This is a genomic window from Cereibacter sphaeroides 2.4.1 (assembly GCF_000012905.2).
Classification (GTDB): Bacteria; Pseudomonadota; Alphaproteobacteria; order Rhodobacterales; family Rhodobacteraceae; genus Cereibacter_A; species Cereibacter_A sphaeroides.
Genome location: NC_007494.2, coordinates 262,651 through 375,556, shown reverse-complemented (window position 1 = coordinate 375,556; position 112,906 = coordinate 262,651). Strand labels below are relative to the sequence as shown.

The following is a 112,906-nucleotide window of genomic DNA, read 5'->3' as shown; positions in this document are numbered from 1 at the left end:
GATGAACCTTTCAGGGGCCGCTGGTAGTCTTGAAGACGCCGACCTGTTCAACAGAGGGAAGCAAGTCAGGGAAGCGGCAGGGGTTCTCCGCGCCCTCGCCGCCGAGCGCGACCGGCTGCGGGGCACCCTTGACGTCGCGATGAGCAACTACTGCGGGGTGTGGGAAGCCATGCGAGCGATGCGGGACGGCATCAATGAGCACATTCCCATTCCGAGCGAGGAATCGGATTTGCTGCAGGGCCCCGAGGCAAGCGTCTTCTGTGCCACCGTAGCTACTGCGGTGATCTCGGCCATTACCAAAGCCCGCGCCGAGACGGCGGCGCGGGCCGTGTGGGCAGTGACCGCCTTCTGCGAGACCGCCACAACGATGGGTTTCCGAACTGTGCAGGTGACAGGCGGCAGCGAAGATGATGCCCTCGCAGTGGGATTGCGGCGGATAGAGGAGCTGAACCCCGACTGCAAGATATACAAGCCCGCGGCCCTGCGCATCGTGACAGCCGAGCCGGAGCCGCCGACCGTCGCAGAGGCGGCGCGGGTGCTGCTGGACTGTGATGACGCCACGCTTATGGCCGCGCGCAACGCTGCCGGCCTGACCGACAAGAAGGCGCTGGCGTTCCTCCGCACGCTCGCCGGGGATTACCCGGCCCATGGCGCCTAGAGCGCGATGGGCAGCAGCAGCCGGTGGACATGCTCGAGCGTGCCGCCGGCGCCATACTCCTCTCGGGTCAGGGCGTGCCCGAGTAGGTCGCGCCTGATCCGCTCATCAATACCAGCGGCGAGGCAACGGTCCTCGAACGAGTGCCGGAAGCCGTAGAGCGTGTGCTTCGGCGACTCGGTGAGCCCGTTCTCGCGCAGGAACTTGTTAACGGTGGCCGAGAGGGCAGGGTTGTCTTGGTAGCGGGGGAAGCCTTCCGGGTGGCGCCTCGCCGCCTCAAGGCTCACGCCGGTCAGCGGGATCTTCCGCCGCGCTCGCGGGCTCTTGAGCGTCCGAGCCTCGCCCTCGATCGAGATATGCGGGACATCCGCGTCGAGCACGATCCGGCTTGAGGTGAGCGCCTGGAGCTCGGACGGCCGGGCGCCGGTGTTCAGCATGATGAGCATGATGGCGCGGGCTTCGGAGTTGAGGCCGGCCAGCGCGCCGGGGGCAAGCAGCTTGTCTCTGATCCAGTCGTCCGACCATGGCAGTCGTTTCCGCTTCTCCCCCTCGGGCAGGGCATAGCCGCTCAGTGGCGGGTTTATCGGAAGCCGCTTCTTCTTGATGACCTCGCGCAGCGTCGAGCCGATATGTGCCAGATCCTTGTTGGCGCTGTTGGGGGTGAGCCCTTCGGTTTCCAGCCGATCCTCCCACCACGCCATGAAGTCGAGCATGTCGTCGGGCACGAGATCCTCAAGCGCCTTGTCTCCCACCACCTCAATGAAGTTGCGGAAGGCCTTGATTCGCGGGTTGCGCCAGCGCCGGATCTGATCCGCGCTCTTCCCGCGCGTCTTGGCCTTCTCCGCCACATCCCAATAGATCTCGAGCGCGCGGCTCATGGTGATCTTCGGAGCAGCCACGACGCCCAGAACAGCTGCAGCCTCGATCGGATCAGGCTCGGCCGGCGCGGCACCGGCGCGCTCATAGGCCGCGAGCCGCGCCTCGAGCTCGGCCCGCGATAGCTGCGCCACGTCGCGCGCGTGCAGGAACCGGTAGCCCCGATTGGCCGCCAGTTCCCGAGCCGCCTCGAACAGCTTCTCGGCGTCCCGAGTGTCGCCAGCAAGCTTGGCCTCCCACGCCTCGAGCATGTCCTGCCAGACCTTCGGCGCCTTCTGGCGCGCGACGTCCATGCTGTCCGTGTGCAGGGAGAGGTTCACGAACTCGCGGCCGTCGATGTGCTTGTACCGCTTTGGCACCCGGCGGCGGATGCGCCAGGTTCCTTCACGCTTGTTGAGGCCGGTCAAGCGGCTCATGCGGACCCTCCGTGTGACCGCGTGAATCTGCCGGGGAACACGCCGACACGCAAGGCATATCGTGTCCCTAAATGTGACCCAAAGTGTGATACGATTTGGTCACCATCCTTCTCCGCCGACCTCATATTTGACTTGCAATGCCTTAAAAACTTGGTCACAAGGGGGGTAGGAATTGGCGGAAGCGGTGGGATTCGAACCCACGGACGGCTCGCACCGTCGCTGGTTTTCAAGACCAGAGCCTTAAACCACTCGGCCACGCTTCCTTAGCCTCGACCGCCGGTAATCCGCTGGCGCCCCGAGGCTCCGCCGGATCCGGCCATCTGAGGGCTTCTAGCCCGGTGGGCGAGCGGCGTCCAGCGGCCTCCATCTTGTTGTCACCAAGTTAAAGTGTCGCCTGGCGTGCAAAGTAGAAATGTCGTCCCGGTGTCGCAGGGCTGAGCCGGCCCCGGCCCGCTCTCGTCAGGAAGGGCCGTAGGGACGGGGCCGGCGGGGGCGGAACGCTCCGGGTCCGCACGGTCATTCCGCCGCGATGTCGGGAGGCTTCGCCGTCCCGTCCGCCCGCTGCCTGGCGCGGCGGGCCAGTTTCGAATTCCAGCCGTCGTTCCGCCGACCCGTCGGCTCGTAGACTGTGCGCTGCCGGCCGACGCGGCTCACGCGCGGGGGTTGGCTTTCCTGCAGGCTCCTCGCCAGCGCCAGGACGTCGCTGAGCCGCTTGTTCGCGGTGATGGCCGCGTGGGTGACATGCTGCTGCTCGGGATCGAAGCTGCGGTAGGGGAGCGAGATGCCTTTCCATCGAGCTTCAAAACGTCCGTCCGGGAAGGCGTAGGTGTCGACGTATTTCCCCACGATGCCGCGCGTGAGGTCGCTTTCCTCCAGCAGGATCCGCCGGTGCTCGTAGGTGAAGGTGAGCTGGTTCCCGACGTAGCGCTGGTCGCGCCAGCACAGGATGTCGGCCAGCCGGTCCGGGGGCAGGTTCAGCGGCCGGTGCCGGTCGTCCGGCCGGGCAGGCACCCTGGCGAACTGCGCGTTGTGCCGCTCGATGAAGCCGGGCAGGAAGGCGTTCCCGGCCTCCATGTCGCTGATGCCTGCAAGCCGCATCTCCTTGACCAGCCGGTCCTGCAAGGTGCGGTTCGCCCGCTCGACCCGGCCCTTGGCCTGCGAGGAGTTGGCGCAGAGGATCTCGATGTTCAACTCGGCCAGCGCCCGGCCGAACTGCGTCATGCCATGGCCGGTCCGCGCGTCCTGCCTCGCCACGCGGAAGACCGAATGCTTGTCGGAGTAGAAAGCCGTGGGCCTGCCGTGCCGCGTCAGGTAGCACTCCAGCGCCGCGAAATAGGCGAAGGTGCTCTCGGAGGGCACGAAGCGCATCTCCATCAGCCGGCTCGTCGCGTCGTCGATGAAGACGAGCAGCGTGCAGGCTGGTGCGCGATCCTCGAACCAATGATGATCGGACCCGTCTATCTGAACCAGTTCGCCCAGGTGCTCGCGCCGCAGCCGCGGCTGGTGAAACCTCCGGCGCTGAGGACGCGACAGCCAGAGCCCATCCTCGACCATCCACTTCCGCAGCGTCTCCCGCGACACATGCAGGCCGTCGCGCTCGGCCAGCTTCTCGGCCGCGAGCGTGGGGCCGAAATCGACGTAGGTCTCCCGCACGAGGGCCAGCGCAAGGTCCCGCAATCCCGGCGAGAGGCGGTGGTTCGACGGTCGCCCGCGCAACCCGTGCCGCGTTGCCGCCGCGCCGTCCTCGCGCAACCGTCGCAGCAGACGCTGCACCTGACGCGGGCCGATCGCCAGCAGAACCGAGGCTTCCGTCGTCGTCATCCTCCGATCGAGCACCTTCGACAGGATCTCGATGCGGTTCAGTTCGCGCTCGCTCATCAGCACCCATCCCATGCCGCCGATCCTCCATTGTCCCGACAGGAAGAGGCGACAGTTCTACTTTGCTTGGATGCGACAATTCTACTTTGCGCTTACACATCTTTATCTGATAAGCAAGATTATGTAATCAAAGTGCCGCCGGGAGGAGGTTCGGTTCCGTCATGCACGAAGGCTCGGGAGCCGCTTTTCTCCAGGCGGAGTTGAGCGCGAGACTTTGGCCTTCATCATCCGAGAGCCTGCCGCATCGCCTCCGCGCGCCTCGCGGCCTGCCGTTCGGATTTGCCTGACCTTCGGCGTGCTCTCCGACCGGTCGGACCGTGCCGGCAGACGATCCGGCGGCCTCGACGTCACTCTGCGTAGATCATCTTCCGCATCATGCCGCCATCCACGACGATGACCTGACCGGTCACGAAGCCCGCGTCGGTGAGCCAGAGCACCGTGTCGGCCACATCCTCCGGGCGGCCGACACGGCCCGCCGGATGCTGGGCATGGTCGATGTCCCGGAGCCCGTCGCCGTCAGAGATCCAGCCGGGCGCGATGGCATTCACCCGCAGGCGCGGCCCGAGGCTCACCGCGAGCGCCTGGGTCAGTGCGACGAGACCGCCCTTGGAGGCCGCATAGGCCTCCGTGTCGGGCTCGGACATGAAGGCGCGGGTCGAAGCCATGTTCACGATGGATCCGCCGGGCCGCAGGAGCGGCACCGCCGCCCGCACCATGAGGAAGGCTGCTGTGAGGTGACTGTCGGTCATCCGCCGCCAGTCGGCGAGCGTGAGCTCGGCGATGGGGCCCGTGACCGGATCGGCCCGTCCCGCATTGTTCACGAGGAGATCCAACTCGGACTAGCCGAGCGTGGCCATGGCGGTCGCCACCGATCCTTCGTCCGTCACGTCGCAGCGGACCGAGCGCGTGGCTTCCGGCGCCTCCTCGAGATCGAAGGAGGCCACCTTCCAGCCGTGCGCGCGCAGCGTCCGGCAGATCCCTGCGCCGATGAGGCCGGCGCCGCCTGTCACGAGGGCTTGTCTCATGTCCCGAGCTTAGGGCGCCGGCGCCGCAGGTCCAGAGACCTCATGGCGGAGATGGCACCGCGGCGGAACTTGTGGCAGGAGAAGCCGGACGATGCGCGCGACAGGATCCCGCCCATGACCCAGGCCCTGCATATCCGCAGCTATTCCGGCGCCGGAACCCTGCACGACCACGACCATGCGCAGCTCGTCCTGCAGATGGCCGGCACGCTCGAGATCGAGGTGGGCGGGCACGGCGCGCGGCTGTCGCAGGCAGTTTCGGCCGTGATCGCGCCGGGCGAGCCCCACGCGCAGCAGGGCTGCGGCCTCAATCGGTCGCTGGTGCTGGACCTGCCGGCTGCGGCCCTGCCCGAGGGCGCGCTCGACCGCCGGTTCCTGCCCGTGCCCGAGGCCGCGAGGCGGCTCGTCGAATTCGCGGATCTTTCGGCGGCCACCGGCACGCTGCCCGAGCGGGTGGGCGGCCCGCTGCTGCGGCTTCTTCTGGACAGCCTCTGGCAGAATGCCCGCCCCTGCCCCTTCGCACCGCTCGAGGCCGCCATCCGCGCCGAACCCGCGCTCGACTGGACCGTGGACCGGATGGCGCGGATCGCGGGGATGAGCCGCTCGGCGCTCTACCGGGCGCTTGCGGAGGCCCGCGGCACGACGCCCGCCCGCCTCGTCACAGCGACGCGGATCGCGCTGGCGCAGGGGGCCCTGCGCCAGCCCGGCCGCTCCCTCGCGGAGCTGGCGGCGGAGCTCGGCTTTTCGGATCAGGCCGCGCTGACGCGCGCCATGCGGCGCGAGACCGGAAGGACGCCCGGCGCATGGCGCGCGCTCTGGGGGACGCCCGGCCCATGAAGCGGGACGGGCGGACAAGACCGCTGGCACCGCCCCGTGCCAGGATCGCCCATCCTTTCCGAAAGCTCTTCCCATGCCGTCCCGCAGCCTCAGCCTCCTTTGCGTCATCCTCGCCGCCGTCCTCTGGGGCACGACGGGCACCGTCCAGAGCCTTCTTCCGCCCGAGCGCGAGCCCCTGATCGTTGCCGCCATCCGGCTCGCCGTAGGCGCCACGCTCCTCACCCTGATGGCGCTCCGCCTGCCCGAGAGCCGCCGCGCCTTCCGCCGGCTGCCCTGGCGTCCGGTGCTGGTCGCGGGCCTCGCCATCGGGCTCTACAACCTCCTCTTCTTCGTCGCCGTGACGCAGGCGGGCGTGGGCGTCGGCACCGCCATCGCCATCGGCAGCGCCCCGGTCTGGGTGACGCTCTACGAGGCTGCCGTGCTGCGTCGTCTGCCCACGGGCGTGCGGGCGGCGGGGCAGGTCCTTTCGGTGCTGGGCGCGGCGCTTCTGGTGGCCGGGGCGGGCGCGGGCAGCGCCTCGCTGACGGGCGCAGCCCTCGCGGCTGCGGCTGGCGCCGCCTATGCCACCTATTCGGTGGCGACGAGCCGGGTGGGCGCGCAGGTGCCCTCGGACACGCTGGCCGCGGCGACCTTCGGCGTAGCCATGCTGCTTGCGGCACCGGCGCTCTTCCTCCTGCCGGTGAGCTGGGTTGCGGATCTGCGCGCCTGGCCCGCGCTCCTCTTCCTCGGCGCGGTCACGACCGGGGTCGCCTATGCGCTCTTCACGCGGGGTCTCGCGGGGCTCGCCACCTCGACAGCCGTCACCCTCTCGCTCGTCGAGCCCCTCACCGCCTGGATCCTGGCCATCGTCGTTCTGGGCGAGGCGGTGACGGCGCAGCGGCTTCTGGGCGCGGCCCTTCTGTTTGCGGGGCTCGCGATCGTGACGCTTGCCCCCGCCCGGCCGGCCGTCCGCGCAACCCGAGGCGAGAATCAGCGCGCCGGCACATCCCGAGGGTGAACCGTCGCTGGCGCATCGGTCTCGGGGCGCCGCGCCGGTGCCGGCAGATTTCCTGCCCGGATCCCCGCGCGGAGGCTGGCCGGCACAGGACGGTAAAACAGCCGCTTGTTAGGAAAAAGTTTACAAGCCTGTGCGATAGCCATCCGGCCGTCACGCAGATGAAGATTGACTTCGGTCAGGTAACGGCGAGACTTCAGCCTGTCGCTCAGGCGGCAATGGTGCAGGAAGAGGAGGACTGCCCCATGATAACCGAAACGACCGAACGGCGCCGGGCCCTGTTCCGCAGCCGCAGGACCGCTCCGCCCCCATCGACCCGTGACGAGGCCGTCCGTTCGGCAGAGCCCGATGAAACGAGCTGCATCTGGAAGGCGACCGGCCTCTGCCCCGGTCAGGATGAACTGGACGCCCGCGGCCATATGGCCTGCCTCTGCGCGCAGGTGCTGATGGCGCCCTCGCCCGATCGGGTGATCGATACGCTCACCGATCTCGGCCTCACGGACGCCCAGATCGGGCGCTACTTCCACATCCCGGTCCGCTGCGTCATGGCACTGCGGCGCCCGGCATAAGCCCCGCTCCGGCGACGGCATAGCCTCGCCGGAGCTTCCTCTGCACCATCCGTTCGCAGATCTCCCGGACACGCTCGGGCGAGCCCGAGGCGCGGATGTCCGTGCGCCCTGCCCCGCCGATCCGTCCCCACTGCAGAACCAGCGCCGCGCCCCCGAACAGGTCGGGCTCGCAGCGGATAAGGTAGAACCGGAAGCAGTTGCTCTCTGGATCGATCTTCTCGAGACGGATCTCCATGGCGTCCCCCTGCCGGCCAACCCTAGGAAACCCGCCTTTCCGCGGTCTGGCAAGCCTCGCCCTGCGCAGCGGATCGTGAGGCGATGACGACACCGACAGAGGTTTGGGGACAAGTCGCACCTCTGCCGGTGCCTGACCGGACGTGCCTTCTGGCGCAGGCACCTTCGTCATCCGGGTGGCGCCAGATTATAAAGATGCACCGCGCGTACATTGATCGAGGGCAAGCTGGCGGGCGACAGGCTGACGCAGGCTCAACGCTTCCGGCCGGCAGCTTCCTCCAGAAGCAGGGCCTCTTCGGCGGTCCGGCGCATGAGGCAGTCCGAGGCCACCACCATGCGGTCGGGCTTGCCGCGCCGGCGGGCGGCCTCGAAGAAGCACCGCTTCTCGCTCCAGTCGGTCCAGGCCTGCTGCATCGCCGCCAGATCGTCGGTCATGCGGGGCGCGCCCTGCGATATCGCCTTGGCGAACTCCACATCCCGTAGCTTCGCCTCCTTCTGCGCGGCTTCATAGGCGGCCGTCATCCGGTCGCGCCACCAGTTGGCCTCGGCCGCCACACAGGCCGCTTCCTCGACCTCGGTCGCGCCCCGCGTCTCGCGGCGGCAGAGGTCGGCGGCAAGGCCGATGCAGGCCGCCCCTTCGGTGGCGGTCTTCTTGTCCGAGAGGCAGTCCAGGGTCCGGTCGGGATGGAAGGGAATCGGTTGCGCGGTGGCGGCGAGAGGGGCGCACAGCGGCAGCAGCATCAGAAGCAGGCGCAGATGGAACATGGCAGGTCACTCTTGCTGAACGGTCCGCGGCAGAGGGCCGCGGCGCGCCGACCATAGGCCCCATCGCCGCGCCCGTCGTGTGACAAGGTCACGCGGGCGCTGCTCATGACGTCACGCGCTGCCTGAAGTTACTTCGTTCAACCCATCGTTTATATGAGGATAAATCAGATCGCGGATGGCGACCCGGGCGCGAAGGCGGCTGGCCAGCAGATACATGCCGCCGAACTTGCGCTGGATATAGAAGGTCTCGACCGGCGGCAGATGATGGATCTCGCGCCGCTCTCCGATCTCCATCCCGAGGTCGCGCAACCGCAGCGCCATGTCGTTCGCGCCGAAGTCGAAGATCGGCGCCCGCAGAGGTTCCATCGAGATCTCGAACATCCGCATCATCAGGGCGCGGAGGTCCGGCGGCACCGCATCCGACAGGAAGCCGAGCGCCCGCATCTCCGCCTCCGATGCCGGCAGGTCGCCCGCGAGGCCCGCGCGCAGGAGCCGCCGGTAACCGTCTGCCATGCCGGGGTCGATATCGCGGGTGGCGCCGAAGTCGAGCAGAACCACCTGCCCGGTCGCGGCATCGTGGCGGTAGTTGGCGAAGTTCGGGTCGGTCTGCATCAGGCCGAAGTCGAACAGCTCGCGGAACATGAGGCCGATCAGAAGCGTCATCACGCGGTCGCGCAGGTCCTGCGGCGCCTCCGCCAGATCCTCGACCGGTTGCCCCGCCACATGGCTCATCGCCAGCACATCGGGCGTGGTCAGCGCCTCGTGCAGCCGGGGCACGCAGAAGTCAGGCGATTCCGCCAGCAGGGCGCCGAACCGCGCGAGACAGCGCCCCTCCCGCCCGTAATCGGCCTCCTCGTGGAGTTGCCGCTTGGCCTCGGCCAGCATCGCCGCCACGTCGAGCCCCTTCGGCACCAGACCCGACAGGCGCAGCAGGGCGGCCACATTGTCCACGTCGCTGTCGATCGAGCGCCGCACGCCGGGATATTGCACCTTGATGGCGAGGTCCTCGCCGTCCTTCGTCATCGCGCGATGGACCTGCCCGATGGAGGCGGCGGCAATCGGGCGGACGTTGAAGCTGCGGAAGCGGCGCTGCCAGTCGGGTCCCCAGGCTGCGGTCAGGACGCTGCGCAGTTGCTGGGGCGGCATGTAATGCGCATCCGCCCGGAGCCGCGCCAGAATTGCGGCAAGCTCGGGCGGCAGCATCTCGCCGGCATCCATCGACAGGAGCTGACCCATCTTCATGGCCGCGCCGCGCATCCGGGCGAGCTCTTCCGCCAGCCGCGCGACATTGGCCGGAGTCAGGATCAGCTCGCTCATCGTGGGCCGCCTGCCCTGGGCGAGCTGGCGCGCGCCCTGCAACGCCACGTTGCCGGCTACGCCCGAGGCGAGGCTGCCAAATCGCGCAAGACGGGAAATTCGGCCACTCGGGACCGGCAGGGCGCGGGGGTCGGGACGGGAGGAGGACATGATCGGAACACTCGTTTCGAAACTGGCGAAAAACTAGGCTGGGCAAGGGGCAACGCAAGCAGGGACTGTGTCAAAATGACCATATCCCACACTTTTGACGGTGTTCCAGTCTCGAAGGAACAATCCCGCTTGATTGTATCTTAATGAAACTCTATCGCTAAAGTATAGACGGGTTACAACCTTTAGTTGATACTGCCGGAAGACGAACTGGTGCTGTAGAACCCATGCGAAATGATGCAAGTGCCCCTGCCCGCGACCATGCCGATCAGGATCGGATGATGACCGGTTTTCGCAACGTCTCGAACGGATCCCGGCCGGGGGTGATGGGGAAGACCGTGGCGCAGGTTCGCCCGCTCGCAAGCTACCGGTTCGAGAACTGGCAGCCCGGTCCCTCGTTCTGGGAGCCGAAGGTCGATGTCCCCGAGGACCAGCTTACCCCGGAACGCGTGCTGCTCTCGCTCATGGGATCGGTCTTCGTCGCGGCCTCGGTGCTGATCGCGATCCTGCTGGTCTTCAGCTGACACTTCCGGCGCGGCGGAGCCGCGCCCTGATGCTCACGCGACGCGCGCTCGCGCGAAGGCCGCGTCCAGATCCTCCTCAAGCCGTGCATCGGAGTCCCTCTGCATCAGGGTCGTTCTCTCGGCCTTGAGCGGCGCCTGCACCGCGGGACCGCCGGTGCGGAAGTAGCTGACGGCCGCGCGCAGATCCTCCGACCGTTCCGACAGATCCGCGGCCCGGCCCGAAAGCTCGCTCGCCGCGGCCGTGTTCTGCTGCGTCACCGTATCGAGCTGGTGAAGGGCCTGGCTCACTTGTGAAGCACCCGCCGCAAGCTCTTGCGAAGCCGAAGAAATGTCGGAAACAAGGTCGGCCGTCCGCGCGATGTCGGGCACGAGGTTTTCGATCATCCCGCCCGCGGCCACCGCCGAGCGCGCGGTGGCGGAGGACAGATCCGAGATCTCGGCCGCGGCGGCCTGGCTCCGCTCCGCCAGCCGGCGGACCTCCGTGGCCACCACGGCAAAGCCCCGCCCGTGCTCGCCCGCCCGCGCCGCCTCGACCGCGGCATTCAGCGCCAGAAGGTCCGTCTGGCGGGCGATCTCCTGCACGACATGGATCCGCTCGGCGATGCCGCGCATCGCCGATACGGCATCCGAGACGGCCGCGCCGCTCTGCCGGGCCGCTTCGGCCGAAGACCGCGCCATCCGCTCGGTCTGGCCGGAATTTTCCGCACTCTGCCGGACAGTTGCGGCGATTTCCTCGACGGAGGCCGAGGCCTGCACGGTCGCGGCCGCCTGTTCGCTCGCGCCCTGGCTCAACTGCTCGGACGTGGCGGCGACCTCGGCACTGCCCGAGGCCACGTCGCCCACGGCGGCGGTGACGCGGCCCACCACATCGCGCAGCCGCACCACCATCGCATTGAGCGCGCGGAGAAGGTCGGTGATCTCGTCATTGCCCCGCAGCACGGCCGTCTCGGTCAGGTCCCCGTCCGCCACCCGCCGCGCCAGCGCCAGCGCCCGGCCGAGGCCGCGCCCGATCGAGAGGATCAGCCAGCCCGCCGCGAGGAAGGCGATCAGAGTTCCCGCCGCGATGGAGCTCGCCATCAGCAGCACCGTCAGGCGACGCGCCTCGGCCGCCTCGGCCTGGGTCGCCTTCAGCGCGACGAGGCTCCGGTCGCGCAGCCCCTCCATGATCTCCATCCGGCTGGCCTGCAGGCGGGTGAAATAGTCGCCCCAGAGGAGCTTGCGCGCCTCTTCGGTCCGGCCCTCCTCCGACAGGAGCAGGGCCTTGTCGTTGACGCGGATCGACTGGGTCCAGAGATCCTCGTACTCGGCCAGCGCCGCCAGGTCCGCCTCCGGCGACGTCGCCACGAGCGAATCGAAGCTTTCGCGCATATTCGCCCGCGCCGCAGCCACCTCTGCCTTCTCGGCAGCCTTGCCGGCGGGGGGCGAGAGCATGTGGTCGCGAATCGCGCTTTTCATGCGCAGCTGCTCGGCATTCAGCCGCTCGGCCAGCCGCACGCGCTCGAAATCGCGGGTGACGAGGATGGCCATGTCGTCGTTCAGCCTGTTGATCGTGTAGAGCGCATAAAGGTTGGTCGTGCCCGCCATGGCGAAGACGACGAGAAAGCTCGCCCCCAGCTTGTTGCGGATCGAGAGTCTCATGGCGGTACTTTCCTGTAGAGCCGGCGGGCCTCAGGGCCTCTGCCGGACTGGGGCGAACCGGGGCACCCACACACTCTGCCCCCACTGGTCGAAAGCCAGGTCAGCCAAGAAGCTTCTTCATCACCGCGAGAAGCTGAGCCTGCGTGAAGGGCTTGACCATCCAGCCAAGCGCCCCCGCGGCGCGCGCTTCCGCCTTCAATGTGTCGGCGGATTCGGTCGACAGGAACACGATGGGCGTGCCCTTGCCTTCCGGGCGGCTGCGGAAGGCGCGAATGAAGCCCAGCCCGTCGAGCCGCGGCATGTTCTGGTCGGTCAGGATCGCGTCGACCGGCCGCGAGAGCGCGAGGTCCAGTGCCTCCTGCCCGTCCGACGCCTCGATCACCTCGTAGCCCGCCTCACGCAGCGTCAGCGCCACCATGCAGCGGATCGAGGGCGAATCGTCCACCGCAAGGACGGTTTTCGTCATAGCCTTGCCTCCGCCCGATCGGTTCTGCCGATCCGGTATCTCCTGCTCTGCATCCGCTCATCCTGCCTCGAAGGCACGGCCGGTCCGTGCCCAGTCCGGCACTGTGAACGACCGCGCAGCGGGATATTTGAGGGGCCCGGTGAAAGATTCTGCGGGCGATCAGACGCCGTAGGCCGCGTCGAAGGCCGCGACGAGGCGGCGGGCGCGATCGGCCACGTCGGAGGCCGCCCGACCGGGCCGGTAGAGCGCCGTCCCGATGCCGAACCCGTCCGCCCCTGCCCTCTGCCAGACGGCGAGGGAGTCCGGCTCTGTGCCACCCACCGCATAGACAGGCACCGTGGACGGCAGAACCGCCCGCAGCGCCTGAAGACCAGCCGGGCCCGCGAGCGAGGCCGGGAAGAGCTTCAGCCCGTCCGCCCCGGCGCGGATTGCGCGGAAGCACTCCGTGGCCGTGAAGACGCCCGGCACCGAGATGAGGCCCTGCGCCTTGCTGGCGGCGATGACCTCCTCGTTGCAGTCGGGCGAGACCGCGAGCCGTGCGCCGAGGCCCGCCACGCGCAGCACATCCTCGGGCGACAGCACCGTCCCCGCCCCGATCAGCGCGCGCTCTCCGAAGCGGTCGACGAGACGCCTCACGCTGTCCAGAGCGTCGGGCGAGTTGAGCGGCACTTCGATCCGGTCGATGCCCGCGGCGATCAGCGAGGCGGCCACGGGTTCCACTTCGTCGGGCGTGATGCCGCGCAGGATGGCGATGATCGGTCGGGACATGGACCCCTCGGGCAAAGCGCCACCCTCGGGCAGGCCGGGCGCAAGTGCAAGCCCCGCCTCAGGAGCGCCGCGCCGGATGATCCCTCCCGCCGGGGGTCAGCCGGTGGGGCGGGAGGCCGGGCCTGCCTGCGGCCAGCGCGGGAGGCGCGATCTCGCGGACGAGCTTGCGCGCGACGGCTTCGGCGAAGCCTCGGAACTCGCGCGTTTCCATCACGAAGGCGCCGGGGCCGACGATCACATGGCTCCGGAACCAGTCCGGCAGGTCCGCCTCCTCGTCGGTCACAGCCAGCGCGTTGACGGTCGCGCCCAGAGCCTCGGCCTCGGCGCGGGCGCGCATGAGCTGCCCGCGGAGGCCCATGCGCGGCGCCAGCGTCTCGCGGCCGTCGCCCGACAGGTTCACGAGGCGACGACCGGCACAGCCGTGCCCTGCGAGCATCTCCAGCGCGGCGGCAAGCCCCCCGCCCACTCCGGTCCGGCCCGGGGCGACCCGCTCCAGCGCCGCCAGCCGCACCGCAAGGCGCCGGGCATCCTCGGGTGCGGCGATCCGCTGCCAGCCGAGGCGGGCCGGCGGGGCCGCACCGTCGGACCAGACGACGGCCGCCACATCCACGGTGCCCGCCGCGGCCAGCGCCGCCTGCACGGCCGGGCTGCGGAAGGCCTCGGCATAGCCCTCGGCCTGCAGGGCGAATTCGGCCCGGTCGATGCTCAGGGAACTGTCCAGCGCCAGCACGAGCGCCAGATCCGGGCAGTCGGAGGCCTGCGCGGCAGGTGTGGCAAGAAGGACTGACAGAAGCAGGAGAGGAAGGCGGGACATGGCAGGTCCTCGTGACGATGAGCGAGTGTGGCGCCTCCCTTGTCGCCTGCCTCCCGCAACGCCGCGTCAAGGCGCCGTGCATTCTCTGTCAAAACGGTGGCGGCGGGGGCCGGCCCGGCCGGATCCCGCCGATGGATCAGCAGCCCACCACGGCGCAGATCTGCCGCCGGTAGGCCCGGTTCGCCTCGCTCTCGGCCGAGGCGTCGGCAGGGGCGGCCACCGCGGGCTCGGGCGGATCGCAGGGAAGCCGATAGCCGGGTTCCAGACCCGCATTGACGCATTCGCCGATGTCCCAGCCCGCCGGCAGATCGGTCAGGTTCACCTGCTTCCATTTGGGATGGCCCGATTGCTGGAGCTCGGGGAAATGGGTGCTCACCACATGGGCGATGTCCGACACCGCCTTGCAGCTTTCGCGGTGATAGGCGTTGCGCTTGGGATCGTAGCCGTAGGTCATCAGCACGGCCTTGACCGCGATGGCATCGACCGGCCCTGTCTGGAACGGATAGCTGCCGGCGGGGATCTGGGTGGGCTTGTAGACCTGCCGCAGCACTTCTTCGGCCACCGGCACCAGATGGAACCGCTCGCCGTCGATCTCGGGCGAGGCGAAGATTTTTGCAGGCGCACCGGCCACATAGAAGAAGGCGTCGATGTCTCCGGCCAGCAGCGCCTTGAGCGAGTCGTCCTGGTTCATCATCCTGCGCTCGCCGGGCGCGACCTCTGCAAGGTCGAGGACGAGCGAGGCGGTGAGGAAGGTGCCGGAATTCTCCACCCCGATCGAGACGCGCTTGCCGTCGAGGTCCTTCAGGCTGCCGATCTCCCTCCGCGCCAGAAGATGCACCTCCTCGTCGTAGAGCGGAAAGGCGATGCGGACGCCGAAGATCGCGCGGCTCACCTCGGGATCGTCGGCGGCGAAGGTCTTGAGATATTCGAGCACATCCGACTGGACGATGCCGAACTGTGTGCGCGGGCGCTGACGGACGCCGAGGAAATTCTCGAGCGAGCCCGCGCTTTCATGCACGGTCATCTCGATGCCGCAGGCCGAGGCGGCCTTCGCGATGTCGCGGCCGATCTGGATGTAGGTTCCGGTCGGACCTCCCGTAAGCATGTTGACCTCCAGAGCGGGAAGCCGGGACGGAAGGCCCACGAGCAACAGGGCAATCGCGATCAGTCTGATAACGGGCAAGGGTTCCTCCTGCGCTTCGGAATCGGGAACGGCTCAGCAGCCGCCGAGGGATCGGACGAGGGCCACGAGCGACTGGCGGTTGACGGTCCCCGTCGCGGTGCGGAGGGCATCGACCGGGCAGACGCCCGCTTGAAGCAGACCCGCGAGCTTCTGGTGCGGCGCGCTGCCCGGCGCGGGCATCCCCGGAGCGCCCGCCAGCGCCGCGGCGACCACGGCCGCATCCCGCGCGGGCCTTCTGGCCGGTGCTGCCTCAGGCGGCGCCGGGGGGGCTTCGACGACAGGCGTCACGGCCGGTTGAGGGGCGGCCTCCACCTCCGCGAGTCGCGCCCGCGCCGCCTCTTCGCGCTGCGCGAGTTCGGCGAGGCGGGCCTCTGCCTCCGCCCGCGCCTTGGTCTGAGCCTCGGCCTGCGTCCGCTGGTCCGCCTCGAGTGCCGTCAGTCCCGCCTCGGCGTCGGACAGAGCCTTCGCCTTCTCCCGACGCGCCGCCTCGAGCGCGGCCAGTTGGGCGTCCGCTTCCGACAGTGCCTGCGTCTGCGCCTCGGCCCGCTTGTGGCCTTCGACCTCGAGGGCCGCGAGACGCGCTTCGGCCGCGCCGACGGCTTCGGTCAGGCGTCCGAGGGATGCCTCGCCCTCGCTCAACTCGCGCTTAAGGGCCTCGGCCCGCGACCGCGCCTCGGCCTCGGCGGTGCGCGCGGCCTCGGCTTCGCGCACCGCATCGGCCCGGGCCTGCTCGGCGGCCTTCGCCGCAGCTTCGGCCTCGGCCACCGCCTGCGCCCGCTGCCCGGTCTCGGTGTCGGCGGCCGCGCGCTGCTCCTTGAAAAGCCCCTCCTGAACCCGCAGGACCTCTGCCCGCTGCTGCGCTTCCGCTTCTGCCGCCTCCAGAGCCGCTGACCTCGCCCGCACCTCTTCCTCGGCCGCCTGCAGCGCCGCCGCGCGGCTGCGCGCCTCGCTCTCGCCCTTCTCGAGCGCCGCGGCCCGTGCCCGGATCTCCTCCTCCGCGGTCGCGAGGGCCGTGGCGCGGGCGTCCACCTCGGCCTGCGCGGCGGCAAGGCTGCGCGTCTCCCCGACTTGGGATGACGCGGTTCGGGCTTCGGCCAGAGCGCGGTCCCGCTCGGCTGAAGCGGCGGCCAGTTGCGCCTCGGAGGCCGCCAGCGCCTCCATGCGCCGCGCCTCCTCCTCCGCCAGCGCCTTGACCGCGCGCGCCAGCGCGTCGCGCTGCCCGGAAAGCGAGGCCACCTTATCCTGATGCCGCGCCACCGCTGCCGCCTGCTGCGCCGCCGTTTCGCTCTCGCGCCGCTCGATCAGGGCGGAGAGGTCGCCCCGACGACGCTCGAGCCCGGCGAGCTGCTCTTCGCGCTGTGCCACGGCCTGCAAGAGCTGCGCCTGCCGCGCCTCGAGCCCCTTTACCGCCGCCTGCCGGTCGGAGAGCCGCTTCGCTTCCTCTGCATCCCGCGCCTCAAGCGCCGCCAGATCCGCCTCCCGCTGCGCCACGGCCCGGGTCAGACCCGCGTGCCGCTCGGCAAGCCCATTCAGATCCGCCTCGCGTGCGGCGACGGTCGCGGCCATCTTGCCCAGTCGCGAGCGGGCATCCTCCGCCTGCCGGCCGAGATCCCGGACCAGTTCGGTGAGCCGCTGCCGCTCGGCCTCGAGCTGCGCACTCCCTGCATCGGGGCGCGCCTTGCCCGCCGGTGCCGCCAGCAGCCCGACCGGCTGCACCGCCGCCGCCCGCACCCCCTCCTCCAGTCGGAGCTGCTCACGGTGAAGCTGCGCCAGACGCTTCTCGGCCTGAGCGGTCTCCTCGCGTGCCTCCTGAAGGCGCGTCATCTCGCGCCGCCGCTCGGTGGTCAGCACGGTGATGCGCGCCTCGAGCCCGGCAATCTCTGCCTCGAGCAACCCCACGATCGACCGATAGGAGCTTTCCATGGCGCCGCCCGAATCCGGGCCGGCCACCGTGGTCCGAGCCGATTCGGCACCCGCCATGACCGGCAGGAGCACGAGGGCCCCCAGAATTGGAAATAGATGCTTCAAATGACTCGAGCTCATGGCCGCATCCCGGCATGGCAACAGATTTCAGATAGAATACAGCATGCTCTTGTCCCGTCGATCCACGCCAATAGGGTCGCTACTGGACGAAGGTGGTAGATCCATCGCCCTTTCGGGTCGCGCCAGAGTTGAGAATGCTGCGCCCATGGGTGCGCCCGGCCTCGAGAAGGAAGGCCATGACCGAGCGTTCGCGGGGCAGCGGCCGAACGTCGCGGTGGCAGGTCAGCCAGTAGGTTCGGCGCAGAACCACTTCCTGCGGCAGGATCATTTCCAGATCCGGAACCCTCCGGCCGATGTAGAAGGGCAGCACGCAGAGCCCGAGCCCGTTCTGCGTCGCGGCGAGCTGGTTGAAGATCGACGAGCTCTTGAAATTGGCGCGGATGCCGGGATGGACCTCGCCCAGATAATCCAGACCCGGGGCAAAGATCATCTCTTCGATGTATCCGATGAAAGGATGTTTCAGCAGATCGTCCCGGGTCTGGATCTCGGGCCGCTGCGCAAGATAGGATTTGGCGGCGTAGATATGCAGCGTGTAATCCATGATCCTCTCAGAGTGGTAAGTACTCGCCTTCGGAGGGTCGAGCGTCACCGTCAGATCCGCCTCGCGCCGCGAGAGCGACATGATCTGCGGCAGCGTGATGAGCTCGAGCGCGATGTTGGGAAACCGCTCGGTGAAGGGGCCGAGCAGCACCCGGCTGAACCAGCTGCCGAACCCCTCGGGCACGGCCATGCGCAGGACGCCGCGCTGGCCCGGCCCGTCCCCCAGCAGTTCGACCTGCATCCGCTCGGTCTCGGCCTCCATCCGCTCCGCCGTCTCGATCAGCCGCCGACCCACCGGCGTCAGCTCGTAGCCGCGCGGGTTGCGCTCGAAGAGCCGCATCCGCAGCGCGGCTTCCAGCCGGTCGATGCGGCGCGAGACGGTGACATGGCTCGTGCGGAGCTGGCGCGCCGCGCGCGACAGTTGCCCCGAGCGCGCCACCGCGAGGAAGAACTGCAGGTCGTCCCATGTGAAATTGCCCATGCGTCACCCTTTGTCTGTCCGAAAATGAACAGATCTTGTTCCGAAATAGCTGCGACAAATTGCTTGAGTCCAGCCCCGAAACGTCTGATCCTACTTCCAGTGCGCCGGAGTTTGAGGAGACCCGTGCGGCACATTCATGAACAGGACGGACCCTCCCGAACCGCGCTCGCGGTCCGGGCTGCAACCGTCCCAGGGAGGATGATGGAATGCGGAAAGCCCTTCTTTCTGCGGTGTCGCTGGCTGCCTTGGCCGCGCCTGCGGCAGCCCAGGTGTCGGATGATCTTGTGAAGATCGGCATCCTGAACGACCAGTCCGGGGTCTATGCGGACTTCGGCGGCAAATACAGCTACGAGGCCGCGCTGATGGCGGTCGAGGATTACGGCGGTTCGGTCCTCGGGAAGAAGGTCGAGGTCGTGACGGCCGACCACCAGAACAAGGCCGACATCGCCTCGAACATCGCGCGCCAGTGGTACGACACCGAGCAGGTCGACGCGATCATGGAGCTGACCACCTCGTCGGTGGCGCTCGCCGTTCAGGCGCTGTCGCAGGAGAAGAAGAAGGTCACCATCACCACCGGGGCGGCCACGACCGAGCTGACGGGCAAGCAATGCTCTCCCTACGGCTTCCACTGGGCCTATGACACGCACGCCCTGGCCATCGGCACCGGCGGCGCGCTGGTCGAACAGGGCGGCGACAGCTGGTATTTCCTCACCGCCGACTATGCCTTCGGCTATTCTCTCGAAGAGAATACCGGCGCGGTCGTGAAGGAGAAGGGCGGACAGGTTCTCGGCGCCGTGCGCCATCCGCTTTCCACCACCGACTTCTCCTCGTTCCTGCTTCAGGCACAGGCCTCCGGCGCCAAGGTCATCGGCCTCGCCAATGCGGGTCTCGATACGCAGAATGCCATCAAGCAGGCGGGCGAGTTCGGGATCGTGCAGGGCGGCCAGCGGCTTGCGGCGCTCCTCTTCACGCTGGCCGAGGTCCACGGGCTCGGCGTCGAGTCGGCGCAGGGCCTGACGCTGACCGAGAGCTTCTACTGGAACCGCAACGAGGAATCGGCCGAGTTCGGCAAGCGGTTCATGGAACGGACCGGCGCGATGCCCAACATGATCCATGCCGGCACCTACTCGGCCGTGCTCTCCTATCTCAAGGCGGTCGAGGCCGCGGGCACCGACGAGACCGAGGCCGTCTCGGCCAAGCTGCATGAGCTGCCGGTCGAGGATGTCTTCGCCAAGGGCGGCAAGGTCGCGGCCAACGGGCGCATGATCTCGGACGTCTATCTGCTCGAGGTGAAGAAGCCCGGCGAGAGCGACGTGCCGTGGGACTATTACAACGTCCTCGCCACCATCCCGGGCGATCAGGCCTATCTCGACCCGGCCCAGAGCGGCTGCCCGCTCGTCACGAATTGACGATGGCGCCGGTCACAGACCACGAGCCGCGGGTGGTGCTGTCCGCCCGCGGCCTCGGGAAGGATTTCGGCGGCTTCACGGCCGTCAACAATGTGGATCTCGATGTCCATCACGCGCGGATCCATGCGCTGATCGGACCGAACGGAGCGGGAAAGACCACCGTCTTCAACCTGTTGACGAAGTTTCTTCAACCGACCCGCGGCAAGATCACCCTGCTCGGGACGGACATCACCCGCACGCGCCCCGACAAGGTGGCGCGGATGGGAATGGTGCGCTCGTTCCAGATCTCAGCGGTCTTCCCGCATCTGACGGTGCTCGAGAATGTGCGCGTGGCGCTCCAGCGCCCGGCCGAGCTCGCGGTGCAGTTCTGGCAGCCGCTTTCGGCGCTCGACCGGCTGAACGGCCGGGCCGAGGTGCTGATCGAGGAACTGGGGCTCACGCCCTACCTCAACACGCGTGCGGCGGATCTTTCCTATGGGCGCAAGCGCGTGCTGGAGATCGCGACCACCCTCGCCCTCGATCCCGAGGTCCTGCTTCTCGACGAGCCGATGGCCGGCATGGGCCAGGAGGATGTGCAGATGGTGGCGGGCATCATCCGCGAGGTGGCCCGCCACCGGGCGGTGCTGATGGTCGAGCACAATCTGAACGTCGTCGCCGACATCTGCCATCAGGTGACGGTGCTGCAGCGGGGCGAGATCCTCGCCCACGGCGACTATGCCACCGTGAGCACCGATCCGCGCGTGCGCACGGCCTATATGGGAACGGAGGACGCATGACGCTCCTGGAGGTCAACGGCCTTCACGCCTGGTATGGCGAGAGCCACATCCTGCACGGGGTGGATCTGTTCGTCGAGGAAGGCGAGACGATCTGCATCCTCGGTCGCAACGGCATGGGCAAGACCACGACGCTGCGCACGATCATGGGGATCCTGAGGAAGCGCACCGGGGCGATCCGGTTCGCGGGCAAGGACATGATGGGCGTGCCGCTGCATCGCACCGCCCGCGAGGGTCTGGGCTTCGTGCCCGAGGAACGGGGCATCTTCGCCACGCTCTCGGTCGAGGAGAACCTGATGCTGCCCCCGGTGGTCGCCAAGGGCGGCATGTCGGTGGGCGAGATCTACGAGCTGTTTCCGAACCTGAAGGAGCGGCGCTCGAGCCCCGGCACCAAGCTGTCGGGCGGCGAGCAGCAGATGCTCGCCATGGCGCGGATCCTGCGCACCGGCGCGCGCTGCCTGTTGCTGGACGAGCCGACCGAGGGGCTCGCCCCGGTCATCATCCAGCGCATCGGCGAGGTGCTGATCGAGCTGCGCGACCGCGGGATGACCGTGGTGCTGGTCGAGCAGAATTTCCGCTTCGCCTCGAAGGTTGCGGACCGTTTCTACCTCATGGACCACGGACAGATGGTGGCGGATTTCCCGGTCGAGGAGCTGCCCGCGAACATGCCGATGCTGAATTCGGTGCTGGGGGTGTGAGATGATGACGATCTTCGGCATTCCGACGGCGGCCCTCTTCGGCCAGCTGCTGGTGGGTCTCATCAACGGCTCGTTCTATGCGCTCCTGTCGCTGGGGCTTGCGGTGATCTTCGGCCTTCTCCGGGTCATCAACTTCGCCCATGGCGCGCAATATATGGCCGGCGCCTTCGCGGCGCTCCTCCTGCTCACCCAGACCGGGATCGGCTACTGGCCCGCGCTGATCCTCGCCCCGCTCATCGTGGGTCTGGGCGGCGCGCTGATCGAGCGCACCATGCTCTCGCGGCTCTACAAGCTCGACCCGCTCTACGGGCTGCTCTTCACCTTCGGCCTTGCGCTCACGCTCGAAGGCACGTTCCGCTGGTTCTTCGGCACCTCGGGCCAGCCCTATTCGCCGCCGGCCGCACTGACCGGAGCGGTCAATCTCGGCTTCATGTTCCTGCCGATCTATCGCGGCTGGGTGGTTGTGGCCTCGCTCGCCGTCTGCCTCGGCGTCTGGCTTCTGATCGAAAAGACGAAGCTCGGCGCCTATCTGCGGGCCGCGACGGAAAATCCGGTGCTGGTCCAGAGCTTCGGGGTCAATGTGCCGCTGCTTCTGACCTTCACCTACGGGCTGGGCGCGGCGCTCGCGGGCTTTGCGGGCGTGCTGGCCGCGCCGGTCTATCAGGTCTCGCCGCTCATGGGGTCGAACCTCATCATCGTCGTCTTCGCGGTCGTCGTGGTGGGAGGCATGGGCTCGATCCTCGGCGCGATCGTGACCGGCTATCTGCTCGGCATCGCCGAGGGGCTCACCAAGGTCTTCTATCCCGAGGCCTCGAACATCGTGATCTTCGTCATCATGGCGATCGTCCTGATCCTGCGGCCTGCGGGACTCTTCGGAAAGGATGCGTGACATGGCGCGCGGTTCTGCATCTCCGGCCGCCCCTGCGGTGGCCGCCCATCCCCGGGCCGGCACGCTGAAGATCGTGCTGCTCCTGATCGCCGCCGCGGCGCTGATCGCGGCCCCCTTCTTCCTCTATCCGATCTTCCTGATGAAGCTGCTGTGCTTCGCCCTGTTCGCGGCCGCCTTCAACCTGCTTCTGGGCTACACGGGCCTTCTCTCCTTCGGCCATGCCACCTTCTTCGGCGGCTCGGCCTATTTCACCGCCCATGCGGTGAAGGTGTGGGGCTGGCCGCCCGAGTTCGGCATCCTTCTGGGCGTGGCGGGCGCGGCGGCTCTGGGGCTCCTGATGGGGGTCATCGCGATCCGGCGGCAGGGGATCTACTTCGCCATGATCACGCTCGCCCTCAGCCAGATGTTCTTCTTCTTCTGCCTGCAGGCGGCCTTCACCCATGGCGAGGACGGGATCCAGTCGGTCCCGCGCGGCCATCTCTTCGGCGTCATCGACCTCTCGAACGCGACCAACATGTATTTCTTCGTGCTGGGCACCTTCACGCTGGGCATGCTCGCGATCTGGCGCTTCGTGAATTCGCCCTTCGGCATGATCCTGAAGGCCATTCGCGAGAACGAGCCTCGGGCGATCTCGCTCGGCTATTCGGTCGCGGAATACAAGCTCGGCGCCTTCGTGATGTCTGCCGCGCTGGCGGGCCTCGCGGGCGGGGTCAAGGCGCTGGTCTTCCAGTTCGCCACCCTCACCGATGTGGGCTGGCAGATGTCGGGCGAGGTCATCCTGATGACGCTCCTCGGCGGGATCGGCACGCTCGTCGGGCCGGTCGTGGGCTCGGCACTGGTGGTGACGCTGCAGAACTACCTCGCCACCTCGCAATTCCCGGTCACGATCATCACCGGCCTCGTCTTCATGGCCTGCGTGCTGCTCTTCCGCCGCGGGATCGTGGGCGAGTTCTATGCCTCGCGCCTCGGCCGCCGGCTCGGCTTCCGGTCGGAGAGCTGAGATGGAGGCCGATTACATCATCGTGGGGGCGGGCAGCGCGGGCTGCGTACTGGCGAACCGCCTGTCCAAGGATCCCTCGAACCGCGTGCTGCTGATCGAGGCGGGCAAGCGCGACAATTACCACTGGGTGCATATCCCGGTGGGCTATCTCTACTGCATCAACAATCCCCGCACCGACTGGTGCTTCACCACCGAGCCCGAGGAAGGGCTGGAAGGTCGCAGCCTGATCTACCCCCGCGGCAAGGTGCTCGGCGGCTGTTCCTCGATCAACGGCATGATCTACATGCGCGGTCAGGCCGAGGATTACGACGGCTGGCGCCAGATGGGCTGCACCGGCTGGGGCTGGGACGATGTGCTGCCCCTCTTCCGCCGCCAGCAGGACCATCACCGCGGCGAAAGCGAACATCACGGCGCGGGCGGCGAATGGCGGGTGGAACGGGCGCGGGTCCGCTGGGCGGTACTCGATGCTTTCCTCGATGCGGCCGAGCAGGCGGGCATCCCGCGGACCGAGGATTTTAACCGCGGCTCGAACGAGGGCGGCGGCTATTTCGACGTGAACCAGAGGTCCGGCATCCGCTGGAACACGGCCAAGGCCTTCCTGAAGCCCGCCCTCTCCCGCCCGAACCTGCGCGTCGTGACCGAGGCGCAGGTTGAGCGGCTGATCGTCGAGGCGGGCGAGGTGCGGGGCGTGCTCTACCGGCAGGGCGGCACCCTGCACGAGGCCCGGGCGCGGCGCGAGACGGTGCTTGCGGCGGGTGCCATCGGCTCGCCGCACATTCTGGAGCTTTCGGGCATCGGCGATCCCGAGGTGCTGCGCGCGGCGGGCGTCGAGCCGCAGGTCGCCGTGCCGGGCGTAGGTGCGAACCTGCAGGATCACCTGCAGCTCCGCCTCGTCTTCAAGGTGCGGGGCGTGCCCACGCTGAACGAGAAGGCCACCAGCCTCTTCGGTCGCGCCGCGATCGGGGCGGAATATCTCCTGCGCCGCTCGGGGCCGATGTCGATGGCACCGAGTCAGGTCGGGATCTTCACCCGCTCCGGCTCCGAGAAGGCCACGCCCGATCTCGAGTTCCATGTCCAGCCGGTCTCGCTCGACAAGTTCGGCGACAAGGTCCACCCCTTCCCCGGCATGACGGCGAGCGTCTGCAACCTGCGCCCCGAAAGCCGCGGCAGCGTCCATCTGAAAAGCCCCGATCCCGCGCGCCAGCCCGCCATCGCGCCGCATTATCTTTCGACCGAGGGCGACCGCGAGGTGGCGGTGCGCTCGATCCAGATTGCGCGCCATATCGCCTCGCAGCCCGCCTTCGCGCGGTTTCACCCCGAGGAATACCGTCCGGGAGCCGAGCACGACACGCGCGAGGCGCTGGTCGCCGCCGCGGGCCGCATCGGCACCACGATCTTCCACCCGGTCGGCACCTGCCGCATGGGGTCGGATCCGGCGAGCGTCGTCGATCCGCGGCTGAAGTTCCGGGCGCTCGGCGGCCTCAGGATCGCGGATGCGTCGATCATGCCGGCCATCACCTCGGGAAACACCAACTCGCCCACCCTCATGATTGCCGAGAAGGCGGCCGAGATGATCCTCGAGGATGCCCGGCAGCGGGTTTGAGGATGAAAGTTTCCCGGGAACCTGTGCGGGCGCCCGCGTGTTGAGGTTGTCAGTGTCCGGGTGAGCCCATTGCCGCCGACCGTTCAGTTCATCGATCTTCTTGCCGCGGCCGCGCTGCTGCTCTGGGGCCTGCGGCTGATCCGCACCGGCGTCATGCGCGCCTTCGGGGCCACGTTGCGGCAATGGATCTCACGCGCCACCAGCAACCGGGTCGTGGCGGCGCTCTGGGGCCTGCTTGCGACGCTCGGCCTGCAGTCGAGCACGGCCACGGCGGTCATCACCGGCTCGTTCGCGGCCCGTGGCATCATGACGGCGCCGATGGCGCAGGCGGTGATGCTGGGGGCGAACCTCGGCACCGCGACGGTGGCGGCGCTCCTGTCGGTCGATGTCCATTGGGTGGCGAGCCTCTGCATCCTTGCAGGCGTCGTGGGTTTCTCGATGGCGCGTGCCACCCGCGGCCGCGGCATCGGGCGGGCGCTCCTCGGCCTCGGGCTGATGCTGCTCGCCCTGCGGCTGATGGGCGAGGTGACGGCGCCGCTCCAGCATTCCCGCACGCTCGCGCTGGTGATCGCAGGCCTCGGCGAGGCGCCGCTGGTGGCGGCTCTCCTTGCCGCGGGCCTCGCCGTCCTCAGTGCCTCCTCGCTTGCCGTCGTGCTCCTCGTCATGGTGCTGGCGGGCGGCGGTCTCATCGAGACGGTGCCGGCTCTAGCCCTCGTGGCGGGCGCGAACGTCGGCGGCGCGGTCACGCCCTGGCTCGCCGTGGCGGCCGAGGGGCCGGCGGCGCGGCGGATCACGCTCGGCAACCTCGCGGTGCGGATCGCGGGGGCAGCCCTCGTGCTGCTCTTCGCCGCGCCTCTGGCGGACCTTCTCGACGAGGCCGTCTCCGATCACGGCCAGCGGGTCATCGCGGCGCATCTGGCCTTCAGCGCGGTGCTCCTCCTCCTGTTCCTGCCCCTCGTGGGTCCGCTCTGCCGCCTCGTCGAGCGGTTCCTGCCCGATCCGCCGGAGGGCCGGCGCGGCGCGGCCTTCCTCGACGAGAGCCTGCTCGACACGCCCGCCATGGCGCTCGCCGTCGCCGCGCGCGAGACTCTGCGGGTGGGCGACCTCGTGGGCGAGATGCTCGAGCGCAGCCGGCAGGCGCTGCTGGCCAATGACGAATTCGCGGCGCAGGAGGTCTCGCGGCTCGAGCCCGACATCGACCGGCTGACCGAGGCGATCAAGCTCTATATCACCCGCCTCTCGCGCGCCGAGCTGGACGAGGACGATGTGCGGCGTGCGAACGAGATCACCTCCTTTGCCATCAATCTCGAACATATGGGCGACATCATCGAGACCGGGCTCGCCGATGCGGCGCTGAAGAAGATCCGCAAGCGCCTCGCCTTTTCGCCGGAGGGCGGCGCGGAACTGGCCGAGGTGCATGAGCGCACGGTGGCGAACCTGCGGCTGGCGCAGGCGGTGTTCCTCGGGCGGGATGCCGATCTCGCCCGGCAGCTCGTCGAGTCGAAGATCGAGATCCGGCGGCTCGAGGCGCTGTCCTCCGAACGCCACCTCGGCCGGTTGCGGGCCGGGCGGCCCGAAGCGATGGAGACGAGCACCATCCATCTCGATCTGCTGCGCGACCTCAAGCGGCTGAACGCCCATCTCACCTCGGTCGCTCACCCGATCCTGACCGAGATCGGCGTGCTCCGCGAAAGCCGGATGCGCAGCCTGAGTTCCGGCCGCAATCTGGCCGAGCCCGTCGGTCCCGAACGCTAACGCAAGGGAAAGGAGCCCAAGCGAAGGTTATCGACTTGCGAAAATAAGCGAAACGTCGGACGCTTCGCTGCATCGAGGACGGTCGCGCGGCGACCGGCGCGGGAGAGGAGGCCCGCTCCGGTCAGCAGAATGTCGCACCACCGTCATAGGGGCCCGCTATGCCGCACGGCATCCGGCCATCCAGAAGGGAGAGAAGCCCATGAAACGTCGCACATTCCTCACCGCCACGGCGCTTGCGTTGATCGTGCAGGCGGGTGCCGCCGCGGCCCAGACCGAGATCAGCTGGTGGCACGCCATGACGGGCGCCAATGCGGAAGTGGTCGAGAAGATCGCCGCGGATTTCAACGCGAGCCAGTCGGACTACAAGGTGACAGCGGTCTTCAAGGGCACCTACCCCGAGACGCTGAACGCCGGCATCGCAGCCTTCCGCGCCGGTCAGGCCCCCGACATCATCCAGGTCTTCGACGTGGGCACCGGCGTCATGATGGCGGCCGAGGGCGCGATCAAGCCGGTGGCCGAGGTGCTGGGCGACAGCTTCGACAAATCGGCCTACCTGCCGGGGATCGTGGCCTATTATTCCAAGCCCGACGGCACGATGCTGTCCTTCCCCTACAACTCGTCCTCGCCGATCCTCTATTACAACAAGGACATCTTCGAGAAGGCGGGCCTCGATGCAGACACCCCGCCCAAGACCTGGACCGAGGTCTGGGACATGGCGAAGAAGATCAAGGAGAGCGGCGCCGCCCCCTGCGGCTACACCTCGACCTGGCTCACCTGGATCCATACCGAGAATTTCGCGGCCTGGAACGACGTGCCCTTCGCCACGAACGAGAACGGGCTCGCCGATGTGAATGCCGAGCTGAAGATCAACGAGCCGATCTTCGTCAACCACTTCCAGGCGCTGGCCGATCTCGCCAAGGACGGCACGTTCAAATACGGCGGCCGCACGTCCGAGGCCAAACAGATCTTCCTTGCGGGCGAATGCGGGATCTTCACCGAAAGCTCGGGCGGGCTCGGCGACATCGTGAAATCGGGCATGAACTACGGCATCGGCCAGCTGCCCTATGACGAGGCGGGCAACGGGCCGCAGAACACGGTGCCGGGCGGCGCAAGCCTCTGGGTGATGGGCGGCAAGTCGGACGAGACCTATGAGGGCGTCGCCGCCTTCTTCACCTATCTCTCGCAGACCGACGTGCAGGAATATCTGCACCAGACGTCGGGCTATCTGCCGGTGACGATGGAGGCCTACGAGGCGACCAAGGCCTCGGGCTTCTACGAGAAGAACCCGGGCCGCGAGGTGCCGATCACCCAGATGATGGGCAAGGAGCCGACCGCCAACTCCAAGGGCGTGCGCCTCGTGAACCTGCCGCAGGTGCGCGACATCGAGAACGAGGAGTTCGAGAAGATGCTCGCCGGAGAGCAGACCGCGCAGGAGGCGCTCGACGCCGCCGTCTCGCGCGGCAACGAGGCGATCCGCCAGGCCATCGGCGGCTGACGGACATGAGGCCGCCCGGGTTTCGGCCCGGGCGGCCCCTTCGCCCATGCATCGCGCGCATTTCCCCCACCGCCTGCTTCCGTGGCTGCTGGTCGCCCCGCAGCTCCTGATTTCGGCTGTCTTCTTCTACTGGCCCGCGGGTCAGGCTCTCTGGCAGTCGACGCTGCGCGAGGATGCCTTCGGGCTGAAATCCACCTTCGTGGGTTTCGCCAATTTCCGCCGCGTCCTGTCCGATCCCGCCTGGCTCAACTCGATCCAGGTGACGGCGGTCTTCTCGCTGCTCACCGCCTTCTTCTCGATGGCGATCGCGCTCTTTCTCGCCGTGCAGGCCGAGAAGGTCGTGCGCGGCCGCGGCTTCTACCGCACGCTGATGATCTGGCCCTATGCGGTGGCCCCCGCCATCGCAGGCATGCTCTGGCTCTTCATGTTCAACCCCTCGTTCGGCACGCTCGCCTGGCCGCTCCGCCAGCTCGGCATCCGCTGGGATCCGCTGCTCGACGGCGAACAGGCCATGGCGCTGGTGGTGGCGGCTGCAAGCTGGAAGCAGATCAGCTACAATTTCCTGTTCTTTGTCGCAGGCTTGCAGGCCATTCCTCGATCACTGCTGGAAGCTGCGGCCATCGACGGCGCCACGGCCCGGCGGCGGTTCTGGACCATCACCTTCCCGCTTCTCGCGCCTACGACCTTCTTCCTGCTGGTGGTGAACTCGGTCTATGCGCTCTTCGACACGTTCGGCATCATCCATGCGGTGACCGGCGGCGGCCCCGGCAAATCCACCGAGACGCTGGTCTACAAGGTCTATAACGACGGCTTCGTGAACCTGCGCTTCGGCGATTCCGCGGCGCAGTCGGTGATCCTCATGGTGATCGTGATCGCCCTCACCGCCTTCCAGTTCAAATATATCGAACGGAAAGTCCATTATGGCTGAGCACGAGATGATCGGCACCTCGCGCCAGAGCCGGATCATGGCGCATTTCCTGCTGGTGATCGGGGTCATCGTGGTGGCCTTCCCGATCTGGTATGTCTTCGTGGCCTCGACCCACCCGCTCCAGCAGATCCTGCGCCCGCCGCTGCCGCTGCTGCCCGGCGCCGAGGGGCCCTCGAACTACGCCCGCGCGCTCGGCGGCGGGATCGGACAGATCGGCCGCGTGGGGGTGGACCGGCTTCTTCTCAACACGGCCGTCGTGGCTTTCGGCATCGCCATCGGAAAGATCCTGATCTCGATGGCCTCGGCCTACGCCATCGTCTTCTTCCGCTTCCCGCTGCGCATGGTCTGCTTCTGGATGATCTTCATCACCCTGATGCTGCCGGTCGAGGTGCGGATCCTGCCCACCTACAAGGTGATGGTGGACCTGCGCCTGATCGACACCTACGCGGGTCTGATCCTGCCGCTGGTGGCCTCGGCCACGGGGACGCTGCTCTTCCGGCAGTTCTTCATGACGATCCCGAACGAGCTGATGGAAGCCGCTCGCGTCGATGGCGCAGGCCCCTGGCGCTTCTTCAAGGACATCCTGCTGCCGCTCTCGGCCACCAACATCGCGGCGCTGTTCGTGATCCTCTTCATCTACGGATGGACGCAGTATCTCTGGCCGCTCCTCGTGACCAACTCGAACTCGATGAACACCATCGTGATCGCCCTGAGAAAGATGATCTCCTTCGCCGATGCCGACACGCCGTGGGACCTCGTGATGGTCACCTGCGTGCTGGCCATCCTGCCGCCGATCCTCGTGGTCGTGCTGATGCAGCGGTGGTTCGTGAAGGGACTTGTGGAGACGGAGAAGTAAGTGGCGGAAATTTCGCTCAGGGACGTGCGCAAGAGCTATGCGGGGATCGAGGTGATCCACGGGGTCGATTTCGAGATTGCGGACGGCGAATTCGTGGTGATCGTGGGCCCTTCGGGCTGCGGCAAGAGCACGCTTCTGCGCATGGTTGCGGGGCTCGAGGAGATCACCGCGGGCGAGATCGCCATCGGCGGCCGCGTGGTCAACCGGCTGGAACCGCGCGAGCGCGACATCGCGATGGTGTTCCAGAACTACGCGCTCTACCCCCACATGACGGTGCGCGAGAACATGGCCTACGGCCTGAGGATCGCGAAGCTCTCGAAGGCGGAGATCGAGGAACGGGTCGCGCGCTCGGCCACCATGCTGGAACTGGGCCAGCTTCTCGACCGCAAGCCGCGCCAGCTGTCGGGCGGGCAGCGGCAGCGGGTGGCGATGGGCCGGGCGCTGGTGCGCAACCCCGCGGCCTTCCTGCTGGATGAGCCGCTCTCGAACCTAGATGCGAAGCTGCGGGTGCAGATGCGTTTGCAGATCAAGGAGTTGCAGCGCACTGTTCGCACCACCTCGATCTATGTCACCCACGATCAGGTCGAGGCGATGACGCTCGCCGACCGGCTGGTGGTGATGAATGCGGGCGTGGCCGAGCAGATCGCCACGCCGGCCGAGATCTACGACCGGCCCGCCACCACCTTCGTGGCGGGGTTCATCGGTTCGCCCGCGATGAACATGCTGCCCGCCCGAGGCCTTGGCGACGCGCTGGAGGTGGCGGGGCAGCGTCTCGCCGTGCCCGCGCCAGCGGGACGCGATCTGATCCTCGGCGTCCGGCCCGAGCATCTCCATGCCGCGGGCCCCGAGGAGCCGGGCTTCGAGCTCCATGTGCAGGCGGTCGAATGGCTGGGCGCGGACGCCTTCGCTCATGGACGGCTGGCGGACGGCACCGAGCTCGTGCTGCGGACCCCGGGCAAGGCGCCGGTGCGCGAGCGCGACCGACTGAAGGTCGCCCCCGATGCGGCGGCCCTGCATCTCTTCGATGCAGAAACCGGCCGGCGGCTCTGATCGCCCTTGCCAATAAAGGTTCGCAGCGTGCTTCGAGCCGCGAGGCCAGCGCCGAAGCTGGCGGCCACGCCAACGCTTCCTGAAGCGGATCGCGGTTCCGCTCCGGTGCCGCGCGAACGACGTCTCGATGCTTCCTGAGATGATCGAGTCGGCGCAGCCAATCCACGTCGAGCCGCCCGTGCCTTTCCGCCTTGAAACAAGATACCGTTGGCGGAGAGCATTGGCGCAAGGGAGCGCTTCCTGCATCTGCGGTGGCGCGGGCCGGGACCCGCTTCAGGCGTCCCGCTTCAGGATCCATTCCACCTCCGGGGCGGCCACGAAGCGCCATTTGCGCAACGGGCCGGCCATGACATTCAGGTAATACATCTCGAACCCGTAGGGTGCGCCGCAGGGATGGTGCCCGCGCGGCACGCAGACCACGTCTCCGTCCTGCACCGCCATCGTCTCGTCGAGGCGCAGATCGTCGGTATAGACCCGCTGGATGCCGAACCCGTTGGCGGGGTTCAGGCGGTGATAATAGGTCTCCTCGAGATAGGTGATGCGGGGATAATCGTCCTCGTCGTGGCGGTGGCTCGGATAGGAGGACCAGTGACCCGCCGGGGTGAAGACCTCGGTCACGAGGAGCGAGTCGCAGACGTCCTCCGCCTCCATGGCGATATTGTGGATCTGGCGGCGGTTCGTGCCCTTGCCGCGCTCGGTGAGCACGATGCCCTCGGGCCCGATCCGCCGGGCCGCATGGCCGCCGCGTCCGGGCGCGGAGCAGACGGCGATCGTGCAGGCTGTCTCGGCCACCGCCTGCCACGCGCTGCCGTCGGGGAGATACAGCGAATGCGGCGGCGTCTTCTCGAAGACGGACAAGCGCTCGCCCAGCACGCCCCAGTCCTGTCCGCCGCCGGAGACGGAGGCCCGGCCCTCGACCAGGACCAGTATGACCTCGCGATCCCCCGTGGTCTCGGCCGCGACCTCGCCCGGCCGGAGCCGGTAGAGAGAGAAGCCCACATAGCGCCAGCCCGCCGAGGCCGGGGTGATCTCATGCACCTTGCCGTGGCTGCCGAAGGGCCGGTGCAGCAATATCGTCATGGGTCTCTCCTCTCCTCAGGGTCACGGCCCGCCGCCTCCGGGATCAGGCGCCGGGCCGCAGCCGCAACGGATCCTCGCCCTCGAAGTGACGCGGTAGAGGGACCCCGTTCATCCATCCCCGCGGCCCCTGTCGAGCCCCGCCGCGCGCGCCATCGTCCGGAGCGCCTCGAACCCCATCTTCTGGTAGGTGAAGGGGTCGGCCTTCCGCGGATCCTGCTCGGCCTCGATCACCAGCCAGCCCCGATAGCCCGCCTCGGCCGCCGCGCGCAGAACGGGGGCGAAATCGACGCAGCCCTCGGGGTCGCCCGGAACGGTGAAGAGGCCGCGCCGCACGCCCTCGAGAAACGAGAGCCCCTCGGCCCGCACCTGCGCCAGCACCTCGGGCCGGACGTTCTTGGCGTGAATGTGGCGCACCCGCCCCATGTGCCGGGCCGCCACCCGCGCCGGATCGCCGCCGCCGAAGGTGCAGTGCCCCGTGTCGAGCAGGAGCTGCATAGCATGGGTCGAGGCCATCAGCCGGTCGATCTCCTCCTCGGTCTCGACGATGGTTCCCGCATGGGGGTGATAGACCAGCGTCACCCCCTGAGCCGCGGCGATCCCCGCCAGCGCGTCGAGCCCCGAGGTGAAGCGGCCCCAGTCGGTATCGGCGATCCGCGGCCGGTCGTTGACCGCCACGTCGTCCATGCCATGGACCGTGTTCGAACATTCGCAGGCGATCAGCCGGTCGCTGCCCGCAGCCTTCAGCATGTCGATGAAGCCCTGCATCGCCGCCGTCTCGGCGGCGAGATCGTTCACCAGAAGGTTCGTCGAATGCCAGCCTCCCACGAAGCGCAGCCCGTAGTCCCCCAGCCTCGCCTTCAGCGCAGCGCCATCCGCGGGCATCTTGTGGCCCTTCTCGATCCCGTCGAAGCCGATCCTGCGGCAGTCGGACAGGCAGTCGTCGAGGCTCAGATGCGCGCCGATGCTCCGGTCGTCGTCGTTCGACCAGGCGATGGGGTTGGTGCCATAGAGGATCATCGGGCTCTCCTAGTCGAAGGTGCGCTGCCGCGCGGCGTGGGTAGCGTAGCGGGCTTGAGCCTCTGCCAGCCGCGCGCCCTCGCCCGCCTGCGGCACGGCCACGTCCCACCAGTGACCGCCGACACCCGTCTCCGGTTCCGGATCGGTCTCGATGACGATCACGGTCGGCCGGTCGCGCCCGCGCGCGGCCACGATCTCGGCCTCGAGCGCGGGAATGCCGTCCGCCTTGACCGCACGGGCGCCCATCGCGGCGGCATGGCCCACGAAATCGATCTCGGGCTGGGCTTCGACGCGCGCATCCCGATACAGGTTGTTGAACGGAGCGCCGCCGCACGCCTGCTGCAGGCGGTTGATGCAGCCATAGCCGCGGTTGTCGGTCAGAACGACCGTGAAGGGCACGCGCCGCATGACCGCGGTCGCCAGTTCCGAGTTGGCCATCATGTAGCTGCCGTCGCCTGCAAAGCAGATGACCTCGCGGTCAGGCTCGGCCAGGGCGATCCCGAGGGCGCCGGCCACCTCGTAGCCCATGCAGCTGTAGCCGTATTCCATGTGATAGCCGCCGGGCGAGGCCCGCCAGAGCAGCTGCAGCGCGCCCGGCATCGTGCCCGCGGCGCCCATGACGACCGTCCGGGCGGTCGCGACCCGCTGCACCGCGCCGATGACCTGCGCGTCCGTGGGCAGCGCATTGTCGGAGGGCCGCGCCATCGCCGCCTCGGTGGCCGCAAACCAGTCCGCCCGCAGGGCCGCGTCGGGCTCGGGCCACTGCGCGTCCCCGAGCGCCTCCGTCAGGCGCGCCAGCGCGGCCTTCGCATCCGCGACGAGCGGCAGCGCCCCGTGCTTATGCGCATCGTAGGGATGGAGGTTGACCGACAGAAGGTCGGCCTCGGCGAAGATCGTCCGGCTGCCGGTGGTAAAATCCTGAAACCTTGTGCCCACGCCGAGGATGACGTCGGCCTCGGCACAGAGGCGGTTGCCGCACTCGGATCCCGTCACGCCGGGCGAGCCGAAGTTGAGCGGCTCCTGCCAGTCGAGGATGCCCTTGCCGGCCTGCGTCTCGACCACCGGGATCCGATGGCGCTGCGAGAAGGCCGCAAGCTCCGCCTCGGCGCCGGAATAGAGCACGCCGCCTCCGGCCACGATCACCGGCCGCCGCGCCCCGCGCAGCCGCACCGCCACCGCTTCGACCTCGACCGGATCGGGGTCGGGCCGCCGGATGCGCCAGACGCGCGGGGCGAAGAAGCGCGCGGGATAGTTGAAGGCCTCGGCCTGCACGTCCTGACAGAAGGCGAGGCAGACCGGGCCGCAGTTCGCCGGGTCCGTCATCACCTGCAGCGCCCGCTGCAGCGCCGTCAGCAGATGCTCGGGCCGCTGGATCCGGTCGAAGTAGCGCACCACCGGCCGGAAACAGTCGTTGCCCGACACCGTGCCGTCGTCGAAATCCTCGATCTGCTGGAGCACCGGGTCGGGGCGGCGGTTGGCGAAGACGTCGCCCAGAAGGAACAGCACGGGCAGCCGGTTGACATGGGCCAGCGCCGCGGCCGTGACCATGTTCGTGGCGCCCGGCCCGATCGAGGAGGTGACGGCCATCGCCTGCCGCCGCCGCTTCTGCTTGGCGAAGGCCACGGCGGCATGGGCCATGGTCTGTTCGTTCTGCCCGCGCCAGGTGGGCAGCGCGTCGCCGATCCCGTGCAGCGCCTCGCCCAGGCCCGCCACATTGCCGTGGCCGAAGATCGCCCAGACGCCCTCGATGAAGCGCCCGCCCTCCTCGGTCCGCTGCACCGAGAGCCAGCGCACCATCGCCTGCGCCGCCGTCAGCCGCAGCGTCCCGGCGTCGTCCTGGTCCGTGCCTGTCATGTCGCCTTCTCCTCCATGCCTGCACGCCTCGTCCCGGAGGGATCCACCCCGACGGGCCGGTCGCTCCGGATCCCGGCTTCGGAGAGGCCCGACCTCCGGATCATGACGGAGAAACCCCGTGGCGTCTCAATCCGGCTTGAGGCGAACCGCACGAGCTCCCCTTACGCATAGAGGGCCGGGCGGGCCGGCAGGGTGACGGGGAGGATGGCGCCGGGCCTCTCCTGCGCCTGCACGCAGACATCTGCGGTGATGGCTGCGGCATAGCCGTCCCAGGCGGAGGGACCGGCGGCGGTGCCCTGTGCCGCAGCCTTCAGGAAATCCTGCAATTCGACGTCGTAGCTGTCGATGAACCGGTCCTTCCAGTCCATGAGGATCGGCTGGCCGAACACCGCCCCGAGCCGCGTGGGGATCGCCGTGGGCTCCGGCAGGCGGGCCGTGCCCTCCTCGCCCACCACCTCGCACTGGATGTCGTAGCCGTAGCGGCAGTTGACGAAGATCTCCACGTCGATCCGCACGCCCTTCGCGGTCTCGAGAAGCACGATCTGCGGGTCGCGCAGCCCGGCGTGGGTGTGGCGGGTGGCGCGCGGGAAGATCACCTGCGCCGAGACGTACTCATCGTCGAGCAGCCAGCGCAGCACGTCGATCTCGTGGATCAGCGTGTCGTGGATCGCCATCGGCGTCCGGTAGCGCCCGGGCACGCTCGGATTGCGATGCGCGGCATGGATCATCAGCGGCGGGCCGAGCCGCGTGCGCACCGTCTCCTTCAGCGCGACATAGCCCCGGTCGTAGCGGCGCATGAAGCCCACCTGAACGAGGCGGCGGCCCATGGCCTCTTCGGCCTCGACGATGCGCCGCGCGCCATAGGCCTCGGTCGCGAGGGGTTTCTCGCAGAAGCAGGGTTTGCCCGCCGCGATGGCGGCCAGCACCTGCGTCTCGTGGGCCGTGCCCCAGGAGCAGACAAGGACGGCGTCGCTCGCCGCAATCACCTCCTCGGCCGACCCGAGGATCTGCGCCCCCGGGGCCACGCCCGCCACGCAGGCCTCGGCGCTGTCGCGGTTCACGTCCGTGACGGCCGTGACCTCGGCCCCGCTCAGCACCCGATTGATGCGGCGTGCATGGTCGGTGCCGATGGCTCCCGTGCCGATGATGCCAATGCGCAAGGTCATGTCTCTGCTCGCTCCTGCCATTGCCTGTCATGTCTCCCCGCCTCCCGGCGCGCGTGGCCCGGCTCAAGCCTTCCGGCGCAGGGTCCGCAGAAAGGCGCGCGCGTCGAACGGCTGCGGCGGCGGGCCGTAGATCGCCCGTTCGAGCGCGGCGCGCGCTGCAGGCCTGTCGAGCGCCTCCTCCTCGGTGGCCCGGCGGAGCGCGAGCAGGTCACCCGCCCGTGCCGCGCGCCAGATCTGCCAGCGGCGGAAGGGCGAGCGCCGCCGCGCGAGCCGTCCGAGCGCCGCGGCCGTCGGCCGGTGGCCGGCCACGAGCAGCGCCGTCCCCGCGCCGAGCCCCGCCAGACCGGCCGCCAGCCCTCCCCAGAGGCTCGCCGGCGTGATGGCGATGCCGGCCGACTGCGAGGCGGCGAAGCTTGCATAGCCGATGGGCAGCGCGGGGATCTCGGCCGCCTCCACCTTCCGCGTCACCGTGTTGAAATAAGGGATCGGCACGGCGGGCAGCACGCCGGGCTCGCCGGTCTCGGGGCGGAACTGCCAGCTCCAGATCACCCGCGCCACGGGGCCCTCCGGCGTCAGCTCCAGCGACCGCTCGACCGGGGCCGCGAAGGCGATGAGCCAGTTCTCCGAGACGACGGGCCGCGGCGGCAGCATTGCGGGCAGCGCCCCTACCCCCGTCACAGTCACGCGCCGCGTCACGGTCTCGCCGTCCCTGAGCCGGGCCGGATCGGTGCTGAGCTCGTCCTTCACCCTCAGCTCGGAGGCGGCGAAGCGCCAGCCGTGCGGGCTGTGGAAGGGCGGATCGTCGGGCATGGGCGCCACCGACAGGTCGAGCGGATGCGAGGTGATGGTCTCCGCCTTCCCGCCCGCGCCGACGAAGGTCAGCCGGTGCTCGGCGGGCCCGAAGCGCGACGAGCCGGAATGTTTGGGAAAGAGCGCGAGCCTGCGTTCGACCACCAGCCGCAGGCGGCCGTCGATGCGCTCCTCGTGCCAGTCGTCCTTGGCCAGCTGCACCCAGTCGAAACTGTCGCCGGGCCGGATCGTCATCTCCTCGAGCGTCACCTTGCGGTCGTAGATGCCGCGCACCGTCACCGGCACCATCTCGCCCGCCACCACGCTGTCGGCGCGGGGGAAGGCCAGGATCTCGAGCCGCCGCTCAGGGGTCTCGGCCCCGGCCGTCGTGGCCGCGAGAAGCACGAGAGCCGCCAGAGCCGCCAGAGCCGCACGGATCACCATGGATCGCCCTCCTCCGGCGGTGTGAAGCCCAGCGACAGCCGCCGGGTATATTCGTCCGAGAGCCTGAGCCGCAGGAACTCGCCCGGATCGTCGGGCAGCGTGGCAAGCCACGCATCGTCGGCGACCTGCCGCCCCGGCCCGAGCGGCGGCGAGTCGGCCGAGAACCGCTCGGTCGGCGGCCCGTCGGGCGGGACCACCACCTGAACGGCGATCCGGCCGGCCTCGTCGCCCTGCCCCACCACGGGATCGTAGAGCGCGGCCACCCTGTCCCGGTTCTCGCGCGCCTCGCTGTCGGCGGGATTGGCGAAGAGCACCGCGTCGAAATAGGCCTCGGCAAGCGGATAGTTTCCAAGCGCCGCGAGGCTCAGGCCGCGGTTGTAGGTGACGGCGCGACCCGCCTCGGCGAAGGCGGCATCGGCCTCGGCAAAGCGGCGCGCCTGATAGAGCGCAACGCCCCGGATCGCGGGCTCGGTCGCGAAGGTGGCCGCCAAGCCCGGCAGGCCTGCGAGGAGCGCGAGCTTGGCCCAGGCGGTGGGCCCTCCGAGGCCCACGGCGGCCAGCGCCGCAAGCGCAAGGAGCCTCCGGCGCATCAGCTTTTCTCCGAGAGCGGGCGGCGGAACAGCAACAGGGCCGGAAGCGCCGCGAGGAGGAGGAGCCAGCGACCGAGATCCTCGAAGAGCGCGGGCCCTTCGGCCGAGCGGGCGAGCGCGCGGGTGCGCGCCTGCCCGAGCCGTTCCAGCAGCGGGCGCGGCGTGCGGACCGGGGCCAGCGCCCCGCCACCCGCCCGGGCAAGCTCGGCCAGCGCATCGGCGGGAGGCTCGGGCATCCCCTCGGGCAGCCGGTCGCGCGGCAGCTCCAGCGCCCAGACCCGCGCGCCCGCCGCGCGCAGGCGACGCGCCTCTTCCCAGGCGCGCGGGCCGACGCCGCCTCCGTCGGAGATCACGATGAGGTCGGCGCCGGCGAGCCCGGGCCGGCCCTCGCCCGCAAAGAGCTCGCGTGCCACCGAGAGCGCGATGTCGGGCCGGCTTCCCTCCACGGGCATCGTCTCGGCGCCGAGCACCGCGACGAGGCTCTGGAGCGAGGCCGCGTCGCTGGTGGGCGCGCTCGCCACATAGGCGTCGGCGGCATAGAGCATGAGGCCCGTGGGCCGCCCCTTCGCCTCCTGCAGCACGAGCGCCGCCGCCGCCTGCGCATCGCCGAGCTGCGCCGTGCCAGCCACCGAAGGCGACATGTCGAGCACGAGGAGGATCGGATCCATCCGGTCGAAGGCGAGACTGTCGGGTCGGAGCCTTGCCGGCCCGGACAGACCGACGATGACGAGCGCCGCGACGGCGAAGGGCAGCAGTCCCGTCCAGCGCCCGCCCGCCGGGGCCACGAAGCCCAGCTCACGCATCCGCGCCAGAAGCGGCGGGGCCACGATCCGCTCCCACGCGCCGGCCGGACGGCGCCGCCAGACCCAGAGCGCCAGAAGCGCGAGCAGCGGCAGGGCCGCAAGCCAGAGCGGGCGGAGGAGGAGCCAGCTCATGCCGCGCGCCCTGCCCGACGGGGCCACGGCGCCAGCCCTGCCCGGCGGAGGCCGAGGACGAGAGCCGCCCCCAGCGCCAGAAGCGCGGGCCAGGGCCAGAGCGGCTCGGGCACCAGCACCGGCGGCCGTTCCGCAGGGTTCGGCTCCAGCCGGTCGAGGTCGGCCGCCATGGCGCGCAGATCCTCCATCCCCCGCACGCGGTAGCTCCGTCCCCCGCTCGCCTCGGCAATGGCGCGGAGCGTGGCCGTGTCCACCGCATCGCGGGCGGCCGGACGGGTCTCGAGATCGTCCGGACCGAGCGCGATCGTGTGGATGCGCACCCCGTGCCGCGCCGCGAGCCCTGCCACCTGCCGCGCGTCGATCTGGTGCGCATTGTCCTGCCCGTCCGACAGAAGCACGATCACCCGCGAGGCCGCACTGCTCTCGGTCACGCTCTTCAGCGCAAGCCCCAGCCCGTCGGCGATGGCGGTCGAGCGGCCGGTGATGCCGATCGAGGCCTCTTCGATGGCCCGCCCCACCGCCGCCAGATCGAAGGTCAGGGGCGCGGCCACGTAGGCGCGGTTCGCAAAGAGGACGAGGCCGATCCGGTCGCCCTGCCGCTCCTCGACGAAGCTGCGCGCCACCCGCTTGACCGCCTCGAGCCGCGTGCTCTGCACCCCGTCGATGTCGAAATCCTCGATCAGCATCGAGCCCGACATGTCGAGCGTCAGCACGATCTCGCGCCCCGAGGCGGAAAGATCCGGCACCGCCTTCAGCCGCTCGGGCCCTGCCAGCGCCAGCACCAGCGCGAGCCACAGGATCGCCCGCAGGGCCCCCTCCCACCGCTCGCTGCGGGCAAAGGCCGAGGTGGGGCGGGCCGCGGCGGCAAAGGCCTCGGGCAGGTAGAGCGCCCCCTCCTGCGCCGCATGGGGCGGAAGGAACCGGCGGACGAGGAACGGCAGCGGCAGGAGCAGCAGGAAGAAAGGGGCCGCGAGATCAAGCATGGCGTCCCCGGCGAGCGGCGGCGCGGACCGCGGGGGCAAGATCCGGCGGGGCCTCTCCGGCGCGGTAGAGATGGGCGCGGGACTCTTCGGGCAGCGGCGCGTCGAACCTCCGCAGGAGGCGCAGCTGGCCGAGCATCCGCTCGGCGGGCGGCAAGCCGGCGAGCCGGGCGAGTTCCGCCTCGAGATCGAAGCCCGTGCGGCGGACGAAGGCCGGGCGGACGAGCTCGAAGAGGAGGAGCGCGAGGAGAAGGCCCAGCCCGAAGGCCACCAGCGCCTCGGCCCAGCCGAAGGAGGCGAAGGACACGGGCAGGCGCGGGGGATGCAGGTCTCGGAGCGGATCGAAGGAGGTCATGGGCCGGCTCCGAGGGGCAGGTCCGCAGGCAACCGCTCGGCGGTGACTCCCAGCTCCGCCAACCGGTCGAGGGTCGCCGCGCGCGTGGCGGGCAGATCGGCGAAGCCGCCGCGCCCCGCCCTGCCCTCGGCCGTGAGGAAGGGCAGCGCCTGCCGCGGCGGATCGGTCTCGAACGGGTCCACCGCAAGAAGGAGCCGGAGCGGGCCCCGCCGCAGGACCGCGCCGAGCGCCGCCTCGAACTCCGGCCCCGGCCGGTCAAGCGCGGTCGCAAGGATGACCGTCGCGCCGCGCGGCGCGAGGCGGGCCGCGCGCAACAGATCGGGTCCGAGATCCCGCACCGGCTGGCGCACCGCCGCGAGCGCCGCGCGGTGGCCCCGCGCAAGGCAGCCCGCGGCCTGCGCCATGCCCGCCGTCCGGCCCGAGGCGCGCGAGGAATGGAGCCCGCCGTCCGTCAGCGCCACCGCGCCCGCCGAGCCCCCGCCGTTCACCGCCTGCCAGCCCGCCAGCGCCAGCGCCTCGGCCGCCGCAACCGAGCGGAAACGCCGCGTGCCCCACAGCATCGGGCGGCGAAAGTCGGCCACGAGCAGCACGGTCCGGTCGCGGTCCTCGTGGAAGCTGCGCACCTGAAGCGTGCCGGTGCGCGCGGTGGCGGCCGCGTCGAGGTGGCGAAGGTCGTCGCCCTCGGTGAAGGGCCGGATCTCGCGGATCTCGTGCCCCTGCCCGCGGGGCCTCGTGGCGGTCGATCCCGGCCGCCGCGCGGGCTCGGGCGGGCGACGCCCGCGTTGGGCCGCGAGCGGGGCCAGCGCCAGAAGCCCTGCCACCGTCACCTCATGGCCCTCGCCCGTCATCACCAGGGCCGGACATGGGGGAGGAGCCGCGCCACGATCCCGCGCGCGGAGATCCCTTCGGAGGTGGCGCGCCAGCTCGGCACCAGCCGGTGGGCCAGCGCATCGGGCGCCAGCGCCTCGACATCCTCGGGCAGCGCATGGTCGCGCCCGTGCAGAAGCGCCCGCGACCGGGCCGAGGCCGCAAGCGCCAGCGTTCCCCGCGGCGAGACCGCATGTTCGATGAGCCCCTCGAGCGGCGAGCCTTCGGTCTCCCGCGTGGCGATCACCAGCCGCACGATGAAATCCCTGAGCGCGGGCGCGAGATGGATGCCCGCGACCGCCGCGCGCGCCCGCCGAAGCTCGGCCAGTTCGAGCGGCCTGCCCGCGGGCAGGGCCGCCTCCCGCGCCTCGCCCTCGACCAGATCGAGGATCGCGCGCTCGGCCTCGGCCCCCGGCATTGCCAGATCCACATGGAGCAGGAACCGGTCGAGCTGCGCCTCGGGCAAGGGAAAGGTGCCCTCGTGCTCGATCGGATTCTGGGTCGCGACCACCATGAACGGGTCCGGCAGGGGCCGCGTGACGCCGCCCGCCGTGACCTGCCCCTCGGCCATGGCCTCGAGCAGGGCCGACTGCACCTTGGGCGGCGCGCGGTTGATCTCGTCGACCAGCACGAGGGAATGGAAGATCGGCCCCGGCACGAAGTCGAAGCTCTCGCTCTGGCGGCGGAAGACCTGCGTGCCGGTGAGGTCCGAGGGCATCAGATCGGGCGTGCACTGGATGCGGGCGAAGCTGCCGTCGAGCCCCTGCGCGAGCCGCTTGACGGCGCGGGTCTTGGCGAGCCCCGGCGCGCCCTCGATCAGCACATGCCCCCCGGTCAGCAGCGCGGTCATCAGCCGCTCGACGAGGATCTCGTGGCCGATCAGCCCCGCCCGGATCCGCTCGGCCAGATGCGCGATGGCCCGGCCGTCGGGGTGGGTGTCCATGACGTTCACGAGTCTCCTCCCAGATCCGCGTGGCGTTCCCGAACTCTGTCAGAGGCGCGCGGCCGTGGCCACCGCCTTGGCCTCCACCTTAGGTAGGGGCATCCCGCGGTCCGGATCGGTGGGGCACCGCCCCTTGTTCGGCGCCCGCCGCGCCCTAAGTCGCGCTCGGGCGCTGCGGTGCGCCGCAGAGGCCGGGCCTTTGGCCGGCCAGTTTCGGAGACCCCATGACCGCCATCGTCTCCGTCCGCGATCTGGTGAAGACCTACGACACCGGCTTCCGGGCGCTGAAATCCGTCAGCCTCGACATTCGCGAGGGCGAGATCCTCGCGCTCCTCGGCCCGAACGGCGCCGGCAAGACCACGCTCATCTCGACGATCTGCGGCATCGTGCGCCCGACTTCGGGCCAGGTCACGGTGGGCGGCCACGACATCGCCTCCGACTGGCGCGCGGCGCGGGCGATGATCGGCCTCGTGCCGCAGGAGATCGCGCTCGAGCCCTTCGAGAAGGTGTTCCGCAGCGTGAGCTACGCCCGCGGGCTCTATGGCAAGCCGCCGGACCCCGCCCATGTCGAGCGGGTGCTGCGTCAGCTCTCGCTCTGGGACAAGAAGGACAGCGCGATCCAGCCGCTCTCGGGCGGAATGAAGCGGCGGGTGCTGATCGCCAAGGCGCTGGCGCACGAGCCGCGGGTGCTCTTTCTCGACGAGCCCACGGCGGGCGTCGATGTGGAGCTGCGCAAGGACATGTGGGCCGTGGTCGAGGATCTGCGGGCAGAGGGCGTGACCATCATCCTGACCACCCATTACATCGAGGAGGCCGAGGCCATCGCCGACCGCGTGGGGATCATCACGGGGGGCGAGATCCTTCTCGTAGAGGACAAGGCGAGCCTGATGGCGCGGATGGGCCGCAAGGAGCTGAAGGTGGATCTGGCGCAGCCCATCGCGGCGGTGCCCGAGGCGCTGGCGGGGCGCGGGCTCACGCTCGGGCCCGGCGGCCTGAGCCTCGTCTACAGCTACGATGCCACGCAGGAGCGGACGGGCATCGTCACGCTCCTGACCGAGATGCGCGCGGCGGGCCTGCCCATCGCCGACATCGCCACGCGGCAGAGCAGCCTCGAGGACATCTTCGTGGATCTGGTGAGGGCGGGACGATGAACCTTCAGGCTGTCCGGGTGATCTTCGCCAAGGAGATGGCGCGCTTCTTCCGCACCATCCTCGAGTCGCTGGCCTCGCCCGTCATCTCGACCTCGCTTTATTTCGTCGTCTTCGGCGCGGCCATCGGCAGCCGGATCGAGACGGTGGGCGGCGTGAGCTACGGCGCCTTCATCGTGCCGGGCCTCATCATGCTGACGGTGGTCACGCAGTCGGTGGCCAATGCCTCCTTCGCGATCCATTTCCCGAAATTCATCGGCACGATGCAGGAGCTGCTGGCGGCCCCTATCGGCTTCACCGAGATCGTGACGGGCTTCGTGGGGGCGGCGGCGGTCAAGTCGATCCTGATCGGGCTCGTGATCCTCGCCACGGCCTTCCTCTTCGTCGATCTGCCCATCGCCCATCCGGTGGCGATGCTGGCGCTTCTGGCGCTGACCAGCCTCAGCTTCTCGCTCTTCGGCTTCATCATCGGGATCTGGGCCAAGGATTTCCAGCAGTTGCAGCTCATCCCGCTGCTCGTGCTGACGCCGCTGATCTTCCTCGGCGGCAGCTTCTACAGCATCGAGATGCTGCCGGGGCCCTGGCAGACGGTCGCGCTGTTCAATCCGGTGGTCTATCTGATGTCGGTCTTCCGCTGGTCCTTCTTCGACACGGCCGATGTGCCGGTGGCGGTGAGCCTCGTGGCGATCTTCGCCTTCACCGCGCTCTGCCTCGGTGCGATCTGGTGGATCTTCCGCTCGGGCTGGCGCATCCGGCCCTGAGCGCGGGACAGGCGTCGGTTGCGCTTGACCCGGCCTCTGCACGGGCCAGTTGATAGGGTCTAGGAAAGGAGATGCCCATGGTCCGCACGCTCGCCCTGTTCCTCGCCTCGGCCCTGCCCGCCTTCGCGCAACAGGCCAGCGACACGCTGGCCCCCGAGGCGCCCACCGCGCCCGCGGCCTTCGGCAGCCTCTCGCCCGCAGCCGCCGCGGCGATGGAGACGCGCGACTCGGGACGGCCCGTCGAGGCGGAGGACTGGATGGTGGTGGCTGCGAACCCGCTCGCCGTCGAGGCCGGAGCCGAGATCCTGCGCAGCGGCGGCAGCGCGGCCGATGCCATGGTCGCCGTCCAGACCGTGCTGGGGCTGGTCGAGCCGCAATCCTCGGGGCTCGGCGGCGGCGCCTTCCTCGTCTGGTTCGATGCGGCGACCGGCGCCGTCACCACGCTCGATGCGCGCGAGACCGCGCCGCGGGCCGCGACCCCCCGGCTCTTCCAGACGCCCGAGGGCGAGCCGCTGGAATTCCTCGACGCGGTGGTGGGCGGCCGGTCCGTGGGCACCCCCGGCACGCCGCTTCTGCTCGAGGAGGCGCACCGGCGCTGGGGCAGGTCCGGCTGGTCCGACCTCTTCGATCCGGCCATCCGTCTGGCCGAGGAGGGCTTTGCGGTCTCGCCGCGTCTCGCGGGGCTCGTGGCCGAGGATCCCGAGGGGCTCTCGCGCTTTCCCGCCACCGCCGCCTATTTCCTGCCCGAGGGCCAGCCGCTGAAGGCCGGAGCCCTCCTGAAGAACCCCGACTATGCCGAGACCCTTCGCCGTCTGGCGGCCGAAGGCGCGGATGCGTTCTACCGCGGCCCCATCGCCGAGGAGATCGTGGCCACCGTCCGCGGCGCCGAGGGCAATCCGGGCGTGCTCGCGCTCGAGGATCTGGCCGCCTACCGCGTGGTGGAGCGTCCGCCCGTCTGCGCCGACTACCGCGGCGCCGAGATCTGCGGCATGGGTCCGCCCTCGTCGGGAGCGCTGACCGTGGGGCTGATCCTCGGCGCGCTCGAGCCCTACGATCTGGCCGCCCTCGGGCCCGAGAATGCCGAAAGCTGGCGCCTGATCGGCGATGCGACCCGCCTCGCCTTCGCCGACCGCGGCCGATACATGGCCGACAGAGATTTCGTGCCGGTGCCCGTCGAGGGGCTGCTCGATCCCGCCTATCTCGCCGCCCGGGCCGAGCTTCTGCGCGGAGACGATGCGTTGCCCGAGGTGGCGGCCGGCACGCCCGAATGGGATCACGCGGGGCTCCTCGCCCCCGACGAGAGCCTCGAATTGCCCTCGACCTCGCATATCTCCATCGTGGATGCGGCGGGCAACGTGCTCTCGATGACGACGACCATCGAGAACGGCTTCGGCTCGCGGCTGATGACGAACGGGTTCCTCCTGAACAACGAACTCACCGACTTCTCCTTCCGCACCCATGCGGAGGGCTGGCCCATCGCGAACCGGGTGGAGCCCGGCAAGCGCCCGCGCTCGTCGATGGCGCCCACCATCGTACTCCGCGACGGCAAGCCCGTGCTGGCGGTGGGCAGCCCCGGCGGCTCCACGATCATCGGCTATGTGGCACAGGCGCTGATCGCCCATCTCGACTGGGGCATGGATGTGCAGCAGGCGGTGGCCATGCCGCATCTCGTGAACACTTTCGGCCCGTTCCAGATCGAGGCCGGCACCCGCGCCGAAGCGCTGAGCCAGCCGCTCGCCGATCTGGGTTATGACGTGAAGCCGGTGGACCTGACCTCCGGCCTCCATGCGATCTCGCTGGGCGAGAGGTTGCAGGGCGGCGCCGATCCCCGCCGCGAGGGAATCGCGCTGGGCGAGTGACCCGCCCGCCCGCGAAACGTGATCCTGCAAAAGCCGAGGCCGGGCGGATGCCGCCCGGCCCTTCGTCAAAAGCCCTCAGGCCGCGCGATGCAGCCGGTCGCGCCAGCCCGGATAGAACTTGTCGGCATCCGCCGGGAAGCTCTCGAAGGCACGGGCGAGCTCGCGATGCTCGCGGGCATAGGTCACGAGATCCACCCCCGCCATCCAGGCTTCGTGCGACTGGCGCAGCGACTTCGCCCCCGCCGTGCCGCCGTCGAGATGGCCGAAGGCGCCGCCGCCCGAGGTCTGGATCACGTTGGAATGGCCGAGATTGTCGAAGAAGCCCGGCAGCCGCAGCGCGTTCATGCCGCCCGAGATGATGGGCGTCGTGGCCTTCAGCCCCAGCCAGTCCTGACGGTAGAAGGGCCCCTCGGCCGCCTCGTCGGTCAGCATGTAGGCCATGATCTTGTCGGCCGCCTCGCCCTCCATCTTGCCATAGCCCATGGTGCCGGTGTGGATGCCCGAGGCCCCCTGCAGGCGCGCCATCTTCGAGAGCACGAAGGCCGTATAGCCCCGCATCGACTGCGGCGAGGTGACGGCGCCGTGCCCCGCCCGGTGATAATGCAGGAACTGGCGCGGGAACTGGCGCCGCGCGGTGGTGATGGCCGCGGGGCCCGTCACATAGCCGTCGACGAGGAAGGCCACATGGTCGGCATTCTCGCCGAAGGTCTCGAGGATGTATTCCCCGCGCGCCACCATCTCGTAATGGTCGTCCGCGGTGATGTTGGCCGAGAAGAGCTTGGCCTCGCCGGTCTCGTCCTGCGCGCGCTTCATCGCATCGGCCACGAGGCGGATGGTCTCCTTCAGCGGCGCGAAGGTCTGGTTGCCCTGCGGCTCGTCGTTCTTGATGAAGTCGCCGCCCAGCCAGAACTCGTGGCAGGCATCCGCGAAGGGTTTCGGCCGCAGCCCGAGCTTCGGCTTGATGATCGTGCCCACCACCATGCCGCCGTTGCGCACATCGCGCCCCAGCACGCGCCACATGTCGGCGATGTTCATCGAGGGGCCGTCGAACAGGCGCAGATAGCAGGGCGGCACATAGAAATCGTGCATCTTGGCATATTCGACGTCGCCCATGCCCTGGTTGTTGCCGATCGTCAGCGTCAGGAACGAGCAGAGCATCGCCCGCCCGTCGATGATGTTGCGGTCGAAGAGCTCGACCGGATAGGCGATCTTCATGATCTCCTTCTCCGGGTCGATCTCATAGACGAGCGCATCGACGCCGCGGGTGAAATCGTCGGTGGTCGAGACCTCGACGTTGGTGCCGGTGGAGCTTTCGGCCGCGAAATGCGCCGCCGTCTCCAGATAGCCGTAGCCCGCCTTGGGCTTCATGACATAGGCGCAGAGAACGTGACGGCCGCCGGCGATCAGATCGGCTTCCTGCAGATCAAGCCGGGCGTAGCGGTTGGACTGGTCCATGATCGTATCCTTTCACACGAGGCTTTTCAGGCGGTCTTGGGCGCAAGCGCGCCGCTGGCATAGCGTTTGGCCATATCGTCCATCGGGATGATCCTGATCTTCCCGGCCTGGCCTGCGGTGCCGAAGGCTTCGAGCCGCTGCTTGCAGAGGTCGCGCATCGCATCCATCGCGGGCTTGAGGAACTTGCGCGGGTCGAATTCGGAAGGCGTCTGCTGCGCGATGCGGCGGAACTGCCCGGTCATCGCCATGCGGCAGTCGGTGTCGATATTGACCTTGCGCACGCCCATCTTGATGCCGCGCACGATCTCCTCGACCGGCACGCCGAAGGTCTGCGGCATGGCGCCGCCGAACGCGTTGATGATGTCCTGCAGCTCCTGCGGCACCGACGAGGATCCGTGCATCACGAGATGGGTGTCGGGCAGCTTCTTGTGGATCGCCTCGATCACCGACATGGCGAGGATCTCGCCGTCGGGCTTGCGGCTGAACTTGTAGGCGCCGTGCGAGGTGCCGCAGGCGATGGCCAGCGCATCGACCTGGGTCTTCTTCACGAAATCCACCGCCTGATCGGGGTCGGTCAGCAGCTGGCTGTGATCGAGCTTGCCTTCCGCGCCATGCCCGTCCTCGGCCTCGCTCTCGCCGGTCTCGAGGCTGCCCAGAACGCCCAGCTCACCCTCGACCGAGGCGCCCACCCAATGCGCCATGTGGCTCACGCGGGCGGTGATATCGACATTGTAGTCATAATCGGCAGGCGTCTTGGCATCGGCCTTCAGTGAGCCGTCCATCATCACCGAGGTGAAGCCGTGCCGGATCGCGGTCATGCAGGTGGCCTCGTTGTTGCCGTGGTCCTGATGCATGCAGAGCGGGATCTCGGGATAGATCGCGGCCAGCGCCTCGATCATCTTGGCCAGCATGATGTCGTTGGCGTAGCTGCGCGCGCCGCGGCTGGCCTGGATGATGACGGGCGCATCGCAGGCCCGCGCCGCCTCCATGATCGCGAGACCCTGCTCCATGTTGTTGATGTTGAAGGCGGGAACGCCGTAGCCCTGTTCGGCCGCGTGATCGAGAAGCTGGCGAAGCGTGATGAGTGCCATGGGTGAAGTCCTTGCCTGTCGGCCCTTTCATTCTGGCCGAAATATCCCGGGGGGTCCGGGGGGCAGCGCCCCCCGGCTTGGTCAGAGAAGCCGGCCCATCGCCACGGCGGTGTCGGCCATCCGGTTCGAGAAGCCCCATTCGTTGTCGTACCAGCTGAGGATGCGGACCATGCGGCCCTCCATCACCTTGGTCTGGTCCATGTGGAACACCGACGAATGCGGGTCGTGGTTGAAGTCGGACGAGACGTTGGGCTCGGTCGTGAAGCCCAGCACGCCCTTCAACGGTCCGCAGGCGGCGGCCTCGATGGCCGCATTCACCTCCTCCACCGTCGTGTCGCGGGCGGCCTCGAACACCAGATCCACCACCGAGACATTGGGCGTGGGCACCCGGATCGACACGCCGTCGAGCCGGCCCTTGAGCTCGGGCAGCACGAGGCCCACCGCCTTCGCCGCTCCCGTCGAGGTGGGGATCATGCTCAGCGCCGCGGCGCGGGCGCGGTAGAGATCCTTGTGCATCGTGTCGAGCGTGGGCTGGTCGCCCGTATAGCTGTGGATCGTGGTCATGAAGCCCTTGGCGATGCCGATCGCATCGTGAAGCACCTTGGCCACCGGCGAGAGGCAGTTGGTGGTGCAGGAGGCATTCGAGACCACGAGGTCGTCCGCGGTGAGCGTCGCATGGTTCACCCCATAGACGATGGTCCGGTCGGCCCCGTCGCAGGGCGCCGAGACGAGCACCCGCTTCGCCCCGTTCTGCAGATGGGCCGCGGCCTTCTCCTTGGTGGTGAAGATGCCCGTGCATTCCATCGCCATGTCGACACCCGCCCAGGGCAGCTCCGCCGGATTGCGGATCGCCGTCACCTTGATCGGGCCGCGGCCCACATCGATCCAGTCGTCTCCGCTGGTGACCTTGGCCGGGAAGCGGCCGTGCACGCTGTCGAAGCGCAGAAGATGCGCGTTGGTCTCGACCTGACCCAGATCGTTGATCGCGACCACCTCGATATCGGTGCGCCCCGACTCCACGATGGCCCGCAGCACGTTGCGGCCGATACGGCCGAAGCCGTTGATGGCAACCCTGATTGTCATCCTTCTTCCCTCAGATCCGTTCTTTTGCCGATTTGACAATGGCTTCAGCGGTGATGTTGAAATGTTGATAGAGTGCGGGCGCGGGCGCCGAAGCGCCGAAGCCCGTCATGCCCACGAACCCGTCCTGCGGTCCGAGGAAGAGATCCCACCCCTGCCGCAGCGCCGCCTCGCATCCCACACGCGGGGCCCGTCCCAGAACCGTCGCCCGGTAGTCCGCCGGCTGCGCGGCGAAGAGCTCGAAGCAGGGCGCCGAGACCACGGCGGCGGCGATGCCTTCCGCGGCCAGAAGATCCGCCGCGGCCAGCGCCAGCTCCAGCTCCGAGCCGGTCGCGATCAGCGTCACCTGTCGCTCGCCCGGATCCCGCAGGAGATAGGCGCCGCGCGCGGTCAGGTTCTCGTCCCGATGTTCGGTCCGCACCGTGGGCAGGTTCTGGCGCGACAGCACCAGAAGCGTGGGCGTGGATGTCGCCGTCATGGCGATCTCCCAGGCCTCGGCGGTCTCGACCGCATCCGCAGGCCGGATCACCGCAAGGTTCGGGATCGCCCGCAGGCTCGCCAGATGCTCGACCGGCTGGTGCGTGGGCCCATCCTCGCCGAGCCCGATGGAATCGTGCGTCATGACATAGGTCACCGGCACGCCCATCAGCGCCGAGAGCCGGATCGAGGGCCGGCAATAGTCGGCGAAGGCCATGAAGGTGCCGCCGTAGGGGCGCAGGCCGCCATGCAGCGCGATCCCGTTCATCGCGGCGGCCATGCCGTGCTCGCGGATGCCGTAATGGATATAGCTGCCCGCGAAGGCGCCCGGCGCGACCGAGACCATGCCCTTCGAGCGGGTCAGGTTCGAGCCCGTCAGGTCGGCCGAGCCGCCGACCGCGAAGGGCAGCGCCTCGTTGACCACACCCAGCGCCATTTCCGAGGCCTTGCGGGTCGCGACCTTGGGCGCCTCGGCCGAGAGCCGCGCCTTGTAGGCCGCGATGGCCGGCGGCAGCGCCGAGGTGTCGGCCGCCTCCGCCGTCTCGAAGGCGGCGCGGAGGGGGCTCGCCTGAAGGCGTGTTTCCCAGGCCGCGCGGGCGTCGGCGCCGCGGGCGGCGATCCGGCCCCAGGCCTCGTAGAGATCCGCGGGGATCTCGAAGGGCGGATGGTCCCAGCCGAGCCGCTCGCGCGCCGCCGCGATCTCGGCCGCGCCCAGCGGCGCGCCATGGACATCGTGGCCGCCCTGCTTGTTCGGCGCGCCGTAGCCGATCACCGTGCGGCAGGCGATCATCGAGGGCCGGGGGTCGCGCCGTGCGGCCTCGATGGCGGCGGCGATCTCCTCGGGCGCATGACCGTCGCAGGCCAGCACATGCCAGCCCGAGGCGGCGAACCGCGCCTTCTGGTCGGTCGAGGTCGAGATGCCCGTGTCGCCGTCGATGGTGATGCGGTTGTCGTCCCACAGCACGATCAGCCGGCCGAGGCCCAGATGACCCGCCATGTCGATGGCCTCGTGCGAGATGCCCTCCATCAGGCAGCCGTCACCCGCGATGACATAGGTGAAATGGTCCACCAGATCATCGCCATAGCGCGCGTTCTTCATGCGCTCGGCCAGCGCCATGCCCACCGCGGTCGCGATCCCCTGACCGAGCGGCCCGGTCGTGACCTCGATCCCCTCGGCATGGCCGTATTCCGGGTGGCCCGCCGTCCGCGCGCCGAGCTGGCGGAAGGACCGGATCTGATCCATGTCCATATCGGCATAGCCCAGCAGATGATGGATGGCATAGAGCAGCATCGAGCCATGCCCCGCCGACAGCACGAACCGGTCGCGGTCGGGCCATTTGGGCGCCGAAGGATCGACCGTGAGAAAGCGGTTGAAGAGGACGGTCGCCACGTCCGCCATCCCCATCGGCATCCCGGGATGGCCCGACTTGGCCTTCTCCACCGCATCCATCGCGAGGGCCCGGATGGCGTTCGCCATCCGCGTCTCCTGCGCGGCTCCAATGTCCTTCATGGCTCTCATCCTTCGCTGTGCGTCCCGGTTGCCGGGCCGCGGCTCGATCCGCGGCCCCCTCTCCGTCTGTCTGTCGCGCCTCAGGCCCGCGCGCGGCGCGCCTCGCGCACCATCCGCTCGATGAGCGGCGTCAGGATCAGCTGCATCGCCAGATCCTGCTTGTTGCCCGGCACCACGATGGAATTCGCCCGGCTCATCCACGAGCCCGCGATCATCGAGGTGAGATAGGGGAAGTCGATCCCGCGCGGGTTCTTGAACCGGATCACGATCAGGCTCTCGTCCGGCGTGGGGATCCAGCGCGCGATGAACGGGTTCGAGGTGTCCACCACCGGCACGCGCTGGAAGTTGATGTCCGTCTCGGAGAATTGCGGGACGATACAGTGGACGTAGGCATACATCCGGCGCAGGATCACGTCGGTGACGGCTTCGGTCGTATAGCCGCGCTGCGCCCGGTCGCGGTGGATCTTCTGGATCCATTCAAGGTTGATGACCGGCACCACGCCGAGCTTCAGATCGGCATGGCGGACGAGGTTCACCTCGTCATTGACCACGCAGCCGTGCAGCCCCTCGTAGAAAAGCAGGTCGCTGTTGTCCTCGAACGGCGCCCATTGGGTGAAATTGCCGGGGGCCACGCCCGTCCGGGCGGCTTCGGCATCGTCATGGACATAGGTGCGGGTGCGGCCGCGCCCCGTCTCGCCATATTCGCGGAAGACGCGCTCCAGCTCCTTCAGTTCGTTCGCCTCGTAGGAGAAATGCGAGAAGGTCGCATCGCCCGCCGCATAGCGCCGCTCGAGTTCGGCCTTCATGTCGGCCCGGTTGAAGCGGTGGAAGGCGTCGCCCTCGATCGAGACGGACTTGACCCCCTCGCGGCGGAAGATCTGCTCGAACGTGTTCTTGACCGTCGAGGTGCCCGCGCCGGACGAGCCGACCACGGAAATGATGGGATATTTCTTCGACACTCTTTAACTCCGGAACAGGCCCCGGCTGCCGAAGAGAGCGGACGTCTCTTCGCAGGCCAGATCGTGATAGGCGGCGACGCGGGCGACCTTGCTCGCGCAGCCGAAGACGAAGGGGGTGCGGGCGTGCAGCCGGTCGGGCAGCGCGGTCAGGATGTCGGCGCAGCCGTCGGTGGCGCCCCCCCCGACATTCGCGATCAGGAAGGCGATGGGCGCGCATTCGTAGACATGGCGCAGCCGGCCCCGCTCGTAGCCCTTGCGCTCGTCGCCGGGATAGAGAAACACCCCGCCCCGCATCAGGATGCGGTGCGTCTCGGCCACCAGCGAGGCGATCCAGCGCATGTTGAAGTTCTTGCCGCGCGGCCCCTCGGCCCCGGCGACCAGATCGTCGACGAAGGCGCGGATCGGCTGCGGCCAGTGGCGGTAGTTCGAGGCGTTGATCGCAAACTCGGACGTCTCGGCCGGCAGCGGGCGGATGTCGGGCATCCGCCGGAAGATGCCCGCATCGAGGTCGAGCACCCAGTGCTGCACGCCCTGCCCGAAGCTGCAGACCAGCGCGCATTGCGGCCCGTAGATGATGTAGCCGCCGGCAATCTGCTCGGTGCCCGGGCGCAGGAAGCTGGCCTCGGGGCCAGCCGCCGCCGGGAAGATCGAGAAGATCGTCCCGATCGACACGTTCACATCGATGTTGGACGAGCCGTCCAGCGGGTCGATGGCGAGCGCGAGGCTTCCCTCGCCCAGCGTCACCACTTCGTCCTGCTCCTCGGAGGCGTAATAAGCCACCGCAGAGCCTTCGAGCGCCGCGCGGAACGCGTCGTCCGCGATCACGTCGAGCGCCTTCTGCCCGTCTCCTCCGGCATTGGTGCCGACGCCCGCGCCCAGATCGCGCTCGAGCCCGTTGCGCGAGATGATGCGGGCGATGCCTGCCCCCACGCGCGCCAGACGCTGCATCACGTCCGCCACATCGGGGCTCAGCCCCAGGTCCTCCAGCTCGATGGCCATGGCTCCTCCTGCCTCTGTCGCGGCGGACGTTGCGTCAGGATCCGGTTCATGAATATTTGAAAATAGCCAAGATGCCTTCTAAAAATTTTAATCTCTCGGCCAGGAGAGGGCCATGTTCTGCACTCCGCGCGTCGAACAGTGGGGCGCCGGCATTGGTCGAGACCGTCCGCTCACCCCGCTCCGAGGATGGCGGCACAACATTCTTGCGTCCCGCCAATCGGTTAAGAACTTTTCCGTAGCGACGACTCCGATCCGGAGCCATTCGGAGTTTGGCGCAGGGCCGGTCCCCCGCCTCCGACTTCATTCGGAGAACGTCCGGGATGAAAGACGCTTTGCCGCAGGGGACACGAGGCCAAGGGGCAGCGTGGAGGGCTTGCAGCGACCCCAAGGCAGGGAAGATCCGCCTGGCGGAGACCGACTCTCCCGGCAGCCCGTCGGGCCGAAACAGGTCGGGAAGGTCCTCGCCGAAAAGATCATGGCCCTGAGCGGGTTCCAGGGGGCCCGGCCGTCCATGCGGCTCGGAGGCGGGGCCTCTGCCGTTCCTGCTCGGCAGAGGCCCCGCGCTCCTTGCCGGGGGGAGGTGTTGCAGCCCTGCCCAAGCCTGACGCTTTCGTGAGACCTCTGTTTGTCGCGGAACGAGAGATATATCCTCTTCGCATGATCCGCTTCCGACTCCTCGAGTTCTGCCTTGCGGCCTTGCTCGCCCTTGCCTTCGTGGCGGGGCCGGCTCTGCGCTCGGCCCCCTCGGCGACGCCTGCGGACACGGACCATCATGTCGCGCAGATGGAGCCCTCGACAGGGCCCTGCGCGGAAATGACCGGCAAGAACCTGAAGGATTGCGCCGCCGCCTGTGCCACCATGCCGGTGGTCCTGCCTGCGGCCCTTCAGCTTCTCGCGCACCGCCGCGACAGCCTGCACCACGCCGGCTGGAGCGAGCGTCTCGCCGGGCGGCGGCCCCCGCCCGAGCACAGGCCACCCAGAGGGTCGTCCCGCGTCTGAACCGGCGGGCTCCGCGCCTGCCTGTCTGAAGACATCCGCCCTTGTCGGCGGACCGTTGGGATTGAACCGATGCCCACCCTCTTCCACAGCGGCCCCCGTGCCGCCCTTTGCCCTGCCTTGCCACCGCACGGGGTGTCCTCCGGCTTGAGGAGGCGCAGATGAAGCGCCTTCTCCTCGCCGCCCCGCTTGCAGCCATCCCGGCGCTCTGGCTGCTTCTGCCGGACGCGGCCCCGACCGGACCCGATGCCGACACCATCGCGCTCGGCCGGCAGGTCTATGCGGCGAACTGCGCCTCCTGCCATGGCGCAGAGCTCGAGGGGCAGCCCGACTGGGGCGAGCCTCTGCCCAACGGCCGCTATCCGGCCCCGCCCCACGATGCCTCGGGGCACACCTGGCACCATCCGGATGCGCAACTGCTCGCGATCGTCCGGCAGGGCACCGCAGCCCTCGTCGGCAATGGCTACGAGAGCGACATGCCGGGTTTTGCCGACCTCCTGACCGACGCGGAAATCCGGGCCGTGCTGGACTATATCAAGAGCACCTGGCCCGAGCGCGCCGCCGATTACCAGCGGCAGGTCTCGGGCAGCTGACGCGTCCGCGACACCGTCCGGAGCCGCAGGAGCGGCCCCGGCCCGATCCTCAACCGGCCGCTGCGGCGCGCCGATGCCGACATGGGATGAAAGAGATGAAACTTCTGACGATGACTCTGGTCGCCGCCCTCGGGGCCGGCGCTGCACAGGCGGACGGCTCGCACGGGCACGCGCAGGGGGCAATGGGTAAGCCCGAGGGCGGCCTGTCCGCCATGGATCACATGCACGACGCGAAAGCGGCGATGCCCCTCGGCGCGCCGGCCTCTGCTGCGGCAGAGGCGCGCGCCGTGACGGTGACGATGCGCGAGACGGAGGATGGCCGCATGATCTTCGAGCCGGCGAACCTGTCCTTCGCCGCGGGCGAGACGGTGCGCCTCGTGATCCGCAACGCGGGCGAGCAGGAGCACGAGTTCGTCATGGACACGTCGGGCGAGATAGAGGAGCACAAGGCCATGATGGCCGAGATGCCCGACATGAGGCATCGGGAGGCCAACGCGCTCCGGCTGACCTCGGGCGAGAGCGGCGAGATCCTCTGGACCTTCGGCGATCCGGGCCGCTACGAATTCGCCTGCCTCATTCCCGGCCATTACGAGGGGGGGATGCACGGGCCGCTCACGGTTCACTGACAGCGAGGCTCCCTCGGGTCGGGGGAGCCCGCGCACCTGCAGGATGGGCGGGCGCTGCGCGCCGCGTCGGGCCGTTCCCGCGTCCGGCGTGGCGCTTCCGGGTCCGACCCCTGCGCCCGGGTCCTCTGTCGGAGCCTCCGGCGGGGATATTTCTGCCAGAATGAAAGCGCAGGAGAGCGCTCTAGCGGAGAGTTTCGAGGGCCGCCCGCAGATCCGGCGGCAGCGGCGCGGGCCTGCGGGTCGCTCGATCCACATAGACATGGACGAAGAACCCTTCCGCTGAGGCCAGCTCGGCCTCGTTGCGGAAGAGCCCGAGTTCGTAGCGCACGGAGGAGGTGCCGAGATGCGCGACCCTGAGCCCCGCCGCGATCCGGTCGGGATAGGCCATCTCGGAATGGTAGCGGCATCCGGTTTCGGCCACGAGGCCGATCCGGGCCCGCGCGGGGCCGATGAGCCCCGCCTCGATCAGCCAGCCGTTCACAGTCGCATCGAACAGGGCATAATGAACGACATTGTTCAAATGGCCGTAGGCATCATTGTCCATCCAGCGCGTGCTGTGCTCGCGGAAGATCCGGTAATCGGCCCGGCCTCCCGGTGCGGGACGGGCCGCCATGTCTCAGATCAGCCCCTCGGCCCGGGCCCAGTCCGCCGTCCGGTCGAGCGCACGGCCCATCCGTTCGAGGATGCGGCCCACGTCGGCCTCGGTCACGATCAGCGGCGGGCAGAGCGCCAGCGTGTCGCCGAGCGCCCGGCAGAGGAGACCTTCTTCGGCCGCGAAGGCCGCGGCGCGCGCCCCCACCTTGCCCAAGGGCTCGAAGCTGCGCTTCGTGGCCCGGTCGGCCACCATCTCGATCGCGGCGATGAGCCCCGTGCCCCGCACCTCGCCCACCAGCGGATTGTCCCGGAACGCGCGCAGCCCGTCCTGGAACGGGCGCTCGAGACGGGCCGCATTGCCCATCAGGTCGCGCTCCTCGATGACGGTCAGGTTCTCGAGCCCCACCGCCGTGGCGACCGGATGGCCCGAACCGGTGAAGCCGTGGCCGAGCGTGCCCAGCGTCTCCGTATGGTCGGCGATGGTCTGATAGACCTTGTCGGTCATCAGCACCGCCGCGAGCGGCATATAGGAGGAGGTGAGCTGCTTCGAGGTCACGAGGATGTCGGGCGTGAAGCCGAACTTCTCGCATCCCCAGCGCGCGCCGGTCCGGCCGAAGCCGTTGATGACCTCGTCCGAGACGAGAAGGATGTCGTATTTCCGGCAGAGCGCCTCGATCCCCGACCAGTAGCCGTCCGGCGGCACGATCACCCCGCCCGCGCCCATGACCGGCTCGCCGATGAAGGCGGCGACGGTCTCGGGCCCCTCGGCGAGGATCGTCTCCTCGGCCTCGCGCAGGAGGCGGGCGCAGAACTCGGCCTCGCTCTCGCCCTCGGCGCCGAAGCGCCAGTGGTGCGGGCAGCCCAGATGCACGACCGGGATGGCGGGCAGATCGAAGCCCTTGTGGTTGACGGGCAGCCCCGTGAGCGACCCCGAGGCGATGGTGATGCCGTGATAGCCCTTGATCCGCGACAGGAACTTCTTCTTCTGCGGCCGGCCGAGGGCGTTGTTCATGAACCAGACGAGCTTGACCACCGTGTCGTTGGCCTCGGAGCCCGAGTTGGTGAAGAACACCCGCGTCAGCGCCTCGGGCGTCATCTCGACCAGCTTCTCGGCCAGCCGGATCTGCGGCTCGTGCGCCTTGCCGGCGAAGGTGTGATAATAGGGCAGCTCGGCCATCTGCCGCGCGGCAGCCTCGGCCAGACGCGGCTCGGAGAAGCCCACGGCCACCGACCAGAGCCCTGCCAGACCCTCGATATATTCCCGCCCCTCGCTGTCATAGACATGCACGCCCTGACCGCGCGTGATGATGAGGGGTCCGTTCCGTTCGTGTGCGCGGGCGTTGGTATAGGGGTGCAGCGAATGGGCTATGTCTGCGGCGGCGAGCGAGTTCGAGAGGCTGTTCATCATAAGGCCATGCGAGGGTTGCATCTTTGCATCTAGCCGTTTCCGGGCCGTTTGTCGATCTCTGTCCCGGATGCCATGGACCCGGTGCTCACGACAGGTTCGACTGCCGGATCTTCCCGCGGCGCACAAAAGATGCGCAGCAGCCCTGACGGATTGACGTAAATTGCGCCATGTTGCCCGCAAAACCCTGCATCGCCCATGTGGGAGTCCTTGACGCCCCCCCGGACTTCGGGCCAAGGATGGAACCCATATACCGGGCTCGTCCCGGACCGGCATTCGCGCCCCGTATCCAGTTGGTCCCCCTCTGGAGCGGGGCTTTTGCGTTCTGGAACCCATGAAGCGACGCATCGACCTTGGACTTCTCTACTCCCGCTCGGGCAGCTACGCGCTGATCTCGGACGCCTGCCGCACCGGGGCGCTGGCCGCCGTGGCCGAGGTGAATGCCGGGCCCTTCGATCTGGAGCTGGTGCCGGTCGAGCGCGATCCCGGTGGCAACATCGACTTCTATGCCCCTCTGTGCGAAGAACTTCTGGCCCATGAGGGGCTGCGTCACGTCGTGGGCTGCGTCACCTCCTGGAGCCGCAAGGAGGTGATCCCGACGCTGGAGAAGGCGCGTGGGACGCTCTGGTATGCGGTGCCCTACGAGGGCTTCGAAGCCTCGGACCATGTGGTCTATACCCATGCCTGCCCGAACCAGCACCTGCTGCCGCTGCTCGACTGGGCCTTTCCGGCCTTCGGCCGCCGCGCCTACCTGACGGGGTCGAACTACATCTGGGGCTGGGAGATGAACCGGCTGGCGCGCGAGCGGATCGGGGCAGCGGGCGGCAAGGTTCTGGGCGAACGCTACCTGCCCATCGGATCGCTCGAGATCGACCGGATGATCGAGGAGATCCGCGCGACCGCGCCGGATTTCATCCTGAATTCGCTGATCGGCCCCTCCTCCTATGCCTTCCTCAAGGCCTATCAGGCGCTGGGGCGCGAGGATGCCCGCTTCCGTCCGGACCGCTGCCCGGTGATGTCCTGCAACCTCACCGAATGCGAGCTGCCCGCGCTGGGGGATGCGGCCGAGGGGCTGATCGCCGCCGGACCCTACTTCCGCGGCGAGGGCCGGTTCGGCTCGTCGCACGAGGCGGCGGCCCATGCAGCGGTGATGGAGCTTGCACGCCTGCTCTCCGGCCGTCCGGGCGCCGAGCGGCTTCCGCTTTCGCAGCTGCTCGCAGGGTCCCCTCCGGGCATCGTCGATCCGCAGACGCATCACACCGCGCTGCCGGTCCTGATCTCACAGGTCTCGGGCGGCCGGTTCACGGTGCGCGAGCGCCTGCCCGCACGTCCCGGGGATCCCTACCTGACCCATCCCGCGCCCGCACGCCCGGCCACGCTGCGGATCGTGTCATGAAGCGCGGCGTCCGGCACCAGAATCTCGGCGGCGCGCGGGCGGTGATCCTGCACCGGCCGCACCCGGTCGTTCAGGCGCTGACCCGCCAGCTTCACGCCATCGGCCTCGAGGTCGGAGACTGCTGGCCGGACCTCGAGCCGCAGGCGATCTCGGCCGATTTCATCTTCTTCGACGCGGACATGGGGCACGATGCTCAGTTTCCGTGGAAACCCGGCGAAAGCCCGATGCCCATGATCGCGCTGATCGGGTCGGAGGCCCCGGGGCGCATCGAATGGAGCCTGCAGGCCGGCGCCCATGCCCAGCTTCTGAAGCCCATCGGCGACAGCGGCGCCTATTCGGCGCTGCTGATCGCGCGGGCGGCCTTCGACGCGCACCGCGCGCTGTCGGCCGAGATCGCGGACCTGAGGCGGCGGCTCGATCAGCGTCAGACCGTCGTGCAGGCGGTGACGCTGCTGGCGCAACGGGCCAGGGACGAGAGCGCCGCCTACGGCCAGCTCCGCCAGATGGCGATGGCCTGGCGGGTGAGTATCGAGGAGGCCGCGCACCGCATCGTCGCGAGCCAGGGAGGACCGGATGACCGACGCGACCGCGGCTGAGCGCCCCATCCGCGCCAAGGGCGCGCTGCGCCGGCTGGCCGAGCGGCCGCTGGCGCTCTTCGGCCTGTTCCTGATCCTCCTCGTGGTGGGCGGCGCCGTCCTCGCGCCCCTCGTCGCGCCCTTCGACCCGAGCGAGCAGCATTTCGACGGGCTGACCATCGAGGGCGCGCCGCTGCCGCCCGGAGGCGCCTTCCTTTTGGGGACCGACCTGCTGGGCCGCGACCTCTTCTCGCGCATCCTCTGGGGGGCGCGCACCTCGCTCATCATCGGGGTGGCCGCGAACGGGCTTGCGCTTGTGATCGGCACGCTCGTGGGCCTGACGGCGGGCTATTTCCGCGGCTGGATCGGCGCGGTGCTCATGCGCTTCACCGACCTGATGATGGCCTTCCCGGCGCTTCTGCTGGCGATCTGCCTTGCCGCGATCTTCCAGCCCTCGCTCTGGATCGTGGCCATGGTGATCGCCTTCGTGAACTGGGTGCAGACCGCGCGGGTGATCTTCACCGAGACCTCGGCCCTGTCCGAACGCGAGTTCATCGCGGCCGAACGAACCCTGGGCGCGGGCACGGCGCGGATCCTCTTCCGCCACATCCTGCCCCACCTTCTGCCCACCATCATCGTCTGGGGCACGCTCGGCATCTCGACGACGGTGCTGCTCGAGGCCACGCTCTCCTACCTCGGCGTGGGGGTGCAGCCGCCGACGCCCAGCTGGGGCAACATCATCTTCGAGAACCAGACCTACTTCCAGTCGGCGCCCTGGCTCGTCTTCATTCCGGGCGCGGCCATCCTTCTTCTGGCGCTCGCCTTCAACCTCGTCGGAGACGCGCTGCGCGACGTGCTCGACCCGACCCAGCGCGGGAGGGACTGATGCCCGCCTATCTCCTTCGCCGCCTGTTCCAGTCGGCCCTGATCCTGCTCGGCGTCTCGCTCGTCACCTTCATCCTGCTCTATGTGCTGCCGGCCGATCCGGTGCGCCAGATCGCGGGCCGCTCGGCCACGCCGCAGGTGGTCGAGAACATCCGCCGCCAGCTCGGTCTCGACCAGCCCTTCCTCGTGCAGTACGGTCGCTATCTCTGGGGGCTCATGCAGGGCGATTTCGGGCGCAGCTACCTGCAGAAGACCGATGTGGCGACGCTGATCGCGGCGCGCCTGCCCGCCACCCTGCAACTGATGGGCGGCGCGATCCTGTGCGAGCTGGTGCTGGGCCTGACCATGGGCATCGTCGCAGCCCTCCGGCGCGGACGGGCGCTCGATCAGGGGCTGATGATCGTCTCCTTCGTCGCGGTCTCGGCACCGCAGTTCGTGGTGAGCCTGCTCCTCCTCTATGTCTTCGCGGTCAAGCTCGGCTGGTTCCCCATCGGCGGCTACGGCACGCTCTCGCATCTTGTGCTGCCCGCCGTCACGCTCGGGATCCTCGGCTCGGGCTGGTACAGCCGGATGATGCGCTCGAGCATGATCGACGTGCTGCGTCAGGACTATATCCGCACCGCCCGCGCCAAGGGCCTCACGCGCGGCCGCGTGATCCTGCGCCACGCGCTGCCGAACGCGATCCTGCCCATCGTGGCCATGATCGGCATCGACATCGGCATCTTCATGGGCGGCATCGTCGTTGTGGAAAGCGTGTTCGGCTGGCCCGGCATCGGCCAGCTGGCCTGGCAGGCCATCCAGCGCATCGACATCCCGATCATCATGGGCGTCACCATGGTCTCGGCCTGCGCCATCGTGCTGGGCAACCTTCTGGCCGATCTCGTGACGCCCTTCATCGACCCCCGCATCAAGCTGAAATAACAGGACCGACAGGAGAGACCCATGAACAGACTGCTCGCCTCCACCGCCGTGATGCTGGCGCTCGCCCTGCCCGCCGCAGCCCAGGACTATACGCCCGACCCGAATGCGAAGCCCGGCGGCACGATCACCATCACCTACAAGGACGATGTGGCGACGCTCGATCCGGCCATCGGCTACGACTGGCAGAACTGGTCGATGATCAAATCGATCTTCGACGGGCTGATGGATTACGTCCCCGGCACGACCGAGCTGCGCCCCGGCCTCGCCGAGAGCTACGAGATCTCGGAGGACGGGCTCACCTATACGTTCAAGCTGCGCCCGGGCGTGAAATTCCACAACGGCCGCGAGATGACGGCCGAGGATGTGAAATATTCGCTCGACCGCGTGACCCTGCCTGCGACCCAGTCGCCGGGCGCAGGCTTCTTCGGCTCGATCAAGGGCTTCGATGCGATGGCCGACGGCTCGGCCAGCACGCTCGAGGGCGTGACGGTGGTCGATCCCTCGACCGTCAGGATCGAGCTCTCGCGTCCCGACGCCACCTTCCTGCATGTGATGGCGCTGAACTTCGCCTCGGTGGTGCCGAAGGAAGCCGTCGAGGCGGCGGGCGCGGACTTCGGCAAGCAGCCGGTCGGCACCGGGGCCTTCAAGCTCGCCGAATGGACGCTGGGCCAGCGTCTCGTCTTCGAGAAGAACGCCGACTACTGGCGCGAGGGCGTGCCCTATCTCGACAGCATCGTCTTCGAGGTGGGACAGGAGCCGATCGTGGCGCTGCTGCGGCTGCAGAACGGCGAGGTGGACGTGCCCGGCGACGGCATTCCGCCTGCGAAATTCACCGAAGTGATGGCCGATCCGGCGCAGGCCGAGCGCGTGGTCGAGGGCGGGCAGCTGCACACGGGCTACATCACGATGAACGTGACCCAGCCGCCCTTCGACAATCTGCAGGTCCGTCAGGCCGTCAACATGGCGATCAACAAGCAGCGGATCACCCAGATCATCAACGGCCGCGCGATCCCCGCGACCCAGCCGCTGCCGCCCTCGATGCCGGGCTATACCGAAGGCTACGAGGGCTATCCGCACGATGTCGAGAAGGCCAAGGCGCTGCTCGCCCAGGCGGGCTTCGCCGACGGGTTCGAGACCGAGCTCTATGTGATGAACACCGACCCGAACCCACGCATCGCGCAGGCGATCCAGCAGGATCTGTCGCAGATCGGCATCAAGGCCGCGATCCAGAGCCTCGCGCAGGCCAATGTGATCGAGGCCGGCGGCAATGGCTCGGCGCCGATGATCTGGTCGGGCGGCATGGCCTGGATCGCGGATTTCCCCGATCCGTCCAACTTCTACGGCCCGATCCTGGGCTGCGCGGGCGCGGCTGACGGCGGCTGGAACTGGTCGAAATTTTGCGACGAGGCGCTCGACGCCAAGGCCACCGAGGCCGACAGCCTCGCCGATCCGGCCCGCGCCGAGGAGCGGCTGAAGCTCTGGTCCGACGTCTATATGGGCGTGATGGAGAAGGCCCCGTGGGTGCCCGTCTTCAACGAACAGCGCTACACGATGAAATCCGCGCGCATGGGCGGCGACGACAGCCTCTATGTCGATCCCGTCTCGATCCCCGTCAACTACGACTATGTCTTCGTGACCGAGTAAGACCCATGTGCAAGGCCTGCAATTACACGATCCACGGCGCGCAGCATCACTTCGGCTGGGACAATTCGCTCCCCCCGGCCGAGCGTGTGGAGCCCGGCTCGACCATCCTCTTCCACTGCCAGGATTCCTCGGCAGGCCAGCTCGGACCCTCGTCCGTGCTGGCCGACGTGGTGGCGCTCGATTTCGGCCGGATCAACCCGGTCTCGGGCCCGATCCATGTCGAGGGGGCCGAGCCGGGCGACGCGCTGAAGGTCACGATCGAGAGCTTCACCCCGCAGGTGCGCGAGGGCACGGGCTGGGGCTGGACGGCCAACATCCCGGGGTTCGGCCTCCTGGCCGACCAGTTCACCGAAGCCGCGCTCCATATCTGGAAATACGATGCCGAGAGCCTCGCGCCCGCGCTCTGGGGCAAGGAGGGGCGCGTGCCGCTCAAGCCCTTCGCGGGCACCATCGGCAATGCGCTGGCCGAGCCGGGGCTGCATTCGGTGGTGCCGCCCCGGCGCGTGGGCGGCAACCTCGACATCCGCGACCTCGCGGCGGGAACGACGCTCTACCTGCCGGTCGAGGTGGCCGGGGCGCTGTTCAGCGTGGGCGACACCCATGCGGCGCAGGGCGACGGCGAGGTCTGCGGCACGGCCATCGAAAGCCCGATGGATGTGGTCCTGACGCTCGATCTGGTGAAGGGCGCGAACCTCAAGACCCCGCGCTTCACCACGCCCGGGCCCGTCACGCGCCACCTCGACGCCAAGGGCTACGAGGTCACCACCGGCATCGGGCCCGACCTGATGAGCGGGGCGCGCGATGCGGTCTCGGCGATGATCGACCATCTCTGCGCCACGCGGGGCATGGCGCCGGTCGAGGCCTACATGCTGGTCTCGACCTGCGGCGACCTGCGGATCTCCGAGATCGTGGACATGCCGAACTGGGTCGTGAGCTTCTACTTCCCGCGCGCCGTCTTCGAATGAGCGGCGCCGCACTCCTTTCCGGGGCGGCCTCCGCCCCGGACGCAGAGGCCCTGCCCGCGCTCACCGTGGAGGGGCTCGAGGTTTCGGTCCGCACCGAAGCGGGCCTGCGCCCGCTGGTCTCGGGCCTCTCCTTCACGCTCGCCCGCGGCGAGACGCTCGCCATCGCGGGCGAGAGCGGTTCGGGCAAGTCGATCACCTCGCTTGCGATCATGGGCCTCCTGCCCCCGCCCGCGGTGCGGATCACCGGGGGGCGCGTCAAGCTCGGCCGGACCGAGCTCACCGACTTGCCCGAGGGACGGATGCGCGCCATCCGCGGCGACCGGGTGGCGATGATCTTTCAGGAGCCGATGACCTCGCTGAACCCGGTGCTGACCATCGGCACGCAGCTCGCCGAGGCCATCCGCGCCCATGAGACGGTCTCGAAGGCCGAGGCCCGCGCCCGCGCGCTCGAGGCCCTGCGGTCGGTGCGCCTCTCGCAGCCCGAGCGGCGGCTCGACCAGTATCCGCACGAACTTTCGGGCGGCATGCGCCAGCGGGTGATGATCGCCATGGCGCTGGCGCTCCGCCCCGAGGTGCTCATCGCCGACGAACCCACCACCGCGCTCGACGTGACGGTGCAGCGCGAGGTGCTGGACCTTCTGCGCGACCTTCAGCGCGAGCTGGGCACGGCGATCATCCTCATCACCCATGACATGGGCGTGGTGGCCGAGATGGCCGACCGGGTGATCGTGATGCGCGACGGGCGCATGGTCGAGGAAGGCCCGGCCACGCAGATCTTCACCGAACCGCGGGCCGAGTACACCCGCGCGCTTCTGGCCGCCGTGCCGCGCATGGGCGCGGGCCGGGGCCGCCCGCCGGTGGAGGCCGAGCCCATCGCGCGGCTTTCGGACCTGCAGGTGCGCTTCGACCTGAAGGGCGGGCTGCTCGGGCGCACACAGGCGCGCGTCCATGCCGTCGAACATGTAAGCTTCGACATCCGCCGCGGCGAGACCTTCGCGCTCGTGGGCGAGTCGGGCTGCGGAAAATCCACCATCGCCAAGGCCATGGTCGGCCTCGTCCCGCACGAAGGCCGGATCGAGATCGGCGGCGACAGGCTCGGAGCGCTCGACGCGGCCGGGCGCAAGGCCCTGCGCCGACGGGTGCAGATCGTCTTTCAGGATCCGATGGCGGCGCTCGATCCCCGGATGCGGATCGGAGACCTGATCGCCGAGCCGCTGGTGATCCACGGCATCGGCACGCCCGAGGAGCGCCGCGCCCGCGTGGGCGACCTGCTCACCCGCGTGGGCCTCAGCCCCGCGCAGATGGAGCGCTATCCGCACGAATTCTCGGGCGGCCAGCGGCAGCGGATCTGCATCGCCCGGGCGCTCGCGCTGCGCCCCGAGCTCATCATCGCCGACGAATCCGTCTCGGCTCTCGACGTCTCGGTGCAGGCGCGCGTGCTCGATCTGCTCGCGGCACTGAAGCGCGAGTTCGGCATCGCGCTCCTGTTCATCAGCCATGACATGGCGGTGGTCGAGAATGTCTCGGACCGGGTGGCGGTGATGTATCTCGGCCAGATCGTCGAGATGGGCACCCGCGATCAGGTCTTCGGCAACCCGCAGCATCCCTACACCCGGCGGCTGATCGAGGCGGTGCCGGTGCCCGATCCGCTGCATCAGCGCCCGCCCGCGCCCCGGCTGGCGGGCGAAATCCCGAGCCCGGTCCATCCCGTCGGCTCGGGGCCCGAGCGGGTGCGGCTCACCGATGTGGGCGCGGGTCACCTTGTCGCACGGTGAACCGGAGTCGCGCTTAAGATTCTTGCAGATATGCCTTCTGTCGCGCAAACCTTGTGCGCAATCAACCGCTGCAGGAGACGTGCGTCTTTGTGCTTGACCTTACGGTCGCAGGGAGCCGAACGTGGGCCCCACATATCGGCATTCGAGCCCTTCGGATCGGCGCGGCCCCAGCGGCCCTGCGCCGGGCGAAGGGCTGTTTCTTTAAGGAGCCTCATGACTTGCCCTCGTCCCGGCCTCTGCGCCGCCCGGACCCGCTGAGGGAGCGCCATGCACCGCTACCGCTTCGTGCTCTTCCGCCCGCTCCAGTTCCTGCCCGTGCTCTTCGGCATCTCGGTCATCACCTTCGTGCTGGTGCGGCTGATCCCCGGAGATCCCGCGCGCATCCTGCTCGGCACCCGCGCCACGCCCACGGCGCTCGCCCGGATCCGCGCGCAATACGGCCTCGATGAGCCGATGTGGGCGCAGTATCTCTATTTCCTGAAGAACCTCGCTTCCGGCGAGATGGGCCGCTCGACCCTCTACAAGATCGACGTCCTGCCGCTGATCGCCACGCGGATCGAGCCGACGCTCGCGCTCGTGACCATGGGCGTCCTCCTCTCGCTCGCCATCGCCGTTCCCTTCGCCGCCATCTCGGCCCGGCGGCAGGGCCGGGCGGCGGATCAGGCGGTGCGGGTCGTCTCGACGCTGGGGATCGGCTTTCCGCCCTTCTGGCTGGGCCTCGTGCTGATCCTGCTCTTCAGCGTCACGCTGGGCTGGCTGCCGGTTTCGGGCTACGGCGAGACGCTGGGCGAGAAGATCTCGCACCTGATCCTGCCGGGGCTGACGGTGGCGCTGTCGCTCTCGGCGGTGCTGACGCGCAGCCTGCGGGCGGGCATGATCGCGGGGATCCATTCCGATGTGGCCACCGCCGCCCGCGCCCGCGGCCTGTCGGAGAATGCGGTCTTCTGGCGCCATGTGGTGCCGAACGCGCTGGTGCCCACGGTGAACCTTCTCGCCGTCAACATCGGCTGGCTGATCGGCGGCACCGTGGTGGTCGAGAGCGTCTTCGCCCTGCCCGGCATGGGGCAGCTTCTGGTGCGGGGCATCTTCTCGCGCGACTACATGGTGGTGCAGGGCGTGGCCATGACCTTCGCGGTCGCCACGGTTCTGGTGAACTTCCTGGCCGACATCGTGACGGTCGCCCTCGACCCGCGGGTGAAGCTGTGATCGCCGCGCTCGGCCTGCCCGTCCGCCGCCGCCCGATGCTGGCCATCGGGACCGCGCTCCTTCTGGCCTTCCTCCTCGCGGCGCTGCTCGCGCCCTGGATCGCGCCCTTCGATCCGATCGCACAGGACGGATCGATCCGCCTGCAGCCGCCGAGCCTCGCCCATCCGTTCGGCACCGACAATTTCGGCCGCGACGTGCTCTCGCGGGTGATCTGGGGCGCCCGGATCGATCTGCAGATCGCAGTGCTGGGGGTGCTCTTTCCCTTCCTGATCGGCACGGCCGTGGGCACGCTCGCGGGCTTCTTCGGCGGCTGGATCGACGCGCTCTTCATGCGCCTGATCGACGTGATCCTGGCCTTCCCCTTCCTCGTCCTGATGCTCTCGATCATCGCGATCCTCGGGCCCGGGCTCACCAGCTTCTACATCGCCATGGCGCTGGTGGGCTGGGTCTCCTATGCGCGGCTGATCCGGGCGCAGATCCTCGTGCTCAAGACGCAGGATTTCGCGGTGGCGGCCCAGAGCCTCGGCTTCTCGCGCACCCGGATCATGTTCCGCCATCTGCTGCCCAATGCGCTGGCGGGCTCGCTCGTCTTCGTCATGTCGGACGCGGTGCTCGTGCTGCTCAATGGCGCGGCGATCAGCTACCTCGGGCTCGGGGTGCAGCCCCCGCTCGCGGAATGGGGGGTCATGGTGGCGGAGGGTCAGGCCTTCATCACCACCGCCTGGTGGATCACCCTGTTCCCGGGCCTCGCCATCGTCACACTGGCCTTCGGCTTCAGCCTGCTGGGCGACGCGCTCGGCGATCTTCTGGGGGTGAAGGAATGAGCCTGCTTGCCATCCGCGACCTCGAGATCCGCTTCCGCGACGGCACCGAGGAACGGCTTCTCATCGACCGGGTCTCGCTCGAGCTGAAGAAGGGCGAGATCCTGGGCCTCGTGGGCGAGAGCGGCTCGGGCAAGAGCCTGCTCTGCCGCGCGGTGATGGGACTTCTGCCCTCGCGCAAGCTCTCGGTCACGAAGGGGCATGTGAGCCTTGCCGGGCGCGACATCACCCGCCTGCCCGAGCGCGAGATGCTGGACATCCGCGGGCGGCGGATCGGGATGATCTTTCAGAACCCGACCAGCCACCTCGATCCGGTGATGCGGATCGGCGATCAGATCGCCGAAGGGCTCTGCCGTCACCGCGGCCTGCCCCGCGCCGCCGCGCGCGAGGAGGCGGTGACGATCCTGCGGCAGGTGGGCTTCACCGACCCGCCGCGGCAGGCGCGGATGTATGCGCACGAATTCTCGGGCGGGATGCGCCAGCGCGCGATGATCGCGGTGGCGCTTGCCTGCGATCCCGATATCCTGATCGCGGACGAGCCCACCACCGCGCTCGACGTGACGATCCAGGCGCAGATCCTGCGCCAGCTGGCCGATCTGCGCGAGAGCCGGGGTCTCTCGATCATCCTCATCACCCACGATCTGGGCGTCGTGGCCCAGACCTGCGACCGGATCGCCGTCATGCGCGACGGGCGCATCGTCGAGGAGGGCGAGAAGCGCCGCCTGCTCGCGGCCCCGCAGCATCCCTATACCCAGGCGCTGATCGCGTCGCATCCCTCGCTCCCCCACGAGGAAGCGGTGGGCGAGCCCTATCAGCCCCACAGCCGCCCGCTGATCGAGATCGACGATCTCGAGGTGAGCTTCCCCGCCGGAGGATCGCCCTGGGCGCGGCGGCGCTTCAAGGCGGTGGACGGGGTGAGCCTGCGCATCGGGCGCGGCGAGACGGTGGGGATCGTGGGCGAGAGCGGCTCGGGCAAGAGCACGCTCGCCCGCACGCTTCTGGGGCTTCAGCCCGTCACCTCGGGTCATGTGGCCTTCGACGGCTCGGTGCTGACGCTCGAACGCGCACGGACGCTCGCCCGGCTGCGGCGCGAGGCGGCGATGGTGTTTCAGGATCCGTTCAACGCGCTGAACCCGCGCCTCACCGTGGGCGAGACGCTGGCCGAGGTGCTGCGCGTGCAGGGCAAGGTGGCGCGCGCAGCCATCCCCGCGCGGGTGAACGAGCTTCTCGACATGGTGGGGCTCGACCGCGGCTTCGCCGACCGCAGGCCCCGCAGCCTGAGCGGCGGCCAGTGCCAGCGCGCGGGCATCGCGCGGGCGCTCGCCGTCGATCCGACGCTGATCGTGGCCGACGAATGCGTGGCGGCCCTCGATGTCACGATCCAGGCGCAGATCGTGGAGCTCTTCCGTACGCTCGTGGCGGCGCAGGGGCTTACGCTCCTCTTCATCGCGCACGATCTGGCCATCGTCCGCTCGCTCTGCGAGCGGGTCGTGGTCATGCAGCACGGGCGCGTGGTCGAGGACGGGCCCTCGGCCGAGGTCTTCGCCCGCCCCTCCCATCCCTATACCGCGGCGCTGATCGCGGCCATCCCGAGCATCGACCCCGACCAGCCGCTGGCGGCCGCGATGCCCGACCCCAGAAGCCAGACCCAACAGGAAGGACTGCTCACATGACAGGAAAATGGGCCCGCGTCGGCCTCATCGCGCTGAGCGTGACCCTCGGCCTCGGCAGCATCGCCGAAGCCGCGGGCGTGCTGACCATCGGCCGGCGCGAGGACGGCACCACCTTCGACCCGATCGCCACGGCGCAGAACGTGGATTTCTGGGTCTTCTCGAACGTCTATGACGTGCTCGTGCGCGTGGACAAGACCGGGACCAAGCTCGAGCCCGGTCTGGCCGAAAGCTGGGAGATCTCGGAGGACGGGCTCACCTACACGTTCCATCTGCGCGACGCGAACTTCTCCGACGGCTCGCCCATCACCGCCGAGGACGCGGCCTTCACGCTGCTGCGCATCCGCGACAGCGAACTGTCGCTCTGGTCGGACAGCTATGCGGTGATCGAAACTGCCGAGGCGACCGATCCGAAGACCCTCGTCGTCAAGCTGAAGACCCCCTCGGCGCCCTTCCTGTCCACCATGGCGATGCCCGCCGTCTCGATCCTGTCGAAGGCGGGCGTCGAAGCCATGGGCGAGGAGGCCTATGCCGAGAAGCCCGTGGCCTCGGGCGCCTTTACCGTCAAGGAATGGCGCCGCGGCGACCGGGTGATCCTGAAGAAGAACCCGGAATTCTGGCAAGCCGACCGGGTGAGCCTCGACGGGGTCGAATGGATCTCGATCCCCGACGACAACAGCCGGATGCTGAGCGTGCAGGCGGGCGAACTCGACGCCGCGATCTTCGTGCCCTTCTCGCGGGTGGCGGAACTGAAGAAGGATACCAACCTCAAGGTCATGGTCGAGCCCTCGACGCGCGAGGACCATCTGCTCCTCAACCACGAGCACGAGCCACTGAACGATCCCAAGGTGCGCGAGGCGATCGATCTCGCCATCGACAAGCAGGCGATCGTCGACACGGTGACCTTCGGGCAGGCGCAGATCGCCAATTCCTACATCCCCGCCGGCGCGCTCTATCACAACGACAACAACCTGCTGCGGCCCCACGACCCCGAGAAGGCCAAGGCGCTTCTGGCCGAGGCGGGTGTGTCCGACGTGAGCCTCGATTATGTGGTGAATGCGGGCAACGAGGTGGACGAGCAGATCGCCGTCCTCCTCCAGCAGCAGCTGGGTCAGGCCGGGATCACGGTCAATCTGCAGAAGATGGACCCAAGCATGACCTGGGACATGCTGGTGAATGGCGAATACGACCTGTCGGTCATGTATTGGACGAACGACATCCTCGATCCCGACCAGAAGACCACCTTCGTTCTGGGTCACGACGTCAACATGAACTACATGACGCGCTACGAAAACGACACGGTGAAGCAGCTCGTGGCCGATGCCCGGCTCGAGATGGACCCGGCCAAGCGCGAGGCGATGTATACCGAGATCCAGGAACTGTCGAAGGCCGATACCCACTGGATCGACCTCTATTACAGCCCCTTCATCAACGTGACGCGTGCCAATATCGAGAACTTCAACCAGAACCCGCTGGGCCGCTTCTTCCTCGAGGATACGGTGAAGAACTGAGGCTCCGCCTCTGGCGGACCAAGGGGGTCGGCGCGGTGCGCCGGCCCCTTTTTTGGCTCAGACCCGGGCGTAGTCGATGCGCCGCGCGAGCCAGCAGCCGAGGCGGAGGCCGGTCACGGCCCCGCCCTCGCGCCGGACCTGCAGGGTCCAGTCGCCCGGCGCGGGCGCATCCATCGACCGCCGCGTCGTGACGATCCAGACATCGGGCCCGACCGGATGCAGCCGCTCCATCGGCCCTGCACCAAGAAGCCCCTCGAAGCCCGCATAGGCGCCGCCGTCGCGCGCCTCGATCACGAGATCGGCCTCGAGCTCGCGCGCATGGTAGCGCCCGGCGATCTCGCCCGCATCCGCCACGGCGACGACGGGCAGCGGCTCGGCCCGCACGGTCAGATTGTCGGAGGTCCGGTTCATGACGAGCATCGCGCCCTCGCGCGCAAGGCTCACGCCCGCCCCCCGCGGCACGCCATCCTCGCCCGCGGTCAGCCGGTCCGGGCCGGTCGCGAAGCGCAGCGTCAGCCCCTCGGCATCCTCCCCGACGCGCAGCAGAAGCCCGCTCTCGGGATCGAGCCATTGGCCGGCCCAGCCCTCCGGGCGCGCGCCCTTCGGCGCTTCGTGGCCCAGAGCCGCCGCCAGCAGCGAGCTTGCCGCCGCATGGGCGCTGGCCTCGTGGTTGAAGATCACCACGACCGAGAGCCGCTCATCGGCCGCATGGAACCGCTGCGCCCGGAAGCCCCGCAGCGCGCCGCCGTGGCCCGTGACCTTCACCCCCGCCACCGTCTCATGCGAGAGGCCGAAGCCGTAGCTTGCGGGCGTGCCGCAGACATAGGCGGGCGGCACCGAAATGCGGCGGTAGATCGAGTTTTCATCGTTGCGCGTGGCATCGATCCAGCTCTCGTAGGCCAGCATGTCCTGAAGCGAGGCCGAGATGCCGGCATCGCCGATCCAGAAGATCCCGTTGTCGGCCGGGAAGAAGCCCACTGCATCGCTGCCCTCGTAGCCCACCACCTCATCGGCCGGGTGGCGCGTGTCCGAGGTGAGCTCGGCCGTCCGCATCCCCGCCGGCCCGAAGATCCGCTCGGCATAGAGATCGCGCAGCGCGCGGCCCGTCTCGCTCTCGAGGATCTCCGAAACGATGCGGAAGTTGCAGTTGCAGTAGGAATAGGCGGTGCCGGGCGGGAAATGCCCGGTCTTCATCCGCGCGATCAGCGGCAGCGCATCCTCGCGCCGGAAGGTCTGGGCGGCCTCGGCCCCCTGCAGTACGGTCAGCGCCCAGTAGTCGCGCAGGCCCGACTGGTTGTCGCAGAGCTGGCGGAGCGTCGGCAGCGGCCCCTCGAACTGCGGCAGGAACTCGGCCACCCGCGCATCGTAAGCGGCGGTGTCGCCCAGCGTGTCGAGCAGCGCGCCGCAGGTGAACTGCTTCGAGATCGAGCAGATCGGCAGGCGCGTGCCTGTCTCCATCGGGCGGCGGCGGGTCAGGTCCGCGTAGCCCCAGGCGCGGCTGGCCACCACCTGCCCGTCCTTGACCACCCCGGCCACGCCGCCGGGTCCGCGGAAGAGGTTCGGCAGCGCATCGAGGGCGCGGTCGAGCGCGTCGAGATCGAGTGTCATCTTGGTCCTGCTGGTCGTTTCTCGGCCGGAGAGTGGCCCAGCCGCGCCCTCGCTGCAATGGCCGGATGTCGCACGCGCCCCGCGGGCGGCGCGAGGCGATTTTGCGCGCCCGTCTCGGGCCGTCAGCGCCGACCGTGGGCCATGCGCTCGGCCTCGGGCATCCGGCGCAGCGCGAGCATGGCCCAGGTTCCGAGGAACGGCCCCGGCACGAGCAGGAGAAACACCCAGCGCCAGCCGATCGCCTCTGCCAGAAGCGGCACGGCCCAGATCGTCACGATGGTCAGCGCGAAGCCCACGCCCATCTGGAAGGCCAGCGCCGAGCCCACGAGATGCGGCGGGGACAGCTCCGTCACCGCAGCCGAGAACTGCGCGCTGTCGGCCACGATCGCGAGCCCCCAGAGAAGGGCCAGCCCCACGAGGAGCCAGACGGGCCCGCTCCAGGCGAGCCCCACCGCCAGCGCACAGCTGCCCGAGATCGCCATGGCGAGCGCCGTCGTGCGGCAGCGCCCGATGCGGTCCGAGAGGATCCCGCCCAGCACGCAGCCGGGCGCGCCCGCGGCGACCACGGCGAAGGTCAGGAGCGAGAGGTTGCCGAGCCCCAGCCCCGCCTCCGACGCCGCGCGGGCCCAGGCGAGAAACCAGCCCCAGACGGCATAGAGCTCCCACATGTGGCCGAAATAGCCGAGGTTCGCGGCCATCACCGGGCGGTTGCGCAGGACGCCGAAGGTCTGGCGGAGGTCGATGGCGGCGGCCCGGCCGAACGGATGCGGCCCCTCGCGCAGCGCCAGCCCGAAGATCGGCGCGGCCAGGAGGCTGAAGAGTCCGGCCGCCCCGATCACGAGACGCCAGTCGAGCGCCTCGCCCAGGCCCCGCACCAGATGCGGCAAAGCGGAGCCCAGCGTGAGCGCGCCGATGAGGCAGCCCAGAGCCAGCCCGCGGCCCTGCCGGAACCAGGTGGCCATGAGCCGGATCGCGGGCGGGTAGACGCAGGCCAGAGCCGCCCCGGTCAGCATGCGTGCCGCAATCGCCGCGGCGGGGCCGGGCTCCAGCAGAAGAAGCAGTGTGGCGAGCCCCGCGACCGTCGCTGCCGCTCCCATCAGCCGGTTCGGATGGAGGCGGTCGGGCAAGGCCAGGGCGCTCGAGATCAGCGCCCCGGCGACGAAGCCCGCCTGCACGCCGTTCGTGAGCCACGCCGCCTCGGACGCGCCGAGCCCCCAGCGCAGGATCAGCTCGGGCATGACGGCGGTGGCCGAGAACCAGGTCGAGAGCGAGAGGACCAGCGCGGCGCAGGTCACCGCGAGGAAACTCCAGCGGTTGCCGCTCATGCCGCCCTCGGTCCCGTCAGATCCTGTGCTCATGCCATCCCTCCGCCCCGGCGCATCATTGCCGGGAACGGGCTGTGGGCCAACGGGTCCATGAAGGTTTTATCGTCGAGGCGGGCACCTGCGGCGGGACCGCCCCGGCTGACGGGCCCGAGAGGCGACGGGCGGCGGGGTGCCGCCGCCTGCCCCCTCACGTCCGGCTCAGAGGCCGCGGGCCTTCTCGATGGCCGCGAGGCAGGCCGCCTCGTCGCCCCGGGCAAGAGCGGTGCGGGCTTCCTGAATGACGCCGGCGCGGGTGTTCGCGCCCTCCCCCGATCCGGCCTCGGCCGACTGGGCCGCCGTCGGCTCGCCGTTCTGCTGGGCTTCGGCATCGGCGCCGGACATGGCCGTGGTCGCGCTGTTGCTCCCGCTGCCGTCTGCGCCCTCCAGCGGCGCGAGCGAGCCGTCCTTCGAGATGCCCTCGCCCTCGGCCATGCCCGAAGCGCCGTCCGATCCGGCGGTCCCGGGGCCGGTCGCGCTCGTGCCGGTCGTGCCCGAGCCCGTTGCTCCGGAGCCCGCCATGTCGGTCCCGCTGCCCGAGCCGGAACCCGTGGAGGTAGACCCGCCGGCCACGTCGGAGCTGCCGGTCATCGCGGAGCTGGAGGTGCCGCCGGCACCCGACCCCGCCGCCATGTCGGAGCCTCCGGCAGCCGAACCGGTCGTGCTCATGTCGGAGCCGCCCGCGGCGGACATGTCCGTTCCCGAAGCGCCGGTGGTGGATCCGCTGTCCGCAGCGGCCCCGCTCGAGGACGGCATGTCCGCGGACGCGCCGGTCAGGGATGCAAGGTCCGCGGCACAGTCGGCATGGGCGGCGGTGGCTCCGGCGAGCGCCAGGGCGCAGGTCGTGAGGGTCAGGCGTTTCATGGATCTCCTCCTCTCCAGGTTGGACGCAGGGCCTGCAACCGCGGGAGGGGATGCTTGTTCCGGGTGCGGGCAGAATGGACCCGCCGGGAAAGACCCCGATCGCCCGGGCGCTCAGCCGGAAACGCCGATACGGGCCCCGATGTGGGGCCCGTATCCGCTTCACGGGCCGGTCGATCCGGCAGAGCGCCCCGGGCCGCGCGGGACGCGCCCGGGACGGCGGCGCTTGTCAGGACGAGGCCACTTCGGCGCCCACATAGACCGGGTTGCCCTGCCGCAGCACCTTCATCAGCATCACGCCCTTGCCGCGCGCCTCGCGCATCGCCGAGGCCAGATCGCGCGGCGTCTCGATCGGGTGGCCGGCCGCTTCCTGGATCACGTCGCCCGGCGCGAGCCGGTCGGCGTTCGGCCCCGAGGGATCGACCGCCGTCACCACGACGCCCGAGGCGCCGTCCGGCAGGCCGAGCTGGCGTGCCAGCGCGGGCTCGAGCGGCTGGACCTCGATGCCGAGCGGCCCGCCGAGCCCTTCGGGCGACTCGGCCGAGGCGACCTGCGCCCGGTCGGGGGTCAGTTCTCCGATCGTCACGGTCATCTCCTGCTGGCGTCCATCGCGCTGGACCGTGAGTTGGGCTTTCTCGCCGTTCGGGATGGCCGCGATCAGCCGCGGCAGGCTCGCCCGCTCCGTCAGCTCCTGACCGTTCACCGCCGTGATGACGTCGCCGCTCTCGAGACCGCCCTCGTCGGCGGGGCTACCCTGCTGCACCTCGGCCACAAGGGCCCCGTCGCGCCCCTCAAGCCCCATGGCCTGAGCGATCTCGGGAGTCATGCCCTGAACCGTGACCCCGAGCCAGCCGCGCGAGACCGAACCCTTGTCCTGAAGCTGCGCCACGACATCCTTGACCGTGTTCGCGGGGATCGAGAAGCCGATGCCCACCGAGCCGCCGGAGGGCGAGAAGATCGCGGTGTTCATGCCGACGACCTTGCCCTCGGTGTCGAACAGCGGGCCGCCCGAGTTGCCGCGGTTGATGGCCGCGTCGGTCTGGATGTAGTCGTCGTAGGGGCCCGAGTTGATGTTGCGCCCCATGGCCGAGACGATGCCCGAGGTCACGGTGCCGCCCAGCCCGAACGGGTTGCCGACGGCCACCACCGCATCCCCCACGCGCAGCTTCTCGCTGTCGCCAAGCTCGACGAAGGGCAGGTCCTTGGCATCCTTCAGCCGGATCACCGCGATGTCGGTCATCGGATCGGTGCCCACGACTTCGGCCTTGAACTCGCGGCCGTCCTCGAGCTTGACCTTCATGTCGGTCGCATTTTCGACCACATGGTTGTTGGTGACGATGATGCCGTCCTGCGAGATCAGGAAGCCCGACCCGAGCCCGTGCATGACCTGCCCGCCCTCGGGGGCCTGCGGCATGCGGAACTGCGGGTCGATCTCGCCGAAGCGGCGGAGGAATTCCTCGAAGGGAGAGCCCGCCATCGGCGTGGACTCCTTCGACTTGGCCGTCACCTCGATGAAGACGACGGCGGGCGAGACGCGGGCGACGAGATCGGCATAGCCCTGCATCGGCACCTCGGCCCGGGCCGCGGTCGGCGGCAGGGCCGTGCCGGCGACACCGGCGGTGATGAGGGTGCTGGCGATCAGGACGGCCTTCAGCGAGGAACGCGGGGTGGGCATCGGCATGGAACTCTCCTTGGTTACCGGGGCGCGCCCGGCCCGGCGGCCGGAACCGCGGACCGCAGGGACGCGGGCCTTGGGGGACAACATGGGCGCGGCACTTGCGGGTCCGATTACCGCCGGATTACCATTCCGTAAGCTCGCGGGGACGTGATCGGGATCGGGCCGCCTCGAACCTTACCGAACCGTGAGAATGCGGAAAGGTTGCGGCAAGACGGGGGGCGCAGACTCCCGTCGATGGAGAATGACATGAAGATCCTGCTTGCCGAGGACGACCGCCAGACCGCCGACTACCTCCGCCAGGGTCTTCTGGCCGAGGGCTACAGCGTGGATCATGTGCCCGACGGGCGCGACGCGCTGGTGCAGGCGACGCTGCAACCCTACGACCTCCTCGTGGTCGACCGGATGATGCCGGGGCTCGACGGGCTCTCGCTCGTCAAGGCGCTGCGCTCGGCGCAGATCAAGGCGCCGATCCTGATCCTCACCGCCATGGGCGGGGTGACGGACCGGGTCGAGGGGTTGCAGGCCGGGGCCGACGATTATCTGGTCAAGCCCTTCGCCTTCTCGGAACTGTCAGCGCGGCTGGCGGCGCTGGCGCGTCGTCCTGCCCTGGCCGAGGGGGCGCGCGATCTTCTGCGGGTGGGCGATCTCACGCTCGACACCGTGCGCCGCACCGTCAGCCGCGGCGGCACCGAGATCGACCTCCAGCCGCGCGAATTCCGGCTTCTCGAACATCTGATGCGGGCCGCGGGGCGCGTGCAGACGCGCACCATGCTGCTCGAAGCGGTCTGGGATTTCCATTTCGATCCCGGCACCAGCGTCGTCGAGACCCACATGAGCCGCCTGCGCGCCAAGATCGACCGGCCGTTCGACAAGCCGCTGCTCCACACGGTCCGGGGCGCGGGCTACATGCTGAAGGCATGAGCCTGCGCCCCTCCCCCGATCCGCAGGCGGGGATCTCGCGCCTGTCCGGCTCCTCCTCGCTGCGGCTGGCGGCGCGGCTTGCGCTGATCTTCGTGGGGGCCACGCTTCTGGCCGGGCTCGTGTCGGTCCCGCTGCTGACGGGCGCGCTGAAGGACCGGCTGCGCGCGGATGCCCGGCAGATGGCGGAGTCGCTGGCCGCGACCTGGCAGGTGGCGGGGCTGGTCGATCTGCACGCCCAGATCGCGGCGAATGTGGCCACCACGCGCGACTTCGCCAACCTCTATCTCTTCATCGACAATTCCGGCCGGATCGTCTTCGGCAACTTCCACCTGCCCGAGCCCTTCGTCGGGTCGCGCGAACTCGTCTCGGGGCGAGACATGCTGCTGCCGGGCGCGGCGCCCGACGGGATCGGCTTCTCGGCCTACGGGTTGCGCATCCCGGCGGGCTATGTGATCGCGGCCCGCCAGACGAGCGCGCTCGACGAGGTGCGGGCGATCGTGATCCGGGCGGTGGCCTCGGGGCTGGCGCTCGCGCTTCTGCTGGCACTGGGGGTGGCGGGGATCCTCGCCTGGGGGGCGGAACGGCGGATCGCGCGCCTTTCGAGCGTGCTCACGCGGGCGTCGGCCGGCGATCTGTCCGAGCGGGTGCAGGATGCGGGCAGCGACGACATCGGCCGCATCGCGGGCGCCGTGAATGCGACGCTCGACCAGCTGGAGCTGACGGTCGAGAGCCTCCGGCAGGTCTCCTCCGACGTGGCACACGATCTGAGGACGCCCATCACGCGCCTGCGCACCTCGCTCGAACCCTTGATGCTGCGCGAGGATCTGCCTGAGGATGCCGCGGCGGACATCGCCTCGGCGGTCGGTCAGGCGGACCGGATCGTGCGGATCTTCAACGCCGTGCTGCGCATCGCCCAGATCGAGGGCGGCGGCGCCCGCCCGCGCTTCGCGAGGCTCGATCTGGGGCGGCTTGCCGACGATCTCCACGAACTGCTGGAGCCGGTGGCCGAGGAGATGGGTCACCGCATCGACGCCCGGATCGAGCCCGTGGCGGTCGAGGGCGACCGCGATCTGCTCGCGCAGGCCATCTCCAACCTCGTCGAGAATGCCTTCCGCCATTGCCCACCGCCCGCCCATGTCGCGCTGACGGTGAGGCGCGAGGGGGCGGAGGCGGTGGTGACGGTCGAGGATGACGGGCCGGGCATTCCCGCGGCCGAGCGCGAGGCGGTCTTCCGCCGCTTCTACCGGCTCGAGCGGAGCCGCAACAGCGAGGGAAGCGGCTTGGGCCTCAGCCTCGTCGCCGCGGTGGCGCGCCTTCACGGCGGCCGCGTCGAGCTGCACGACGCGGAGCCCGGCCTGCGCGTTACGCTGCGGCTGCCGGTCGGAGAGTGAGACGAGCCGTAGCTTATGGGCTGCCCGAAGCAAACTCCCGAGCCGGGCGGAGCGCCTTTGAGAAATCGCCGGCACCCGTGCCTCATTCAACGGCCGACCGGCGACCGTGCTCTCTTCAACCGCCGGCTCCACCCTCAGCTCTCGGATCACGAGCAGAGGGCGCCGTCCGAGGAGGCTCAAGGCATCGTGCTCCGGCTCGCTTCCCGACATCGGATCGCGTCGGACCGCAAGCTGTAAGGCGTCGAGCGGGAGACAACGGCGACCCTCGCCCGGCGGAGCCCGGCGAGGGTCAGGGGCTTCCGTCTCAGCGGCGGGCGATCTCCATGCCGGCGAGCGGGCAGCTGCCGGTCTGCGCCTTGGCAAGCTTCAGCGCCTCCGCCTCCTTCACCAGCTGGCACAGCATGGGAAAGCTCGAGGAGCCGCTGCCGCCCTCGGGGTCGGAGAGCGTGAGGAGACCATCGGTCACCTCCCACTTGCCTGAAGCCGAGGTGTCGAGTTCGACATTCCGCATGGTGAAGGAGCCGTCGGGAGAGAAGGTCGCGAACAGCGGCCCGATCCCGTAGGTCCCGGCTCCGAGGTCCGGAGCCTCGGCCTTCGCAGGCGCCTCGGACGGAGGCGCGGCTTCGGGTTCCTCGCTGGCGGCGGTCGATCCCTGGGAGGCCGCGTCATCAGACGCTCCAGCCGTACTCCCGGATGCCTCAGGTGCCGCTTCGGCCTCTGCGGTCGATCCTTCGGCTGCGGCGTCATCCGGCGCATCCTCCGATGCGCCAGTCGGGGCCGGCTCGGCCGCGGCGTCGGCACCCTCGTCCTGCGCACCCGCCTCCGGCTCCTCGGCTGCGCCATTCCCGCCGTCGGCCTCGGCCGCCTCCGGTTCGGCCGCAGGCTGGGACCCTGCCTCCGAGCCTTCGGCCTGCGAAGCGGTCTGCCCTGCGGCGTCCGTCTCCGGCGCGGCGGTCTCGGCCTCCTTCGCGGCCGGCTCTGCGGCGCCCGCCCCGTCCGGGGCCTGCGAGGCCGCACCCGCGGCAGCGGCGAGCGGAGCCGGGCCTGCGGCGGGCACCTTCAGATCCTGCTCGCCGATCCGCCGTTCGAGCTGCACCAGCTCCTCCGACCGGGTGGCGAGGAGGCCCGCCAGCGTCTCGACCATGCCCTGCAGATCCGTGCGCTGCCGGGCGGCCGACTGGGCCGCCGCCACCAGCGCCCCGCTTTCGGCGCGCAGGCCCTCCATCCGGCGGTCGAGATCCTGCACCTCGGCCGCGAGCTTCGAGACGGTGGCGCGCAGGTTGTCCTCGCGGTCCGTCAGCTCCTTCAGCCGCGCGTCCGCCGCCTGAAAATCGGCGATGGCCTTCGCGGTGCTCTCCTCGGCCTCGGCCTTCCGGCTATCGAAGCTCGCGATCTCCGCGCGCATCGGCTCGAGCTCGGAGGAGAGGCGGTCATGCTGGCCCTGAACCTCGGCCAGTTCGGCCTTGGCGGCCTCGAGCTGGCCGTTCAGATCGCCAAGCTGCCCCTCGGCGGCCTTGACCTGCGAGGTCAGGCCCGCGACCTCGGTCTCGAGCGTCGCAATCGAGCCGCTCAGCTCGGACTGCCGCGCCAGTTCCTCGAGCGCGAGGTTGCGCTCGTTGTACATGTAGGCCCCGACGCCGGCACCCCCGGCCGCGATGACCGCGAGCGTCACCGGCACGGCGACGGCCATTCCCATGCTCTTCGGCATGATACCCCCTTGCTTCCAACTGAGACCGGAGCGCTCCGATCGACCCGGGCGCCGGCACCGGGCGGAAGCTTACTTGTAGCGGCCGCCGCGCTCCAAGACTTCAATCTGGTATCCGTCGGGATCCGCGATGAAGAAGAAGCGGGCGATCACCTCGCCGCCGGGGGCAAAATCCACTATTTTCCGGGGGTTGAGGCCCGCCTCCGTCAGCCGTGCATGCTCGGCTGCGACATCTGCGACCGAGACCGCCAGATGGCCGTAACCGTCGCCAAGGGCATAGGGCTCCGCGCGGCCCTTGTTGACGGTGAGCTCCAGCTCGAACTCGCTTTCGGCGTTCGAGAGATAGAGCAGCGTGAAACTCTCGAAATCGAGCCGCTCGGCCACCTCGAGGCCGAAGGCCTCGCGGTAGAAGGCAAGCGAGCGCGCCTCGTCCTGCACGCGGATCATGCTGTGGATCATCTTGGCCAAGGGTGGTCCTCCTGAACAGGTGCCGCAGGGAAAGGGAGGGGCGGCAGCGCTGCCGCCGGAGGTCGCCTCCCTCGGCCGGACGGGCCGCGCGGAGGCGTCACGAGGTCGGTCACGAAGGGAGGAGACGGCCGCGGGCGGCCGCCCCCGAAGCCTCACGCGGCGGGGGCGCCGATGCCGGCCGCCCGGCGGCGCTCGACGCGGGCGCGGATCGCCGCCACATCGGTCACGGGCGTCGCCGCGAACAGCGTGCGGGTATAGGCATGCTGCGGCGCGCCGAACACCGCGTCGCGGGTGCCGTATTCCACCACCTCGCCCTTCCACATCACCATCACATCGTCGGCGATGTAGCGCACCACCGAAAGATCGTGGCTGATGAAGACATAGGTGAGGTCGAACTCTTCCTGCAGGTCGGCCAGAAGGTTCAGCACCTGCGCCTGCACCGACAGGTCGAGCGCCGAGACCGGCTCGTCGAGCACCAGAAGCCGCGGATTCACCATCAGCGCCCGCGCGATGGCGAGGCGCTGGCGCTGGCCACCCGAGAACATGTGCGGGTAGCGGTGGAAATGCTCGGGCAGAAGCCCGACCTTCACCAGCATCGCCATCGCCTTCTCGCGCCGCTGGGCCGCACTGTCCTCGGTGTTGAGGATCAGCGGCTCCATCAGCATGTCGCCCACCTTCTGGCGCGGGTTGAGCGAGCCGTAGGGGTTCTGGAATACGATCTGCACCTTGCGGCGCAGGCCCGCGGGCAGGCCCTGCGTCGCGATGTCGATGGGCTCGCCGTCGATCAGCAGCTCGCCCTCGGTCGCGGGATCGATCAGGGTGATGATCCGCGCCAGCGTGGACTTTCCGCAGCCGCTTTCGCCCACCACGGCCAGCGTCCGGCCCTGCTCGACGGTGAAGGAGATGCCCTTCAGCGCGCGCACGGGCTTGGCCCGGCGGAAGAGGCCGCCCGAGCCGGCATAGTCGCGCACGATGTTGCGGGCTTCGAGAACCGGGGCCATCACGCGCCTCCTGCCAGAGCTTCGGTGTCGATGAAATCCGAGACGGTGGGCAGCCGGTCGCCGGTGGCAAGCTCCGGCAGCGCCGACAGGAGCGCCCGCGTATAGGGATGTTTCGGCGCCTCGAAGATCTCGAGCACGCCCGCCTCCTCCATCTTGCGGCCCTTGTACATGACCACCACCCGGTCGGCCGTCTCGGCCACCACGCCCATGTCGTGGGTGATCATGATGAGGCCCATGCCGGTATCCTCCTGCAGCTTCATCAGCAGGTCGAGGATCTGCTTCTGGATCGTCACGTCGAGCGCGGTCGTGGGCTCGTCGGCGATCAGGAGCTTCGGCTGGCAGGCGATGGCGATGGCGATCATCACCCGCTGGCACTGGCCGCCCGACATCTGGTGCGGGTAGGACGAGAGCCGCGCCTCGGGATCGGGGATGCCCACCGCTTGGAACAGCTCGATGGCGCGGGCGCGCCGCTCGCGGGCCCCGAGGCCCAGATGGACGCGCAGCACCTCCTCGAGCTGGAAGCCCACCGTGAAGCAGGGGTTCAGCGAGGCGATCGGCTCCTGGAAGATCATCGAGATGTCGCGCCCGATGAGCTTGCGCCGGTCGGCGTCCGACATGGTGAGCATGTCGCGGCCGTCGAAGCGCAGCATGTCGGCCTCGACCGTGGCGGTGGCGGGCAGGAGGCCCATGGTGGCGAGCATCGCCACCGACTTGCCCGAGCCGCTTTCGCCCACGACCGCCAGAACCTCGCGGCTGTTGACGGTCATGTCGATGCCCCGCACGGCATGGAAGCGGCCGGTCGAGGTGGCGAAGCTGACGGAGAGGTTGCGGATTTCGAGTAGCGCCATCGGCTCAGCTCCGCTTCAGTTTCGGGTCGAGCGCGTCGCGCAGCCCGTCGCCCACGAGGTTGATCGCGAGCACGGTGATGAGGATCGCGAGACCGGGGAAAGTCACCACCCACCAGGCGCGCAGGATGAACTCGCGCGCTTCGGCAAGCATCGTGCCCCATTCGGGGGTCGGCGGCTGCGCGCCCATGCCGAGGAAGCCGAGCGCCGCCGCGTCGAGCACGGCATTCGAGAAGGAGAGCGTCCCCTGCACGATCAGCGGCGCGAGGCAGTTGGGCAGGATGGTGCGGAACATCAGCCGCAGGCGCCCTGCCCCGGCCACGCGCGCGGCCATGACATATTCGCGGTTCTTCTCGGCCATCACCGCCGCCCGCGTGAGCCGCGCGAAGTGGGGCTGCAGCACGATGGCAATGGCGATCATCGCGTTGGTCAGCCCCGGCCCGAGGATCGCCACCATCACGAGCGCGAGGAGCAGCGACGGGAAGGCCAGGATCACATCCATCACCCGCATGATGACCGCATCCACCCATCCGCCGAAGAAGCCCGCAACGAGGCCGAGGATGATGCCGCCCGTGAGCGCGATCGAGACCACCACACAGCCGATGAAGAGCGACTGCCGCGCGCCGAAGATCAGCCGCGAGAGGATGTCGCGGCCGACCGCATCGGTGCCGAGAAGGAAGCTCGGGTTGCCGCCCTGCTCCCAGAACGGCGGCACGAGCAGCGCGTCGCGGTTCTGGAGCGTCGGGCTGTGCGGCGCGAGCAGCGGGGCGAAGGCCGCGATCAGCACGAGCGCGAGGAAGACGCAGAGGCCGATCACGGCACCACGGTTCTCGGAGAAGTAGAACCAGAACTCGCGCAGCAGGCGCTTCGTTTCCGAGCCCTGCGAAACGGGCTTTGTCACGTCGGTCATGGAGCCCTCACGAATGACGGATGCGGGGGTTGATGACCCCGTAGAGGAGATCGACGATCAGGTTGACCAGCATCACGACGCCCGCCATGAGCAGCAGGCCGCCCTGCACCGACGGATAGTCGCGGCGCGAGATGGAGTCGATCATCCATTTGCCGATGCCCGGCCAGGAGAAGATGGTCTCGGTGAGGATGGCCCCCGCCATCACCACGCCGACCTGCAGGCCGATGGTCGTCACCACCGGGATCAGCGCGTTCCTCAGCGCATGAACCGAGATCACGCGGAAGGGGCTCATGCCCTTGGCCCGCGCGGTGCGGACATAGTCCTCGCCCAGCACCTCGAGCATGGCCGAGCGCGACTGCCGCGCGATCACCGCCATCGGGATCGTGGCCAGCACGATGGCGGGCAGGATCAGGTGGCGCACCGCCGAGAGGAAGGCGCCCTTCTGCCCCGAAACGAGCGAATCCCACAGCATGAAGCCGGTGCCGTTCGGGAAGAAGTAGAGCAGGTCGATTCGCCCCGAGACCGGGGTCCATTTCAGGATGCCCGAGAAGAAGATGATGAGCAGCAGCCCCCACCAGAAGATCGGCATCGAATAGCCCACCAGCGCCGTGCCCATCGAGATCTGGTCGAACCAGCTGCCGCGCTTGATGGCGGCGAAGACGCCCAGCGGAATGCCGATCAGCGTGGCGAGCGTGACCGCCACCAGTCCGAGCTCGACCGTCGCCGGGAACAGCGTCAGGAACTCGGTCAGGACGGGTTTCTTGGTGGTCAGCGACAGGCCGAAGTCGCCCTGAAACAGGTTCCCGAGGAAGTCGAAATACTGCACCCAGATGGGTCGGTCGAAGCCGAGCTGGGCCGAGAGTTCGGCGTGACGCTCGGGCGTGATGCCGCGTTCGCCCGCCAGGAGCAGCACCGGATCGCCCGGCAGGAGCCGCACGAAGCCGAAGGCCACGATGGTGATGCCGAGGAAGGTCGGTATCAGATAGGCAAGCTTGCCGAGGAGGAATCTGATCATCTGAGCCCTGAATGATGAGAGGCGCGCCGGGGTGCTCCCGGCGCGCCTGCCCGTTACTTTAGCCGTTTCACTCTTCGATATCGACGCCCGAGAAGCTGTGCTTGCCCAGCGGGTTCATCACATAGCCCGAGACCTTCTTCGACATCGGCATGAAGACCGTCGAATGGGCGATGGTGGCCCAGGGGTTCTCGCGCTTGAAGACGACCTGCGCCTCTTCGTAGAGCTTGGTGCGCTCCGCCTGATCCGCCGTGACCTTCGCCTTCTGGATCAGGTCGTCGAACTCCTTGTTGCACCATTGCGCGCGGTTCGCGCCGCCGTCGCCGGTGGCCGAGCAGCCCAGCAGCACGCCCATGAAGTTGTCCGGGTCGCCGTTGTCGCCCGTCCAGCCGAGGATGACCGCGCCCTTGCGCGACGGGTCGGTCGATTTCTTCAGATACTCGCCCCACTCGTAGGAGACGATCTCGACCTTGACGCCGATCTTGGCGAAGTCTTCCTGCATCAGCTCGGCCGTGCGCCGGGCGTTCGGCATGTAGGGACGCTGCACCGGCATCGCCCAGATCTCCATCGAGAGATCCGACACGCCGGCTTCCTCGAGGAGCTTCTTGGCCGCTTCGGGATCGAAGGCCGTGTCCTCGACCGCGTCGTTGTAGCTCCACATGGTCGGCGGGATCGGGTTCTTGGCGACCTGCCCCGTGCCCTGGAAGACCGCCTCGAGGATGGCCTCCTTGTTCATCGCCATGTTGAGCGCCTTGCGGACGTTCGGATTGTCGAAGGGCGCCACGGTGGTGTTGTAGGCGAGATAGGCCACGTTCAGGCCCGGCTGCTCCATCACCTGCAGGTTCTCGTCGGCCTTCAGCGCCTCGATGTCGGCGGGCGCCGGATAGGGCATGATGTGGCATTCGCCGGCCTGCAGCTTCTGCATCCGCACCGCCGGATCGGGGGTGATGGCGAAGATCAGATCGTCGATCTTCTCGCGCCCGGCCCAGTAGTCGTCATTGGCCTGATAGCGGATGACCGCGTCCTTCTGGTAGGCCACGAACTTGAACGGGCCGGTGCCGACCGGCGCGTTGTTCAGGTCTTCCTTGCGGTTCTCGGCCTCCAGCTTGTCGGCATATTCCTTCGACAGGATCGAGGCGAAGTCCATCGCGAGATTGGCGAGGAAGGGCGCCTCGGGACGGGTCAGCACGAACTTCACCGTCAGGTCGTCGACCTTCTGGATCTCCTTGATCACGGTCGGCATTTCCATGCCGCTGTAATATTCGTAGGTGATCCCGGCCACATACTGGTGCCACGGGCTGGATTCGTCGCCCTGACGCAGGAACGAGAAGATCACGTCGTCGGCGTTCATCTCGCGCGTGGGCGTGAAGAAGTCGGTCGTGTGGAACTTGACGCCCGGCCGCAGGTGGAAGGTGTATTCCAGCCCGTCGTCCGAGATCTCATAGCTCTCGGCCAGCGCGGGGGCGATCTCGGTCGTGCCCGGCTTGAACTCGACGAGCTGGTTGTAGACCGCCTGCGAGGCCGCGTCGAAGGTGGTGCCGGCGGTGTAGGGCGCGGGGTCGAACCCCTCGGGCGACCCTTCCGAGCAATAGACCAGCGTCTTGGCGTGGGCTCCGGCAGCAGCCATCAGGGCCAGCGAAGACGCGGCCAGCAGATGTGCGAATTTCATGGGTGAACCTCCATCATGTTGGAAGTGCCGCCTTCTTGCGAACGAGCGGCGCCTCGACAGGATCAAATGCGCTGTTGAAAACCTTTGCAAGGCGAATTCTCAAGGGTGACGTTGCGACGCTCCGGCAAAACAGGAACGCGGGGTCGCCGTTTGCGTTGCGCGCATGGGCCGCAAGGACGGTCCCCCTGACATGCGCGGCGGGTCGCCGCAGGGCCGCTCGAGGAGGACGGATGACCGATAAACTCAAGAAGGGCGATGCCGTGGTCTGGAACACGAGCCAGGGCCGGACCGAGGGCCATGTGGTGAAGAAGCAGACGCGCGACACGAAGATCAAGGGCCATGCGGTCAAGGCCTCGACAGACGATCCGCAATATATCGTCGAAAGCGACAAGACCGGCGCCCGCGCCGCGCATAAGCCCGATTCGCTGAAGAAGAAGTAGCCTCGGACCTGAGACGGACGGTCCGACCAACGGGCCGGCCGCACCGCTCCTGCAGATGTGCCACCCGCGCACGGGCGGCGGGTGCGCCTGAAGGCAGAAGCTCAACCGCGCGCTTTGATCCGATTGCGCCCCTCGGGCAGCCGTGCAGGCTGGGCCTTCGCTTGCTCTTGTCCCGCGAAAGGCGCTCGCGTCCATGGGCCGACAGGATCGGCGGCAGTTCAGGCCGCGGGGCCTCGCTCAGGCGCCGCCTCGGCAGGGCGCCGCCGAGCCAATTGCGCCTGCGCCCGTTTCCGTTAGGCTCCGGTTCGAGGCAGGATCACAAGAACCCGGAGGAAACGGAATGCAGGCGACGCGGCGCGCGGTGATGCTCGGACTGTTGGCGACGGGGCTCGCCGGCTGCGGCGGCGGCTTCGGGATCGGTTCCGGCGCGGCGCCGGAGCCCGCGATGCGCGCCGTGCCGAACCCGGCCTGGGACGCCTGGGTGGCGGGCTTCCGGCCGCGTGCGCTCGGCGCGGGCATCGACCCCGGCACCTTCGACCGCGCCTTTCGCTCGGCGGGCTTCCTGCCCGACGTGATCGAGCGCGACCGCAACCAGACCGAATTCACCCGCACGACCGAGGATTACCTCTCGATCGCCGCCTCCGAGGAGCGGGTGTCGCTGGGTCGCGCGGCCCTCGCGCGTCATGCGGGCGTGCTCTCGCAGATCGAATCCCGCTACGGGGTCGAGGCCGAGGTCGTGACCGCCGTCTGGGGCGTCGAGAGCCGCTATGGCGAGCGGCGGGGCGACGTGCCGATCGTCTCGGCCCTCTCCACCCTCGCCTTCGAGGGCCGCCGCGGCGCCTTCTTCGAAAGCCAGCTGATCGCCGCGCTGAAGATCCTGCAGTCGGGCGACACCGATCCCGCCCATCTGACCGGCAGCTGGGCGGGCGCGATGGGGCACACCCAGTTCATCCCGACCTCGTATCTGGCCTATGCGGTCGATTTCAACGGCGACGGCCGCCGCGACATCTGGTCGGACGATCCGACGGACGCGCTTGCCTCGGCCGCGGCCTATCTGTCGCGCTCGGGCTGGCGGCGCGGTCAGCCGTGGGGTGTGGAGGTGCAGCTTCCGGCCGGGTTCAACAGCGGCCTCGCGGGGCGCGGCACCACGCGCAGCCCGGCGGCCTGGACGGCCATGGGCGTGCGCGACATGGACGGGCGCGCGGTGCCCGACCACGGCGCGGCTTCCATCCTCATCCCGATGGGGCTCGCCGGACCCGCCTTCATGGTCTTCCGCAACTTCACCGTCATCACCCGCTACAACAATGCCGAGAACTACGTCATCGGCGTGGGGCACCTGTCGGACCGTCTCCGCGGCGGGCCGCCGATCCGGGGCCGCTTCCCGCCGGACGCCCGCGGCATGACCAAGGCCGACCGGCAGGAGCTGCAGCGCCGCCTGACCTCGGCGGGCTACGACACCGGCGGAACCGACGGGGTGGTGGGAAGCAAGACCGAGGCCGCGATCTCGGCTTACGAGGCGGCGAACGGCCTGCCGGTCACCGGCCAGCCCTCGGTTCCGCTCCTGCGCCGGCTGGGCGGCTGAGGGCGGGCCTCCCCGCCCCGCAAAGCCGCGCGTCTCAGGGCACGAGAGCCTCGAGCTCGGGCAGGAGCGTCACGCTCTCCTGCTCGTTCGGATCGGTGCGCGAGATGACCGCCACGGCCGGCCGGTCCGAGAGGTTCATCGGCAGATGCGGCATGTCGGCGGGGATATAGAGCAGCTCGCCCGCGCCCACCTCCATCCGGTGCTCGAGCCGTTCGCCCCAGAACATCACTGTCTCGCCCTCGAGCACATAGATCGCCGTCTCATGGCTCGCATGCTTGTGCGCCCGGGCGCGGCCGCCGGGGGGAATGGTCAGGAGATGCATGCAGATGCCCTGCGATCCCACGGATTGCGCCGAGACGCCCTCGTTGTAGGTGAAGCCCTGACGGCCGTCGTAGAGACCCGTCGGACGCAGCTTGCGACAGTCGGCCATGGCGCGGCTCCTCCCCCGATGATGGGCCCGAGCCTAGCACGCCATCGATCATCCGTCAGTCGGGATCGGCGTAGGGATGCAGGCCGCCCTGCGGGTCGCGCACCTGCCAGCGGCCGGGACCGTCGGCGATCAGATGGTCGTACGTGAGGGGAACCTTGCCGAACCCGCCCGGCAGGTCGAGCACATAGCTCGGCAGGCCGATCCCGGTGATCCGGCGCCTGAGCTCGGCCATCAGTGCGCGGCCCTCGTCGATCGTGGGGCGGAAATGGCCCGCGCCCTTTGCGAGGTCGCAATGATGCAGGTAATAGGGCTTGACCCTGAGGCGCAGCAGCGCCCGGAACAGCTCCTCAAGCGTGTCGACGGTATCGTTCACCCCGCGCAGCAGCACCGACTGCGACAGGAGTGGAATGCCCCGGTCGGCCAGCCGCCCCAGCGCCGCGCGCGCATCGAGGCGCAGCTCGCCGGGATGGTTCACATGGACCACGATCCAGACGGGGATCGGCCCGAGCAGCGCGCGCAGCATGTTGTCGTCGATCCGGTGGGGCGCCACGACCGGCACGCGACTGTGGATGCGCACCTGATCGAGATGGCCGATCTGGCCGAGCCGCCCGATGATCGCGCGCAGCCGCCGTGGCGACAGGGTGAGCGGATCGCCCCCGGTGAGGATCACCTCGCGCACCGAGGGCGTGGCATCGATATAGTCGAGCGCCGCCGACAGGTCGGCCTCGGGCAGGATCCCCTCGCTGCCCACCACCTCGCGGCGGAAGCAGAAGCGGCAATAGACATCGCAGGTGCGGGTGACATGCAGGATGACCCGGTCGGGGTAGCGATGGGTCAGGCCCGGCACCGGGCTGCGCGCCGCGTCGCCGATGGGATCGGCCAGTTCCTCGGGGCGGATCTCCAGCTCGTCGAGCGTGGGCACGAACTGGCGCGCCACGGACGGGTCGTCCGAGGCGGCCACCATCTGCGGCGTCAGCCGGATGCGGAAGGCGCGCGCAACCTCTTCCAGCCGGTTCTCGGCCGGATCGGTCAGCCCGGCGTCGCAAAGATCCCTGAGATTTTCCAGCGCGCGGTCCATCAGGACAGCCTCCATCGCAAAAGAGGGGCGCCTTATCGTCGCACCCTCGCGCGGACGCAAGCGGCGAATCCGCCCTGTCGGCGGGAATGTCCCCCGGCTGCGGCGGGGGCTAGTCGCGCAGGAGCCCGGCCACCCAGCGCGGCACGACCTCGGTGGCAGGCCCGTAGAGGCCGCGGTCGAACAGGCCGCGGCGTCCGCTCGGCTCGAGATTGATCTCGAGCGTGGGAATGCCCTGCGCCGCCGCCTCGTCGACGAAGCCCGCGGCGGGATAGACCTCTCCGGAACTGCCGATCACCACGAAGAGCGTGGCCCGCGCCAGCCGCTCGAGGATCTCGTCCATCCGATAGGGCATCTCGCCGAACCAGACGATGTCGGGGCGGGTGGCGGGCCGGCCGCAGCTCGGGCAGGCGTCCTCGGACCTCATGCGCTCGGGCGCAGGCCAGCGGTGGCCGCAGGCCGCGCAGAGCGCGCGGCGCAGCTCGCCGTGCATGTGGATCACGCCGGTCGAGCCCGCCCGCTCGTGCAGGTCATCCACATTCTGCGTGACCAGCGTCACCTCGCCCGGATGGTCGCGCCCGAGCCGCGCAAGGGCCGCATGGGCTGCGTTGGGGGCCGCGTCGAGGCAGTTCTTCCGGCGCATGTTGTAGAAGTCATGGACCAGAGCGGGATCGGCGCGAAAGCCCTCGGGCGTGGCCACGCGGCTCAGGTCGTAGCGGGTCCAGAGGCCGTCCTTGTCCCGGAAAGTGCCGAGCCCGCTTTCGGCCGAGATCCCGGCGCCGGTCAGGATGAAGATCGAATCCATGGGCCGAAGCTACCAGTCCGCCCGCTCCGGCGCCAGCCGCGGCAGGTCGACCGGCGCCGCCCCGGCGCTTGCATCTTTCGGAAACGAATTCTGTATGTTGCGCGATCAATGTCGCGCAGAGCACGAGCTGCGCCCGCCGCAGGACCGGGACCGCATCGAGACCGGCGTGCCTTGACGCGGACGCTGCCTCTGGTGGCGGTCTTTTCGGGTCCCGAGGTGGGCGTCCCTGCCCGTTCGAGCCGAACCCTCATCCTCAGATCAAATTTGAACTTCAGCCTCCAAGGCTTTTCTTGCAAATAAAAATACGATCATCCCGCCTTGCGCGCGAGGGTCCGGCTCGGAAGGTCGGCCGTGGTATGGCCGCGGATCGGGAAGGTGAGGCGGAAGCAGGCGCCGCCCTCGTTCCGGCGCTCGAGAACGGCGTCGGCCTGCGCCACGAGGGCCTCGACGATCGCCAGCCCCGAGGGCTTCGGTTCCGCCCCCTCGGGCAGGCCCACGCCGTCGTCGGCGATCTCCAGCCGCGCGGTGTCGGCACCGACATGGTGCAGCGACACGCGGATCCGCCCCGGCCGCCCGTCGGGAAAGGCATGCTTCACCGCGTTCGTCAGCAGTTCCGCCGCGACGAGCGCCAGCGGCACCGCGCTGTCAGGCCCGATGCGGATCCCCTCCTCGACGTCGCGGTCGACGGTGATCGAGCGTTCCGGCGGCACCAGCGCCTCGCTGAGGCTCAACCGTTCGATCAGCCGGCCGAAATCGAGATCGTAGCGCTCGCCCGCCGCGAAGAGCATCGAGTGGACCTCGGCGATGGCCATGATCCGGCCGCGCAGCTCCAGCGGTTCGATCCCGCCGCGCGTGCGGATCTGCCGGTCGATCAGCGCGAGCACGAGCGCGAGGTTGTTCTTCACCCGGTGGCTCAGCTCCTGCATCAGCCGGGCCCGCTGCTCGGCGATCTTCTGCGTCGCCTCGAGCTGCTGGCGGGTCTCGAGCGCGATGACACTCAGCTCCATCGCGCGACGGATGCGCCCCGAGAGCACGAAGATGAAGAGCGCGAGCAACCCGAGGAACATCCAGATCGGCACGACGCGCCAGAGCCAGCCGGCGCGGATCTCCGAGACGGGCGCGCCATAATTGGCCACCAGCGGCAGGTCGGGCACACGGGTGAAGCTGTAGAGCCGGTTGATGCCGTCCGAGATCGCAACGGTACGGTAGCTGCCCGAGACATGACCCTTGGTCGCCTCGACCGCGGGGGCGGTCTCGTCGAGCATGATCGGTCGCGAGACGTTCCGGCGCAGGAGCAGATATCCGTCCGTGCGCAGCAGCGACGCGGCATCCGTCGGGCTCGGGGCGATCTGCTGCAGGAAGGCCCGGATCGATCCGAGGGTGAGCATCGACACGAAGATGGCGTCCTGCCCCTCGTCGGAGAAGTCGGTGGCGACGAAGAGCCGGTCATTGACCGGGTCGGCGGTTTCGAAGCGCCCGACGAAGACCGTCCAGCCCGCGGCGCGTGCGGCACGGAAAGCCTCGATGGGAAAGCGGAAGTCGGAAGGATAGAGCCGGCCCTGGGCGAGCACCCGCCCGTCCGGCGCATGGACGGCAATCCCGCCCGAGGAGGTCTGCGCGCTTTCGATGGCCGTCAGGAAGCCCTCGAACGGCGGCGACGTCAGATAGTCCGGTCCCTGATCCTTGAGATCGCGCAGCGCCGCCTGCTGCAGGATCACCTGGGTCTGCACCAGCCGCTCGACATAGAGCGAGATCAGGCGCGCCTTGGACTGCCCCTGCTCTTCGAGGGCGGCAACCTCTTCGTTCCACGACCAGACGGCCCAGACCACCATGCCGAGCACGGCCAGAATGGCCGCTCCCATCCTCAGCGCGATGAAGTGGGTCGATCGCAAGGGCTTGCCTGCCGGGCTGGTCATGTTGCGCATCTGGCGCACACCCTAGGCCGCCCGTCCGCCGGGCTCAAGCACCTCCGTGGCCGCAGGTTGCCGCCGCGGCAGGCCCGGACCCGGGGCCGCCGCGGACAGTCGCGGGTCAGAAGTTTGCGGTGAGCCCGACCCAGAGCCTCCGGCCCGAGCCGGAGGCGTTCTGCTCCTCGACGGAGATGCCTTCGTCGAAGAGATTGTAGACGGCCGCGTTCAGCATCATGGCCTCGGAGACCCGGTAGCTCGCGCCCACGTCCACCGTCGCATAGGAACCGTATTTGTAGGCGATCACCTGGCCGGCGTCATTCTCGGCATAGGGCCGGCCGTTGCTGCCGATCCGCGCACCCGCGTTGATCTCCGAGCCGTGGTAGGTCGCGGCACTCCAGGCCTCGAGCCCATCGACGGGCGTCAGCCAGTCGAGCCGGAGCGAGGCCATGTGCTCGGGCGTGCGGGCGAGCGGCAGGCCCTCGTAATCGCCCGACTCCTGTTCCGAATGGGTCCAGGTGTAGCTGCCGCGCAGAGACAGGCTGTCGGTGATCTCGGCCCGTGCCGTCAGCTCGACCCCGGTCAGGGTCGCATCCTGAACGTTGTACCATTCCCACCGGTTGTAGTCGGTGCCGCCCACTGTGATCCGCCGGTCGGTCTTGCGGCTCTCGATCTTGTCCGCGAAATCGGTCCGATAGGCGGTGGCCCCCAGTTCGAACCGGCCCGACTGCCAGAGCGCCCCGATCTCGTAGCTGGTGCTGCTCTCGGGATCGAGGTCGCTGTTGGCCACGATCACGCCCGCGCCGCGTTCGGTGGTGTAGTAATAGCCCGCCGCGGTCTGGCGGATCTCGGGGGTCCGGTAGCCGGCCGAGGCGCCCCCCTTGATCGTGAGGTCGGGCGTCACGTTCCACACGCCATAAAGACGCGGCGTGACATGGCCGCCGAAATCCTCGTTCTGCGTGTAGCGCGCCCCGAGCGTCAGGGCGAAGTCGGGATGCAGGCGCCATTCGTCCTCGAGGAACAGCGCCCATTCGTCGAGCTGCCAGTCGTAGTCGCGCCCGTCGCCGATGCCCGGATTCTGGTCGGTGAGGTCGGCGCGCTTGTATTGCCCGCCGCCCACGAGCGTATGGCTGCCCGCCCATGTCAGCGGCACCGTCACCTTGGCGTCGAGCACCGAGTTCACGATCTCGGGCGCGCGCTCATCCTCGACGAGGCGGCCCTCCACCGTGCTCCAGGTGGTGCGGCGGCCCTTCTCCTGCTGGAACGAGAGATCGGTCGTCACATCGCCCCAGCGCCCGCTGTGGCTCACCGACCAATGCTCGCGGATGTTCTTCTGCCGGCTGGGATTGGCGGTCTCGTCCAGAGTGCGCCCGGGGGTGAGATCGCGGTCGAGGCCCGTCCGCCCGGCCTCGAGCCGCAGTTCCTGATCCTCGGTGAGCGCCCAGGTCAGGCGCGCGGTCAGGTCGCGGTCCTCCTGCCCGGGCTGACCCGAGAGCAGCTCTGCCTCGTCCTGATCGAGGACCCTGCCCCAGATCTGGAGCCCGAGCCTGTCCGGCACCACCGGCCCCGAGAGATAGAACGAGAGCTGCCGGTTGCCGCTGTCCTCGGAGGCTTCCGGCAGCACGGTCTCGGCCGTGACCGAGCCCGACCAGCGGTCGGCCACCTTGCGGGTGATGATGTTGATGACGCCACCCATGGCATCCGAGCCGTAGAGCGAGGACATGGGCCCGCGCACCACCTCGATCCGCTCGATGGCGGCGACCGGCGGGATGAAGCTCTGCTCCCAGCCCGCATTGCCGTTGGTGCGGCTCTCGCGCGTGCCCTGCCGCTTCCCGTCCACGAGGATCAGCGTATAGGCCCCCGGCAGGCCGCGGATGAAGATGTCCTGCTCGCCGGCCACGCCCGTGGTCACGACGCCCTGCGCCTCGCGCAGCGCGTCCGACAGGCTCGTGACATTGCCGCGTTCCAGATCCTCGCGGGTGATGATCGAGACAGAGGCGGGCGCGTCGGCCACGTTCTGCTCGAAGCCGCCCGCCGTCACCGTGATCTGATCGAGGGCGATGGGCTCGGCCGCGGTCTGGGCCTGAGCGGTCAGGCCGGTGGAGAGGAGGGTGCCGGCGGCAAGGAGGGCGCGGCGCCCCCGTCTGGGGAAGGGGGCGATGGGACGGCGGCTCGGCACGTTGAAAGACAAGCCGCGTCCGGCATGGGACGTCGGAGGCATGGGAGAATCCCTTGAGTTTTTCGATGGATGCGCCTGAGCTCGCAACCGTGGGTGCGATACCTGAGTAATTCGCTAGTATTAGCGCCCGACGGCCGAGTCAACCGCGCCCGGTCAGACGTGGTGCAGCACCAGAGGCCGTCCGCGATGCTCGGCCACTTCCATCTCGATCCCGTAGAGCCGGTGCAGGATCGGGGTCGTCAGCACCTCGGCCGGGGTGCCTTCGGCCGCGATCCGCCCGTCCTTCAGGGCGAGGATGTGGTCGGCCCAGGCGGCGGCATAGTTCACGTCGTGCATCACCACGACGACGCTGCGGCCCCCGGTGCGGACGAGGTCGTTCAGCCGCGACAGAAGGGCGCGGGCATGGGCCATGTCGAGATTGTTCAGCGGCTCGTCGAGCAGGAGCCAGTCCGTTCCTTGGGCGAAGGTCATGGCGAGGAAGGCGCGCTGGCGCTGGCCGCCCGAGAGCTCGTCGAGGAAGCGGTCGGCGAGCGGGCCCAGCTCGAACACCGCGATGGCCTCCTCCACCGCCGCCGCATCGGCGGGCGTGCGGCGGCCCTGATGGTGCGGCCAGCGGCCGAAGCCCACCAGCTCATGCACCCTGAGGCGGCTGCCCACCGCCGTCTCCTGCCCGAGCACGGCCATCTTCAGCGCGAGCTGGCGCGACGGGGTGCGGGCCACATCCAGCCCGTCCACCCGGATCCGCCCCTGCCCCAGCGGCGCGAGCCGCGCGATGAGCGAGAGCAGCGTGGACTTGCCCGCCCCGTTCGGCCCGATCAGCGCCGTGAGCGCCCCCTTCGGCAGCCGCGTCGTCACATCGGTCAGGATCTCGGCCCCGTCGATCCGGTGGCCCACGCCCTCAAGCTCGATCATCGGATCCGTCCCTTCATCAGAAGCCACAGGAAGAAGAGCCCGCCCGCCAGTTCGACCACGACGCTGAGCGTCCCCTCGAGGCGCAGCAGCCGCTCGAAGAGGAACTGTCCGCCCACGAGCAGCGCCACGGCCGACAAAGCCGCCGCGGGCAGCAGCGCCGCATGGCGCGCCCGCTCGGTCAGCGCATGGGCGAGCGAGGCCACGATCAGCCCGAAGAAGCCGATCGGACCCACGAGCGCGGTGGCGCTGGCAACCAGCACCGCCACCAGCCCCAGCGTGAGAAGCGCGAGCCGGTCGTGTCCGAGCCCCAGCGGCACCGATGTCCGCCGCCCCAGCGCCAGCACATCGAGCCGCGGGGCGAGCACCAGTGCCGTGCCCATCGCCGACAGCGCAAGGAGCCCCGCCCAGGGCAGCAGGCCCGCCTCCACCCGCGAGAAGGTGGCGAAGCTCGCCTGCTGCACCACCGCATAGGCGTTCGGATCGAGCAGACGGCCCACGAAGCCCGCAGCCGAGCGGAAGAGGATCCCGAAGATCACGCCGGTCAGGATCATCCGCGGCAGATCCTGCGCCCCCCGGGCGAGCAGCGTCCCGAAGAGGAGGAGCGCCGCCGCCACCAGCCCCCCGGTCTCGAGCAGGAACTTCGTCCCGCCCGGCAGGGCCGCGAAGCCCGAGATGCCCAGAACCGCCACCAGCGCCGTCTGCATCAGCACATAGAGCGCGTCGAACCCCATGATCGAGGGCGTGAGGATGCGGTTGGTGCTCACCGTCTGGAAGAGCACCGTGGCCACCCCCACCGAGGCCCCGACCACCGTCAGCGCCGCGAGCCGCGTGGCCCGCAGCTCCAGCGCGAAGGCCCAGTTCGCCGCCCGGAGCCCCCAGAAGAGATAGAGTCCGGCGACGACGAGGCAGATCGGCACCAGCCAGCGGATCGACCTATCCACGCGCGGGCCTCCAGAGGAGCCAGAGGAAGAGGAGCGAGCCCAGCACGCCCAGCACCGTGCCCACCGGCAGCTCGTAGGGATAGCGCACGAGGCGGCCGATCAGATCGCAGGCCAGCACCAGCGCCCCGCCCCCCGCCGCCACCACGGGCAGGGTGGCGCGCAGGTTGTCGCCCATGATCCGGTTGACGAGGTTCGGCACCACGAGGCCCACGAAGGGCACCATGCCGACCGTCACCACCACCATCGCCGTCACCACCGCCACCACAAGGAGTCCCAGCCGCATCACGCCTCTCGCATCGAGCCCGAGCCCCACCGCCGTCCGCTCGCCGAGGCCCAGGATCGCGAACCGGTCGGCAGCCAGAAAGGCGAGCGCGGCGGCCGCGGCCGCCACCCACAGAAGCTCGTAGCGCCCCGCAAGCACGCCCGAGAATTCGCCCGTCATGAGCCAGATCCCCACGAGCTGCATCATGTCCGCCTGCCAGGCGACGAAGGTCGCGGCCGACTGCAGCACGCCCGAGAGGATGAGGCCCACCAGCGGCACGAGCAGCACCTCGCGCGGCGGCAGGCGGCGGATCAGCGCGAGGAAGAGGCCGGTGCTTGCCATCGCGGCGAGGCTCGCCACGATCATCTTCACCCAGAGCGCCGCGCCGGGCGCCGCCAGCGTGACGACAAGCAGCCCGATGGCCGCGCCCTCGGCGGTGCCCGTTGTGCCGGGCTCGACGAAGCGGTTGCGCACGAGCTGCTGCATGACGACGCCCGCCACCGCAAGCGCCGAGCCGGTGAGGATCACCGCCAGCGTGCGCGGCAGGCGCGAGACGATCAGAAGGAGGTGCCCCTGCGGATCGGACCAGAGGGCCGCCGGGCCGAGCCCCGCGGCCCCGACGAAGAGGCTCAGCACCGCCAGCGGCAAAAGAGCCACGAGGGCCAGGCGGAAGGCCATGTCAGCCCCGCTCCCGCCCGGGAAGGCCCGGGCCGAGGCCGGCCGAGAAGGGTCGGATCATCGCGCAGATCTCCCGAAGGGTTCCGGCGTGTGGCTGGAACTGGCTCCACGCGACGCGCCGACGGATAACCGCCCCCGCAGCCGGGGTCCAGTGCGGGCGATCACCTTTCCGGGGGCGGAGAAGACGTCGGGCCCGAGGCCCGCCCGTCCCATGACCACTCGCCGGTCGAGAGGGAGAGTCGGGCCGAAGTCGCGAAGCGGGAGGGAAATGACGCTCGATCAGCCAGACATCCGGGGCAGGAACGCGCCGCAGTCAGCAACGATAAAGTCCACGAAAAAGGGGCGCCGAAGCGATCCGGCCCGGCACCCCTGCGTCCCGGACTTTTTCACGACGATCCGACAGGACACGCAAGACGCTTGAAAAGGCGCGCCTCTCGGGTATTCCTCATGTCGCACGAATAAGTGCGACCGGTCCGGCACCCACGGCCCGCGGCCCGATCCTTTGGAGAGCAACCCCCTTCCAAAGAGCCACAGCTCCTCTCTCTTGGTGCGAAATCTTTACAGGTTGGGGGCACACAGCTAGCTAAAATCGTCGCGTCGCGTCTCAGGTTCCCGGGAATCACCGCTCATGTCATGGACAATCGATGCCAGAGGGCATGGGCCGATTCCGCTGAACAAGTGGCTCTGGCGCTCCTATATCAAGGCCGCCCTCGTTCCGCTGCTGCTGATCGAATTCGGCTTCGTCGGCGTCTATCTCATCACGAGCCAGGTGGTCTACGACCGGAGCGCCTCGGCAATCACCCGCATTTCCGAAACGACTTTGCGCGACGATTCAACCCGCGAGGCGGATATCATCGCCCACAGGTTGCAGAGCATCAGCGCCACCACCCGGATCTTCTCCGAAGAAACCGCCCGTGCGCTCGCCGCGCCTGCTACGGTGTCGGAGGAGGAAAAGGCGCGCCACCGCCTCTCGCCCGAGGGGGTCTTCTACACGACGAAGGACACGGGCGGAGCGGCCGTCTTCTATTCCGGAATTGTCCCGATAGGCGAGGCCGAGCGCGAAAAGGTCTGGCGCACGGCGCGGCTCGATCCCTTGATGAAATCCATCAAGGACAGCGATCCCCTGATTGCCCAGCTTTATCTGAATACATGGGATTCCTATAACCGGATCTATCCCTACTTCGACGTGCTCGACATCTACCCGCCGAAGATGGATATCCCGAGTTACAATTTCTACTACGAGGCCGATCGCGCGCACAATCCGGCGGGCGGGGCGGTCTGGACCGATGCCTATGTGGATCCGGCCGGAGAGGGCTGGATGGTCTCCTCGATCGCGCCGGTCTACGGGCCGGACCGGCTCGAAGCGGTGGTGGGCATCGACGTCACCATCAAGACGATTGTCGAACAGGTGCTCGACATCAAGATGCCGGGCGACGGCTTTGCCGTCCTCATCGGGCGCGACGGCACGATCCTGGCCCTCCCGCCGAAGGGCGAGGATCGGCTGGGGATGAGCGAGCTCATCGGCCACACCTATGCCGAGGCGATCCTTCAGGACACGTTCAAGCCCGCCGAGTTCAACATCTTCCGCAGGCCCGATCTGGCGTCCATCGCGCTCCAGATGCAGGCCGAGCCGGCGGGCGTCTCGAAGGTCGATCTGCAGGAGCCGATGATCGCCGCATGGTCCACCGTCGCGGGGCCGAACTGGCGCCTCCTTCTGCTCACGAGCGAACGGAGCCTGCTCACCGAGGCCACGAACCTGCGCGACCAGCTGGGATTCGTCAGCACGAGCATCGTGGCGATCCTCGTCCTCTTCTACGCGGGCTTCTTCGCCTATCTCTGGCGCCGGTCGGTCGCGATGAGCGCGCGCGTGGCCCGGCCGCTCGGGGATCTCGAGCAGCGGATGGTCCTCATCAGCGAGGGCGGCACCGTCCCCCCCTCGGCGCCGTTCGAGATCCAGGAACTGCAGACCGTGGGCGAGCATCTCGCCACCATGGGCGACAAGCTCGACGCGGCGAACCGCGCCAAGTCCAGCTTCCTGTCCTCCATGAGCCACGAGCTGCGCACGCCACTGACCGCGATCATCGGCTATGCCGAGCTGCTCGAAGCCTCGGAAGGCCGCAAGCTCGACGGGGAGCGGCTGCAGCAGGTGCAGGCGATCTCGACGGCGGGCTGGACGCTGGTGAAGCTGGTGGATGCGGTGCTGGAACTCAGCCGGCTCGAACATCGCGACCTGCGCCTCGCGACCAGCTCGATGGATCTGATGCCGCTGATCGAGGAGGCGCTCGGCCGCGCGCGGCCCGACGCGGAGCGCATGCGCGTGACGCTGCGCCTCATCGCGCCCGAGACGCCGCTGCCGTCGGTGGTGAGCGATCCGGCGCTCCTCCGGCGCATCCTCGACCAGCTTCTGTCGAACGCGGTCAAATACAACCTGCCCGGCGGCCTCGTGGAGGTCAGCTTCGGCCTCGAGGCGCCCGACACGGTGGATCTGTCGATCCGCGACACCGGCCCCGGCATCCCGACGGACCGGCAGGCCGAGGTGTTTCAGGCCTTCCAGCGGCTCGGGCACGAGAACGGCGCCATCAGCGGCGCGGGCATCGGCATGACCATCGCGCAGCGGTTGGCCGAGGTCAGCGGCTGCCGTCTCAGCCTCGAGAGCACCCCGGGCAAGGGCACGGTCTTCCTGCTCCGCATCCCGCGCACCCGTCAGGGCGCGCCAGGCACCGCCTGATCTCACCGCAGCGCCCGGACGGGTGCGCAGCTTCGGCACGATTCCTGCAGGAGGCCCCCGGACCGAACCGAAAGGGAGACCCGGATGTCCTGCACCCCCTGTCGCCTCGCCCGTCGCGGGCTCCTGACCGGCCTGCCCGCGATCGTCCTGATGTGGCAGCTCGGCCTGACCGAAGCGGGCGGTCACGCGGGCCTCGGGCTTGCCCTGCTTGCGGCGGGCTTCGCGCTCGTCCTCCTCTCGCTGATGCTGCGCGCGCTCCGCACGTCCGGTCATTGAAGCCGCGGGCGGCGGTTGCGGACCCTGCCGGCCCGGCAGGAGGCCCCCTCGGAAAGACCCGTCAGACCGAGGCAGACGCCCGCCCCGAGCGCCCTCGACAGGCGCTCGACGCCCGAACGGCCGTCGAGCGCCGAGGCCGCGCCCGCCTGCGCCCTCACAAAGCGCGGTCGGCCTGCCAGCCTTCCTCCATGAGCAGATCGTCGAGCGGCAGCCGCTGACGCCAACCCTTCAAGGCCAGTTCCGGCGCGCTGTAGAAGCGGTCCACATGGCCCACGCAGAGATAGGCCACGATCTTGACGCGCTCGGGGATGCCGAGGATCGCCCGCAGCTCCTCCTCGCGGTAGATGCTGACCCAGCCCACGCCCAGCCCCTCGGCCCGCGCGGCGAGCCAGAGGTTCTGCACCGCGCAGACGGTCGAATAGAGATCCATCTCGGGATTGTGGGTCCGCCCCAGCACCACCTCGCCGCAGCGGTCGCGGTCGCAGGTGACGCAGATGTTGAGCGGCGCCTTCAGGATGCCCTGCAGCTTCAGCGCGCGGTAGGTGTCGCGCTTCTCCTCGGGGAAGAGCAGCGCCGCCTCGTCGTTGGCGCGGCGGAAGGCCTTGTGGACCTCGGCCCTGCGCGCGGCATCGCGGATCAGGAGGAAGTTCCACGGCTGCATGAAGCCCACCGAGGGCGCGCGGTGCGCGGCCTCGAGCACCCGGCGCAGCGCCTCGGGATCCACCGGATCCGGCAGGAACTCGTCGCGCACGTCGCGCCTCTCGGCGATGATGTCATGGAGCGCCTGACGCTCGGTTTCGGTGAAGCGGCGCGCCGGGCGCGGCTCGACGGGAGGAAAATCCGGCATGGGATCGCTCCTTGGCTCGTGACGATCCCGCCGCCGTCCACGCGGCGGGAACCTCTGCGTCAGGCCGGTCTTCTGGCTCCGGTTCATCTGCCGCCGGGCGCCTTCCCGGCGAACCGGTGGCCTCTTGCCCGGAGCATCCCCGTCACAGCGGCGGGCCCGCGCCGGATTTCCACCGGCTTCCCGATTCTCCGCCCGAAGGCGGCACCTGACCCCTGCCACAAAGCAGAACCGGCGCGCCCGGGCAACCGTCCGCATTCCAGCCGCCCCTCAGAGCCTTGAAGGCCGCGGCGGCGCGCCCCATAGTCGCCCGAGGCGTCCGGAGGGGCGCGTTCCGCAGGCAGGTCTCTTGGCGTTCACGTTCCTTCATACGGCCGATCTCCATCTCGACGCGCCGCTGCGGGCTGTGGCGCTGCGCGATCCCGAGCTTGCAGCCGAGATCGGCGTGGCCTCGCGCACCGCCTTTTCGCGCATCGTGGATCTCTGCCTTGCCGAGGCGGTGGCCTTCCTCGTGATCGCGGGCGACCTCTGGGACGGAACCTACAGCTCGACCAAGACCCCCCGCTTTCTCAAGCAGGAGCTTTTGCGGCTCGAGGCCGCGGGGATCGGCTGCTATATCCTGCGCGGCAATCACGATGCGCTGGCGCGGCAGACGGGCGAGCTCGAGGCGCCGGCCAACACCACCGTCTTCGGCGCCCGCCCCTCGACGGTCGAGCTCTCGATCGACGGCCAGCCGGTGGCCCTCCACGGGCTGAGCTTCCGCGAGCCGCACGCGCCCGAGAGCCTGCTGCCGCGCTATCCGGCGCCGAAGCCGGGGGCGTTCAACCTAGGCCTCATGCATACGAGCCTGAACGGCAGCCCGGGGCACGATCCCTACGCGCCCTGCAGCCTCGCCGAGCTCGAGGCCCACGGCTACGATTACTGGGCGCTCGGCCATATCCACCGCCGCTTCGTGCATCGGGGGCGCGCGACGGTGGTGATGCCGGGCACGCCGCAGGGGCGCGACATCGGCGAGGCGGGCGCGGCCTCGGTCACGCTGGTGCAGGTGGGCGACGACGGGGCGGTCACGCTCGAAGAGCGCAGCGTGGCGCCGCTGCGCTTCGACCGGCTGGCGCTCGACTGCACGGGGATTGCGGACTGGTCCGACCTGCTCGCCCATCTCGACCGGGCGCTCCGTGCCGCGGCCGAGGCGCCGCGCGCGGAAGACCATCTGGTGCTGCGTCCGGTGCTGACCGGGGCCACGCCGCTCGCCTGGCGCATCGCGCGCGATCGCGACCGGCTGACCGAAGAGGCGCGCGCCCTCTCTGCGGGACGCAGGCTCTGGATCGACAAGCTCGAACTGCGGCTATCGGAGGAAGGCGCAGAGCTGCCCGGCGCGGCCCTGCCCGAGGATCTCGTCCGCCTCGTTCAGGAGGATCTGCCCGAGGATCCGGCCCTGAACGCCGCGCTTCTTGCGGCCACACAGGAGCTCGCGCGCGACCTGCCGCCCGAGGCGCGCGATCTGCTGGGGCAGGATGAGGCGGCGATGGCCGCGCTCTGCCGCAGCCTTCTGGCCGAGGGAACGCCCCTGATCCTCGCCGAGCTTGCGGCGGAGGCGTCGGACTGATGCGCCTCGACCGGCTCGACCTCACGCGCTACGGCCATTTCACGGACCGGCGGCTCGCATTTCCCGCGCCTGCGCCGGGAGAGGCGGACCTGCATGTGGTCTACGGGCCGAACGAGGCAGGCAAGTCCACGCTCTTCTCGGCCTGGCTCGACCTCCTCTTCGGCATCCCGCTCCGCACCCGCTACGACTTCCGCCACCCCGGCCCCACGATGCGCGTGGGCGCGCGGCTCAGCCATGCGGGCGGCGCGCTCGATCTGGCCCGGGTGAAGCGGAACACCGGCAGCCTCCTCGACGCGCACGACCAGCCGGTGCCCGAGGCGCTGCTGCAATCGGCGCTGGGCGGCCTCACGCGCGAGGGCTATTCGGCCATGTTCTCGCTCGACGACGACACGCTGGAAAAGGGCGGCGACAGCATCCTTGCGAGCCGCGGCGATCTGGGCGAGATGCTCTTCTCGGCGAGCGCGGGGCTGGCCCAGCTGAGCCCCCGGCTCGAGGCGATCCGCGTGAACCTCGACGGCTTTCACCGCAGCGGCAAGCGCAGCGGCTGGCTTTGGGACACGAAGAAGCGGCTGACCGAACTCGATGCGGAGCGGCGGCGGCTGGACGTGTCGGCCGGAACGATCCAGAAGCTCGCACGCGAGGCGGAGGCGGCCGAGGCCGCCTGGCGGGCGGCGCGCGGTGCAGAGGATGCGGCGCAGGCGGATCTGGGGCGGCTGCAGGATCTGGCGGCGACCCTTCCGATCCGGGCGCGGCTCGAAGGGCTGCGGGCGCGGCTCGCGCCGCTGGCCCATCTGCCCGAAGCCGGGGTGGCCGAGCGCGACCGGCTCGACCAACTCGACCGCGAGACCGAAGCGCTGCGCGCGCGTCGCGCCGACCGGGCCCGCCGCCTTGCGGATCTCGCGGCAGAGGCCGATGCCTTGCCGCTCGATCCGGCGGTGCTGGCTGCCGCCGGCGACATCGAGGCGGCCGAGGCGCTGCGCCCCGAGCACGAGACGGCGCAGAAGGACCTGCCCCGCCGCGAAGCCGAGGCGTTCGAGGCCCGCGCCGAGGTGACGGCGCTTCTGGCCGAACTCGGCCATCCGGGGGCAAAGCCGGAGGGGCTGGTGCTTCCGGCAACCACGCTCGCACGGCTCCGCGCCCTTGCCGCAGAGCGCTCTGGCCTCGAAGCGACCGCGGCCGCCTCGGAGGCGGAGCGACGCGCGGCGGCCGAGCGCCTCACGCGCGAGCGCGACCGTCTGGGCGATCCGGGCCCCGAGGGCGAGGACGACACGCTGGTCGCGCTGCTCGCGCGGCTGCGGGCGCAGGATCCGGCCGAGGCCCATGCCCGGGCGCGGCTCGACCGCGATCTGCATCAGGCGCGCCTCACCGCCGCGCTCGAGGCGCTTGCCCCCTGGCGGGGCGATGCCCCGGCGCTCGCGGCCCTGCCCGTGCCCTCCGCCGCCCTGCTCGACGGGTGGGAGCGCGGCCTCGAAGAGGCCCGTCAGCGCGTGGCCGACGCCCAGAGGACGGCAGAGGCGATCCGCGCCGATCTCGACCGGCTGCGCCACGATGCGGCGGCAGAGCGAGGCGCCGCCTCGGCCACCGGCCTCACCCTCGCCGAGGCCGCCGCCGCCCGCAGCCGACGTGAAGCCGCCTGGGCCAGCCATCGCCGCGCCCTCGATGCGGCCAGTGCCACCGAGTTCGAACAGGCGCTCCGCGAGGACGACCGCATCTCCGCCCTCCTCGCCGAGGCGCTGGCCGAGGCCCGCCGCGCGGCCGGAGCCGAAGCCGAGGAGGCGCGGCTTCTCCGCACGCTGGCCGAGGCGGACGCGGCCCGTGAGGCGGCGCGCGCCGGGCAGGCCCGGATCCGCACCGCCCTTGCCGAGGCGGGAGGGGCCTTCGGCCTCTGCGATGCCGACATCTCCGCCCTGCGACACTGGCTCGGCCTCCGCGACGAGGCGCTGGCCCGGCAGGCGGCGCTCCGCGAGGCCGAAGCCCATTGCACCCGCCAGTCGGAGGCGCTGGACGCGGCCACCCTTGCCCTCGCCGCGGCCCTCGGCGCGCCGGAGGGCACGCCCTTCGAGGCCCTCCTCGCGACCGCCATCGCCCGCACCGAAGCCGCCGAACGTCGGCGCGAGGCGCGGCGGCAGCTGGCCGGGCTGGCCGCCGATCTCAAGGCCCGCGAGGCCGCCGAGGCGCAGGCACAGCAGGCGCTCGCGCGCTGGCGCGAAAGCTGGCACGAGGCGAGCCGGGACACGATCCTCGCCGACGGCCCTTCCGAGGGTCCGGTGCTCGATCTCCTCGATGCGCTCGGCGCGGCGGCCCGCAGCCTCGCCGCGCTCGAGGACCGGATCGCCAAGATGGAGGCGAACCGCGCAAGGTTCGAGGCCGCCCGGACGGCGCTCCTCGCGCGGCTCGACCTCGATCCCGACACGGGCTGGGAGGCGCTACGGTCCCGGCTGCGCCGCGCGCAGGATGCGGCGCGGGACGCGGAACGGCTCGCCCAGCAGCGCACCACCGAGGAGCGTCAGGAGGCCGAGGACCGCCGCACCCTCGCCGCGCTGGAAGAAGACCGGGCCGCGCTCGCCCAAGCGCTCGGCTGGTCCGAGGCGGACGGGCCGCTCGCGGCCCACCTCGCCTGCTGCCTCGAGGCGGCCGAGCTGCGCCGTCAGGTGGCAGCCCTTCTGTCGGACCTCTCAGGGCGGCCCGAACCGCAGGAGACCGACGATCCCGCGACGCTCACTTCCCGGATCGAGAAACTGCGCACCGACCTCCAGCTCCTGCGGAGCGAGGCCGAGAGCTGCCTCACCGCCCATCTGGACGCCGGGCGCAGGCTCGAGGCGGTCGGCGGCGACGATGCGCTGGCCCGGATCGCCTCGGACCGCGAGACCCTGCTGGTGGAACTGCGCGACCGCGCCCGCGCCCATCTCGCCGCCCGCTTCGGGCTGATGGCCTTCGAGGCGGGGCTCCGGCGCTACCGCGACCGGCACCGCAGCGCGATGCTGGCCCGCGCCTCGGACGCCTTCTGCCGCCTCAGCCGTGGAGCCTATGCCGGCCTCGCGGCCCAGCCCGACGGCGCGCAGGAGGTGCTGGTGGCGCTGGCCGCCGAAGGCGGGGCGAAACTGGCGGCGGATCTCTCCAAGGGCACGCGGTTTCAGCTCTATCTCGCGCTGCGCATCGCGGGCTTCCACGAGCTCGCCCAGAGCCGCCCGCCCGTGCCCTTCATCGCCGACGACATCATGGAGACCTTCGACGACGACCGCTCGGCCGAGGCCTTCGCCTTGCTGGCCGACATGTCCCGCGTGGGGCAGGTGATCTATCTGACGCACCACCGCCACCTCTGCGACATCGCCCGCGCCGCCTGCCCCGGCGCCTCGCTGATCGACCTCACGGCGCCCTGACGCAGGCGGGAGCGCCGTGCCCCGCCCGGCACGTCTTCCGCTGGAAGCCCGCTCGCGCTCCTTACGACACCTCTTCCGAACCCGTCCGCACGCCGTTCGAGGATCGCGGGCGCAACATCCGCCTTCAGCGCTCTCGCGGGCCCCTCGCGCCGCCTCTGCGGCCGCGCCCTTTACCGGTGCCGCCCCGGAAACGGAGCCCGCGCCCGAAACCGGGACTCGTGGCGACGGCTCATGGTGCGCCGTCTTTGCACCGGATCTGGAAAGGCTTTCTCAACCCTCGGCCGCTACAAGAAGGCGGGATCGGTCAGGGAGACGCGCATGTCCGAAGCGCACGGCAGCAGGGACACGGGATTGGCACTGGGCGGAGGCGGTCCACCCGCGGGACCGGCCCCCACCCATCTCCTCACGATGGCGCGCGGGGTGGCCGAGGCCATTCCCCAGCGGCTGCTGCCCGCCCTCCGCGCCATGGGCATCACCACCTGCGTCCTGCCGGGCCGCGGGCTCGGCCTGACGTTCGAGGGGCCGGTTCCCGCCTTCCTCTCGTCCGATCCGTTCCGTCTGGCCGAACTGTCCCTGCCCGAGCCGGTTGCCGAGCCTCCTGCGCCAGCCGAGGAGTCCCCGCCGGAAGAGCCCGCTCCGGTCGAACCTGAGGAGCCCGTCGATCCCGAAGCCGCCTGCTCATCGGCAGAGGAGACGCCTGCGGATGAGGTCGAAGCCGGCGCTCCCGAACCCCGGGCCGAGGATCCGGAACAGCCGTCCCTCGAAGCCCCGGAACCCGAGAGCGTGCCCGATGCACCCTCGGGCGCGTGGGCCGAGCGGCTTGCCGCGATCGAGACGGCCGTGACGGCCGTCACCGAGGCTCTCGCGACACAGGCTCAGGCACAAGCAGACCTGTCGGCCCAGGGCGCACGGCTGGAACAGCTGGTGACGGCCCTCGGCAACCGGCCCCTGCCGCCGCTCAATCTGACCGCGCAGCACAAGAGTTTCGCCGCCTTCGGCACCGCCATGGCCTCCTTCATGAGCCGCATGGAGGCCTTCCTCGAGCGGGAAGAGCAAACCCGCGCCCGGTTCCTGTCCGAGGTGAGCGACCTGCTGCGCAGCGCCACCGGCCCCGCCTCCTCCGACGGCTCGGGCAGCGTGGAACTGGATGCCATGTCGCGCGCGCTGGCCGCCGTGACGGAGGAACTGAGCCAGACCCGCGCCGCGCCGCAACTGGGCGAGCTGATGACGACCATCGGCGCCCTCACGCAATATCAGGAGCGCATCCTCGCCCTCCTCATGCGGCATGACGAGGTTCCGGACACCCGGATGCAGGCCGCGCAGGAGCAGTTCCTCCGCGACATCCGCGTGGTGATCGCGGAACTGCTGGCAGAGAACCGGAGGGCCGCCCTCTCCGGCACCACCGCGGGCCCGGGCGAGTCCCTTCGCCGCTTTCAGGAGGGCTGAGGATCCCGATAAACGCGAGGAGATTGCTCCCGCTATGGGCGCATCCCGCTGCCCCGACTGTCCGGCCGATGCGGAAGCCTCCCGCCGATGCTGTGGCGACGGGCTGATCGAGATGGCGGCCGGGCTCGGCCTCGTTCTGCTGGCGACCGGCCCCTATTTCTGGTGGCCGCGCCGGGGGCGGAGCCTGCGCGAGGCGTTTGTCTCGCCGCTCTCCCTGCGCGACCGGCCTTCGCCGCGGCGCGCCCGCGACCTCGTGCCGCACCTGCGCAGGGGGTGTTTCGCATGTGCAAACTCTCGTGAGCGGCTTGCCCTCGGCCCGCGGGCGCTAGATGGGGCATCGAGCCCGGACAAACGAGAGCAGACACCATGCTGACCGCGGAAATCCTGGCACGGATACAGTTCGCCTTCACCGTGTCGTTCCACATCATCTTTCCCGCCTTCTCGATCGGGCTGGCGAGCTTCCTTGCCGTGCTGAACGTGCTCTGGCTGAGGACAAAGGACGAGACCTACCTCAAGCTCTTCAATCACTGGAAGAAGATCTTCGCCGTGGCCTTCGGCATGGGGGTCGTCTCGGGCATCGTCATGTCTTACCAGTTCGGCACCAACTGGGCGGTCTTCTCGGACCGGGCCGGGCCGGTGGTGGGCCCGCTCATGGCCTACGAGGTGCTGACGGCCTTCTTCCTCGAGGCGGGCTTCCTCGGGATCATGCTCTTCGGACGCAAGCGCGTGGGCGACGGGCTGCACATGCTGGCGACCGCCATGGTCGCCATCGGCACGCTGATCTCGGCCACCTGGATCCTCGCGGTGAACAGCTGGATGCACACGCCCGCGGGCTTCTCGATGGGCGAGAACGGCCAGTTCCTGCCCGAGGACTGGTGGGCCATCATCTTCAACCCCTCCTTCCCCTACCGGCTCGTGCATATGGTGCTGGCGGCCTATCTCACCACCGCGCTTGTGGTGGCGGGAACGGCGGGTTACCATCTGCTGCGCGACCGGACCAACCCGGCCACGCGGCGCATGTTCTCGATGGCGACCGGGATGATCCTCGTGGTGGCGCCGATCCAGATCCTCGCGGGCGACATGCACGGGCTGAACACGCTCGAGCATCAGCCGGTGAAGGTCATGGCGATGGAGGGCCATTTCGAAAGCCACCCCGAGGGCGCGCCGCTGATCCTGTTCGGCCTGCCCGATCAGGAAGCGCAGGAGATGCGCTGGTCGGTCGAGATCCCCAAGCTCTCGAGCCTGATCCTGAAACATTCGCTGAACGCGCCGCTCGACGGGCTCGACGGGGTGCCGCGCGACGAACAGCCCCCGGTGGCCATCGTCTTCTGGTCGTTCCGCGTGATGGTCACGCTCGGGATGCTGATGCTGGGTCTCGGGCTCTGGTCGCTCTGGGCGCGCTTCCGCGGCCGGCTCTACGACTGGAAGGCGCTGCACCGCGCGGCGCTCGCGATGGGGCCCGCGGGCTTCGTGGCCGTGCTCGCGGGCTGGATCACGACCGAGGTCGGCCGCCAGCCCTGGACGGTCTACGGGCATCTGCGCACCGCAGACAGCCTCTCGCCGCTCGATGCCTCGGCGGTGGGCACGTCGCTCGTGGCCTTCATCGTGGTCTATTTCTTCGTCTTCGGGGCTGGCACCTTTTACCTGCTGCGCATGATGTCGATGACGCCCGGAACCGAGCGCATGGGCCTGCGCGACGGGCCGATCCGCACGGCGGGCATAACGCCCGGCCTGCACGAGGACCCGCGCGAGAGGAGCGACTGACATGCTGGGACTGGAGCTTTCCTTCATCTGGGCCGGGATCATCGCCTTCGCCGTGCTCGTCTATGTGATCCTCGACGGGTTCGATCTGGGGGTGGGCATCCTCTTTCCCTTCGCCAAGGACGAGCGCGAGCGGGACGTGATGATGAACTCGGTCGCCCCCATCTGGGACGGCAACGAGACCTGGCTGGTGCTGGGCGGCGGCGGGCTCTTCGCGGTCTTTCCGCTGGCCTATGCGGTGGTGATGCCCGCGCTCTATGCGCCCATCGTGGCGATGCTGCTCGCACTGGTCTTCCGCGGGGTGGCCTTCGAATACCGCTGGCGGACGGTGCGCTGGAAGCGGCTCTGGGACTGGTCCTTCGCGATGGGCTCGCTGGTGGCGGCGCTGATGCAGGGGATCGCACTTGGCGCCATCGTGCAGGGGATCGAGGTCGAGAACCGCGCCTATGCGGGCGGCTGGTTCGACTGGCTCACGCCCTTCTCGCTGCTGACGGGCTTCGCGGTCGCCACGGGCTACGGGCTTCTCGGCGCCACATGGTGCAACATGAAGCTCGAGGGCCGCGTCCAGACCCACATGCGCCAGCTCGCGCGGCCGCTGTCCTTCGCGACGCTCGCCTTCCTCGGGCTCGTGAGCCTCTTCACGCCGCTGCAGGATGCCGTCTATGCCGAGCGCTGGTTCCGCTGGCCCACGATGGTCTGGACCCTCGCCGTTCCGGTGCTGGTGGCGCTGCTTGCGCTGCGGCTGTGGCGGGGCCTCGAGCGAGGCGACGATGTGGCGCCCTTCCTCTGCGCGCTCGGCTTCTTCGTTCTGGGCTTCGTGGGCATCGGGATCAGCTTCTACCCGATGATGGTGCCGCCCGAGCTGACCATCGTCGAGGCGGCGGCCCCGGACGAGAGCCTTCTCTTCACGCTGGTGGGCACGCTGGTGCTGGTGCCGATCATCCTCACCTATACGGCCTATACCTACTGGGTGTTCCGCGGGAAGATCGACGCCGACGAAGGCTATCACTGATGCGCCGGGTGGGCTGGTTCGTCCTCCTCTGGTTCGGGGGCGTGGCGGTCGTCTCGCTCGTCGCACTGGCGATCCGGTCCGTTCTGCTCTGAGATGGGGCTGTGGAGCAGCCGCGGCGCGAGCCGCCCGGCGCGGAGTTCCATCGCCCGCGTGGCGAGATCCCCCACGAGGCTCTCGTCATGCGAGACGAGGATCATCGCGCCCTCGAAGGCCGCAAGGGCGGCCCGCAGCCGTCGGCCGTTCTCGCCATCGACGCCATTGGTCGGCTCGTCGAGCAGAAGCACCTCGGGCCGCATGGCAAGAAGCCCCGCGAGGCACACGAGCCGTTTCTCGCCGCCCGAGAGGCGATGCGTCACCCGGTCTGCGAGCGACGCCAGCCCCAGCGCCGCAAGCGCCTCCATGGCGGTCGCGCGCGCGCGCCCGTCGCTCAGCCCGAGGTTCAGCGGGCCGAAGGCCACGTCCTCGAGCACCGTCGGACAGAAGAGCTGATCGTCGCTGTCCTGAAAGAGAAAGCCCATGCGCCGCCGCGCCACGCGGAACTGCGCCTCGCTGCGGCAGTCTTCGCCGAAGAGGCACACCCGCCCTGCGGCCGGCCGTTCGAGCCCCACGAGCGTGCGCAGGAGCGTGGTCTTGCCGCTGCCGTTCGCGCCGAGGATGGCAAGCCGCTCGCCGGGGTGCAGGGTAACAGAAGCGCCGGCCAGCACCGGGCGTCCGTCGCGCGCGAGGTGCACGGCGTCGAGGCTCAGAAGCGGGCTCATGTCCGGTCCCACCAGAGAAGCCCCGCCCCCAGCGCGAGCAGCAGGGCCCCGCCCCGCCAGTCGCGCAGCGCGGGCGGCGGCAGGTCCGGCCGCAGGAACCGGCCCGAGGCATGGCGCAGCCGCATCGCCTCCTCCACCCGCTCGGCCCGGGCATGGGCGCGCACCAGCATCATGCCCACCAGATGGCCGTAGCTGCGCCAGCTGTGCCAGCCCGACCGCGGGCGAAAGGCGCGGAGCCGCATCGCCTCCTGCAGACGCCGCATCTCGTCGCGGATGAGGCCGAGATAACGCACGAGCCCGAGATGGATCCGCACGAGCGCCTCGGGCAGCCCGAGCGACCGCAGCGCCGCACCGATCCGCTCGGGCTCGGCCGAGCCGAGAAGCAGCGCGAGCAGCAGGACCGAGGCGGTGACCTTCAGCCCGATCACCAGCGTGCGGGCAAGCCCCTCGGCGCTGAGGCGGAGCGGCCCCCACTGCCAGAGGGGCGGACCCGGCACGGTGAAGGGCAGCGTCAGGAGGAGGAGGAGCAGGAAGGCCTCGAGATGCCAGAGCCTGCGCCAGGGCACTGCCCGCCGCTCGGCGGCGAAGAGCGCAAGCGCCGCGGCCACCGCCGCGGCGGCAGGCCCCGGATGGGCCAGCGGCGCGATGAGAAGAAGAAGGCCCAGACCGGCCAGCAGCCGGAGCCTCAGATCGTCGGGCAGGATCATCGCCTGCGGCCGCGTGCCCAGAGGGCGATGCCCGCGCCGCCGAAGATCAGGAACAGGCCCGAGACGATGTCAGTGACCCGCATCCGCGCATCCATCTGCTCGATCCGCTCGAGAAGCGGGGCGACCTCGGCCTCGACCGCCTGCGAGACGATGGCCCGCAGCACCTCGGGCGACGGGGCTTTCTCGGTCGGCGCAAGCGCCGACGGGGGCTCCTCGGCCGCGGGCAGCGCCGGGCCGCCGGCCTTCAGCGGGATGGCGCCTGAGGGCACGGGCACGCCGCCGAACCGCTCGGGCGGCAGCGTCACGCGGGCCATGTGCCCCTCGCCCGTGTCGAGCGCGATCACCACATCCCCCGTCACCGCCTCGGGCACCTCGAAGCGGAAGCCGCCCTCGGCGTCGGTTTCACCTTGAGCGAGCGGCAGGCCCGCCATCCGGGCGCTCCAGCCCGCGCCGTGGGGCCGGCCGCCGCCCACGAAAAAGCCGTAGCCGCTGACCTCGCGCCCCTCCACCTTCGCGAAGAGCCGCAGGCTGTGCGCCGCGGCGGGACCGGCGAGCAGGAGCGCGAGGAGGAGCAGCAGAGCGCGGCGCATCTCAGGCCCCTCCGGCGGACGGCTGCAGCATCCGCGGCTCGACGCGCATCAGGAAGGCCACGACCATGCCCGCCACGGCCGCCTCGACCAGCGCGAGCGGCAGGCAGGTCACGAGCAGCACCCGCGCCACCGGCACGAAATCCGACGACGAGAGCCAGAGCGTCAGCGCCACGCCGCCGCCGGAGGCGAAGATGCAGAGGGCCGAGCCTACCCCGGCGAGCACGCCCGCGACTAAGGGAGAGGTCTGCCGCCGCACGAGCGGGCCGAGCAGGAGTCCCGCCGCCGCGCCCGGCAGGGCGATGTTCACCGTGTTGACGCCGAGCGTCGTGAGCCCGCCGAAGCCGAACAGCACCGCCTGCAGGGCCAGCGCCACCAGAACCGCCGGGAAGATCCCGAGGCCCAGCACCAGCCCCATCAATCCGGACAAAAGCAGATGCACGCTCGACGGCCCCACCGGCACCGACACGAGCGAGGCCGCGAAGAAAACCGCCGACAGGAGCGCCACCCGCGGGATCCCCCGGTCGTCCAGCCCGCGGAGACCTAGGCCCACGCCGACTACCGCCAGCGCACCGCCCGCCGCAAGGACGGGCAG

At 69.4% G+C, this 112,906-nt stretch carries 101 protein-coding genes, 1 tRNA gene and 1 riboswitch (2 of these 103 running past the window's edge); of the genes, 44 read left to right on the top strand and 58 right to left on the bottom strand.

The genetic code is table 11. From position 1 onward, the window contains the following. A protein-coding gene (locus RSP_RS17205) for a hypothetical protein (RefSeq protein ID WP_011339203.1) crosses the window boundary here: on the top strand, positions 1 to 658 show its 3' portion. It extends 44 nt beyond the left edge of the window; the window shows 658 of its 702 coding nt (coding positions 45-702); the start codon falls outside the window, past its left edge; its stop codon occupies positions 656 to 658. Here the strand turns inward: RSP_RS17205 and RSP_RS17200 are convergent. The 5 genes from RSP_RS17200 to RSP_RS17180 all read right to left on the bottom strand — a co-directional run bounded on the left by RSP_RS17200 (position 655) and on the right by RSP_RS17180 (position 4,850). Further along, a complete protein-coding gene (locus RSP_RS17200) occupies positions 655 to 1,947 on the bottom strand; it encodes a DUF6538 domain-containing protein (protein WP_011339202.1) in 1,293 nt (430 codons plus the stop codon). The genes RSP_RS17205 and RSP_RS17200 overlap by 4 nt on opposite strands. A 173-nt stretch (positions 1,948 to 2,120) precedes the next feature. Next, a tRNA-Ser gene (locus RSP_RS17195) sits at positions 2,121 to 2,210 on the bottom strand. A gap of 253 nt (positions 2,211 to 2,463) precedes the next feature. Next, positions 2,464 to 3,840: an ISNCY family transposase gene (locus RSP_RS17190; RefSeq protein ID WP_011339201.1), complete on the bottom strand. Its 1,377-nt coding sequence runs from the start codon at positions 3,838 to 3,840 to the stop codon at positions 2,464 to 2,466. Positions 3,841 to 4,172: 332 nt separating this feature from the next. Beyond that, positions 4,173 to 4,658, bottom strand: a complete 486-nt coding sequence (locus RSP_RS17185; RefSeq protein WP_017140352.1) for an SDR family oxidoreductase — start codon at positions 4,656 to 4,658, stop codon at positions 4,173 to 4,175. A 6-nt stretch (positions 4,659 to 4,664) separates the two neighbouring features. Continuing rightward, positions 4,665 to 4,850, bottom strand: a complete 186-nt coding sequence (locus tag RSP_RS17180) for an NAD-dependent epimerase/dehydratase family protein (protein WP_099170922.1) — start codon at positions 4,848 to 4,850, stop codon at positions 4,665 to 4,667. 114 nt (positions 4,851 to 4,964) lie between these two features. On the opposite strand from RSP_RS17180, the gene RSP_RS17175 reads away from it, so the two are divergent. The 3 genes from RSP_RS17175 (at position 4,965) to RSP_RS17165 (ending at position 7,247) form a co-directional block, all read left to right on the top strand. Then, complete coding sequence (locus tag RSP_RS17175) at positions 4,965 to 5,684, top strand: helix-turn-helix transcriptional regulator (protein WP_011339200.1); 720 nt, start codon at positions 4,965 to 4,967, stop codon at positions 5,682 to 5,684. A 73-nt stretch (positions 5,685 to 5,757) separates the two neighbouring features. Continuing rightward, complete coding sequence (locus RSP_RS17170; RefSeq protein ID WP_011339199.1) at positions 5,758 to 6,681, top strand: DMT family transporter; 924 nt, start codon at positions 5,758 to 5,760, stop codon at positions 6,679 to 6,681. A gap of 242 nt (positions 6,682 to 6,923) precedes the next feature. After that, positions 6,924 to 7,247 carry a hypothetical protein gene (locus RSP_RS17165; RefSeq protein ID WP_017140349.1) on the top strand — a complete coding sequence of 108 codons (324 nt, stop codon included), beginning with the start codon at positions 6,924 to 6,926 and terminating at the stop codon, positions 7,245 to 7,247. On the opposite strand, the gene RSP_RS17160 is transcribed toward RSP_RS17165, so the two are convergent. The 3 genes from RSP_RS17160 to RSP_RS17150 all read right to left on the bottom strand — a co-directional run bounded on the left by RSP_RS17160 (position 7,222) and on the right by RSP_RS17150 (position 9,713). After that, positions 7,222 to 7,482, bottom strand: a complete 261-nt coding sequence (locus RSP_RS17160; protein WP_002723961.1) for a WGR domain-containing protein — start codon at positions 7,480 to 7,482, stop codon at positions 7,222 to 7,224. The genes RSP_RS17165 and RSP_RS17160 overlap by 26 nt on opposite strands. Positions 7,483 to 7,733: 251 nt before the next feature. Continuing rightward, on the bottom strand, positions 7,734 to 8,246 hold the full coding sequence (locus tag RSP_RS17155) for a lysozyme inhibitor LprI family protein (RefSeq protein WP_009561508.1): 513 nt from the start codon (positions 8,244 to 8,246) through the stop codon (positions 7,734 to 7,736). Between the two features lie 111 nt (positions 8,247 to 8,357). Continuing rightward, a complete protein-coding gene (locus RSP_RS17150; RefSeq protein WP_011339198.1) occupies positions 8,358 to 9,713 on the bottom strand; it encodes an ABC1 kinase family protein in 1,356 nt (451 codons plus the stop codon). A gap of 278 nt (positions 9,714 to 9,991) precedes the next feature. Here RSP_RS17150 and RSP_RS17145 point away from each other — a divergent pair, with 278 nt between their 5' ends. Further along, entirely contained in the window at positions 9,992 to 10,234 is a 243-nt protein-coding gene (locus RSP_RS17145) for a hypothetical protein (protein ID WP_023004200.1), read from the top strand. A 33-nt stretch (positions 10,235 to 10,267) separates the two neighbouring features. Here RSP_RS17145 and RSP_RS17140 read toward each other — a convergent pair whose 3' ends face one another. The 7 genes from RSP_RS17140 to RSP_RS17110 form a co-directional block, all read right to left on the bottom strand. Further along, entirely contained in the window at positions 10,268 to 11,872 is a 1,605-nt protein-coding gene (locus RSP_RS17140) for a methyl-accepting chemotaxis protein (RefSeq protein ID WP_011339196.1), read from the bottom strand. A gap of 100 nt (positions 11,873 to 11,972) precedes the next feature. Further along, positions 11,973 to 12,338: a response regulator gene (locus RSP_RS17135; protein ID WP_011339195.1), complete on the bottom strand. Its 366-nt coding sequence runs from the start codon at positions 12,336 to 12,338 to the stop codon at positions 11,973 to 11,975. A 159-nt stretch (positions 12,339 to 12,497) separates the two neighbouring features. Further along, the gene (locus RSP_RS17130; RefSeq protein WP_011339194.1) at positions 12,498 to 13,106 is read right to left on the bottom strand and encodes a 2-dehydro-3-deoxy-6-phosphogalactonate aldolase; all 609 of its coding nucleotides are present in this window, start codon (positions 13,104 to 13,106) and stop codon (positions 12,498 to 12,500) included. A gap of 58 nt (positions 13,107 to 13,164) precedes the next feature. Continuing rightward, the gene (locus RSP_RS17125; RefSeq protein ID WP_011339193.1) at positions 13,165 to 13,920 is read right to left on the bottom strand and encodes a DUF1194 domain-containing protein; all 756 of its coding nucleotides are present in this window, start codon (positions 13,918 to 13,920) and stop codon (positions 13,165 to 13,167) included. 136 nt (positions 13,921 to 14,056) lie between these two features. Next, a complete protein-coding gene (locus RSP_RS17120; protein WP_011339192.1) occupies positions 14,057 to 15,103 on the bottom strand; it encodes a TAXI family TRAP transporter solute-binding subunit in 1,047 nt (348 codons plus the stop codon). A 33-nt stretch (positions 15,104 to 15,136) separates the two neighbouring features. After that, the gene (locus RSP_RS17115) at positions 15,137 to 17,146 is read right to left on the bottom strand and encodes a coiled-coil domain-containing protein (RefSeq protein ID WP_017140347.1); all 2,010 of its coding nucleotides are present in this window, start codon (positions 17,144 to 17,146) and stop codon (positions 15,137 to 15,139) included. Between the two features lie 79 nt (positions 17,147 to 17,225). Beyond that, on the bottom strand, positions 17,226 to 18,167 hold the full coding sequence (locus tag RSP_RS17110; protein ID WP_002723946.1) for a LysR family transcriptional regulator: 942 nt from the start codon (positions 18,165 to 18,167) through the stop codon (positions 17,226 to 17,228). 206 nt (positions 18,168 to 18,373) lie between these two features. On the opposite strand from RSP_RS17110, the gene RSP_RS17105 reads away from it, so the two are divergent. From RSP_RS17105 to RSP_RS17055, 11 genes are all read left to right on the top strand, one after another. Then, the gene (locus RSP_RS17105) at positions 18,374 to 19,576 is read left to right on the top strand and encodes an ABC transporter substrate-binding protein (protein ID WP_002723944.1); all 1,203 of its coding nucleotides are present in this window, start codon (positions 18,374 to 18,376) and stop codon (positions 19,574 to 19,576) included. A gap of 2 nt (positions 19,577 to 19,578) precedes the next feature. Further along, a complete protein-coding gene (locus tag RSP_RS17100) occupies positions 19,579 to 20,352 on the top strand; it encodes an ABC transporter ATP-binding protein (protein ID WP_002723942.1) in 774 nt (257 codons plus the stop codon). Next, a complete protein-coding gene (locus RSP_RS17095) occupies positions 20,349 to 21,047 on the top strand; it encodes an ABC transporter ATP-binding protein (protein WP_011339190.1) in 699 nt (232 codons plus the stop codon). The genes RSP_RS17100 and RSP_RS17095 overlap by 4 nt, the downstream gene beginning before the upstream one ends. A gap of 1 nt (position 21,048) precedes the next feature. Next, positions 21,049 to 21,936 carry a branched-chain amino acid ABC transporter permease gene (locus RSP_RS17090; RefSeq protein WP_011339189.1) on the top strand — a complete coding sequence of 296 codons (888 nt, stop codon included), beginning with the start codon at positions 21,049 to 21,051 and terminating at the stop codon, positions 21,934 to 21,936. Position 21,937: 1 nt separating this feature from the next. Beyond that, the gene (locus RSP_RS17085; RefSeq protein WP_009561496.1) at positions 21,938 to 22,936 is read left to right on the top strand and encodes a branched-chain amino acid ABC transporter permease; all 999 of its coding nucleotides are present in this window, start codon (positions 21,938 to 21,940) and stop codon (positions 22,934 to 22,936) included. Position 22,937: 1 nt separating this feature from the next. Then, complete coding sequence (locus tag RSP_RS17080; protein ID WP_002723936.1) at positions 22,938 to 24,539, top strand: GMC family oxidoreductase; 1,602 nt, start codon at positions 22,938 to 22,940, stop codon at positions 24,537 to 24,539. A 69-nt stretch (positions 24,540 to 24,608) separates the two neighbouring features. Next, the gene (locus tag RSP_RS17075) at positions 24,609 to 26,294 is read left to right on the top strand and encodes a Na/Pi cotransporter family protein (protein WP_017140346.1); all 1,686 of its coding nucleotides are present in this window, start codon (positions 24,609 to 24,611) and stop codon (positions 26,292 to 26,294) included. A 199-nt stretch (positions 26,295 to 26,493) separates the two neighbouring features. Beyond that, entirely contained in the window at positions 26,494 to 27,789 is a 1,296-nt protein-coding gene (gene ugpB, locus RSP_RS17070) for a sn-glycerol-3-phosphate ABC transporter substrate-binding protein UgpB (protein ID WP_011339187.1), read from the top strand. A 46-nt stretch (positions 27,790 to 27,835) separates the two neighbouring features. Then, positions 27,836 to 28,717 (top strand): sn-glycerol-3-phosphate ABC transporter permease UgpA, encoded by an 882-nt coding sequence (gene ugpA / locus RSP_RS17065; protein ID WP_011339186.1) that lies wholly within the window; start codon positions 27,836 to 27,838, stop codon positions 28,715 to 28,717. Then, a complete protein-coding gene (gene ugpE / locus RSP_RS17060) occupies positions 28,710 to 29,573 on the top strand; it encodes a sn-glycerol-3-phosphate ABC transporter permease UgpE (protein WP_011339185.1) in 864 nt (287 codons plus the stop codon). The genes ugpA and ugpE overlap by 8 nt, the downstream gene beginning before the upstream one ends. Next, the gene (locus RSP_RS17055) at positions 29,574 to 30,623 is read left to right on the top strand and encodes a sn-glycerol-3-phosphate import ATP-binding protein UgpC (protein WP_011339184.1); all 1,050 of its coding nucleotides are present in this window, start codon (positions 29,574 to 29,576) and stop codon (positions 30,621 to 30,623) included. Between the two features lie 273 nt (positions 30,624 to 30,896). Here the strand turns inward: RSP_RS17055 and iolB are convergent, their stop codons facing one another. From iolB to RSP_RS17000, 11 genes are all read right to left on the bottom strand, one after another. Further along, positions 30,897 to 31,703 carry a 5-deoxy-glucuronate isomerase gene (gene iolB / locus RSP_RS17050; protein WP_011339183.1) on the bottom strand — a complete coding sequence of 269 codons (807 nt, stop codon included), beginning with the start codon at positions 31,701 to 31,703 and terminating at the stop codon, positions 30,897 to 30,899. 108 nt (positions 31,704 to 31,811) lie between these two features. Beyond that, positions 31,812 to 32,720, bottom strand: a complete 909-nt coding sequence (gene iolE / locus RSP_RS17045; RefSeq protein ID WP_011339182.1) for a myo-inosose-2 dehydratase — start codon at positions 32,718 to 32,720, stop codon at positions 31,812 to 31,814. A gap of 9 nt (positions 32,721 to 32,729) precedes the next feature. Continuing rightward, positions 32,730 to 34,574 carry a 3D-(3,5/4)-trihydroxycyclohexane-1,2-dione acylhydrolase (decyclizing) gene (iolD, locus tag RSP_RS17040; RefSeq protein WP_011339181.1) on the bottom strand — a complete coding sequence of 615 codons (1,845 nt, stop codon included), beginning with the start codon at positions 34,572 to 34,574 and terminating at the stop codon, positions 32,730 to 32,732. A gap of 161 nt (positions 34,575 to 34,735) precedes the next feature. Beyond that, positions 34,736 to 35,740 (bottom strand): Gfo/Idh/MocA family protein, encoded by a 1,005-nt coding sequence (locus tag RSP_RS17035; RefSeq protein WP_017140345.1) that lies wholly within the window; start codon positions 35,738 to 35,740, stop codon positions 34,736 to 34,738. Between the two features lie 63 nt (positions 35,741 to 35,803). Beyond that, positions 35,804 to 36,973 carry a BatD family protein gene (locus RSP_RS17030; protein ID WP_011339179.1) on the bottom strand — a complete coding sequence of 390 codons (1,170 nt, stop codon included), beginning with the start codon at positions 36,971 to 36,973 and terminating at the stop codon, positions 35,804 to 35,806. After that, the gene (locus RSP_RS17025) at positions 36,967 to 37,563 is read right to left on the bottom strand and encodes a hypothetical protein (RefSeq protein WP_011339178.1); all 597 of its coding nucleotides are present in this window, start codon (positions 37,561 to 37,563) and stop codon (positions 36,967 to 36,969) included. The genes RSP_RS17030 and RSP_RS17025 overlap by 7 nt, the downstream gene beginning before the upstream one ends. Next, positions 37,563 to 38,498 (bottom strand): VWA domain-containing protein, encoded by a 936-nt coding sequence (locus RSP_RS17020; protein ID WP_011339177.1) that lies wholly within the window; start codon positions 38,496 to 38,498, stop codon positions 37,563 to 37,565. The genes RSP_RS17025 and RSP_RS17020 overlap by 1 nt, the downstream gene beginning before the upstream one ends. Continuing rightward, positions 38,495 to 39,481 (bottom strand): VWA domain-containing protein, encoded by a 987-nt coding sequence (locus RSP_RS17015; protein WP_011339176.1) that lies wholly within the window; start codon positions 39,479 to 39,481, stop codon positions 38,495 to 38,497. The genes RSP_RS17020 and RSP_RS17015 overlap by 4 nt, the downstream gene beginning before the upstream one ends. Further along, the gene (locus RSP_RS17010; protein WP_011339175.1) at positions 39,474 to 39,833 is read right to left on the bottom strand and encodes a hypothetical protein; all 360 of its coding nucleotides are present in this window, start codon (positions 39,831 to 39,833) and stop codon (positions 39,474 to 39,476) included. The genes RSP_RS17015 and RSP_RS17010 overlap by 8 nt, the downstream gene beginning before the upstream one ends. Next, entirely contained in the window at positions 39,830 to 40,681 is an 852-nt protein-coding gene (locus RSP_RS17005) for a DUF58 domain-containing protein (RefSeq protein WP_011339174.1), read from the bottom strand. Before RSP_RS17005 ends, RSP_RS17010 begins: the two co-directional genes overlap by 4 nt. Then, positions 40,681 to 41,652, bottom strand: coding sequence for an AAA family ATPase (locus tag RSP_RS17000; protein WP_011339173.1), 972 nt, complete (start codon positions 41,650 to 41,652; stop codon positions 40,681 to 40,683). Before RSP_RS17000 ends, RSP_RS17005 begins: the two co-directional genes overlap by 1 nt. Positions 41,653 to 41,867: 215 nt before the next feature. Between RSP_RS17000 and RSP_RS16995 the strand changes: the two genes are divergently transcribed. The 3 genes from RSP_RS16995 to ggt all read left to right on the top strand — a co-directional run bounded on the left by RSP_RS16995 (position 41,868) and on the right by ggt (position 45,411). Then, positions 41,868 to 42,794, top strand: a complete 927-nt coding sequence (locus tag RSP_RS16995) for an ABC transporter ATP-binding protein (RefSeq protein ID WP_011339172.1) — start codon at positions 41,868 to 41,870, stop codon at positions 42,792 to 42,794. Then, the gene (locus RSP_RS16990) at positions 42,791 to 43,552 is read left to right on the top strand and encodes an ABC transporter permease (RefSeq protein WP_002723917.1); all 762 of its coding nucleotides are present in this window, start codon (positions 42,791 to 42,793) and stop codon (positions 43,550 to 43,552) included. Before RSP_RS16995 ends, RSP_RS16990 begins: the two co-directional genes overlap by 4 nt. Positions 43,553 to 43,629: 77 nt before the next feature. Further along, positions 43,630 to 45,411: a gamma-glutamyltransferase gene (ggt, locus tag RSP_RS16985; protein ID WP_017140342.1), complete on the top strand. Its 1,782-nt coding sequence runs from the start codon at positions 43,630 to 43,632 to the stop codon at positions 45,409 to 45,411. 75 nt (positions 45,412 to 45,486) lie between these two features. Here ggt and RSP_RS16980 read toward each other — a convergent pair whose 3' ends face one another. The 6 genes from RSP_RS16980 to RSP_RS16955 all read right to left on the bottom strand — a co-directional run bounded on the left by RSP_RS16980 (position 45,487) and on the right by RSP_RS16955 (position 52,982). After that, on the bottom strand, positions 45,487 to 46,866 hold the full coding sequence (locus RSP_RS16980; RefSeq protein ID WP_011339170.1) for a ribulose-bisphosphate carboxylase: 1,380 nt from the start codon (positions 46,864 to 46,866) through the stop codon (positions 45,487 to 45,489). 26 nt (positions 46,867 to 46,892) lie between these two features. Beyond that, positions 46,893 to 47,957, bottom strand: coding sequence for a class II fructose-bisphosphate aldolase (fba, locus tag RSP_RS16975; protein WP_011339169.1), 1,065 nt, complete (start codon positions 47,955 to 47,957; stop codon positions 46,893 to 46,895). A gap of 81 nt (positions 47,958 to 48,038) precedes the next feature. Continuing rightward, positions 48,039 to 49,040, bottom strand: coding sequence for a type I glyceraldehyde-3-phosphate dehydrogenase (gene gap, locus RSP_RS16970; protein WP_011339168.1), 1,002 nt, complete (start codon positions 49,038 to 49,040; stop codon positions 48,039 to 48,041). A gap of 10 nt (positions 49,041 to 49,050) precedes the next feature. After that, a complete protein-coding gene (gene tkt, locus RSP_RS16965) occupies positions 49,051 to 51,024 on the bottom strand; it encodes a transketolase (RefSeq protein WP_011339167.1) in 1,974 nt (657 codons plus the stop codon). A gap of 80 nt (positions 51,025 to 51,104) precedes the next feature. Further along, on the bottom strand, positions 51,105 to 51,983 hold the full coding sequence (locus tag RSP_RS16960; protein ID WP_002723905.1) for a phosphoribulokinase: 879 nt from the start codon (positions 51,981 to 51,983) through the stop codon (positions 51,105 to 51,107). A 3-nt stretch (positions 51,984 to 51,986) separates the two neighbouring features. Beyond that, complete coding sequence (locus tag RSP_RS16955; RefSeq protein WP_011339166.1) at positions 51,987 to 52,982, bottom strand: class 1 fructose-bisphosphatase; 996 nt, start codon at positions 52,980 to 52,982, stop codon at positions 51,987 to 51,989. A gap of 657 nt (positions 52,983 to 53,639) precedes the next feature. On the opposite strand from RSP_RS16955, the gene RSP_RS16950 reads away from it, so the two are divergent. The 3 genes from RSP_RS16950 to RSP_RS16940 all read left to right on the top strand — a co-directional run bounded on the left by RSP_RS16950 (position 53,640) and on the right by RSP_RS16940 (position 55,197). Beyond that, entirely contained in the window at positions 53,640 to 53,981 is a 342-nt protein-coding gene (locus RSP_RS16950) for a hypothetical protein (RefSeq protein ID WP_172825290.1), read from the top strand. A 158-nt stretch (positions 53,982 to 54,139) separates the two neighbouring features. Continuing rightward, complete coding sequence (locus RSP_RS16945) at positions 54,140 to 54,571, top strand: c-type cytochrome (RefSeq protein WP_011339163.1); 432 nt, start codon at positions 54,140 to 54,142, stop codon at positions 54,569 to 54,571. A gap of 95 nt (positions 54,572 to 54,666) precedes the next feature. Continuing rightward, the gene (locus tag RSP_RS16940; protein WP_011339162.1) at positions 54,667 to 55,197 is read left to right on the top strand and encodes a cupredoxin domain-containing protein; all 531 of its coding nucleotides are present in this window, start codon (positions 54,667 to 54,669) and stop codon (positions 55,195 to 55,197) included. Positions 55,198 to 55,378: 181 nt separating this feature from the next. On the opposite strand, the gene RSP_RS16935 is transcribed toward RSP_RS16940, so the two are convergent. Both RSP_RS16935 and RSP_RS16930 read right to left on the bottom strand, forming a co-directional pair. Further along, on the bottom strand, positions 55,379 to 55,810 hold the full coding sequence (locus tag RSP_RS16935) for an acyl-CoA thioesterase (RefSeq protein WP_009561457.1): 432 nt from the start codon (positions 55,808 to 55,810) through the stop codon (positions 55,379 to 55,381). A 3-nt stretch (positions 55,811 to 55,813) separates the two neighbouring features. After that, positions 55,814 to 57,199 (bottom strand): aspartate aminotransferase family protein, encoded by a 1,386-nt coding sequence (locus RSP_RS16930; RefSeq protein WP_017140341.1) that lies wholly within the window; start codon positions 57,197 to 57,199, stop codon positions 55,814 to 55,816. A 331-nt stretch (positions 57,200 to 57,530) separates the two neighbouring features. Between RSP_RS16930 and RSP_RS16925 the strand changes: the two genes are divergently transcribed. From RSP_RS16925 to RSP_RS16875, 11 genes are all read left to right on the top strand, one after another. After that, entirely contained in the window at positions 57,531 to 58,592 is a 1,062-nt protein-coding gene (locus tag RSP_RS16925) for a transporter substrate-binding protein (RefSeq protein ID WP_011339160.1), read from the top strand. Further along, positions 58,589 to 59,188, top strand: coding sequence for an ANTAR domain-containing response regulator (locus RSP_RS16920; protein ID WP_002723885.1), 600 nt, complete (start codon positions 58,589 to 58,591; stop codon positions 59,186 to 59,188). Before RSP_RS16925 ends, RSP_RS16920 begins: the two co-directional genes overlap by 4 nt. Further along, positions 59,166 to 60,053 (top strand): ABC transporter permease, encoded by an 888-nt coding sequence (locus RSP_RS16915; protein ID WP_002723883.1) that lies wholly within the window; start codon positions 59,166 to 59,168, stop codon positions 60,051 to 60,053. The genes RSP_RS16920 and RSP_RS16915 overlap by 23 nt, the downstream gene beginning before the upstream one ends. Beyond that, positions 60,053 to 60,973, top strand: a complete 921-nt coding sequence (locus RSP_RS16910) for an ABC transporter permease (protein WP_002723881.1) — start codon at positions 60,053 to 60,055, stop codon at positions 60,971 to 60,973. Before RSP_RS16915 ends, RSP_RS16910 begins: the two co-directional genes overlap by 1 nt. Positions 60,974 to 60,994: 21 nt before the next feature. Further along, on the top strand, positions 60,995 to 62,617 hold the full coding sequence (locus tag RSP_RS16905; protein ID WP_011339159.1) for an ABC transporter substrate-binding protein: 1,623 nt from the start codon (positions 60,995 to 60,997) through the stop codon (positions 62,615 to 62,617). Between the two features lie 5 nt (positions 62,618 to 62,622). After that, entirely contained in the window at positions 62,623 to 63,582 is a 960-nt protein-coding gene (locus RSP_RS16900) for an acetamidase/formamidase family protein (RefSeq protein WP_011339158.1), read from the top strand. Beyond that, positions 63,579 to 65,357, top strand: a complete 1,779-nt coding sequence (locus RSP_RS16895; RefSeq protein ID WP_011339157.1) for an ABC transporter ATP-binding protein — start codon at positions 63,579 to 63,581, stop codon at positions 65,355 to 65,357. The genes RSP_RS16900 and RSP_RS16895 overlap by 4 nt, the downstream gene beginning before the upstream one ends. Before the next feature lie 267 nt (positions 65,358 to 65,624). After that, entirely contained in the window at positions 65,625 to 66,563 is a 939-nt protein-coding gene (locus RSP_RS16890; protein ID WP_002723873.1) for an ABC transporter permease, read from the top strand. Continuing rightward, entirely contained in the window at positions 66,560 to 67,387 is an 828-nt protein-coding gene (locus RSP_RS16885) for an ABC transporter permease (protein WP_011339156.1), read from the top strand. The genes RSP_RS16890 and RSP_RS16885 overlap by 4 nt, the downstream gene beginning before the upstream one ends. Beyond that, positions 67,384 to 69,057, top strand: coding sequence for a dipeptide ABC transporter ATP-binding protein (locus RSP_RS16880; RefSeq protein WP_011339155.1), 1,674 nt, complete (start codon positions 67,384 to 67,386; stop codon positions 69,055 to 69,057). Before RSP_RS16885 ends, RSP_RS16880 begins: the two co-directional genes overlap by 4 nt. Next, positions 69,054 to 70,565: an ABC transporter substrate-binding protein gene (locus RSP_RS16875; protein WP_011339154.1), complete on the top strand. Its 1,512-nt coding sequence runs from the start codon at positions 69,054 to 69,056 to the stop codon at positions 70,563 to 70,565. Before RSP_RS16880 ends, RSP_RS16875 begins: the two co-directional genes overlap by 4 nt. A gap of 57 nt (positions 70,566 to 70,622) precedes the next feature. On the opposite strand, the gene RSP_RS16870 is transcribed toward RSP_RS16875, so the two are convergent. From RSP_RS16870 to RSP_RS16855, 4 genes are all read right to left on the bottom strand, one after another. Then, a complete protein-coding gene (locus RSP_RS16870; RefSeq protein ID WP_011339153.1) occupies positions 70,623 to 72,173 on the bottom strand; it encodes a D-aminopeptidase in 1,551 nt (516 codons plus the stop codon). A gap of 122 nt (positions 72,174 to 72,295) precedes the next feature. Then, on the bottom strand, positions 72,296 to 73,531 hold the full coding sequence (locus RSP_RS16865; RefSeq protein WP_011339152.1) for an MFS transporter: 1,236 nt from the start codon (positions 73,529 to 73,531) through the stop codon (positions 72,296 to 72,298). 165 nt (positions 73,532 to 73,696) lie between these two features. Then, positions 73,697 to 74,398 carry a hypothetical protein gene (locus RSP_RS16860; protein ID WP_017140340.1) on the bottom strand — a complete coding sequence of 234 codons (702 nt, stop codon included), beginning with the start codon at positions 74,396 to 74,398 and terminating at the stop codon, positions 73,697 to 73,699. Between the two features lie 226 nt (positions 74,399 to 74,624). Further along, complete coding sequence (locus RSP_RS16855) at positions 74,625 to 76,076, bottom strand: DegQ family serine endoprotease (protein WP_011339151.1); 1,452 nt, start codon at positions 76,074 to 76,076, stop codon at positions 74,625 to 74,627. A 243-nt stretch (positions 76,077 to 76,319) separates the two neighbouring features. Between RSP_RS16855 and RSP_RS16850 the strand changes: the two genes are divergently transcribed. Continuing rightward, positions 76,320 to 76,994: a response regulator gene (locus RSP_RS16850; RefSeq protein ID WP_011339150.1), complete on the top strand. Its 675-nt coding sequence runs from the start codon at positions 76,320 to 76,322 to the stop codon at positions 76,992 to 76,994. Next, entirely contained in the window at positions 76,991 to 78,385 is a 1,395-nt protein-coding gene (locus RSP_RS16845) for a HAMP domain-containing sensor histidine kinase (RefSeq protein ID WP_011339149.1), read from the top strand. The genes RSP_RS16850 and RSP_RS16845 overlap by 4 nt, the downstream gene beginning before the upstream one ends. Positions 78,386 to 78,689: 304 nt before the next feature. On the opposite strand, the gene RSP_RS16840 is transcribed toward RSP_RS16845, so the two are convergent. From RSP_RS16840 to RSP_RS16810, 7 genes are all read right to left on the bottom strand, one after another. Next, entirely contained in the window at positions 78,690 to 80,093 is a 1,404-nt protein-coding gene (locus tag RSP_RS16840) for a coiled-coil domain-containing protein (protein ID WP_011339148.1), read from the bottom strand. 69 nt (positions 80,094 to 80,162) lie between these two features. After that, complete coding sequence (locus RSP_RS16835) at positions 80,163 to 80,558, bottom strand: VOC family protein (RefSeq protein WP_011339147.1); 396 nt, start codon at positions 80,556 to 80,558, stop codon at positions 80,163 to 80,165. A gap of 152 nt (positions 80,559 to 80,710) precedes the next feature. Further along, a complete protein-coding gene (locus RSP_RS16830) occupies positions 80,711 to 81,559 on the bottom strand; it encodes an ATP-binding cassette domain-containing protein (RefSeq protein ID WP_002723845.1) in 849 nt (282 codons plus the stop codon). Continuing rightward, on the bottom strand, positions 81,559 to 82,407 hold the full coding sequence (locus RSP_RS16825) for an ABC transporter ATP-binding protein (RefSeq protein WP_009561433.1): 849 nt from the start codon (positions 82,405 to 82,407) through the stop codon (positions 81,559 to 81,561). The genes RSP_RS16830 and RSP_RS16825 overlap by 1 nt, the downstream gene beginning before the upstream one ends. Positions 82,408 to 82,411: 4 nt before the next feature. Next, positions 82,412 to 83,314 carry an ABC transporter permease subunit gene (locus RSP_RS16820; RefSeq protein WP_002723841.1) on the bottom strand — a complete coding sequence of 301 codons (903 nt, stop codon included), beginning with the start codon at positions 83,312 to 83,314 and terminating at the stop codon, positions 82,412 to 82,414. A gap of 7 nt (positions 83,315 to 83,321) precedes the next feature. Next, entirely contained in the window at positions 83,322 to 84,329 is a 1,008-nt protein-coding gene (locus RSP_RS16815) for an ABC transporter permease subunit (RefSeq protein WP_002723839.1), read from the bottom strand. 67 nt (positions 84,330 to 84,396) lie between these two features. Continuing rightward, on the bottom strand, positions 84,397 to 85,995 hold the full coding sequence (locus RSP_RS16810) for an ABC transporter substrate-binding protein (protein ID WP_002723837.1): 1,599 nt from the start codon (positions 85,993 to 85,995) through the stop codon (positions 84,397 to 84,399). Between the two features lie 230 nt (positions 85,996 to 86,225). On the opposite strand from RSP_RS16810, the gene RSP_RS16805 reads away from it, so the two are divergent. Both RSP_RS16805 and RSP_RS16800 read left to right on the top strand, forming a co-directional pair. Continuing rightward, positions 86,226 to 86,435 carry a hypervirulence associated TUDOR domain-containing protein gene (locus tag RSP_RS16805; RefSeq protein ID WP_011339146.1) on the top strand — a complete coding sequence of 70 codons (210 nt, stop codon included), beginning with the start codon at positions 86,226 to 86,228 and terminating at the stop codon, positions 86,433 to 86,435. A gap of 340 nt (positions 86,436 to 86,775) precedes the next feature. Then, positions 86,776 to 88,017: a lytic murein transglycosylase gene (locus tag RSP_RS16800; protein WP_017140339.1), complete on the top strand. Its 1,242-nt coding sequence runs from the start codon at positions 86,776 to 86,778 to the stop codon at positions 88,015 to 88,017. A 34-nt stretch (positions 88,018 to 88,051) separates the two neighbouring features. Here the strand turns inward: RSP_RS16800 and RSP_RS16795 are convergent, their stop codons facing one another. The 8 genes from RSP_RS16795 to RSP_RS16760 form a co-directional block, all read right to left on the bottom strand. Next, positions 88,052 to 88,447: a cupin domain-containing protein gene (locus RSP_RS16795; protein WP_002723831.1), complete on the bottom strand. Its 396-nt coding sequence runs from the start codon at positions 88,445 to 88,447 to the stop codon at positions 88,052 to 88,054. A 55-nt stretch (positions 88,448 to 88,502) separates the two neighbouring features. After that, positions 88,503 to 89,525, bottom strand: coding sequence for a lysine-2,3-aminomutase-like protein (locus RSP_RS16790; RefSeq protein WP_011339144.1), 1,023 nt, complete (start codon positions 89,523 to 89,525; stop codon positions 88,503 to 88,505). A gap of 109 nt (positions 89,526 to 89,634) precedes the next feature. Beyond that, positions 89,635 to 90,327 (bottom strand): NAD-dependent deacylase, encoded by a 693-nt coding sequence (locus RSP_RS16785; protein ID WP_011339143.1) that lies wholly within the window; start codon positions 90,325 to 90,327, stop codon positions 89,635 to 89,637. A 308-nt stretch (positions 90,328 to 90,635) separates the two neighbouring features. Continuing rightward, entirely contained in the window at positions 90,636 to 92,243 is a 1,608-nt protein-coding gene (locus RSP_RS16780; protein ID WP_227590665.1) for a sensor histidine kinase, read from the bottom strand. A gap of 115 nt (positions 92,244 to 92,358) precedes the next feature. After that, positions 92,359 to 94,455: a TonB-dependent receptor domain-containing protein gene (locus RSP_RS16775; protein ID WP_017140336.1), complete on the bottom strand. Its 2,097-nt coding sequence runs from the start codon at positions 94,453 to 94,455 to the stop codon at positions 92,359 to 92,361. A 111-nt stretch (positions 94,456 to 94,566) separates the two neighbouring features. After that, positions 94,567 to 95,325 carry an iron ABC transporter ATP-binding protein gene (locus tag RSP_RS16770; protein WP_011339141.1) on the bottom strand — a complete coding sequence of 253 codons (759 nt, stop codon included), beginning with the start codon at positions 95,323 to 95,325 and terminating at the stop codon, positions 94,567 to 94,569. After that, on the bottom strand, positions 95,322 to 96,266 hold the full coding sequence (locus RSP_RS16765) for an iron chelate uptake ABC transporter family permease subunit (RefSeq protein WP_011339140.1): 945 nt from the start codon (positions 96,264 to 96,266) through the stop codon (positions 95,322 to 95,324). The genes RSP_RS16770 and RSP_RS16765 overlap by 4 nt, the downstream gene beginning before the upstream one ends. Further along, positions 96,259 to 97,206: an ABC transporter permease gene (locus RSP_RS16760; protein ID WP_011339139.1), complete on the bottom strand. Its 948-nt coding sequence runs from the start codon at positions 97,204 to 97,206 to the stop codon at positions 96,259 to 96,261. Before RSP_RS16760 ends, RSP_RS16765 begins: the two co-directional genes overlap by 8 nt. Before the next feature lie 628 nt (positions 97,207 to 97,834). Between RSP_RS16760 and RSP_RS16755 the strand changes: the two genes are divergently transcribed. Together RSP_RS16755 and RSP_RS16750 are read left to right on the top strand one after the other, a co-directional pair. Beyond that, the gene (locus RSP_RS16755; protein WP_011339138.1) at positions 97,835 to 99,934 is read left to right on the top strand and encodes a sensor histidine kinase; all 2,100 of its coding nucleotides are present in this window, start codon (positions 97,835 to 97,837) and stop codon (positions 99,932 to 99,934) included. An 84-nt stretch (positions 99,935 to 100,018) separates the two neighbouring features. After that, positions 100,019 to 100,210 (top strand): hypothetical protein, encoded by a 192-nt coding sequence (locus RSP_RS16750; protein WP_002723812.1) that lies wholly within the window; start codon positions 100,019 to 100,021, stop codon positions 100,208 to 100,210. 154 nt (positions 100,211 to 100,364) lie between these two features. Here RSP_RS16750 and bluB read toward each other — a convergent pair whose 3' ends face one another. Beyond that, entirely contained in the window at positions 100,365 to 101,057 is a 693-nt protein-coding gene (bluB, locus tag RSP_RS16745) for a 5,6-dimethylbenzimidazole synthase (protein WP_011339137.1), read from the bottom strand. Between the two features lie 45 nt (positions 101,058 to 101,102). Next, positions 101,103 to 101,281, bottom strand: a riboswitch (cobalamin riboswitch). Positions 101,282 to 101,403: 122 nt separating this feature from the next. Here bluB and RSP_RS16740 point away from each other — a divergent pair. From RSP_RS16740 to cydB, 5 genes are all read left to right on the top strand, one after another. After that, entirely contained in the window at positions 101,404 to 102,660 is a 1,257-nt protein-coding gene (locus tag RSP_RS16740) for a metallophosphoesterase family protein (RefSeq protein WP_011339136.1), read from the top strand. Then, positions 102,660 to 106,040, top strand: a complete 3,381-nt coding sequence (locus RSP_RS16735) for a YhaN family protein (protein WP_011339135.1) — start codon at positions 102,660 to 102,662, stop codon at positions 106,038 to 106,040. The genes RSP_RS16740 and RSP_RS16735 overlap by 1 nt, the downstream gene beginning before the upstream one ends. A gap of 318 nt (positions 106,041 to 106,358) precedes the next feature. Continuing rightward, positions 106,359 to 107,486, top strand: coding sequence for a hypothetical protein (locus RSP_RS16730; protein ID WP_011339134.1), 1,128 nt, complete (start codon positions 106,359 to 106,361; stop codon positions 107,484 to 107,486). Between the two features lie 366 nt (positions 107,487 to 107,852). Then, positions 107,853 to 109,250 (top strand): cytochrome ubiquinol oxidase subunit I, encoded by a 1,398-nt coding sequence (locus RSP_RS16725; protein WP_011339133.1) that lies wholly within the window; start codon positions 107,853 to 107,855, stop codon positions 109,248 to 109,250. Between the two features lies 1 nt (position 109,251). Then, positions 109,252 to 110,259, top strand: coding sequence for a cytochrome d ubiquinol oxidase subunit II (gene cydB / locus RSP_RS16720; protein WP_011339132.1), 1,008 nt, complete (start codon positions 109,252 to 109,254; stop codon positions 110,257 to 110,259). Here the strand turns inward: cydB and RSP_RS16715 are convergent. The 4 genes in view from RSP_RS16715 to cbiM are tightly spaced (at most 1 nt apart) and all read right to left on the bottom strand, a layout consistent with a single transcriptional unit that may run on beyond the window. Then, entirely contained in the window at positions 110,253 to 111,017 is a 765-nt protein-coding gene (locus tag RSP_RS16715; protein ID WP_011339131.1) for an energy-coupling factor ABC transporter ATP-binding protein, read from the bottom strand. The genes cydB and RSP_RS16715 overlap by 7 nt on opposite strands. Next, complete coding sequence (gene cbiQ / locus RSP_RS16710) at positions 111,014 to 111,724, bottom strand: cobalt ECF transporter T component CbiQ (protein ID WP_011339130.1); 711 nt, start codon at positions 111,722 to 111,724, stop codon at positions 111,014 to 111,016. The genes RSP_RS16715 and cbiQ overlap by 4 nt, the downstream gene beginning before the upstream one ends. After that, positions 111,721 to 112,314, bottom strand: coding sequence for a hypothetical protein (locus RSP_RS16705; protein WP_011339129.1), 594 nt, complete (start codon positions 112,312 to 112,314; stop codon positions 111,721 to 111,723). Before RSP_RS16705 ends, cbiQ begins: the two co-directional genes overlap by 4 nt. A 1-nt stretch (position 112,315) precedes the next feature. After that, positions 112,316 to 112,906: the 3' portion of a cobalt transporter CbiM gene (gene cbiM, locus RSP_RS16700; RefSeq protein WP_011339128.1), read on the bottom strand. 27 nt of this gene lie beyond the right edge of the window; the window shows 591 of its 618 coding nt (coding positions 28-618); the start codon falls outside the window, past its right edge; its stop codon occupies positions 112,316 to 112,318.

Bases quoted from the DNA above. Each gene is read 5' to 3' on its own strand.
- RSP_RS17200 (WP_011339202.1), bottom strand. From the start codon at position 1,947: ATGAGCCGCTTGACCGGCCTCAACAAGCGTGAAGGAACCTGGCGCATC.
- RSP_RS17190 (WP_011339201.1), bottom strand. From the start codon at position 3,840: ATGGGATGGGTGCTGATGAGCGAGCGCGAACTGAACCGCATCGAGATC.
- RSP_RS17180 (WP_099170922.1), bottom strand. From the start codon at position 4,850: ATGAGACAAGCCCTCGTGACAGGCGGCGCCGGCCTCATCGGCGCAGGG.
- RSP_RS17175 (WP_011339200.1), top strand. From the start codon at position 4,965: ATGACCCAGGCCCTGCATATCCGCAGCTATTCCGGCGCCGGAACCCTG.
- RSP_RS17170 (WP_011339199.1), top strand. From the start codon at position 5,758: ATGCCGTCCCGCAGCCTCAGCCTCCTTTGCGTCATCCTCGCCGCCGTC.
- RSP_RS17165 (WP_017140349.1), top strand. From the start codon at position 6,924: ATGATAACCGAAACGACCGAACGGCGCCGGGCCCTGTTCCGCAGCCGC.
- RSP_RS17160 (WP_002723961.1), bottom strand. From the start codon at position 7,482: ATGGAGATCCGTCTCGAGAAGATCGATCCAGAGAGCAACTGCTTCCGG.
- RSP_RS17155 (WP_009561508.1), bottom strand. From the start codon at position 8,246: ATGTTCCATCTGCGCCTGCTTCTGATGCTGCTGCCGCTGTGCGCCCCT.
- RSP_RS17150 (WP_011339198.1), bottom strand. From the start codon at position 9,713: ATGTCCTCCTCCCGTCCCGACCCCCGCGCCCTGCCGGTCCCGAGTGGC.
- RSP_RS17145 (WP_023004200.1), top strand. From the start codon at position 9,992: ATGACCGGTTTTCGCAACGTCTCGAACGGATCCCGGCCGGGGGTGATG.
- RSP_RS17140 (WP_011339196.1), bottom strand. From the start codon at position 11,872: ATGAGACTCTCGATCCGCAACAAGCTGGGGGCGAGCTTTCTCGTCGTC.
- RSP_RS17135 (WP_011339195.1), bottom strand. From the start codon at position 12,338: ATGACGAAAACCGTCCTTGCGGTGGACGATTCGCCCTCGATCCGCTGC.
- RSP_RS17130 (WP_011339194.1), bottom strand. From the start codon at position 13,106: ATGTCCCGACCGATCATCGCCATCCTGCGCGGCATCACGCCCGACGAA.
- RSP_RS17125 (WP_011339193.1), bottom strand. From the start codon at position 13,920: ATGTCCCGCCTTCCTCTCCTGCTTCTGTCAGTCCTTCTTGCCACACCT.
- RSP_RS17115 (WP_017140347.1), bottom strand. From the start codon at position 17,146: ATGAGCTCGAGTCATTTGAAGCATCTATTTCCAATTCTGGGGGCCCTC.
- RSP_RS17110 (WP_002723946.1), bottom strand. From the start codon at position 18,167: ATGGGCAATTTCACATGGGACGACCTGCAGTTCTTCCTCGCGGTGGCG.
- RSP_RS17105 (WP_002723944.1), top strand. From the start codon at position 18,374: ATGCGGAAAGCCCTTCTTTCTGCGGTGTCGCTGGCTGCCTTGGCCGCG.
- RSP_RS17100 (WP_002723942.1), top strand. From the start codon at position 19,579: ATGGCGCCGGTCACAGACCACGAGCCGCGGGTGGTGCTGTCCGCCCGC.
- RSP_RS17095 (WP_011339190.1), top strand. From the start codon at position 20,349: ATGACGCTCCTGGAGGTCAACGGCCTTCACGCCTGGTATGGCGAGAGC.
- RSP_RS17090 (WP_011339189.1), top strand. From the start codon at position 21,049: ATGATGACGATCTTCGGCATTCCGACGGCGGCCCTCTTCGGCCAGCTG.
- RSP_RS17085 (WP_009561496.1), top strand. From the start codon at position 21,938: ATGGCGCGCGGTTCTGCATCTCCGGCCGCCCCTGCGGTGGCCGCCCAT.
- RSP_RS17080 (WP_002723936.1), top strand. From the start codon at position 22,938: ATGGAGGCCGATTACATCATCGTGGGGGCGGGCAGCGCGGGCTGCGTA.
- ugpB (WP_011339187.1), top strand. From the start codon at position 26,494: ATGAAACGTCGCACATTCCTCACCGCCACGGCGCTTGCGTTGATCGTG.
- ugpA (WP_011339186.1), top strand. From the start codon at position 27,836: ATGCATCGCGCGCATTTCCCCCACCGCCTGCTTCCGTGGCTGCTGGTC.
- ugpE (WP_011339185.1), top strand. From the start codon at position 28,710: ATGGCTGAGCACGAGATGATCGGCACCTCGCGCCAGAGCCGGATCATG.
- iolB (WP_011339183.1), bottom strand. From the start codon at position 31,703: ATGACGATATTGCTGCACCGGCCCTTCGGCAGCCACGGCAAGGTGCAT.
- iolE (WP_011339182.1), bottom strand. From the start codon at position 32,720: ATGATCCTCTATGGCACCAACCCCATCGCCTGGTCGAACGACGACGAC.
- iolD (WP_011339181.1), bottom strand. From the start codon at position 34,574: ATGACAGGCACGGACCAGGACGACGCCGGGACGCTGCGGCTGACGGCG.
- RSP_RS17035 (WP_017140345.1), bottom strand. From the start codon at position 35,740: ATGACCTTGCGCATTGGCATCATCGGCACGGGAGCCATCGGCACCGAC.
- RSP_RS17030 (WP_011339179.1), bottom strand. From the start codon at position 36,973: ATGGTGATCCGTGCGGCTCTGGCGGCTCTGGCGGCTCTCGTGCTTCTC.
- RSP_RS17025 (WP_011339178.1), bottom strand. From the start codon at position 37,563: ATGCGCCGGAGGCTCCTTGCGCTTGCGGCGCTGGCCGCCGTGGGCCTC.
- RSP_RS17020 (WP_011339177.1), bottom strand. From the start codon at position 38,498: ATGAGCTGGCTCCTCCTCCGCCCGCTCTGGCTTGCGGCCCTGCCGCTG.
- RSP_RS17015 (WP_011339176.1), bottom strand. From the start codon at position 39,481: ATGCTTGATCTCGCGGCCCCTTTCTTCCTGCTGCTCCTGCCGCTGCCG.
- RSP_RS17010 (WP_011339175.1), bottom strand. From the start codon at position 39,833: ATGACCTCCTTCGATCCGCTCCGAGACCTGCATCCCCCGCGCCTGCCC.
- RSP_RS17005 (WP_011339174.1), bottom strand. From the start codon at position 40,681: ATGACGGGCGAGGGCCATGAGGTGACGGTGGCAGGGCTTCTGGCGCTG.
- RSP_RS16995 (WP_011339172.1), top strand. From the start codon at position 41,868: ATGACCGCCATCGTCTCCGTCCGCGATCTGGTGAAGACCTACGACACC.
- RSP_RS16990 (WP_002723917.1), top strand. From the start codon at position 42,791: ATGAACCTTCAGGCTGTCCGGGTGATCTTCGCCAAGGAGATGGCGCGC.
- ggt (WP_017140342.1), top strand. From the start codon at position 43,630: ATGGTCCGCACGCTCGCCCTGTTCCTCGCCTCGGCCCTGCCCGCCTTC.
- RSP_RS16980 (WP_011339170.1), bottom strand. From the start codon at position 46,866: ATGGACCAGTCCAACCGCTACGCCCGGCTTGATCTGCAGGAAGCCGAT.
- fba (WP_011339169.1), bottom strand. From the start codon at position 47,957: ATGGCACTCATCACGCTTCGCCAGCTTCTCGATCACGCGGCCGAACAG.
- gap (WP_011339168.1), bottom strand. From the start codon at position 49,040: ATGACAATCAGGGTTGCCATCAACGGCTTCGGCCGTATCGGCCGCAAC.
- tkt (WP_011339167.1), bottom strand. From the start codon at position 51,024: ATGAAGGACATTGGAGCCGCGCAGGAGACGCGGATGGCGAACGCCATC.
- RSP_RS16955 (WP_011339166.1), bottom strand. From the start codon at position 52,982: ATGGCCATCGAGCTGGAGGACCTGGGGCTGAGCCCCGATGTGGCGGAC.
- RSP_RS16950 (WP_172825290.1), top strand. From the start codon at position 53,640: ATGATCCGCTTCCGACTCCTCGAGTTCTGCCTTGCGGCCTTGCTCGCC.
- RSP_RS16945 (WP_011339163.1), top strand. From the start codon at position 54,140: ATGAAGCGCCTTCTCCTCGCCGCCCCGCTTGCAGCCATCCCGGCGCTC.
- RSP_RS16940 (WP_011339162.1), top strand. From the start codon at position 54,667: ATGAAACTTCTGACGATGACTCTGGTCGCCGCCCTCGGGGCCGGCGCT.
- RSP_RS16935 (WP_009561457.1), bottom strand. From the start codon at position 55,810: ATGGCGGCCCGTCCCGCACCGGGAGGCCGGGCCGATTACCGGATCTTC.
- RSP_RS16930 (WP_017140341.1), bottom strand. From the start codon at position 57,199: ATGATGAACAGCCTCTCGAACTCGCTCGCCGCCGCAGACATAGCCCAT.
- RSP_RS16925 (WP_011339160.1), top strand. From the start codon at position 57,531: ATGAAGCGACGCATCGACCTTGGACTTCTCTACTCCCGCTCGGGCAGC.
- RSP_RS16920 (WP_002723885.1), top strand. From the start codon at position 58,589: ATGAAGCGCGGCGTCCGGCACCAGAATCTCGGCGGCGCGCGGGCGGTG.
- RSP_RS16915 (WP_002723883.1), top strand. From the start codon at position 59,166: ATGACCGACGCGACCGCGGCTGAGCGCCCCATCCGCGCCAAGGGCGCG.
- RSP_RS16910 (WP_002723881.1), top strand. From the start codon at position 60,053: ATGCCCGCCTATCTCCTTCGCCGCCTGTTCCAGTCGGCCCTGATCCTG.
- RSP_RS16905 (WP_011339159.1), top strand. From the start codon at position 60,995: ATGAACAGACTGCTCGCCTCCACCGCCGTGATGCTGGCGCTCGCCCTG.
- RSP_RS16900 (WP_011339158.1), top strand. From the start codon at position 62,623: ATGTGCAAGGCCTGCAATTACACGATCCACGGCGCGCAGCATCACTTC.
- RSP_RS16895 (WP_011339157.1), top strand. From the start codon at position 63,579: ATGAGCGGCGCCGCACTCCTTTCCGGGGCGGCCTCCGCCCCGGACGCA.
- RSP_RS16890 (WP_002723873.1), top strand. From the start codon at position 65,625: ATGCACCGCTACCGCTTCGTGCTCTTCCGCCCGCTCCAGTTCCTGCCC.
- RSP_RS16880 (WP_011339155.1), top strand. From the start codon at position 67,384: ATGAGCCTGCTTGCCATCCGCGACCTCGAGATCCGCTTCCGCGACGGC.
- RSP_RS16875 (WP_011339154.1), top strand. From the start codon at position 69,054: ATGACAGGAAAATGGGCCCGCGTCGGCCTCATCGCGCTGAGCGTGACC.
- RSP_RS16870 (WP_011339153.1), bottom strand. From the start codon at position 72,173: ATGACACTCGATCTCGACGCGCTCGACCGCGCCCTCGATGCGCTGCCG.
- RSP_RS16865 (WP_011339152.1), bottom strand. From the start codon at position 73,531: ATGAGCACAGGATCTGACGGGACCGAGGGCGGCATGAGCGGCAACCGC.
- RSP_RS16860 (WP_017140340.1), bottom strand. From the start codon at position 74,398: ATGAAACGCCTGACCCTCACGACCTGCGCCCTGGCGCTCGCCGGAGCC.
- RSP_RS16855 (WP_011339151.1), bottom strand. From the start codon at position 76,076: ATGCCGATGCCCACCCCGCGTTCCTCGCTGAAGGCCGTCCTGATCGCC.
- RSP_RS16850 (WP_011339150.1), top strand. From the start codon at position 76,320: ATGAAGATCCTGCTTGCCGAGGACGACCGCCAGACCGCCGACTACCTC.
- RSP_RS16845 (WP_011339149.1), top strand. From the start codon at position 76,991: ATGAGCCTGCGCCCCTCCCCCGATCCGCAGGCGGGGATCTCGCGCCTG.
- RSP_RS16840 (WP_011339148.1), bottom strand. From the start codon at position 80,093: ATGCCGAAGAGCATGGGAATGGCCGTCGCCGTGCCGGTGACGCTCGCG.
- RSP_RS16830 (WP_002723845.1), bottom strand. From the start codon at position 81,559: ATGGCCCCGGTTCTCGAAGCCCGCAACATCGTGCGCGACTATGCCGGC.
- RSP_RS16825 (WP_009561433.1), bottom strand. From the start codon at position 82,407: ATGGCGCTACTCGAAATCCGCAACCTCTCCGTCAGCTTCGCCACCTCG.
- RSP_RS16820 (WP_002723841.1), bottom strand. From the start codon at position 83,314: ATGACCGACGTGACAAAGCCCGTTTCGCAGGGCTCGGAAACGAAGCGC.
- RSP_RS16815 (WP_002723839.1), bottom strand. From the start codon at position 84,329: ATGATCAGATTCCTCCTCGGCAAGCTTGCCTATCTGATACCGACCTTC.
- RSP_RS16810 (WP_002723837.1), bottom strand. From the start codon at position 85,995: ATGAAATTCGCACATCTGCTGGCCGCGTCTTCGCTGGCCCTGATGGCT.
- RSP_RS16805 (WP_011339146.1), top strand. From the start codon at position 86,226: ATGACCGATAAACTCAAGAAGGGCGATGCCGTGGTCTGGAACACGAGC.
- RSP_RS16800 (WP_017140339.1), top strand. From the start codon at position 86,776: ATGCAGGCGACGCGGCGCGCGGTGATGCTCGGACTGTTGGCGACGGGG.
- RSP_RS16795 (WP_002723831.1), bottom strand. From the start codon at position 88,447: ATGGCCGACTGTCGCAAGCTGCGTCCGACGGGTCTCTACGACGGCCGT.
- RSP_RS16790 (WP_011339144.1), bottom strand. From the start codon at position 89,525: ATGGACCGCGCGCTGGAAAATCTCAGGGATCTTTGCGACGCCGGGCTG.
- RSP_RS16785 (WP_011339143.1), bottom strand. From the start codon at position 90,327: ATGGATTCGATCTTCATCCTGACCGGCGCCGGGATCTCGGCCGAAAGC.
- RSP_RS16780 (WP_227590665.1), bottom strand. From the start codon at position 92,243: ATGACCAGCCCGGCAGGCAAGCCCTTGCGATCGACCCACTTCATCGCG.
- RSP_RS16775 (WP_017140336.1), bottom strand. From the start codon at position 94,455: ATGCCTCCGACGTCCCATGCCGGACGCGGCTTGTCTTTCAACGTGCCG.
- RSP_RS16770 (WP_011339141.1), bottom strand. From the start codon at position 95,325: ATGATCGAGCTTGAGGGCGTGGGCCACCGGATCGACGGGGCCGAGATC.
- RSP_RS16760 (WP_011339139.1), bottom strand. From the start codon at position 97,206: ATGGCCTTCCGCCTGGCCCTCGTGGCTCTTTTGCCGCTGGCGGTGCTG.
- RSP_RS16755 (WP_011339138.1), top strand. From the start codon at position 97,835: ATGTCATGGACAATCGATGCCAGAGGGCATGGGCCGATTCCGCTGAAC.
- RSP_RS16750 (WP_002723812.1), top strand. From the start codon at position 100,019: ATGTCCTGCACCCCCTGTCGCCTCGCCCGTCGCGGGCTCCTGACCGGC.
- bluB (WP_011339137.1), bottom strand. From the start codon at position 101,057: ATGCCGGATTTTCCTCCCGTCGAGCCGCGCCCGGCGCGCCGCTTCACC.
- RSP_RS16735 (WP_011339135.1), top strand. From the start codon at position 102,660: ATGCGCCTCGACCGGCTCGACCTCACGCGCTACGGCCATTTCACGGAC.
- RSP_RS16730 (WP_011339134.1), top strand. From the start codon at position 106,359: ATGTCCGAAGCGCACGGCAGCAGGGACACGGGATTGGCACTGGGCGGA.
- RSP_RS16725 (WP_011339133.1), top strand. From the start codon at position 107,853: ATGCTGACCGCGGAAATCCTGGCACGGATACAGTTCGCCTTCACCGTG.
- cydB (WP_011339132.1), top strand. From the start codon at position 109,252: ATGCTGGGACTGGAGCTTTCCTTCATCTGGGCCGGGATCATCGCCTTC.
- RSP_RS16715 (WP_011339131.1), bottom strand. From the start codon at position 111,017: ATGAGCCCGCTTCTGAGCCTCGACGCCGTGCACCTCGCGCGCGACGGA.
- cbiQ (WP_011339130.1), bottom strand. From the start codon at position 111,724: ATGATCCTGCCCGACGATCTGAGGCTCCGGCTGCTGGCCGGTCTGGGC.
- RSP_RS16705 (WP_011339129.1), bottom strand. From the start codon at position 112,314: ATGCGCCGCGCTCTGCTGCTCCTCCTCGCGCTCCTGCTCGCCGGTCCC.